This is a genomic window from Pseudomonas sp. TE12234 (genome assembly GCF_054061835.1).
Genome location: NZ_JBSSEP010000003.1, coordinates 114,682 through 228,754 on the forward strand (window position 1 = coordinate 114,682; position 114,073 = coordinate 228,754).

The following is a 114,073-nucleotide window of genomic DNA, read 5'->3' on the forward strand; positions in this document are numbered from 1 at the left end:
TCGTTGTCACACACTCCGGAGACGAACAAATCACCCACAGAATGTGTCGCTCCGGACTTTGGAAAAATAATCAATGGCGGGGAGAATTCCACTAAGACGGAGACCTCATCGCTGTAATCAGAGTGCGCTCCATTCACAATTTGCTTTACTTTAAATGAAAAAGTACCAAGACTCGAAACTCCCGTGGGGGACGCCCCCGCATACCAGGCCTTACCAATTACTCTCCCGCTTTCAACCCAAACTCTATCACCCCTATCTAATAGGATGCCTGCTCCTTCCTCACAAGTTCCCGATAACAAGAATCTTTGCAGCGGAAAAAAGGAACTGCCTGCGACCGGACTATTAATAGTAGGGGCAGGTGGTTTCCGGGTGCTAGCAGAAGAATCAATAGTTGAATCTTTGATAGGGCTACTCGTCTCGACTTCATCGTTAAGGGCGAGAACGTTAACGGTGACAGAATCGCTTGGAGCAGATCGAAGATAGCCCGGAACTGTTTGCTTTGCCACAAAGGTTACACTTCCAGGAGCTGGAAAACGTTTTCGGAAAAACCTGCCGTTACTCTCTGTTGCAACATAAACGTCCCATTCGCCATTCATGGCCAAATCAATTGTCGCTCCCTCCGCACAACTACCCAGTACGCCCACTTCGCCCCCTGTGAACTCGCTGCCATGAACAGGCGCGTTGATCACTGGACGAGGCGACTGTTGAAGGTAGCCGACTGTAAACAAACGCATCTCGCTTTGCTGGCGGCTGCCGTCATCAAGGGTTTGCTCTACATAGAAAAGCATCGCACCTGCGCCATTTCCTCTCCATCCGAACCAATAGTCACCATTAAGGCCATCACCAGGCGAAGCAACACCCCAAATGCGATAACAAAACCATCGAGTACCCACCACGACCGCGTCACCGAACTTCTCTTGCCCATTAAATACTTCAATTTTCGCATTCTCTTGGCAGGTTCCACTTAAGAGCACATGTGTGCCGACAGGATGAATGCTGAAGTTGTCTGGTGTGAGAATTACGGGGCTTGAGCGGGATTGGCCGAAGTCTCCAAATTTAAAGCCTTCCACATTGAGACTCTGATCGACGGCGACAGTGGGGGCTTCTTTATCCTGCTCTAAATTTTTGTTCGACATGATTTTGACTCTCCTTGGCGCAGCACGGACGTGCCTGCTTATCGGAGGTTTTTAGCGCAAGTAACAACATGGGCACACCTGTCACAAATGACAGCTCTGACAAACGGTTGCTGTTGATCAAATTTTCACGGCGAGATAACCGAGCAGCGTTTCATACAATGCATCAACCTCCGGAATCTGTCCCCGCGCCCGGAGACACCCATGTACCAAGCCCTCGCCGTAATACAACGTCGTCGCTACGCCAGCAGCCATCAGTCGTTCGGCATACCGCACGCCGTCATCGCGCAGCGGATCGAATTGCGCCACGGCGATAAAGGCCGGGGGCAATCGTTGAAGATCCGAGGCGAGCAACGGCATCGCATAAGCTCCCGGGTTTCGGGTGCCGCGCAGATACAGCGCGTGGTAGCAATCCACATCACTGCTGCTCAGCAACGGGGCATCGATGCATTCGCTGCGTGAAGCCAGCCCCTGATCACCACCGAGGCCCGGATAAATCAGCACTTGCGCGGCCGGCACGGGCTCCCCCACGTCACGCAATGCCAGACACAGTGCAGCGGCCAGATTGCCACCGGCGCTGTCGCCGGCCACCAGTGTGCGTTGGGGGTCGAGCTGAAAGGGTCCGGTTCGCAACGCGCGCCAGACGTTCAGGCAATCATCGAATGCCGCTGGAAAGGGGTGCTCCGGTGCCAGCCGGTAGTCGACGGCAATCACCAGCACGCCCAGTGTCGATGCCAACTCGGCACAGATGAAGTCGTGGGAGTCCAGGTCCCCAACGACCCAACCGCCGCCATGCAGATAGAGGATGCAGGGCGCACCGCCGGTCGGCGGCGAAACCGGCGGTTGATAGGACCGCACCGGGACACCGGACAATTCAAAGTCCACCACGTAGAGCCCGGCGGGACGGGCCGGGGTGAACGCCCGGCACATCTCGCTGTAGGCCTGGCGCAAGCCGGCGAGGCTGCTGTCGGTACTGTTGAAACTGATGGTTTTCTCGACGAAAGCCGTCATCTGTTCGGAAAGCGGATAAGGCGCCATGAGTCTGCTGCCCGTTCAGGGGGGGGGAATGTATACCCCTGTAGGAGCGAGCCTGCTCGCGATAATGGCCAACGATAACGCGGTAAGCCTGATACCCCGCGGTGTTCTCGGGTTTATCGCGAGCGAGCTCGTTCCTACAGGTTCTGCTGTCAGTTCTTCAGACTGGCCTGCACCGCTGCCACACCGTCCTTGCCATCAAAACTGCTGACGCCCGCCAGCCAGCGCTGAAGATCTTGCGGGTGTTCACGCAGCCATTTTCTGGCAACGTCCTGCGCCGTCTGGCGCTCCATGATCGGCACCATCAACTGACTTTCCTGGGCGGCGGTGAAGGTCAGGTTCTCCAACAGCCGATTGACGTTCGGGCAGCGCTCGGCGTAATCCGGGGCGGTCACGGTAGAAACGGTCGCCGCCCCTTCGTTCGGCCCGTAGACATCTTCGCTGCCGGTCAGGTAGGCGATCTTCATGTTGATGTTCATCGGGTGCGGGGTCCAGCCGACGAACACCACGAACTCCTTGCGATTCACTGCCCGCTGCACGGCTGCGAGCATGCCGGCCTCGCCGGATTCGATCAGCTTGAAGTCCTTGAGGCCAAAGTGATTGGTCTCGATCATCGTTTTGATCGTGGTGTTGGCGCCGCTGCCCGGTTCGATGCCATAGATCTTGCCGCCAAGCTGATCCTTGAACCTGGCGATATCGCCAAAGGTTTTCAAACCGGCGGCCGCGACATAGTCAGGCACCGCGAGCGTTGCCTGGGCGTCGGCCAGGCTAGGTTTGTCCAGGACCTTCACTTGATTGGCGGCCAGGAACGGCGCGATGTTCTTGTCCATCGCCGGTTTCCAGTAACCGAGGAAAATGTCCAGGCGCTTGTCGCGAATGCCGGCGAAGATGATTTGCTGCACGGCGCTGGTTTGCTTGCTTTCATAGCCAAGGCCATTGAGCAATACATCGGCCATGCCGCTGGTGGCGATCACGTCGGTCCAGTTGACCACGCCCATGCGCACGGCTTTGCAGGAGGCGTCGTCAGCGGCCAGGACGCTGGTGCTCAGGAGAGCGGTACCGCAGAGGATTGAGAGACAGCGAGTGAACAAACCTTTGGTGCTTGTCATAGAGGGCGTTCTCGAGCGGCAGCGGATTGTTATGGGTTCGGTGTCTTCGTGCACCGTGCCCGGAACATTACGCAGCAGTCGAGCTGTAAAAGCGACCTGTGGCGACCGAGATTTGCACAGCGGCGACTGTTCCTGCCAGGTATCGAAAAGAACGCCAAACCAATGTGGGAGCGAGCCTGCTCGCGATGAGGCCATGACATTCAACATTTCTGTTGCCGGTCAGTCCGCTATCGCGAGCAAGCTCGCTCCCACAAGGTTTGTTTAGGGGTTTAGCGCTTGTAGTGGGTTTCACCCCACGCCAACAGCCCTTGCAGCAATTGCTTCAACACCACCTGCGTCGGCTCGGCCAGATCCGCCCGATAACGGAACGGCTCGAACTCTTCCATATACGTGCACTGGCCCAACTCCAGTTGTACGGCATGGATGTTCTCGGCCGGGTTGCCGTAGTGCCGGGTGATGTGGCCGCCCTTGAAGCGACCATTCAGCACATGGCTGTAGTCCGGGTGTCCGGCGCAGATCGCTTCCAGTTGAGTCGCCAGCTGTGGATCGCAACTGGCGCCATTGAAGGTGCCGAGGTTGAAGTCCGGCAGTTTGCCGTCGAACAGGTGCGGGATGATCGAGCGAATCGAGTGCGCATCGAACAGCAGCGCATAGCCGAACTCGGCTTTGAGACGCGCCAGCTCCTGCTGCAAGGTGCTGTGGTACGGCGTCCAGATCTGCTCCAGGTACGTCGCGCGCTCTTCTTTCGAAGGCTCCAGCCCTTCGCGGAACAGCGGCACACCGTCAAACAGCGTCGCCGGGTACAGGCCGGTGGTCGCGCCCACGTACAAAGGTTTGTCGTCGGACGGCCGGTTCAGGTCGATGACGAAGCGCGAATACTCGGCGGCCAGGGTGCTGGCGCCCAGTTCGGCGGCGAAATCGTAGAGCTGCGGGATGTGCCAGTCAGTGTCCGGCAGGCTTTTCGCAGCCGGGATCAACCCGGCTTCAACCACCGGGGTCAGACGCACGCCGGCGTGGGGCATGCTGATCAGCAGCGGCACGCGGCCTTGTTTGAAGTTCAGAACCTTATCCACAACTGCTCTCCTACAGACTTGTTTCGACGCCGTGACGCACGACGCGTTTTTCCAGATCACCGCCCAGCCAGTACGACAGGTCAGCCGGACGATCGATTTGCCAGGCAACGAAATCCGCGACCTTGCCCACTTCCAGCGAACCATGGGTATCGGCCATGCCCAGGGCAGTGGCGGCGTGAATCGTAGCGCCGGCCAGCGCTTCTTCCGGGGTCATGCGGAAACAGGTGCACGCCATGTTCAGCATCAGGCGCAACGACAGGCCCGGTGAAGTGCCGGGGTTGAGATCACTGGCAATGGCGATTTTCACCCCGTGCTTGCGCAGGGCGTCCATCGGCGGCAATTGGGTTTCGCGCAGGAAGTAAAAAGCTCCGGGCAGCAGCACCGCGACCGTACCGGACTTGGCCATGGCGATGGCATCGTCTTCGGTCATGAATTCCAGATGATCGGCCGACAGTGCGTGGTAACGCGCCGCCAGGGTCGAACCGTGCAGGGACGACAATTGCTCGGCATGCAGTTTCACCGGCAACCCCAGTTCCTGAGCGGTGATGAACACCCGCTCGACTTGCGCCGGGGAAAACGCCAGGTATTCGCAGAACGCATCCACCGCATCCACCAGCCCTTCGGCGGCCAGGGCCGGGAGCATCTCGGCGCAGATGTGATCGATGTAGTCGTCGGCGCGATCCACATACTCAGGCGGTAATGCATGGGCCGCCAGGCAAGTGCTACGCACGCTGACCGGCAGCTCGGCGCCAAGGCGGCGGGCCACCCGCAGCATCTTGCGTTCGTTGGCCAGGTCGAGGCCGTAACCGGATTTGATTTCGATGCTGGTGACGCCATCGCGCATCAGGCTTTTCAGACGCTTGGCGGCGCTGGCGAACAGCTCATCTTCGCTGGCCGCGCGGGTGGCGCGCACGGTGCTGGCGATGCCACCACCGCTGGCGGCGATTTCCGCGTAGCTGACGCCTTGCAGACGCTTCTCGAACTCACCGCTGCGGTTCCCGCCAAACACCGTGTGGGTGTGGCAGTCAATCAAGCCCGGCGTCACCCAGGCCCCGTTCAAATCATTGACCGTCGGGTACTCGCCCCCCGGCAGTTCAGCGCGCGGGCCAACCCACTCAATGTGCGCACCGGACGTCACGATGGCCGCATCCTCGATGATCGAGTAGACGCCTTGCGCCATGGTTGCGACGCGGCAGTGTTGCCAGAGCGTTTTCATCCGTGGCCTCCATTAGGTTATTGATGTGAAAAAGAAGGTTCCTGCTCGACCAGGGCAGGTCGTCCTGCCGCTGGCTTGACCCATGTCAGGTAGGCCAGCACCAGCAAAACAATCCAGACCGCGCCGACGATCAGGGCCGCCTGGGTGTCCGGGAAATAGCCCAGTACGCCAAAGACGAAGAGCATGAAGGCAATCGCCGCCATGGGCGCATAAGGCCAGAACGGTACCGGGAATTTCAGTTGTGCGACCTGATCGCTGCTCATGGAGCGACGCATGGCTACCTGGGTGACCAGGATCATCAGCCACACCCACACCGTGGCAAAGGTTGCGATGGAGGCAATCAACAGAAAGACGTTTTCCGGGATCAGGTAGTTCAGCAACACGCCCAGCAGCAGCGCGCCACTCATCACCACTACTGTCATCCATGGCACGCCATTGCGCGACAACTTCGCGAAGCCCTTGGGGGCATGCCCTTGCTGGGCCAAACCGAACATCATGCGACCCGCGCCGAAGATGTCGCTGTTGATGGCCGAAATCGCGGCCGTGATCACCACAATATTGAGAATGGTCGCCGCCGAGCCGATCCCCAGATTGTCGAAAATCTGCACGAACGGGCTGCCTTGGCTGCCGATCTGCTGCCACGGAAAGATGGACATCAATACGAGCATGGTCAGTACGTAGAACAGCAAAATGCGCAATGGCACGGCATTGATCGCCCGAGGCAGCACATGCTGCGGGTCTTTGGCTTCACCGGCCGTTACGCCGATGATTTCAATACCGCCGAACGCAAACATCACCACCGCGAATGAAGCGATCAGGCCGCCCACGCCGTTGGGCATGAAGCCGCCCTGGCTCCAGAGGTTGCTGATGTCGGTGACTTGGCCGGGCGCCGAGCTGATGCCGAACAACATGATGCCGAAACCGCCAAGGATCATTGCAACGATGGCCGCCACCTTGAGCAGCGACAGCCAGAACTCCATTTCACCGAAGACTTTGACGTTGCACAGATTCAAGCCGCCCACGATGGAAACGACACCCAGTACCCAGATCCAGCGAGCGACTTCCGGAAACCAGAAACCCATGTAAATGCCGAACGCCGTAACGTCGGCCATTCCGACGATGACCATTTCGAACGCGTAGGTCCAACCCAGGATGAAACCCGCCATGGGGCCCAAATAGGTGCTGGCGTACTGACCGAAAGAGCCGGCCACCGGATTGTGCACCGCCATCTCACCGAGGGCGCGCATGACCATGAACACCGCCGCGCCACCAATCAGATAGGCGAGCAGTACCGCAGGACCGGCCATCTGGATGGCCGAGGCAGAACCATAAAACAGCCCGGTGCCGATAGCCGACCCCAGCGCCATGAAGCGAATATGTCGGGCAGAGAGCCCGCGTTTCAAACTTTTGCTTTGCGGCTGCATTGCTCGTCCTTAATTATTTTTATTCGACGTAAAAATCGAATCGCGAGCAGGCTCGCTCCCACAGGTGATACACCTTCCATGTGGGAGCGAGCCTGCTCGCGATAAGACCATTACAGGCTCGGCAGCAACTTGGCCGACACCAGCTCGTTCAGGCAACGCGACGCCAGCAATTCAGTGGCTGCATTGATGTCCGGTGCGAAGAAACGGTCTTTCTCATAGAACGGCACTTCTTTACGCAGAATCGCCCGGGCCTGTTCCAGTTTCGGCGAGGTCTTCAGACCGTTGCGCAGGTCCAGGCCCTGCACCGCCGCCAGCCATTCCACGGCGAGAATCCCGCGGGTGTTCTCGGCCATTTCCCACAGACGCTTGCCCGCCGCCGGGGCCATCGAAACGTGGTCTTCCTGGTTGGCGGACGTCGGCAGGCTGTCCACCGAATGCGGATGGGACAGCGCCTTGTTTTCGCTGGCCAGTGCCGCCGCGGTCACCTGGGCGATCATGAAGCCGGAGTTCACGCCACCGTTGGCCACCAGGAACGGCGGCAGTTGCGACATGTGCTTGTCCATCATCAGCGAGATGCGACGCTCGCTCAGGGAACCGATTTCCGCGATGGCCAGGGCCATGTTGTCGGCAGCCATGGCCACCGGTTCGGCGTGGAAGTTACCGCCGGAGATCACATCGCCTTCAGCGGCGAACACCAGCGGGTTGTCCGAGACGGCGTTGGCTTCGATGGCCAGCACTTCGGCCGCCTGGCGGAACTGGGTCAGGCACGCGCCCATGACTTGCGGCTGGCAGCGCAGGGAGTACGGGTCCTGGACCTTTTCGCAGTTCTCGTGGGAGTCGGAGACTTCGCTGCGCTGGCCCAGCAGGTCGCGATAGGCAGCGGCAGCGTCGATCTGGCCTTTCTGGCCACGGGCGGCGTGGATGCGCGCATCGAATGGCGAGCGCGAGCCCAGTACCGCTTCAACGGTCAGGCCACCCAGGGCCAGGGCACCGGCGAACAGGTCTTCGCCTTCGAACAGGCCGCGCAGGGCAAACGCGGTGGACACCTGGGTGCCGTTGAGCAGCGCCAGGCCTTCTTTTGCGGCCAGGGTCAGCGGAGTCAGACCGGCGACTTTCAGCGCTTCGGTCGCTTCCATCCACTCGCCTTTGTAACGCGCCTTGCCTTCACCCAGCAGCACCAGCGACATGTGCGCCAAAGGTGCCAGGTCGCCCGATGCGCCGACCGAGCCTTTCAGCGGAATGTGCGGGTAAACCTCGGCGTTGATCAGGGCGATCAGCGCATCGATCACCACCCGGCGAATGCCGGAGAAACCACGGCTCAGGCTGTTGACCTTGAGCACCATGATCAGGCGCACCAGATCGTCGCTGATCGGCTGGCCGACACCGGCGGCGTGGGACAGCACCAGCGAGCGCTGAAGGTTTTCCAGGTCTTCGCTGGCGATGCGGGTCGAGGCCAGCAGGCCGAAACCGGTGTTGATGCCGTACGCGGTACGGTTCTCGGCGAGGATCTGTTCCACGCAAGCGACACTGGCTTCGATCTGGGCCGAAGCGCTGTGGTCGAGGGTCAGTTTCACTGGCTGCTGATAGACATCACGCAGTTGGGCCAGGCTCAGTTGACCGGGAATCAGGTTTAGCGAAGTCATTTTGTGCTCCTTTTGAGAGTTGTTTACTAACTAACCAGACGCTCCGGAGATGTCCGTTGTCCGTCGCGTCTTCCTTTTGGGAAGCCGCGCCTTGGCACGCTGGTTTTATGTGGAAATCAGTTCAGGCTCGGCAAAGCCTTGTGCAGCAACCCCGGTTCTTTCAAGACAGCGGCTGCCGCAGCAATGTCCGGCGCCAGCCAGCGGTCCTGGTCATAGGCCGGGACACGTTCGCGCAGCAGGCGCCACGCGGTATCGGTGCCCGCGCCGAAGCGTTGTTCTTTCAGGAATTCGAAGGCCTGGGCCGCCAGCAAGTACTCGATGGCAAGGATCTGCGTGCAGTTCTCCAGGGCGCGGTGCAGCTTCAGCGCGGCGTTGGTGCCCAGGCTCAGGTGGTCTTCCTGCAGGCCCGAGGTGACGTAGTTGTCGAGCACTGCCGGTTGCGCCAATTGGCGGTTTTCCGCGCACAAGGACGCGGCGACGTATTGCACGATCATCATCCCGGAGTTGACGCCCGGGTTGGCCACCAGGAAGGCTGGCAGACCGCTGACATGCGGGTTGATCAAACGGTCCAGGCGACGCTCGGCAATGGAGCCGATTTCCGCCATGGCGATGGCCAGCAGATCCGCCGCCAGCGCCACGGACTGGCCGTGCGGGTTGGCTTGGGAAACGACGCGATAGTTATCCGCAGTGCCCAGCACCAGCGGGTTATCGGTGGCGCTATTGAGCTCGGTTTCGATCTGTCGGGTCGCGTGCACCAGCTGGTCACGGGCCGCGCCGTGCACCTGCGGGATCGAGCGAATGCTCAGGGCGTCCTGGGTACGGATGCCTTTGCTGCGGGCGATCACTTCGCTGCCGTCGAGCAAGGCCCGCAGGTTGATGCCGACCTGCTGCATGCCCGGATGCGGCTTGAGCGCGATGATCTCGGCGTCGAACGCATCGATCTGCCCACGCTGGGCTTCAAAACTCATCGCACCGATCACATCGGCCCAGTGCAACAAATGCGCGGCGTCGGCAATCGCCAGGCAGCTCAGGCCTGTCATGCAGGGGGTGCCGTTGACCAGGCACAGACCATCCTTGGCACCCAGTTTGACCGGTTGCAGCCCTTCTTCGGCCAGAGCCTGCTGCGCGGAAACGATCTGCCCGCGATAGCTCACGTTACCGACGCCCAGCAAGGCGATACCGATGTGGGCCATGTGGGTCAGGTAGCCCACCGAGCCTTGGGAAGGCACTTGCGGGGTGATACCACGGTTGAGCAGCGCCAGCAGCGCTTCGACCACCTGCCGGTGCAGGCCGGATTTGCCATGGCTGTAGTTGACGACCGCGGCGCACATGATGGCGCGGGTCTGTTCGTTGGTCAGCGGTGCGCCTACACCGCAGGCGTGGCTCAGCAGGGTGTTGCGCGACAACTGGCTGAGTTGTTCGTCCTGCAGCGAAACGTTGCACAACGCGCCCAGGCCGGTGTTGATGCCATAGGCGCGCTCGCCGCTGGTGACAATGCGCTGGACAATGGCCTGCGCATTTTCAATCCGGGCCCAGACCGGCGCCGACAGCTCCAACTGTGCGCCATGACGGGCTACGGCGACCACATCCTGCCAACGCACGGATGCATCGGCGATAACGATTTTTTCAGCCAGGGACATTTTCAACCTCATACCTGAATATTGATGCAGCATCGCCGACGCTATCGCTGGCAAGCCAGCTCCCACAGTGTTCAGGGTGTGCACACCATCTGTGCAATACAACCTATTGCTGTGGGAGCTGGCTTGCCAGCGAAGAGGCCAGCTCACTCACCGCAGAATCTCTTAAACCACCGCCGCCCGACGCTGCACAAAGCGGTCGACATACTCATCGGCCGGCGAATGCAGGATCTCTTTCGGTGTGCCGACCTGGATCAGGCGGCCGTCCTTGAGGATCGCGATGCGGTTGCCGATGCGCACGGCCTCGTCGAGGTCGTGGGTGATGAAGACGATGGTCTTGTGCAGGGTCTTTTGCAGTTCCAGCAACTGGTCCTGCATCTCGGCGCGAATCAGCGGGTCAAGCGCACTGAAGGCTTCGTCCATCAAGATGATGTCGGTGTCCGCCGCCAAGGCACGGGCCAGGCCCACACGCTGACGCATACCGCCGGAGAGCTGGTGCGGGAATTTGTTTTCGTAGCCCTTGAGGCCCACGGTGTTGATCCAGTGCAGCGCGCGCTCGGCGCACATCTGCTTGCTCTCGCCACGGATTTTCAGGCCGTAGGCGACGTTGTCCAGCACGGTCTTGTGCGGCAACAGACCGAAGCTCTGGAACACCATGCTGATCTTGCGACGGCGAAATTCGCGCAGGGCTTCCATGTCGTATTGCAGGATGTCCACGCCGTCCACCAGGATCGCGCCGCTGGTCGGGTCGATCAGGCGGTTGAAGTGGCGTACCAGCGTGGATTTGCCGGAACCCGACAGGCCCATGATCACGAAAATCTCGCCGCTGCCGATGCTCAACGACAGGTCGTTCACGCCGACCACGCAGCCGGTTTCCGCCAGCACCTGATCCTTGGTCTTGCCCTGGCCAACCATGGCCAGCGCTTCCCTGGAACGGTTGCCGAAAATCTTGAAGACGTTTTTGACTTCGATCTTGCTCACGGTTGCCTTGTTCATTTGCTCACCTCATGCCGTGCGCGACCGTACGCTTGTGTAATGCGGTCGATCACCACTGCCAGAATCACGATCGCCAGACCGGCTTCCAGGCCACGTCCGACGTTGAGGGTCTGAATCCCCACCAACACGTCTTCACCCAGGCCACGGGCGCCGATCATCGAGGCAATCACCACCATCGACAGGGCCATCATGGTGGTCTGGTTGATCCCGGCCATGATGCTCGGCAGGGCCAGCGGCAGTTGCACGCCGAACAGTTGCTGCCAGCGGTTGGCACCGAAGGCGTTGATCGCTTCCATCACTTCGCCGTCAACCTGGCGAATGCCCAGGTCGGTCAGGCGGATCAGCGGTGGCGCGGCGTAGATCACGGTGGCGAAAATCGCCGGGACCTTGCCCAGGCCGAACAGCATCAGCACCGGAATCAGGTACACGAAGCTCGGCATGGTCTGCATGATGTCCAGCAACGGCATCAGCACCGAACGCAGGCGATTGCTGCGCGCCGAGAGAATGCCCAGCGGAATGCCGATCAACACCGAGATGATGGTCGCCACCATCATCAGCGCCAGGGTTTGCATCAACTTGTCCCAGAGGCCGACCGCACCCACCAGGAACAGCAAGCCGACGATCACGACCGTGGTCACGACTTTACGGGTGGCGTGCCAGGCCACGCCCGCCACGATGGCCAGCATCAGCCACCAGGGCGCCGCGCGCAGCAGGCCTTCGAGATTGACGATGGCCCACAACAGGGTGTCGGAGATGTGCCGAAACACGTCGCCATAGTTGGTAACCAGCGAATCGACCCAACCGTTGACCCAGTCGGCGATGGAAAAGGTAAAGCTTTCGGGAAACATAAGAGACTCTCAATCAAGGGGTTGTGATCAAGCATCCGACTGCCGCTGCCGACAGTCGGAAAGGCTCAAACTACAAGGCCGCGTCGATCTTTTTGGCAGCGTCTTCGCTTACCCATGCATGCCAGACTTCAGGATGTTCCTTCAGGAAGATCTTGGCCAGTTTTGGCGACTCGATCCGCTCCTTGGTCATGCGACCCAGGTTCTGGTTCAGCAGGTCGATCGGCACGTTGACCTTTTCCATCACGGTCACCAGTTCCGGGGCTTCGTCGTGGAACGTCCTGGACAGGCCAACCTTGATGTTCACCGTTTTATCCACGCCTGGCTTCTCTTCGAGTTTCACCACGTCGACCTGGCCCATCAGCGGCGTTGGCGACCAGTAGTAGAACAGGATCGGCTCGCCACGCTTGTAGCTCGACAACACGGCGGCATCCAGCGCCGGGCCGGTGCCTGGGCGGAAGTTGGTGTAGCTGCTTTCCAGGCCATAGCTTTTCAGCATTTCGCTGTTGTCGAGTTCACAGGTCCAGCCAGCCGGGCAGTTGTAGAAACGGCCCTTGGAAGGCTCTTCGGCATCTTTGAACAGCGCCGAGTATTTGCCCAGGTCGGCAATGGCTTTCAGGTCTGGCGCCTTGGCTTCCAGCTTGCGCTTGGCGTCGCCTTCGATCACGTAGCGCGGCACGTACCAGCCTTCGACGGCGCCGACAATCGGAGCGCCGACACCGACGACTTTGCCGGCCTTCTCAGCCTTGTTCCAGACCTCGCTGCGGCCGACCCACTCTTCGGCAAACACCTGGATGTCGTTGCTGCTCAGGGCGTTTTCCATGGTGATGGAGTTGCCTGGCAGGCTGTCGGTCTTGCAGTCGTAGCCTTTTTCCAACACGACTTGCAGCACGTCGGTCAGCAGCATTGCGCTTTCCCAGTTCAGGCCGGCGAATTTCACCGGTTTGCCCGACTCGCACCAACCCGCCGCCTGAGTGGCGCCGGCGCTGGCCAGCAGGCCCATGGAAAGCAAAGTGGTCAGCAGGGTCTTGTTTGATTTCATTGTTGTGACGCTCCTAATCATGAATTGGCTTACGGCAGTCAAGAGGCATCCAGCCCTGGCAACGTCCAATCAGGCCTGCGCCGCAGCGCGACCGGCCCCACTTGTTTTAGGTTGTACAACGCTGTTCTGCTCGACCGGCAGAATCAGGTGATCGGGCACGGTGCCGTGCCATTTTTTCGCACAGACGTAATACAGGGCTGCGGGCAGCGCCAGACCGATGATCCAGGAAATATCCACGTCACCCAGGGCTGCGACCAGCGGACCGGTGTAGAACTTGGTGGAGATGAACGGCAACTGCACCAGCACACCGAAGACATAAACGCTGATTCCGAGGACGTTCCAACGACCGTAGCGACCATTCGGATCGGCCAGCGCCGGCACGTCATAGCGCTCGCGGGTGATGCAGTAGTAGTCCACCAGGTTGATCGCGCTCCATGGCGTAAAGAACGCCAGCAGGAACAGGATGAAGGACTTGAACGCACCGAGGAACGAGTGCTGGCCGAGCAGCGCCATCAGGGTCGCAGCACCGACGATGACCAGCACGAAGACCAGACGCTGCAAGCGCGTGACCTTCAGATCACCACGGAAACCGCTGATGATGGTCGCAATGCACATGAAGCTGCCGTAGGAGTTCAGCGTGGAGATGGTGACCTTGCCGAACGCGATGCTGAAGTACAGCAGCGCAGCGGTGGCACCGGTACCGCCCAGACCCACGATGTAGGCCACTTCGTGACCGGCGAATTGCCCGTTGGCCGAGGCGGCGGCGAACACGCCGAGGACCATCGCCACCTGTGCGCCAATGACCGAACCTGCGCCGGCGGCAAAAAAGGTTTTGACCGAGGAAATCTTGCTCGGCAAGTAGCGGGAATAGTCAGCCACGTATGGGCCGAAAGCGATCTGCCAGGACGCCGCGAGCGACACCGCCAGCAAGAAGCTGCTCCAGCTGAAGTGGCGGATTTGTAACAGCGCGCCAACGTCAACCTGGCTCATCAGACGGCTGAACAGATAAACAAAGGCGATCACGCCAATGACACTGGCGACACGGCCGATCCAATGGATCACTCGATATCCGAGCACCGTGACCAGCACGATGACACTGGCGAAAAGAAGAATGCCGACACTGTCGCTGACGCCAAACAACTGGCCCAGCGCCTGGCCGGAAAGCACGGTTCCCGTTGCAGTGAAACCGAGGTACATCAAACAGACCAGCACAATCGGGATGGCCGCGCCATAAACGCCGAACTGCACACGGCTGGAGATCATCTGCGGCAGGCCAAGCTTGGGCCCTTGCGCAGCATGCAGCGCCATGACGGCGCCGCCGAGCAGTTGACCGATCAACAGGCCGATCAACGACCAGAACACATCACCGCCCAACACCACGGCCAGGGCCCCGGTGACAATCGCGGTGATTTGCAGGTTGGCACCCATCCACAGGGTGAACTGGCTCAACAGACGACCGTGTCTTTCCGCCTCCGGGATGTAGTCAATCGAACGCTTTTCGATCAACGGTTTGTTACCAGCACGTTCGCTGCTGACAGCCATGGTTCAACCTCTGTGGATTGTTCTAGTAGTTCACTGAGTGTCTGTAAGGCTGCTTTTCTGTGGGAGCGAGCCCGCTCGCTCCCACATAAAGCGGTTTTGCGTTATTGACCGGTAATCATCGGCAGGTTCAGGCCCTGTTCCCTGGCGCAGTCGATGGCGATCTGGTAGCCGGCATCGGCGTGACGCATGACACCGGTGGCCGGGTCGTTGTGCAGCACGCGGGCGATACGCTCGGCCGCTTCGTCGGTACCGTCACAGACAATCACCATGCCCGAGTGCTGGGAGAAGCCCATGCCGACGCCGCCGCCGTGGTGCAGGGATACCCAGGTCGCGCCGCTTGCGGTGTTGAGCAGGGCGTTGAGCAGTGGCCAGTCGGACACGGCGTCGGAACCGTCCTGCATCGATTCGGTTTCGCGGTTCGGGCTGGCCACCGAACCGGAGTCCAGGTGGTCGCGACCGATGACGATCGGTGCGGACAATTCACCGCTGCGCACCATTTCGTTGAACGCCAGGCCCAACTTGGCGCGCAGGCCCAGGCCGACCCAGCAGATACGGGCCGGCAGACCCTGGAAGCTGATGCGCTCGCGCGCCATGTCCAGCCAGTTGTGCAGGTGCGCGTCGTCCGGGATCAGCTCCTTGACCTTGGCGTCGGTCTTGTAGATGTCTTGCGGATCGCCCGACAGGGCCGCCCAACGGAACGGGCCGATGCCACGGCAGAACAGCGGGCGGATGTAGGCCGGCACGAAGCCCGGGAAATCGAACGCGTTTTCCACGCCTTCTTCCTGGGCCATCTGACGGATGTTGTTGCCGTAGTCGAAGGTCGGGATGCCTTGCTTCTGGAAGTCGAGCATGGCTTTGACGTGCACGGCCATCGACTGCTTGGCGGCTTTGATCACGGCGGCCGGCTCGGTCTTGGCGCGGGCGCGGTATTGCTCCCAGGTCCAGCCGGCTGGCAGGTAGCCGTTCAATGGATCGTGGGCGCTGGTCTGGTCGGTGACCATGTCCGGGCGCACACCGCGACGGACCAGTTCCGGCAGGATTTCAGCCGCGTTGCCCAGCAGCGCGACGGAGATCGCCTTGCCTTCGGCGGTGTACTTGGCGATACGCGCCAGTGCGTCGTCGAGGTCTTTGGCTTGCTCGTCGACGTAACGGCTTTTCAGGCGGAAATCGATGCTCACCTGCTGGCATTCGATGTTCAGCGAGCAGGCACCGGCCAGGGTGGCGGCCAGAGGCTGGGCGCCGCCCATGCCACCGAGGCCGGCGGTCAGGACCCACTTGCCTTTGAGGTTGTCGTTGTAGTGCTGGCGACCGGCTTCGACGAAGGTTTCGTAGGTGCCCTGGACGATGCCCTGGCTGCCGATGTAGATCCAGCTGCCGGCGGTCATCTGGCCGTACATGGCCAGGCCTTTGGCGTCCAGTTCGTTGAAGTGTTCCCAGTTCGCCCAGTGCGGCACCAGGTTGGAGTTGGCGATCAGCACGCGCGGGGCGTTGGTGTGGGTCTTGAACACGCCGACCGGCTTGCCGGATTGCACCAGCAGGGTCTCGTCGTCGTTCAGGTTGGTCAGGCTTTCGACGATCTTGTCGTAGCACTCCCAGTTACGCGCCGCACGACCGATGCCACCGTAAACCACCAGTTCCTTCGGGTTCTCGGCCACTTCCGGGTCGAGGTTGTTCATCAGCATGCGCAGCGGCGCTTCGGTCAGCCAGCTTTTGGCGGTCAGCTTGTTGCCGCGCGCGGCACGAATTTCTACGTCACGTCTTTTTGTAAAAGAGGCGGTGGTAGGTTTCTGGGTATTGTCAGTCACGAAAAAGACTCCTCAGCGATCAATTCAAACCAACCCTGGTGGGCAGCAGCCTGTGCACATCGTTGCGCGACAAGCGAATCAGTGGACGCTGCGGGGAGTCTCGATCGACTCATACGCATACGTCTTTACTTGTACATACAAGCATATGCAATCAAGCGGCCAACTTGCCGAACGGGCATTCAAGAAAAACTCTGAAATGGCTGGAAAGCCCATGAAACAAGGGTTTCTGGCGTTGATGATTTTTTTCGCGGGGATTTTTCGAGTGCGTGCTCGTTGTTACTGCAACGCGGTTTTGCGCCACGTTGGGGCGTTCGGTAACACGTGATGCCCAATTAAGCGCATTCCAGAAACACCCTACAACCTCATCAGAAGTGTCCGACTCCACCGCCACTGATCTTCGCCGACTCCATGACCAACCCCCTGAAGTCACTCCTGCGAGGAACGCGTAATGAAACAATGGAAAGTCAAAACCCACCTCTTGCTGATGGCCGGCATTCTGCTGGGCAGCCTGACCGGCATCGGCGCACTCGGCCTTTACGGCATGCGCGCTACGGTCCAGGGACTGGAAACGGTTTACCTCGACCGGGTCATCCCGCAACAGGACCTGAAGAAAATTTCCGAGCTGTATTCCGTCACTATCGTCGACACCATCCACAAGGCCCGCGATGGCATTTACGGTGGCGTCGACGCGGCGCAACAGATACGGCAAGCGATGCTTGAAATCGAGCCGCTCTGGCGCACCTACCTGTCGACCCAACTGGTTGATGAAGAGGTGCGGCTGATCAACGAAATCACGCCACTGATGCAGGCGACCGAAGTACCGCTCCAGCGGTTGCAGGCAATCCTGAACCGCAGCAACACCGCCAGCCAGAGCCTGGAACAGTTCGCCGCACATCAGCTTTACCCCTTGATCGACCCTTTGACCTCACTGTTTTCGCAACTGACCGACGCTCAACTGAAAGAGGCTCGCCATCAGTTCGAACTCAGTCAGGCACTCTACGAGGACAATATATGGCTGATGGCCCTGGTCCTGGGCTTCGCGCTGTTGTCTGGCAGCCTTTACGCCCTGCTGTTCGGTGCCAGGCTGACGCGATACCTGGGCGCCGAGCCGCACGAGCTGGCCAGTATCAGCACACGGATTGCCCAGGGCATGCTCGGCGATCCGGCGATTGGCAACGCGAAATCCACGGGCGTCATGCAATCGGTCGAGGCCATGCGGCGCAGCCTGGCCAGCATGATCGGCAAGGTGCGCGAGGCCTCGCAGCACATCGAGTCCTCGACCCTGAGCCTGAGTATTTCGTCCGAGCAAGGCCTCAAACAGGCGGCCGAGCAAAATGGCGCGGCCTCTTCCATTGCCGCCGCGGCGGAACAGATGTCAGCCAACATTACGCACATCGCCGAGAACGCCGCGCAGGCGCACGACACCACACAAAAGGCCGAGCAAATCACTGCGCTGGGCATTGCCAGCATGGACCGCTCTATCATCGAGATGCAGCAGATCGCCCAACTGGTGACCCAGACGTCGAGTGAAATCGACCAATTGACCCAGCACTCCAACGCCATCGGGAAAATTGTCGACGTGATCCACAGCATTGCCGAACAAACCAACCTGCTCGCCCTCAATGCCGCCATCGAGGCGGCGCGGGCCGGCGAGCAAGGTCGCGGTTTTGCCGTGGTGGCCGACGAAGTGCGGGAGCTGGCGACCCGCACGACCCGCTCCACCGACGAGATTGTGGTGCTGGTGAGCACCATTCAAAGCGGCATGCGAAAAGCCAGCAGCAGCATGAATTCCGGCCGCGAGCGGGTTCTTCAGGGTCAACAGCTGATCGACAGCGCCGGCGCGTCGATGAATGACGTCAAGGACGTGCTCGACGCGTCACTCAATGCCGTCAGCCAGATCTCCCATGCCTTGCAGGAACAGCGCGAAGCCAGCGAGGACGTGGCGCGCAATGTGGAAACCGTGGCGCAGCGGGTCGAGAAAAATGTCGCGGCGCAACAGGACGTGGTGAAAACCATCCAGGCGTTGAAAGGGATGTCCAGTGAACTGGAGGCGACCGTTCGAGGTTTTACCCTCGAACGGGAGTAACCGGGATCAGCCGCGAGACGTGAGTTCGATCACGCAGCACAGCCCCTTGATGGCGACGTCCAGCAACCCGGCATTCGCCTCCAGCTGCAGGCAATCATGGAGGCCCAATGCCTGGACGCGGTTATCGACACAGACGTCAGTTTGCTCGCTCACGCTGAACACCAGCAGTGTGCTGGCCTCGCTGAAAAACCGCTGCTCGCCGGCCAGCCACTGCAACCGCGCACGGTAGCGCTGCGGCGCATAGATCAGGTTGAAATCGCGGATCGCTCCACCGAGCAGCGTGCAGGACACCTGGCTTTCGCCACTGAAGGCGAACGGGTCGAGGGGTAACAATGGCCGCGTGCTCTGACCGTCCACCGACAACGTCATGCCGTCGCCCTGCAACACGGTGATGATCCGCTCATAACCGGCGAAGGTGGAAAAACCGCCCGACTCACCGATGTCGGCAATCGACAGGCGCCAGCCGAAGCCGTCCAGGCCAGTGCCGGCATCGCGGCTGATTTCTTCAGTGCTGCCGCCGCCGTTCTTCCAGGGCATGCGCGGGTAGTCTTTGGCGCGTAAAACTTTCAACTCGTTCATTTATGAAACCGGCCTTCCAGACGATGACGGGAACCAGGGTGGATCAAACGGGCCGCCGTCACCGGCTGACGGCCAGACCAGGTACGGCGGCGAATCAGCAGGCACGGCTCGCCTTTTTCAATCTGCAGCAATTTGCATTCGGATGACTCGGCCAGAATGGCTTCGACCACGTGCTCGCCTTCGGTCAGCGGCGCGACCTGGTTGAGGTAGGCGTAAGGCGTTTGCAGGGTGAAGTCCTGCTTGAGGTAATCCGGCGCCACCAGCGCATTGACGAAACGGTCTTCGATTTGCACCGGAATATCGTTTTCGAAATGCACGATCAGCGAGTGGAAGACTTTCTGCCCTTCGCGCATGTCGAGGGCCAGGGCGCGTTCCGAGCCGGCGGCCTCTTCTTCAAGGGTGATGACCTTGCAGGTGTGGCGATGACCGCGGGAAGCGATTTCGTCGGCGATGTTGTGCACTTCAAACAACGCGGACTGGCTTTTCGGCTCGGCGACGAACGTGCCGACGCCTTGCATGCGCACCAGCAAGCCGTCAGCGGTCATCTCGCGCAGGGCGCGGTTGATGGTCATGCGGCTGAAACCCAGCTGATTGACCAGCTCGCTTTCCGACGGAACGCGGTAGTGCGGCGGCCAGTTTCCACTGTCGATTTGCTGGGTGATCATTTGTTTGACGCGAGCATACAAGGGCGCCGGACTGTCGCCCATGTTCGCGGCCAACGGAGAGACTGGAGGCGGAGTCGGCACGGTTAATCCTTGATGGTTTAGTAGAGATTGCTAGCTTGCCGGAGTTTACCGGGCAGGCAAACGTCTGTATATGTATATACAAATAACACACGATGGGGTTCTGAACCATGACCGCCTTCTTTGCCGAACGCGCGCTGCTGCCTAGTGGATGGGCCAACAATGTACGTCTTGAGGTCAGCGCCGATGGCGTATTGACCCATATCCAGGCCGATTCCCATGCAGAAGGCGCCGAACGGCTGAGCGGCCCGCTCTTGCCCGGCATGCCGAACCTGCACTCTCACGCCTTCCAGCGGGCCATGGCCGGACTGGCGGAAGTGGCGGGGAATCCGAATGACAGTTTCTGGACCTGGCGCGATCTGATGTATCGCCTCGTCGGAAAAATCAGCCCGGAGCAACTCGGTGTCATCGCTCGTCAGCTGTACATCGAAATGCTCAAGGCCGGTTACACCTCAGTGGCGGAATTCCATTACGTCCACCACGACAACAACGGCCAGCCCTATGCAGACCCGGCCGAACTGGCCCTGCGTATCAGCCAGGCCGCGCGTTCCGCCGGTATCGGCTTGACCCTGCTGCCGGTGCTGTACAGCCATTCCGGCTTCGGCGGCCAGACGCCGAACGAGGGCCAGCGCCGCTTCATCAACAGCACCGAGAACTACCTCAAGCTGCAATCGCGCCTGCAGCCGGTACTGGCGCAGCAACCGGCGCAGTCGCTGGGTCTGTGCTTCCACTCGTTACGCGCGGTGACGCCGCAGCAGATCAGCGAAGTGCTGGCCGCCAGCGACAAGCAGTGCCCGGTGCATATCCACATTGCCGAACAGCAAAAAGAAGTCGACGACTGCCTGACCTGGAGCGGCCGTCGTCCCTTGCAATGGCTGTACGAAAATACCGAAGTCGATCAGCGCTGGTGCCTGGTCCATGCCACCCACGCGAATCCGGAAGAAGTCACGCTGATGGCCAGGAGCCGCGCCATTGCCGGTCTGTGCCTGACCACCGAAGCCAACCTGGGCGACGGGATTTTCCCGGCAGTGGATTTCCTGGCACAAGGCGGCCGCATGGGCATCGGTTCCGACAGCCATGTGTCATTGAGCGTGGTGGAAGAATTGCGTTGGCTGGAATACGGCCAGCGACTGCGCGATCAACGGCGTAATCGCCTGTATGGCGCGGATCAGCCCATGGTTGGCCGCACGTTGTTCGACGCGGCGCTCGACGGTGGTGCCCAGGCGCTGGGGCAACCGATCGGCGCCCTGGAAGTCGGCAAGCGTGCGGATTGGCTGGTACTGGACGGCAACGACCCGTACCTGGCAACGGCCAGTGGCGACGGGATTCTGAACCGCTGGTTGTTTGCCGGAGGCGACCGTCAGGTGCGGGACGTGCTGGTGAACGGCCAGTGGGTCGTGCGCGACGGGCGTCATGCCGATGAGGAAGACAGCAACCGCGCCTTTACCCAGGTCCTGCGCGAACTTTTAGGCTGACGCAAAAACCTGTGGGAGCGAGCTTGCTCGCTCCCACAAGGTCATGTGCTATCAGTTCGAGGTCTTGGCCATCTGCGTGTCCGACGCTCGCCAGATCAGCCGCGTCGTGTCATAGCCCTGCTGACGCGCCTTGCTCAGCAGGTCTTCACGCACCACACCGTCAACGGTCGGCGTACGCGACAGCAGCCACAGGTATCGACGGCTCGGGTCGCCGACGATCGCGGTCTTGTAGTCGTCGCTGACGTACAACACCCAGTACTCGCCCTTCGAAACACCCGGAATCAACCTCGAAAACCAGGTATCGAACTCGACCCACAATTTGTCGGTCTTGCCCGGCACCTGTGGATAAGCCGTGCCCTTGACCTCTTCCCATTGCCATTGCGCCGTCAGGCAGCGGTTCAACACCGCCATGTTGCCATCCGGTTTAAGCGTGTAGTGGGCTTCGGATTGCGCACAGTCGCGCTGGAAATACATCGGCATACGCGCCAACTCGTACCAGGTGCCCTGGTAACGCTTGAGGTTGACACTGTCGGCTGTCTTGGGCGCCAACGGATCCTGGCCAGAAGTGGCACAGCCGGCCAATACCAGGCCGGCAAAAAGCATCATCAATAACCGCTTCATTGTTTTTCTCCCGTGGGCGCGTAGCCCCGGTTTATTTCAGGCCTTGGCCGGAAAACATCAGCACTTTGTCACCGGCATACTGCACGCTGATAAAGCTGTTCTTGTCACCCCAGGTGCAACTGGACATGCCCAGCGCGCCCGAGCAGTCGGCAGGCTTGCCCAGCAAGGTTTCTACATCGGCCTTGGCCATGCCGGCCGAGAGCTTCGAATAGTTTTCCTGATTGACCTTGCTGCAGGCAGCCAGCAACACGCAGAACGAAAGCAGGGCAATGGATCGCAGCGACATGGTGTAACTCCAGGGGTGAAGGGGATTGGCATGGCTGCCAAACTGAACCTTAGAAGAGAAAACCCCTTTCTGGTTCCCTGGCCAATCGCCTATTTATCGGGCCGCTCGTCCGCCTTTTTGCGAAAAAACAGCCACGTTGTTTGCCTGGCAGGTATTTCATCGGTTTTCACAAAAAAGCGCCTAATCTTTGGCGCCGTCCAGTCGACATACATGACAGCGCAAACCCACGTCCGTAGGGATTGCCTCCTTTGTTGATCTGTCTTTCCGCGGTAGCTCATTTAATGACCAGAAACATGAAGTTCAGCCACAAGATTTTGTTGGCTGCCGCCCTCGTGGTGGCCGTTGCATTCGCTTGTTTCATCCTGTTCAACGACTATCGTCAGCGTCAGACGCTGCATAACAACACCGAAGCCTCGATGCAGGAGCTCGGCAGCCTGACCACCAGCAACATCCAGACCTGGCTGGAAAGCCGCATGCAGCTGCTGCAATCGATGGCCCAACAGGTCAGCGCCGATGGCAACGCCCCCGCCAGCCTGAAGCGGATCATCGACATGCCCGCCTACACCGGCAATTTCCAGCTGAGCTACTTCGGCGGTGCCGACGGCGTCATGTTCTCGGTCCCGGCCGGTAACCGTGCGGCGGACTACGACCCGCGCGCCCGTGGCTGGTACAAGGCGGCCAACAGCGCACAACAGACCATCGTTACCGAACCCTACATCGCCGCCTCGTCAGGCAAACTGGTAATCACCGTCGCGACCCCGGTACAACGCCAGGGCCAGATGATCGGCGTCGCCGGCGCCGACATCGACCTGTCCAGCGTCAGTGCAATCATCAACTCGCTGAACTTCGGTGGTCATGGCCATGCCTTCATTGTCAGTGCCGACGGCAAGATCCTGATCCACCCGGACAGCAAACTGGTGCTCAAGAACCTGACCGATGCCTACCCCAACGGGGCGCCGAAAATCAGCCCGGGCCTGAAGGAAGTCGAGGTCGACGGCAAAAGCCAGTTCATCTCGTTCACCCACGTCAACGGCGTGCCTTCGGCGGATTGGTATGTGGCACTGGTGCTCGATCAGGACACCGCGTTCTCGATGCTCAGTGAATTCCGCACTTCGGCGCTTATCGCCATGGTGATTGCCGTGGTGATCATCATCGCGTTGCTGGGCATGCTGATCCGTTTCCTGATGCAGCCGTTGCTGGCCATGGGTCGCGCCATGCACGACATCGCCGAAGGCGAAGGGGATCTGACCAAGCGCCTGACCATTCACGGTCACGACGAATTTGGCGCACTGGGGCTTTCATTCAACCGTTTCGTCGAGCGCATTCACACCTCGATCATCGAAGTGTCCTCGGCCACCGGCCAGGTCAACGAAGTGGCGCTACGTGTGGTGGCCGCCTCGAACTCGTCGATGTTCAACTCCGACCAGCAGGCCTCGCGCACCAGCAGCGTCGCCGCAGCGATCAACCAGCTCGGTGCCGCCGCCCAGGAAATCGCCCAGAACGCCGCCCTCGCCTCCCAGCACTCGAGCGACGCCCGTAGCCTGGCCGAAGACGGTCAGCAGGTGGTGGACAAAACCATCAGCGCGATGCACCAGCTCTCGGCGAAAATCAGCGATTCATGCGGCAACATCGAGACGCTCAACAGCAACACCGTCAACATCGGGCAGATTCTGGAAGTGATCACCAGCATCTCCCAGCAGACCAACCTGCTGGCACTGAACGCCGCCATCGAAGCGGCGCGTGCCGGTGAAGCCGGACGCGGGTTTGCGGTGGTGGCCGATGAAGTGCGCAACCTCGCCCACCGCACTCAGGACTCGGCGCAGCAAGTGCAGAAAATGATCGAAGAACTGCAGGTCGGTGCGCGGGAAGCGGTGACCATCATGACCGACAGCCAGCGCCAGAGTGAAAGCAGTGTCGGCATCGCCAACCAGGCCGGTGAGCGCCTGGGCAGCGTGACCCAGCGCATCGGCGAAATCGACGGCATGAACCAGTCGGTCGCCACGGCCACCGAAGAACAGACCGCAGTGGTCGAATCGATCAACGTCGACATCACCGAGATCAATACGCTGAACCAGGAAGGCGTGGAGAACCTGCAGGCAACCTTGCGTGCCTGTGCGGATCTTGAGCAGCAGGCGGCGCGGTTGAAGCATCTGGTGGGTAGTTTCAGGATCTAAGCCGGTCTTACCGGCCTCATCGCTGGCAAGCCAGCTCCCACAGGAATCTTCGGCGAACACCTATGCTGTGTCCGACCAGATCACTGTGGGAGCGGGCTTGCCCGCGATGAAGGCATCAGCCGCAATGAAGGTTTAAAACCGTGACCCCGGTTTCGACAGAAACGCCAACTCCTCAGCCGTAGACTCCCGCCCCAACACCGCATTGCGATGCGGAAACCGTCCAAACCGTGCAATCACTTTCTGATGCCGCTCGGCGAAATCCAGGTAATCGGTAAACAGTGCGCGGTCGGCTTCCGGTTGCTGCGCCAACAGATCGATGTAGCGCGAAACACCTTCGTTCTGTGCCGCCAGATGCTCGCTGTGTTCGAACACCAGGTAGATAAACACACGCTGGATGGGTCTTAACTGTCGATCGAAATCCGCAGCAATGCCCTGCGCGACCAGTGCCTGAGCCCTGATGTCACCGGAAAAAGCCTTGGGGGAGTCGCGAAAGATCATTCGCGGGAGTTGATCGAGTAGTAGCACCAGCGCCAGCCAACCTTCGGGGCATTGCGCCCAATCGGTCAAACCGCCGGTCAGTGCCTGCTCGACCTGGCCCCCGAAACGCGTACGCGCTTCGAGGTCCTGGCTGTCACGCTTGCCGAACCATAACTTGCCCTTGTCAGCCGCGACTTCCCTGGAAGATTCGGCTTTACCGAACCACCATTCGAGCAACGGCTGCCAGGGCGCGTTCATGGTTTATTCCTTGTGGTAAGCCGTGACGCGTGCAACTTCTTCTTTCGAGCCGAGGAACACCGCAACACGCTGGTGCAGGCCGTCAGGCTTGATGTCGAGGATGCGCTGGTGGCCGTCGGTGGACGCGCCGCCCGCCTGTTCCACCAGGAACGACATCGGGTTGGCTTCGTACATCAGGCGCAGTTTGCCCGGCTTCGATGGCTCGCGGCTGTCGCGCGGGTACATGAACAGACCGCCACGGGTCAGGATGCGGTGCACGTCCGCCACCATCGCCGCGACCCAGCGCATGTTGTAGTTCTTTTTCAGCGGACCTTCTTCGCCTGCCAGCAACTCGCTGACGTAGCGTTGCACCGGGGCTTCCCAGTGACGCTGGTTGGACATGTTGATGGCGAATTCCTGGGTGGTTTCAGGAATGGTGATGTCTTCGTGGGTCAACACGAAGCTGCCCATTTCGCGGTCCAGGGTGAAGCCTTTGACGCCGTCGCCCAGGGTCAGGACCAGCATGGTCTGCGGACCGTAGATGGCATAACCGGCGGCCACTTGCTGGGTGCCCGGCTGCAGGAAGGCCTTTTCATTCAAGGCTTCGTTCTGGCTCAGGTATTCGCTTGGGCAACGCAGCACCGAGAAGATGGTACCGACCGGCGCGTTGATGTCGATGTTCGACGAACCGTCCAGCGGGTCGAATACCAGCAGGTAGGCGCCTTTCGGGTATTTGCCCGGGATCTGGTAGGCGTTGTCCATTTCTTCGGACGCCATGCCGGCCAGGTGACCGCCCCATTCGTTGGCTTCGAGCAGGATCTCGTTGGACAGAACGTCGAGCTTCTTCTGCACTTCGCCCTGGACGTTTTCGGTGCCCATGCTGCCCAGTACGCCACCCAGGGCGCCTTTGGAAACGGCGTGGCTGATCTCCTTGCAGGCACGCGCCACCACTTCGATCAGGAAGCGCAGATCGGCAGGAGTGTTGTTGCTGCGGGTCTGCTCAATCAAATAGCGACTCAAGGTAACGCGGGACATGGAAGGCTCCGGAGGAATGGGGGGCTAAAAACCCGCGCAGTTTAACGCGAGTCGGGGCGCATTTCCTCCTATCAGACGTGATCGACCGAAGAGAGTTCATGCGCGGGGTTCAGCGTAGATGGAAATGGTCCGGGTGTGAGCCGAAAAGTAGCGGTTATCCCAGCCTTTCTGTCGACTGATCGACCGCTATCGCGGGCAAGCCCGCTCCCACAGGTACTGCGCTTTCCTTGTGGGAGCGAGACTGCTCGCGATGGGGTGCGAAGCACCCGACTTCAGGGGTTGGCGGGCGGTTTGCGCAGCAGACTGAACGCCATCGCCGCCAGGAATACAACGCTCAGCAACAACACCGCCCACAGGCCAAATTTTTTCCAGTCAGTGCCCGACGTGGCCTGCACGGACGAAGCCACCGGCGCAATGGTCGCCGCGCCATCGACCGAGGCCTTGCCCAGCGTCGCCAGTTTCGCTGCGCTGTAATCCGGAATCAGCGTGGCCAACGGCAGATTCGCTGCCTTCACCGCCGAATTTCCCAGCGCCAGCGTGTAAGGCCCGGGCCCACGGGCCAGGAACACCAATTGCGTGGCGCGCACGGCGAATTTCAAGCCAGGCGCTTGTGCGCCCAAACCTCCGCCGCGCTCATCAACGGTCAGCTTCAATTGCTGCACGATTTGCCCCGGCAGCTGTAATTCGTTTTGCACCACGTCCTGACCATTCTGGGTCAGACGATAAAGCAAACCATTGCTCAACGGCTGCCACGGCAGGCTGCTGTCCCGCCGGCCAGACAAGGTCACCGGCGCCAGACTGTTGGGCTCGCTCAACTCGACCTGTATCCGCTCGACAGTGAGCGCCATCGGCAATTGCCAGGTGTATTCGCCAGGCTTCACGCTGCTGCCAGCCAACACTTGCGACCAGACCAACGGCAGCGGCAGGCTGCGGGTACTGGCGCTCTCCAGTTGCGCCGAGGTGAGGGTCGGAGCCGAATGCGGGGTATCCCACAACAGGCGCAAGTAGCGCGCAGGCTGTCCCGGCAGGCTGACTTCATGCTGTTCGACCTGCTCGTCCGCAAACGTCAGCCGCGCGACCTGCCCTTCGCCCCAGGACTGCCAATGCTGCAAGTCGTCGCTGGCCTCGATACTGAATCGCTGAAAACCGTCACGCTCGCTGGTCCAGTCGAGGATCAACCGCTGCAACGGCGCCTTGATGGCGCTGGCGTCGAGCAGCCAGCCACGCAATTCTTCTTCGCCGGCTTCCAGCTGACTGGAGGGCTGCACCTGGACCAGCGTGCCATTGGCGCTCGACTGTACCCGCACGCTTGGCGCATGTTCGGTGGCGTCCATCCGGTTATACAGCGGGAACCATTTCACCTCGGTGAGCACGCGGTCTTGCGCGGTTTGTGCGGTTTCCCGAGCCAGCGCGTAGGCCTGCACATCGCCTGCGGCATTGAACACGCGCACATCGCTCAAGTCAGCCTGCCGGGCATTCAGTTGCACAGCCAAGGGCAGCTCAAGGCGATACCACGGACCGTTACCACTGACGGACAACGGCACCTGCGTCGCGAAATCCGCCGGTTTGTCCTGGGCGCCAGCCATCATCGCCACGCCCATCGCCATTGCACCCAACCAACCCAGGTTCAACTTTTGCCTCAAGACGACACTCCTTCGGATTCCTGGACCGGTTTTTCAGGACCCGCCACAGGCTCGGCGCGCTTGGGTGGCAACGGGGCGAAATAGCCCACCACCAGCAGCAACACGCCAACGCCGATGAACGAGACGATCCGCGCCAGCCCGCCGCGGTTACTCAACTCAACAAAGAACAGCTTGGCCACCACCACACCGATCAGCGCTGCACCGATCAGCCAGACTTCGCGGCGACTGCGCAAATGGCCGCCGATCATCAGACCCAAGGCCATCAGGGTCCAGACGATCGACAGCCCGGCCTGCACCAACATGGATTCGAGCAATGCATCCAGCTCGAATGGCACGCCGCCCCAATGGTGCGCCGCGCGCATCACCAACGCCGTGAAGAACGCAAACAGCGAAACCCCGACAACCCGTTGCGAAACAAGGGTCGCGTAACCCTGGTGGAGCGCCAGTTGTGCCACCGCGCTGCGCGACCAGACGTAGACGCCGAACAACGCAAACAACAGCCCCAGCTCCAGCGGGTTGATCAGCGGCACATAGGGCAGCGGCTCGGCGCTGCCGTCGCTGATGATATTGGCCAGCCAGAACCAGACCAGCATCAGCCCGGCCAGCGGCGCGGCGGCGTACACGCGGTACTCGCGGGGGTAAGCCGACACCGGCCACAGCCATGGGCGCGGGGACGCCATCAAGACCAGATACAGGCTCGGCAACATCGCCCAGCCCAGCCAGCGCCAGGCGTTGTACTGCTCGGACATCAGCAGCAGACCGTACCGCAGCTCCAGGGCCAGCACGCCGATCAACAGCCAGCAGCCGAGCACATGGGCGGCACTTGTAGCCTGCGCTGGCAGCAGGGCCGCCAAACGTCGCAGGGAGATGAAATGCACGGCGAATACCGCCGCCCACACCAGCCATCCGAAGTTGGCCGCCGGGTGATAACGCGCGTGCCAGGCGGCGAGCAACACCAGCCCCGCCGCCGGAATCAGCAAGGTACAGAGCACCCCGAGCGATGGCCATTTCAAGCGCAGCGCCAGCACCGTCCACAGCGCCACGCTCACGGCCGCGACGGCCAGCAGCAAGGTCGCTTGCAGATTCAGCGGTGCAAAGCGCAGCACTTCACTGGTCCAAGCCAGCGCCCACCAGGCCGCGCCCCACGCCAGCCACGCTGGAGACAATCGCTGCCGGATCAGCCCATCAAGCGCCATGGCAGGATTGCCCACTTGCATGCGCCAGGCCCCGACCAACGCCGCCACCCCCAGCAACAATGGCGCCCAGAATCCACCATGGGCCAGGGGTCGCAGCGTTTCAGTGGTCAACGGCCACGCGGTGAGAAACATCGCACCCGCCAACAATTGCACGGCCAGTGCAGTGAACAACATTGTCCGCGATGACACATGCAGGCCGACCAACAACGTCAGCAACCCGGCCAGGGCCCAACTGATTACGGTGCCATGGGCAAAGAAAAACAGCGGTGCCAGCAGATAGAGAAACGCCAGCCCAAGGCAGCCCAGCACGGGCATGCCCTGGCGTTCCCAAGCCCTGGTTTGCGCCGGCATGGCTTTGCGCAATTGATTGAAACTGAACAGCAATGCCACGCCCAGCAGCAGTGCGCCCAACGCTGCGCCGTCAAGCAGACTGCGCTCGCCGTCACGCAACTCGCTGAGAAACGCAAGCGCCGACCCCAGTTGCAGCAACAGGGCAAAGGCCCGGGCCAGCGGCCGTTGCTGACGCAAGCCAAGCCAGAAAATCCCCGCACCTTCCACGGCCCATGCGGCGGTCGTCCAGCGCGCATCCAGCCCCAGCGGTATCGCCAGACTGGTAAAAATCACCCCCAGGGCCAGGCAGGTTTCTCCCAGCAACATGGCGCGTCCGCCCATCAGCAGACGCGCCAACCCCATGTAGAGGATGCCCAGCGCCAAGGCGCTGTACGCGGCGGCGAACTCCAGATGCTGCACTAGCGCGAACTGCAAACCAAAACCCACCAGCGGTGGGCCGAACAGCAAGGTGCCGTCAACGTAGTCACCCTTGCGCGACGACCAGTGCAACAGCGCATCGCGATCGCCATTCTGCGGCGCATCGTTCATTTCCAGCAGTTTGCGTCGGGCGAACAGCAGCCCGATGGCCAGGTACATGAGGAAAAACAGGATCAAGAACGGCTCGGTGCTCCACAGCAGTTCCGGCGTGTAGGAACGCAGGCCCCAGGCGAAACCGATGCCGAAGGTGCCGACAAAGCCAATGACGTTCAGCAAGCGCCAGGCCTTGAACCAGGCGATGGCGAAAATGCCGGCATTGAGCAAGGCGAAGTAGCTGAACAGCGCGACATGACTACCGGTGCCGGTGGAGGCCAGGATCGGCGCGGCGAACCCGCCCAGCGCCGCAACGGCAGCCAGCCCGAGAGCATCCTGGGTGATGGCGAGAATGGCCGAGAACACGGTGATTGCCACCAGAATGCCAAACGCTGCCGAGGGATCGAGCAATGGGTGCAGGCGCATCGCCGCAAACACCGTCAGGTACAACACCGCGACCCCGGTACCCTGCACGATCAAGGCGTAACCGGTGTTGCGCTTTCTCAGCCACCAACCCAGCCCGAGCAGCCCCAGTGCCGCCGCCGCAACCCCGGCGTAGCGCAGCTCGATCGGCACCACCACCCCTTCGGTGGCATAACGCAGCAAAAAGGCCAGGCCAAGGAACAACAACACCACCCCGACCCGCAACACAGTGTTGCCGCCCAACAGCCACGCGCGGGCGCGGGCAATAGCGCTGTCGATAAAGTTCGGGCCACGCGGGGTGACGGGTTGCCGTGGTTCACGGGCAGACGTTTCGGGCTTCCAGGCATCTAAGGGTTGCGCACGGCCGATTTCACTGGCCGCAGCGGGGATCGGTTCGAGTTCAGGCGGGAGTTCCCAGATCAGCTCCGGGGTGGCGGCAGGACTCTCATCCAGCAGGGTCTCAGGAGCAACAACGGGTTCACTGGCCATCGTCTGGCTGGCTTCGGGCGTTTTGACACCAGACACCTCCAGCACCGCCAACCGTTGTTCGACTGCCTGCAGGGCCGTCCGTGCCTGTTCCAGCAGGCGCTTGTGCTCTTGCGCCTCGGAGCTCAGATGAGCGACGCGAATGGCCTGGCCGATACCCAGTCCGAGTAATGCGCCCAGCAGCGCCTCGCTGAATGACTCATCGAGTAGCCAGCCGAGCACCAGTCCGATCAGCATGAACATCCATTGCATGGTCCATATCCTTGAGCCCGATCCCTGAAAGACTAGCCTACTGGCCAGCCCCAAAAAATCGCAGCCTTCGGCGGCGCCTACAGGACGATGTATTCATCTGCAGGAGCCGCCGAAGGCTGCGATTTTTCCGAAGCGCCAGTATATCGAGCCGGACGAACAGTTACTCCAGTGCTTTCCAGATATCCGTCGCGTACTCACGGATGGTCCGGTCGGACGAAAACCAGCCCATCCTCGCCGTGTTCAGCACCGCGGAGCGCCACCACTCGTTCGAGTCATGCCAATGGGCTTCGACACGCATTTGCGCATTCCAGTAGGAGTCGAAATCGGCGCAGACCAGGAAGCGGTCGTAATCCACGAGCGAATCGATCAGCCCGGTGTAACGGGACGGATCATCCGGCGAGAACACCCCGCCACGAATGGCTTGCAGCACGTCGCTGAGCCGATGGGAGGCGGCGATGTCCGGCACTGCGCTGAACTCGTGGTTCTGCTTGCGCGCTTCGACCTGCTGGGCACTGAGGCCGAAGATAAACATGTGTTCGGCACCGATGCGTTCGCACATCTCAACGTTGGCGCCGTCCAGCGTACCGATGGTCAATGCGCCATTCAGGCCGAATTTCATGTTACTGGTGCCCGAGGCTTCGAAGCCGGCAGTAGAAATCTGCTCGGACAAATCCGCCGCCGGGATAATGCTCTCCGCCAGGCTGACGTTGTAATTGGGCAGGAACACCACTTTCAGTAAGCCACGCACGGTCGGGTCGTTGTTCACCACCCGGGCGATGTCGTTGGTCAGTTTGATGATCAGCTTGGCCTGGTGATAGCTCGCCGCCGCCTTGCCGGCAAAGATTTTCACCCGAGGCACCCAATCGACCTCCGGCTCGGCGCGAATCGCCTGATAGAGCGCCACGGTGTGCATCAGGTTGAGCAGTTGCCGTTTGTATTCGTGGATGCGCTTGACCTGCACGTCGAACATGGCCGCCGGGTTGACCGCCACCCCCAGCCGTTCGTGAATGATGTAGGCCAGGGCTTTTTTGCTGTGCAGGCGTTGCTCGGCAAACGCCTTGCGGAACGCGGTCTTGTCGGCGAACGACTCCAGACCGAGCAAGCGATCTTCAGGGTTATCCAGCAGCTCCGGGCCCAGGGCATCGACCAGCATTGACGTCAGTTCGGAGTTGGCCTGAAAGAGCCAGCGGCGGAAGGTGATGCCGTTGGTCTTGTTGTTGATCCGGTCCGGGTAGAGCTTGTGCAGTTCGGAGAACACGGTTTTGCGCATCAGCTGCGTGTGCAGCCCGGACACGCCATTGACGCTGTGGGAACCGAGGAACGCCAGGTTACCCATGCGCACGCGGCGGCCGTTGTCTTCTTCGATCAGCGATACCGCACGCAACACGTCGAAGTCGTGAATGCCTTTGGCGCGCAACGAATCGATGTGTTGGGCGTTGATCAGGTAAATGATCTGCATGTGCCGCGGCAGCATGCGTTCCATCAAGCCGACCGGCCAGGTTTCCAGCGCTTCGGGCAGCAGTGTGTGGTTGGTGTAGGAAAGCGTGTCGACCGTGACCTGCCAGGCGGCGTCCCACGCCACGTCGTAGACGTCGACCAATTGACGCATCAGCTCGGCCACGGCAATCGACGGGTGGGTGTCATTGAGCTGGATCGCCGCGTGATCGCCCAGGGTCAGCACCGAGGTGTGCATATTGCGATGGCGGCGCAGCAAATCCTGCAGGGACGCGGCGACGAAGAAGTATTCCTGGCGCAGGCGCAGTTCCTGGCCCGCTTCGGTGCTGTCCGCCGGGTAGAGCACACGGGAGATACTTTCGGCCCGGGCCACTTCGGCGACTGCACCCAGGTGGTCACCGGCGTTGAAACGTTCCAGGTGCAGATCTTCCATGGCCCGCGCACGCCACAGTCGCAGCGTGTTCACGCTCGCCCCGCGCCAGCCGACCACCGGCGTGTCGTAGGCAATGGCCCGCACGGTTTCCGCCGGGTGCCAGACTTGCCTGGATTTTCCGCTTTCATCGGTGACCGTCTCGACGCTGCCGCCGAAGCCAATCGGATACACCACTTCCGGCCGCTCGAACTCCCAGGGGTTGCCGAAATCCAGCCAGTGCTCGGTCTGTTCCTGCTGCCAACCGTCGACAATGGCCTGACGGAACAAGCCATGTTCGTACCGAATGCCATAGCCATGACCGGCGATGCCCAGGGTCGACATACTTTCCATGAAGCACGCCGCCAAACGTCCGAGGCCGCCATTGCCGAGCGCCGCGTCGGGCTCCAGCAAGCGGATGCGTTCAAGGTCCACGCCCAGCTCGGTCAGCGCTTCACGCGCCACGTCCAGCAAACCGAGGTTGCTCAGGCTGTCATAGAGCAAGCGGCCGATGAGGAATTCCAGGGACAGGTAGTAAACGCGCTTCTGACCCTTGCGGTAGATCTGACGCGTATGGTCCATCCAGTGCTCGACCATGTGATCACGCGCCGCCAGCGCAATGGCTTCGAACCAGTCATGGTCGAAAGCGTGATCCGGGTCTTTGCCCACCGCGTAGGTGAGTTTGGTCAAGACGGCGTCGCGGAATGCGGCCACCTCTGCTTCGCGAACAAGTGGTTCTTGAGTCATCGATAAGACCTCGAGCGAGCGTTGGGTTGTCTGAGCCTAGACGGTCTGACAGGCGGTAGAGGCTCTGGTTCGCCAGTTTTTCCTGTTAGTGCTACTTGAGTCGTTAATACGTCGTCGTGTACTGGAATCAATGCAGGGGCCGTGCCGAATTTATGGCCAATCGGCCACCCAACGCAAAAAATCTGGCGAAAGGTTGTTCAAAAATCCACCAGTCCCGGTATGATCGCGCGCCCTGATGCATGCTGGTAACAACCAATGATGAAGCCGAACCTGATCGCCGCCGCGGAGATCGACCGACTCGATACCTGGGCCAAGTACTCTGCTCCGATGTGCGGTTCCTGCATATCCAGCTGCTGCACGCTGCCTGTCGAGGTCAAGATCAAGGATCTGATCCGTATCGGCATCGTCGACGAGTTCGAGCGCGGCGACCCGCCGAAGAACATCGCCAAGCGCCTGCAGAAGGAAGGGATCGTCGAGCGCTACAACCAGAAGTCCGAGATTTTCACCCTTCAGCGCATGAGCAACAACGATTGCCTGTATCTGGATCGTAAGAGCCGTCTGTGCACTATTTATGAAAAGCGCCCGGACACCTGCCGTAATCACCCGAAAATCGGCCCGCGGCCCGGGTATTGCGCGTACAAGCCCAAGGAAGTGGAGCGCGAGCGGAATTCGCGGAATATCGAGCGGTTCTGATTGCGCCTGACATTGGCGGTGGCTGATCGGCCGCCTTCGCTGGCAAGCCAGCTTCCACAATGATTGTTGTCGGCTTGCCAGCGAAGTGAGCGGCACCGACACTGCACAAGCTCCAGACAAACCGCAGACAAACAAAAACGCCCCCGGCCTTTCGACCGGGGGCGTTTTCGTTGAGCCAGGCTAAATGTTACGCCTTGGCTTTCTTGGCAGCGCGGGTACGCTCGCTTTCGTCCAGGATCTTCTTGCGAAGACGGATGGACTTAGGCGTCACTTCACACAGCTCGTCGTCCTGGATGAATTCCAGAGCCTGTTCCAGGGTGAAGCGAACAGGTGGAACCAGAGCGATGGTTTCGTCTTTACCCGAAGCACGCATGTTGTCGAGCTTCTTGCCCTTGGTAGGGTTAACGCCCAGGTCGTTGTCACGGCTGTTCAGACCAACGATCTGACCGTTGTAGATTTCCTGACCGTGTTCAACGAACAGCTTGCCACGCGCCTGCAGGGTTTCCAGGGAGTAGGTCAGCGCCTTGCCGGTTTCAACCGAAACCAGAACGCCGTTCTGACGGCCGGACATGTCGCCGGACTTCATCACGTCGTAACGGTCGAAGATCGAAGTCAGGATGCCAGCACCGTTGGTCAGGGTCAGGAACTGGTTACGGAAACCGATCAGACCACGAGCAGGGATGTTGTATTCCAGACGTACACGGCCCTTGCCATCCGGCACCATGTTGGTCAGGTCGCCCTTACGCAGGCCCATCTCTTCCATCACCTTGCCCTGGGATTCTTCCGGCAGGTCGATGGTCACGTTTTCGTACGGTTCGTGCTTCACGCCGTCAACCAGACGGATGATCACTTCCGGACGACCTACAGCCATTTCGAAGCCTTCGCGACGCATGGTTTCGATCAGTACCGAGAGGTGCAGCTCACCACGGCCGGACACCTTGAACTTGTCAGCCGAGTCGCCTTCTTCAACGCGCAGTGCAACGTTGTACAGCAGCTCTTTGTCCAGACGTTCCTTGATGTTACGGGAAGTCACGAACTTGCCTTCTTTACCGCAGAAAGGCGAGTCGTTTACCTGGAAGGTCATGGAAACGGTTGGCTCGTCAACGGTCAGAGGCTTCATCGCTTCCGGGGTGTCGAGCTGGCACAGGGTGTCGGAGATGAACAACTCGTCCATACCGCTGATGCACACGATGTCGCCGGCAGCTGCTTCTTCAACGTCGACACGGTGCAGACCGTGGTGACCCATCAGCTTCAGGATACGACCGTTACGCTTCTTGCCGTCGGCGCTGATCGCCACGACCGGAGTGTTCGGCTTGACGCGACCACGAGCGATACGGCCAACACCGATAACACCCAGGAAGCTGTTGTAGTCCAGTGCGGAGATTTGCATCTGGAACGGACCGTCACGGTCAACGGCCGGCGCAGGTACGTTGTCGACGATCGACTGGTACAGCGGGGTCATGTCGTCGGCCATTTCGTTGTGGTCCAGACCGGCAATACCGTTCAGGGCCGAGGCGTAGACGACTTTGAAGTCCAGCTGTTCTTCGGTGGCACCCAGGTTGTCGAACAGGTCGAAGATCTGGTCCAGAACCCAGTCCGGACGCGCGCCTGGACGGTCAACCTTGTTGATGCACACGATTGGACGCAGGCCGGCTTCGAAAGCCTTCTTGGTCACGAAACGGGTTTGCGGCATAGGGCCGTCTTGAGCGTCAACCAGCAGCAGAACGGAGTCGACCATCGACATTACGCGTTCAACTTCGCCGCCGAAGTCGGCGTGGCCCGGGGTGTCCACGATGTTGATGTGGTAGCCGTTCCAGTTGATGGCGGTGTTTTTCGCCAGAATGGTAATACCGCGCTCTTTTTCCTGGTCGTTGGAGTCCATCACGCGCTCGTCGTTGAGCTCGTTGCGCTCCAGGGTGCCGGATTGACGCAGGAGTTTGTCTACCAGGGTGGTTTTACCATGGTCAACGTGGGCGATGATGGCGATGTTGCGTAGATTTTCGATCACTTGTGTATCTCGATCAGAGGATTCGGTGTGCTGACAGGTCGTGGCAGCGATTAACAGTAGCGTCCGTGAAAGCCGTTACAGCTTGACGGCGGCGTCGGGGGGCCGGTGACGCAAGCCACAGGCAAACAGCCCCGGGCACTTAGCTCGGTCGATAAACGCGCACATTGGCATGCCCCTCACTGAGCAAATGGTGGGCATGCAGGCGACTCATCACGCCTTTGTCGCAATACAACAGGTACTGGCGAGTAGGGTCCAGTTCCTTGAAACGAGCGTTCAGAGCATAAAACGGCATCGTTTGTACCTCGATACCAGCGAGTTCCAGCGGGTCATCCTCGGCCGCATCCGGGTGGCGGATGTCGATCACGATCTGACCGGCCAGCGCTTCGCTGACTTCTTCAATCTGTATGTCCTGGCCCAATTCATCGATCACGCGATCGATCGGCACCAGCTTGGCGTTCTCGAGCGCACGCTCAAGGACCGCCATGTCGAATTCTTTCTCTTCGTGCTCCACGCGATGACGCTTGGCCGCCGTCTTGGGGTTCACCGAAATGACCCCGCAGTACTCCGGCATGTGCCGGGCGAAGTCGGCGGTGCCGATTTCGTTGGCCAGGTCGATGATGTCCTGCTTGTGGCTGGCGATCAGCGGGCGCAGCACCAGCTTGTCGGTCACGCAGTCGATCACGGACAGGTTCGGCAGTGTCTGGCTCGAAACCTGGGAAATCGCCTCACCGGTGACCAGCGCATCAATGTGCAGGCGATCGGCGATTCGGGACGCAGCGCGCAACATCATACGCTTCAATACTACGCCCATATGACTGTTATCGACTTTGCCGAGAATTTCTCCGAGCACTTCCTCGAACGGCACACTGACAAATAACACGCGTTGGGAGCTGCCGTACTTCTTCCAGATGAAATGCGCGACTTCCATAACGCCCAGTTCATGGGCCCTGCCGCCAAGGTTGAAGAAGCAGAAATGGGCCATCAGGCCACGGCGCATGATCTGGTAGGCAGCGACCGTGGAGTCGAAACCGCCGGACATCAGGACCAGCGTCTGCTCCAGTGCGCCCAGCGGATAACCGCCGATGCCATTGTGCTGGCTGTGGATCACGAACAACCGTTGGTCGCGAACTTCGATGCGGACTTCGATTTCCGGCTTTTTCAGGTCGATCCCGGCGGCACCGCACTGACGGCGCAACTGGCTGCCGACATATTTTTCGATGTCGATCGAGCTGAACGGATGCTTGCCGGCGCGCTTGCAACGCACCGAGAAGATCTTCCCGGCCAGTGCATCACCGTAGTGCTGCTTGCACTTTTCGACGATGTCGTCGAAATCGCCCAGCGGGTACTCGTCGATCTGCAGGAAGTGCGCGATGCCCGGCATGCAGCTCAGGCGCTCGCCCATCTCCTTCAGGACCCTGGGGTCGCTGACACGGGTTTCCAGCTCGAGGTTGTCCCACACACCGTTCACCACCACGGCCGGGTCCAGATCGCGGAGCACGGCACGGATGTTCTTGGCCAATTGGCGGATGAAACGCATCCGTACCGGGCGGCTCTTGATGGTGATCTCGGGAAAGACTTTTACGATTAGTTTCATGAAAACAGCGCGCGCTGGGCCAGCCGAAAAAGGGGGGCGCGGATTATAGCGGAAATTGCTCAAGGTTTAACCAGTTAATGTGCAGAAGGTTTTGTGCGCACCAAAACAGGTCACTTTGCAACTTCGACGCCACATTAAGGGGCGTGAATTCAAGCTTTTATAGGCCCTGCGCCTCTATAAGCGTGAAATTGGGGCAAAAAACCCATGCTGGGGCACTGGCATGCAATTTGCTCCCTTGTGAGGCAGGTTGCCTTGGCAGAGTATTCGCGCCGGCATCACAAACATTTAAGGGCATCCACTACCAGCCCTAAGCCACCCGGAGGACACTATGTCGAAGTCGGTTCAACTCATCAAAGATCATGACGTCAAGTGGATTGATCTGCGGTTCACGGACACCAAAGGCACTCAGCACCACGTGACCATGCCGGCTCGCGACGCGCTGGATGAAGACTTCTTCGAAGTCGGCAAGATGTTCGACGGTTCTTCCATCTCTGGCTGGAAAGGCATCGAAGCCTCCGACATGATCCTGATGCCGGACGATTCCACCGCCGTTCTCGACCCGTTCACCGAAGAGCCGACCCTGATCCTGGTCTGCGACATCATCGAACCTTCGAGCATGCAAGGCTACGATCGCGACCCACGTGCGATCGCCAAGCGCGCCGAAGAGCACCTGAAAGCCACCGGTATCGGTGACACCGTATTCGCCGGTCCGGAGCCAGAGTTCTTCATCTTCGACCAGGTCAAGTTCAAGTCCGACATCTCCGGTTCCATGTTCAAGATCTACTCCGAACAAGGTTCCTGGATGTCCGACCAGGACATCGAAGGCGGCAACAAGGGCCACCGTCCAGGCGTCAAAGGCGGCTACTTCCCGGTTCCACCGTTCGACCACGACCACGAAATCCGTACCTCCATGTGCAACGCACTGGAAGAAATGGGCCTGACCGTCGAAGTTCACCACCACGAAGTGGCAACTGCCGGCCAGAACGAAATCGGCGTCAAGTTCAACACCCTGGTGAAGAAAGCCGACGAAACCCAAACCCTGAAGTACGTCGTGCACAACGTTGCCGATGCCTACGGCCGTACCGCTACCTTCATGCCTAAGCCTCTGTACGGCGACAACGGCTCGGGTATGCACGTACACATGTCCATCTGGAAAGATGGCAAGAACACCTTCGCAGGCGAAGGCTATGCCGGCCTGTCCGATACCGCCCTGTACTTCATCGGCGGCATCATCAAGCACGGTAAGGCCCTGAACGGCTTCACCAACCCGGCCACCAACTCCTACAAGCGTCTGGTGCCAGGTTTCGAAGCTCCAGTAATGCTGGCCTACTCGGCTCGCAACCGTTCCGCTTCGATCCGTATTCCTTACGTGTCGAGCCCGAAAGCCCGCCGTATCGAAGCGCGCTTCCCGGATCCGGCTGCCAACCCGTACCTGGCTTTCGCCGCACTGCTGATGGCTGGCCTGGACGGCATCCAGAACAAGATCCACCCTGGCGATGCAGCTGACAAAAACCTGTACGACCTGCCGCCTGAAGAGGCGAAAGAGATCCCACAAGTTTGCGGCAGCCTGAAAGAAGCCCTGGAAGAGCTGGACAAAGGTCGTGCGTTCCTGACCAAAGGCGGCGTTTTCAGCGACGACTTCATCGACGCTTACATCGCCCTGAAAAGCGAAGAAGAAATCAAGGTTCGTACCTTCGTACACCCACTGGAATACGAGCTGTACTACAGCTGCTAATCCGGTAGCGCCTGCGCAAGCGGCGTGACAAAAAGAGGCCTTCTTCGGAAGGCCTTTTTTGTGGGCAGTTTCCGACAACTGTTTTCTCATTCTCCTCGGACATTCACAGCATCGTCCGGCATCAATCCATTCGAGTTGCTCGTAGCCTGTATCGACTTGCTGAACTCAATGGATGGAAGAATGAAGACCTGCCTGTTCACACCCCTGATCGCCACGTTGACCATAGCGTTGCAGGGCTGCAGCCCCGCATCAACTCCGGCCGGTGTCGAACGTAAAATCCTGCTGCAAACCAGCACCTCCTGGGACAACACGCCTTACATTCGCTACCCCGATTCCGCGCCTGAACTGTCATTGCTCAAACTCAAGATACCGGCCAACACCGCACTCGACTGGCATACCCATCCGATCCCCAACGCGGCTTACATTCTCGCAGGCGAATTGACGATCGAGAGCAAGGACAATGGCCAGATCCAGCACTTCAAACAGGGCGACGCGCTGGCTGAAATGGTCAACATCACGCATCGTGGAATAACCGGTGACAAGCCGGTAGAACTTATTGTGTTCTATGCTGGCAGCCAAGGTATTCCATTGTCGGAGTAATCCTCGCTGGCCACCGGGAGTCTGAATGCGGCCGTTTTTCATGCTTTTGCTGCTGTCGTTGGCTTTTCCCGTGATGGCTCGGATTTACAGATACGTCGATGCCGATGGCAACACCGGATACAGCAACCAGCCACCTGATGGCGTTGAAGCTCATCCGGTCGAGCTGCCACCGCTCAACCGTGCCGAAAGCCAGCTGTCGGGAGAACCACAACCGCCCGCCAAAGCCAGCAACCCCGAACAACCTCGCACCACTTATGAAGCACTGAAAATCACCGGCCTTCCCACCACCGAAGCCCTGCGCGCCAACGACGGCACCTTCACCGTCAACGTGCTGATCAAGCCACGCCTGCAGGGAGCGCATCAGCTCAGACTATGGCTGGACGATCAACCGTACGGCCAACCAGGCAACGTACCGGTCCTGCAACTGGTGAACATTGATCGCGGCCAGCATCGTCTCGCCGTACAAGTGATCGACGGCGATGAGGTCGTGCAGCAAAGCCCGACCGTGACATTCACCGTGCAACGGGTGCACAAGCGTTGAAGGCCTGATGCTGATCGCTTGCCGGCTCACGCTCCCGTTATCGGGTCTTCAGCGGACTAGACGTCACCGAGAAGCGCCCCCTAAAGCTTTTTAACCTCGTTCAGGTTTGCGCACTATATTGGTGCGAATGGTTGCACTCACGTTGAAATCCAACCCATTTTGGTTCGAAAGTACCCGCGAAAGCTGGCAGAACGCCACGCAATCGAGCGTCAAACGCCTGTTTCAGGGGTTCGGCGCTTCTTTTCGGAGCCTTGGTTTGGTTTTTGCAGTTTCCTCGCATCAGCTTTTTATTCATGCGCCAAAAGAGGTCCTGAATGACCATCAGTGACGCACTACACCGCTTGCTACTCGACAACCTGACCACCGCGACCATCCTGCTCGATGCCGAATTGCGCCTCGAGTACATGAACCCGGCCGCGGAAATGCTCCTGGCCATCAGTGGCCAGCGCAGCCATGGGCAGTTCATCAGCGAGCTGTTCACCGAGTCCACCGAGGCCCTGAACTCCTTGCGCCAGGCGGTGCAGCAGGCGCATCCGTTCACCAAGCGCGAAGCGATGCTCACCGCCCTCACCGGCCAGACCCTGACGGTCGATTACGCGGTCACGCCGATCCTGAGCAATGGCGATACCTTGCTGCTGCTCGAAGTCCATCCCCGTGATCGCTTGCTGCGGATCACCAAGGAAGAAGCGCAGCTGTCGAAACAGGAAACCAGCAAAATGCTGGTGCGTGGCCTCGCCCACGAAATCAAGAATCCGCTGGGCGGGATTCGCGGTGCCGCTCAATTGCTGGCTCGCGAACTGCCGGAAGAAAGTCTGCGCGACTACACCAACGTGATCATTGAAGAAGCCGACCGCCTGCGTAACCTCGTGGACCGCATGCTCGGCTCCAACAAGCTGCCGTCGCTGGCCATGTGCAACGTCCATGAAGTGCTGGAACGTGTCTGCCATCTGGTCGAGGCCGAAAGCCAGGGCTGCATCACTTTGGTGCGCGACTACGACCCAAGCATTCCAGACGTCCTGATCGACCGCGAACAAATGATTCAGGCCGTGCTGAACATCGTGCGCAATGCGATGCAAGCCATCAGCAGCCAGAACGAGCTGCGCCTGGGCCGCATCACCCTGCGCACCCGCGCCATGCGCCAATTCACCATCGGCCATGTGCGCCATCGCCTGGTGACCAAGATCGAAATCATCGACAACGGTCCGGGCATTCCTGCGGAACTACAGGAAACCATTTTCTTTCCCATGGTCAGCGGCCGTCCGGACGGTACCGGGCTGGGCCTGGCCATCACCCAGAACATCATCAGCCAGCACCAGGGCCTGATCGAGTGTGACAGCCACCCAGGCCACACCACTTTCTCGATCTTTCTGCCACTGGAACAAGGAGCCACATCGACATGAGCCGTAGTGAAACCGTGTGGATCGTCGATGACGACCGTTCTATCCGTTGGGTCCTGGAAAAAGCCTTGCAGCAAGAAGGCATGACCACGCAAAGCTTCGACAGCGCCGATGGCGTGATGAGCCGCCTGGCTCGCCAGCAGCCGGATGTGATCATCTCCGACATCCGCATGCCGGGCGCCAGTGGCCTGGACCTTCTGGCACGGATTCGCGAACAGCACCCACGGCTGCCAGTGATCATCATGACGGCGCATTCCGATCTGGACAGCGCTGTCGCGTCTTATCAGGGCGGTGCATTCGAATACCTGCCCAAGCCGTTCGATGTCGACGAGGCGGTGTCCCTGGTCAAGCGCGCCAACCAGCACGCCCAGGAACAGCAAGGTTTCGAAGTCGCCCCGACCCTGACCCGCACCCCGGAAATCATTGGCGAAGCGCCGGCGATGCAGGAAGTGTTTCGCGCCATCGGGCGCTTGAGCCACTCCAACATCACCGTGCTGATCAATGGCGAATCGGGAACCGGTAAAGAACTGGTGGCCCACGCCCTGCATCGGCACAGCCCGCGCGCGGCGTCGCCGTTCATTGCGCTGAACATGGCGGCGATCCCCAAAGACCTGATGGAATCCGAGCTGTTCGGCCACGAGAAAGGCGCCTTCACCGGCGCGGCCAACCTGCGGCGCGGACGCTTCGAGCAAGCGGACGGCGGCACGCTGTTCCTCGACGAGATCGGTGATATGCCGGCGGACACCCAGACCCGTCTCCTGCGGGTACTGGCCGATGGCGAGTTCTATCGCGTCGGTGGCCACGTGCCGGTGAAGGTCGATGTGCGAATCATCGCCGCAACACACCAGAATCTGGAAACCCTGGTGCACGCCGGGAAATTCCGTGAGGACTTGTTCCACCGCCTCAATGTGATCCGCATTCACATTCCACGCCTGTCGGATCGTCGCGAAGACATCCCGACCCTGGCCAAGCATTTCCTCAGCCGTGCAGCACAGGAGCTGGCCGTCGAGCCGAAGCTGCTGAAAAACGAAACCGAGGAATACCTGAAAAACCTGCCATGGCCGGGCAACGTGCGTCAGCTGGAGAACACTTGCCGCTGGATCACCGTCATGGCTTCCGGCCGCGAAGTGCACATCGGCGACTTGCCGCCGGAACTGCTGAGCCTGCCTCAGGATTCGGCACCGGTGACCAATTGGGAGCAGGCGTTGCGCCAATGGGCTGATCAGGCGCTGGCACGTGGCCAGTCGAGCCTGCTTGACAGCGCGGTGCCGGCGTTCGAACGGATCATGATCGAGACCGCCCTCAAGCACACCGCCGGCCGTCGTCGCGATGCCGCTGTGCTGTTGGGCTGGGGTCGCAATACCCTGACTCGCAAGATCAAGGAGCTGGGGATGAAGGTCGATGGCGGGGATGATGATGAGGGGGATGAGGGCTAAACAGCCTTTAGCTCTTCGCTGATCGTCAGATCCAATCGCGGGCAAGCCCGCTCCCGCAGGGTTTGCGCAGATCCTGTCGGAGTGGGCTTGCCCGCGATGCTTTTAGGACGAGTGTGCACCGCCGCAATGCACCGTGACCCGCAATCGCGCACGGCAACTGATCTGAAATCCCGCCTGTTTTCGCAATCGAACCCCTATCGAAAAAACACGAAAGCCCCGAAATACGGGGCTTTCGGCGCTATCTGACGGATATCTGTTTCATTTTGTTAAAAGCTGGCACGCCCCCTGCAGTAGTCCATTCAGTGATTCAGTTCACTACCCAGTTTCGGGGACCTTGGTACAGGCAGGCCGGGGATTCCCCTCTTTACACCGGGCTCACACCGCACTAGCGACGAGCCGCCGTTTTGGGGTCCTTGGTACAGGCAGGCCGGGGATTCCCTCTTTACACCGGGTTCACGTCGCAATGCGCGAACCCTCCCGTTTCGGGAACCTTGGTACAGGCAGGCCGGGGATTCCCTCTTTTATTGCTCTCGGAGATGGATCTCCAGCCGCCAGCGGTCATCAACCTCGCTACCGGCCCAGTCACCCTGCAGAGGCCGGGCCGCCACCAGCGTCAGCACCAATCCCCCATCACTCAAACGCGTTCGCCAGTTCACGTCCTTGCCGTTGAGCTTGAGCTGACCCTTTTGCACCTTGCCTTCGGCTTCGAACAACAACGCGATACTGCCATCGACAATCTCGCCATGGGTCTTGGGTTCGTTGTTGAACCAGACCACCAGCCCGTTATCCACCACTTCGATCTGCTGCAATTCGCTGGGGTCAGGCGTGGTCAGGCGACCAATCATCATGCCAACCATCACCCCGACAATTGCCAGCGAAGCCATCACACGCGGGAATAGTTTCGAACGAGGGTCGGCTTGCGGCGTAGAATGCCGCTCATCTTTACCTTCGGAGCCGTGCATGTTTCACGTCATCCTTTTCCAACCGGAAATTCCGCCGAATACCGGCAACGTTATCAGGCTGTGCGCCAACAGCGGCTGCCACCTGCATTTGATCGAACCGCTGGGCTTCGAGATGGACGACAAGCGCCTGCGCCGGGCCGGCCTCGACTATCACGAGTATGCCACCCTGCAACGCCACCCGGACCTGGCCAGTTGCCTGGAAAGCCTCGGCCATCCACGGCTGTTCGCGTTCACCACCAAAGGTTCGCGACCGTTCCACGATGCCAGTTTCGTCGAGGGCGATGCGTTCCTGTTCGGCCCGGAAAGCCGCGGTTTGCCCGCCGAAGTACTGGACGCCCTGCCCGCCGAACAACGCCTGCGCCTGCCGATGCGCGAAGGCTGTCGTAGCCTGAACCTGTCCAACACCGTGGCGGTGGCCGTGTACGAAGCGTGGCGCCAGAACGGCTTCAAGTAACCTGAGCATCTTTTTCGCCTGACAGAAACAATCGCGGGCAAGCCCGCTCCCACAGGATTGTGCAAAACCTGTGGGAGCGGGCTTGCCCGCGATTTTCAGCAAGGCAACTTATTGAACGGTTGGAGTCTCGCCAGCCGCCTGCATGCGATGCAGTTCTTGTGCGTACAGCGCGTCGAAGTTCACCGGGGCCAGCATCAGCGCCGGGAACGAACCACGGGTCACCAGGCTGTCCAGGGTTTCGCGAGCGTACGGGAACAGGATGTTCGGGCAGAACGCGCCGAGGGTGTGGCTCATCGAGGCGTCGTCCAGGTTCTTGATCAGGAAGATCCCGGCCTGTTGCACTTCAGCGATGAACGCCACTTCGTCACCGTTCTTCACGGTGACCGACAGGGTCAGCACGACTTCATGGAAATCGTTTTCCAGAGCCTTTTGACGGGTGTTCAGATCCAGACCGACGCTCGGCTCCCACTGCTGGCGGAAGATTGCCGGGCTTTTCGGGGCTTCGAAGGACAGGTCACGCACATAAATGCGCTGCAAGGAGAATTGCGGTGCAGTTTCTTCTTCGTTCGCAGCAGTGTTCTGTTGGTCAGTCATCGCAGATCCTTCTTGATCCATGGGTCTTTTAGGTTTGCTTGTTTTGAATACGGCAGTCAGGCCTTGAGCATCGCATCGAGCTTGCCGGCGCGCTCCAAGGCGAACAAATCATCACAACCGCCAACGTGGGTGCTACCGATCCAGATCTGTGGCACGGACGTACGTCCGGCTTTCTGAGCCATTGCGGCACGCACCTGCGGCTTGCCATCGACCTTGATCTCTTCGAAGGCCACGCCTTTGTTCTCGAGCAGGTACTTGGCTCGCGAGCAATAAGGGCAGTAATCGCTGGAATAGACGACGACGTTGCTCATATCACTTCACCAGCGGCAGATTGTCAGCTTTCCAGCTGGAAACACCACCGGACAATTTGGCAGCGGTGAAGCCGGATTTCATCAGCTCGCGAGCGTGAGTGCCGGCGGTCTGGCCCAGGGCATCGACCAGAATGATGGTCTTGGCCTTGTGTTTTTCCAGCTCGCCGATGCGGGCGGCCAGTTTGTCCTGGGGAATGTTCAGCGCGCCAACAATGTGACCCGCAGCGAAATCCTTGCTCGGACGGATGTCGACCACCACGCCGGCGTCTTTGTTGACCAGTGCGGTCAGTTCGCCGGTGCTCAGGCTACGGCCGCCGCCTTGCATTTGATAGGCCAACAGCAGGGCCGCCAGTACGACGAAAATACCGACGAGAATGTAGTGGTTAGTGGCAAATTCAATCAGGTGAGCAACCATCGAAGGAGGTTCCAGGGCGTTAAAATGTCGGCCAGTATACACAGCCACCAAGGTGGGCCAAACCCCGTCCGGCGGTGACGCCGCAGGAACTTCGCTTTAAACTGCCACTCCCTTTTCCATCACCCCTTTTTATCTCAGCCACGAGTGGATTCCATGACTACCACGCCTAAACCTTTGGTCCTGATGATTCTCGACGGCTTCGGTCACAGTGAAAGCCATGAAGGCAATGCCATCTATGCCGCCAGGAAGCCCGTGCTCGACCGCCTGTGGGCCACCGTGCCGAACGGCCTGATCTCGGGTAGCGGCATGGACGTCGGCCTGCCGGATGGTCAGATGGGCAACTCCGAAGTTGGTCACATGAACCTCGGCGCCGGCCGTGTGGTGTATCAGGACTTCACTCGCGTGACCAAATCGATCCGCGACGGTGAGTTCTTCGAGAACCCGACCATCTGTGCGGCAGTGGACAAAGCCGTTGCCGCCGGTAAAGCCGTGCACTTCATGGGCCTGCTGTCCGATGGCGGCGTGCACAGCCACCAGGATCACCTGGTCGCCATGGCTGAACTGGCCGCCAAACGCGGTGCGGAAAAAATCTACCTGCACGCCTTCCTCGACGGCCGCGATACCCCACCGAAAAGCGCGCAATCGTCGATCGAGCTGCTGGACGCTACCTTCCAGGCGTTGGGCAAGGGCCGCATCGCCAGCCTCATCGGTCGTTATTTCGCCATGGACCGTGACAATCGCTGGGACCGCGTATCCCAGGCCTACAACCTGATTGTCGACGGCCAGGGCGAATTCAACTCCGCTACTGCCCAGGAAGGCCTGCAAGCCGCCTACGAGCGGGGCGAGAGCGACGAATTCGTCAAAGCCACCTCCATCGGTGAGCCGGTCAAAGTCGAAGACGGCGACGCCGTGGTGTTCATGAACTTCCGCGCCGACCGCGCCCGCGAGCTGACCCGGGTGTTCGTTGAAGTCGATTTCAAGGAGTTCGAGCGCGCGCGCCAGCCAAAACTGGCCGGCTTCGTGATGCTGACCCAATACGCCGCCAGCATTCCCGCACCAGCCGCCTTCGCCGCCGGCAGCCTGGAAAACGTGCTGGGCGACTACCTGGCGAAAAACGGCAAGACTCAGCTGCGCATCGCTGAAACCGAGAAGTACGCCCACGTGACCTTCTTCTTTTCCGGCGGTCGCGAAGAACCGTTTCCGGGCGAAGAACGCATCCTGATCCCGTCGCCAAAAGTCGCCACCTACGACTTGCAACCCGAGATGAGCGCGCCGGAAGTGACGGATCGCATCGTCGATGCCATCGAACACCAGCGTTATGACGTGATCGTCGTCAATTACGCCAACGGCGACATGGTTGGCCACAGTGGCGTGTTCGAAGCCGCGGTAAAAGCCGTTGAATGCCTGGACCAGTGCGTCGGCCGTATCGTCGAAGCCCTGGAAAAAGTCGGTGGCGAAGCGCTGATCACCGCCGACCACGGCAATGTAGAACAAATGTCCGATGAATCCACCGGTCAGGCGCACACCGCGCACACCACCGAGCCGGTACCGTTCATTTATGTCGGCAAGCGTGACCTGAAGGTCCGCGAAGGCGGCGTGCTGGCGGATGTGGCACCGACCATGCTGAAACTGCTGGGCCTGGAAAAACCGGCGGAAATGACCGGGACTTCGATTCTGGTGTAATCCACCCGTTCAAACCCTGCAAAACCCTGTGGGAGCGAGCCTGCTCGCGATAGCAATTTGACATCCAACACCCATGTTGAATGTACCGATGCAATCGCGAGCAGGCTCGCTCCCACATTGGTTTGTAGTGTTTTCCGGGCCAGTTATCACACAGCCCCAATTGGGCGTTTTTTTTGCAGCGTGGGGCGGGCATACTAGGCCGTCCCTTTCCCTGGTGTCGCCCGCCTCTATGCTTCGCGTCCTGATAGCCCTCGCTCTGACTTGCCTGCTCCAACCGGCCTTTGCTGACGAGCGCGCGCAAACCCAACAGCAGCTGGACGCCACGCGCCAGGACATTGCCGAGCTGAAAAAAATGCTGGGCAAGCTGCAGGAAGAAAAATCCGGTGTGCAGAAAGACCTCAAGGGCACCGAGACCGAAATGGGCAAGCTCGAGAAGCAGGTTGAAACCCTGCAAAAAGAGCTGAAGAAGAGCGAATCCGAGCTGCAGCGGCTCGATGCAGAGAAAAAAAAACTCCAGAGCGCGCGCACTGAACAGCAACGACTGATCGCCATCCAGGCCCGCGCGGCCTACCAGAATGGCCGTCAGGAATACCTCAAGCTGCTGCTCAACCAGCAGAACCCCGAGAAATTCGCCCGTACCCTCACCTATTACGACTACCTGAGCCAGGCCCGCCTGGAACAGCTGAAGAACTTCAATGAAACCCTGCGCCAGCTGGCCAATGTCGAAAAAGACATTGCCGCCCAGCAAGCGCAATTGCTGGTGCAACAAAGCAGCCTGGAAACCCAGCGCGGCGAACTCGAGAAGGTTCGCCAGGAGCGCCAGCAAGTCCTGGCCAAGCTCAATGACGACGTCAAGGCGCGCGACCAGAAACTGGCCGCCCGCGAGCAGGATCAGGCAGACCTGTCTAAAGTCCTTAAAACCATCGAGGAAACCCTGGCTCGCCAGGCTCGTGAGGCTGAAGAAGCGCGGCAAAAGGCGCTGATAGCCCAGCAGGAAGCCGAAAAAAAGCGTTTACGTGAGGCCCAGGCGCAGGCGGAAGCCACCGATGACGCCCCACGCAAACCCGTTAAATCGACACCCGGCGCGCTGGTTTCAAGCTCAGGCGAGACCTTTGGCGGCCCATTTGCGTCAACCCGAGGCAAACTTCCATGGCCTGTCGACGGTCGACTGTTGGCACGCTTCGGTGAAAGCCGTGGCGACGATGCCCGGACCAAGTGGGACGGCGTGATGATCGGCGCCGCAGCCGGCAGTGCGGTGCATGCAGTGCATGGCGGCCGTGTGGTGTTCGCCGACTGGCTGCGCGGTGCCGGGCTGCTGGTGATTCTCGACCACGGCAACGGTTTTTTGAGTCTTTACGGTCACAACCAGACGCTGCTCAAGTCTGCGGGTGACGTGGTAAAAGCCGGTGAGTCCATCTCCACTGTCGGTAACAGTGGCGGGCAGGACACACCAGCGCTGTATTTTGCTATTCGTCAGCAGGGTCACCCGAGTGATCCGGCGCAATGGTGCCGCGCGCAAGGATAGGCGTTGAGTCACCTACATTAGGAGTTCGTTCGACATGCTGCATTTGTCCCGCCTTACCTCGCTGGCCCTGACGATCGCCCTGGTGATCGGCGCGCCATTGGCGTTCGCCGCTCAACCGGCCCCGGCCGTCGCGCCCGCTGGCACTGCCGCGACCACCAAGGCACCGTTGCCCCTGGAAGAGTTGCGCACCTTTGCCGAGGTCATGGATCGGATCAAAGCCGCCTATGTCGAGCCGGTAGACGACAAGACCCTGTTGGAAAACGCCATCAAGGGCATGCTCAGCAATCTTGACCCGCACTCCGCCTATCTGGGCCCGGAAGACTTCGCTGAACTGCAGGAAAGCACCAGCGGCGAATTCGGTGGCCTGGGCATCGAAGTCGGCGCCGAAGACGGTTTCATCAAGGTGGTATCGCCTATTGATGACACCCCGGCATCCAAGGCTGGCATTCAGGCGGGCGACTTCATCGTCAAGATCAACGGCCAACCGACTCGCGGCCAGAGCATGACCGAAGCCGTGGACAAGATGCGCGGCAAGATCGGTCAGAAAATCACCCTGACCCTGGTCCGTGATGGCGGTACGCCGTTCGACGTGACCCTGGCCCGCGCCATCATTCAAGTGAAGAGCGTGAAGAGCCAGTTGCTGGAGTCCGGCTACGGCTACATCCGCATCACCCAATTCCAGGTCAAGACCGGCGAAGAGGTCTCCAAGGCCCTGGCCAAGCTGCGCAAAGACAACGGCAAGAAGCTCAACGGCATCATTCTCGACCTGCGCAACAACCCTGGCGGCGTGCTGCAAGCGGCGGTGGAAGTGGTCGACCACTTCATCACCAAAGGCCTGATCGTCTACACCAAGGGCCGTATCGCCAACTCCGAACTGCGCTTCTCGGCCACCGGCAAAGACGAAAGCGAAGCCGTGCCAATGGTCGTGCTGATCAACGGCGGCAGCGCCTCGGCTTCGGAAATCGTCGCCGGCGCCCTGCAGGATCAAAAACGCGCCGTACTGATGGGCACCACCAGTTTCGGCAAAGGCTCGGTCCAGACCGTGTTGCCACTGAATAACGACCGTGCGCTGAAGATCACCACGGCGCTGTATTACACGCCGAACGGCCGCTCGATCCAGGCTCAAGGCATCGTGCCGGACATCGAAGTGCGCAAGGCCAAGATCACCAACGAGCAGGACAGCGACTACTTCAAGGAAGCCGATCTGCAAGGCCACCTGGGCAATGGCAACGGCGGTGCCGACAAACCGACCGGTTCCAGCGGCAAGGCCAAGCCGATGCCGCAGGACGACGACTACCAACTGGCCCAGGCCCTGAGCCTGCTCAAAGGGCTGAGCATTACGTCCGGCCGTTGAGATGCGTCTGCGGTTCATTCTCGGCCTGATGTGTTGTCTGGCGGGCGCTGCTCATGCAGCGCCCGGGACGACAACGCCGCAAAAGGCCTATCTCACTCTGATCATTGATGACCTGGGGCAGAACCTGCCCCGGGATCGCCGTGTGCTGGCACTGCCCGGCCCGGTGACCACGGCGATCATGCCCGACACCCCTCACGCCAGCGAATTCGCCCGCGAGGCCCACCGCGCCGGCAAAATCGTCATCTTGCACATGCCCATGGACCCCGCCACCGGCCCGTTCGCCTGGCACCCCGAACTGCCCATCGAAGAGCTTGAGAAACGCCTGGACGCCGCCTTCAAAGCGGTGCCTTACACCGCCGGAATCAACAACCACATGGGCAGCCGCATGACCGCTCAGCAACCGGCGATGACGTGGTTGATGGCGAACTTGCAGGGTCGGCACAAATTCTTCGTCGACAGCCGCACCAGCGCACAGACCGTGGCGGCCGCCGAAGCGCAAAAGATCGGCCTGGCGAGTGTTTCCCGGGATGTGTTCCTGGACGATGAACGCACTGAGGCAGCAATCCTCACGCAGCTCCAGACGGCGATCAGCCTGGCGCACAAACAGGGTTCGGCGGTCATGATCGGGCATCCGTATCCGCAGACGCTGGCGGTGCTTGAGCGTGAGCTGCCCAAGCTCAAGGCGCAGGGCATCGACTGGATCGATATCAAGCAGATGATCAGTGTGCGCAGCAATCGGGCGACGGCTGCGCATGGCAAGGATGGGGTGTACCGCTGATGGACCGCCCCCTTTAGCCGGCTCGCTGGCGAATCGGCCTTGAGCCTTGCATTGCCCTTTCGGCCGCCATCGCTGGCAAGCCAGCTCTTACAAGGATGTATTGGCTGTCGCTACAGATACCGCGCCATGATCTCGTCGACCTTGCCTTCCTTGCGCAGTTGATCCAGTGCTGCCTGAAGCTTGGCCACCATTTCGTCCGACACATCCTTGTTCAACGCCAGGTACAACTCGGCGCTGTTGAACCGTAATACGGTCTTGAGCCCGTTCACGCCTTCCTGACGCGCCAGGTAGCGCCCGGCGGGGTCGCCCGTAGCCCACAGATCGATCTGGCCGTTGACCAGCTTCCTGGCGTTGTCCTGATCGCGCAGCACCACGACGGGGTTGAGCCCCTGCTTGGCCAGTGTCTCGGCGATGGCGTCGCCCTTGTAGGCGCCAATCCTGTACTTGCGGGCGTCATCCAGGGTTTCGAGGGTGATTGGGCTGTCAGCCTTGGCCAGCATGATCCAGTCGTCCGGACCGATAGGGCCAACCCACTTGAAGAGCTTTTCGCGATCGGGCAGCCGCGCCATGACGAACACGCCGTAGCCGGGCTTTTCCAGGGTGAGTTTGTAGATTCGCTCCCAGGGGAAGCGCAGCGTCAGGCTGTAGGTAATCTCGGCGCGCTTGAAGATTTCGCGGACGATGTCCGTGGCGATGCCATTGATGTTTTCGTCCTGCGCGAAGTTCTTGCCGTTCTTCGCCATGTTGTACGGAGGGAAGTTTTCCGTCAGCAACACCATGTCGGTGCCGGGATTGTCCGCCGCCTGCACTCCACTGAAGAACAACAGGCTAGCGCTGGCGAGGACAAGAAGAAGGCGTTTAAACATTGTCTGGCTACCGAAATCCATGGCGTACCCAAGAGTGCCTTGAGCCCGCCATGATGTCCACTGGCCTGCATCGGTTTGTTTAGCGCATCACAATTCCGCGATGGGCCATATAAGCCTTGGCTTCCTGCACAGTGTATTCGCCGAAATGGAAGATACTCGCCGCCAACACCGCACTGGCGTGGCCTTCGAGGATTCCGTCGGCCAGGTGTTGCAGGTTGCCGACGCCGCCGGAAGCGATCACCGGAATCCCCAGCGCATCGCTGATGGCGCGAGTGACGCCCAGGTCGAAGCCGTTTTTCATGCCATCCTGATCCATGCTGGTCAGCAGGATCTCGCCGGCCCCCAGGCCTTCCATTTTCTTCGCCCATTCAACCGCGTCGAGACCGGTCGGCTTGCGCCCGCCGTGGGTGAAGATTTCCCAGCGCGGGGTTTCGCCCGGACCGGAAACCTTCTTCGCATCGATTGCGACGACGATGCACTGCGAGCCGAAATGCTGCGCCGCTTCACCGACGAATTCCGGGTTGAACACCGCTGCGGTGTTGATCGACACCTTGTCCGCGCCGGCATTGAGCAGGTTGCGAATGTCCTGCACGGTGCGCACGCCACCGCCCACGGTCAGCGGGATGAACACCTGGCTGGCCATGCGCTCGACGGTATGCAGCGTGGTGTCGCGACCATCGACGCTGGCGGTGATGTCGAGAAAGGTAATCTCGTCCGCGCCCTGCTCGTCGTAACGACGGGCGATTTCCACCGGGTCACCGGCGTCGCGGATGTTTTCGAATTTCACACCCTTGACCACCCGGCCGTTGTCCACGTCCAGGCAAGGGATGATGCGTTTGGCCAGCGCCATGGTCAGTCCTCAGCCTTTGTACGAATCGCAGAAAGCTTGCGCTTCAGCGACGTCGAGAGTGCCTTCGTAGATCGCCCGGCCAGTGATGGCACCGATGATGCCTGGCGCCTTGGCGTCGAGCAGCGTCTTGATGTCGCCCAGGTTGTGGATGCCACCGGACGCGATCACCGGGATCCTGGTCGCAGCGGCCAGCGCGGCGGTAAACGGTACGTTGCAGCCCTGCATCATGCCGTCTTTGGCGATGTCGGTATAAACGATGGCGGACACGCCGTCGGCTTCAAACTGCTTGGCCAGGTCGATGACCTGAATGGTGCTGATTTCCGCCCAGCCGTCGGTGGCGACGAAACCATCCTTGGCGTCCAGGCCGACGATCACCTTGCCCGGGAACGCACGGCAGGCTTCGGCCACGAACGCCGGATCTTTCACGGCCTTGGTGCCGATGATCACGTAGCTCACGCCCGCTTTCACGTAGTGCTCGATGGTTTCCAGAGAACGGATACCGCCGCCGATCTGGATCGGCAGGTTCGGGTAGCGCTTGGCGATGGCGGTAACCACTTCGCCGTTGACCGGCTGGCCTTCGAAGGCGCCGTTCAAGTCGACCAGATGCAGACGACGGCAACCGCCCTCCACCCACTTGGCAGCCATGCTCACCGGGGCATCGGAGAACACCGTGGAATCTTCCATGCGGCCCTGGCGCAGACGAACACAGGCACCGTCTTTAAGATCGATAGCGGGAATAATCAGCATCTGGCAAACCTTCAGAATTGAATGTTCAGCTTGGCTCGGAAATCAGTTTTTCTCGAGCGCCCACAGGTCGCTTTCGATGCTTTCGAACCTCTCTTTGAGGTGCGTCTGCACATCGAAAATCGCCCTGTTGTAATAGTGCGGAGCAATTTCACGGGTAAACAGCTCAAGAATCTCAGCCGCCTCGAATGTGCCGAGGTCGAGTTCGAAGCGGTCTTCCATGAAACGCTTGATCTTGCTGTTGGCCTCATTCTCCTGCTCGGGGGTGAGCGTGAGGATCGGCGGCCTGGATTTCTTGACGGCCATTTACCAGCGACCGTCCCACGCAGCGAAGTTCTGCAGCAACTGCAGGCCATGGGTATGGCTCTTCTCCGGGTGGAACTGCACGGCGAAACGCGAGCCATCGGCCAGCGCCGCGGCGAAATCGACACCGTAATGACCACCGCCCACCACCTGCCGCGGGTTGGCGGCAGCGATGTAGTAGCTGTGCACGAAGTAGAACCGCGCCAGATCCGGAATGTTGTGCCACAGCGGGTGACTCACCGTCTGCTTCACTTCGTTCCAGCCCATGTGCGGGACTTTCAGGTGTTCGCCGTCTTCATGCAGGTCTTTGCCGAAGAACTTCACCGCGCCCGGGAACAGGCCGATGCAGTCGACGCCGTCGTTCTCTTCGCTGGTGTCGAGCAAGGCTTGCATGCCGACACAGATGCCGAGGAACGGACGGTCCTGGCTGACTTCACGCACCAGCGAGTCGAAGCCCAGGCGACGGATCTCCGCCATGCAATCGCGAATTGCGCCGACGCCGGGGAAAACCACCCGGTCGGCTTCGCGAATCACATTCGCATCGCTGGTGATCAGGACCTTGCCGGCACCGACATGCTCTAGGGCCTTGGCCACCGAGTGCAGGTTGCCCATGCCGTAATCGATAACCGCGACTGTCTGCATTACAGGACGCCCTTGGTCGATGGCATTTGACCGGCCATGCGGTCATCGAGCTCGACGGCCATGCGCAGGGCACGGCCGAAGGCCTTGAACACGGTTTCGATCTGGTGGTGGGTGTTGTGGCCACGCAGGTTGTCGATGTGCAGGGTGACGTTGGCGTGATTGACGAAGCCCTGGAAGAATTCCTGGAACAGGTCAACGTCGAAGCCGCCGACAGTCGCGCGGGTATAGGGAACATGCATCTGCAGGCCAGGACGGCCGGAGAAGTCGATCACCACGCGCGACAGCGCTTCATCGAGCGGCACGTAGGCGTGACCGTAGCGACGGATGCCTTTCTTGTCGCCGATGGCTTTGGTGAATGCCTGACCCAGGGTGATACCGACATCTTCCACGGTGTGGTGATCATCGATATGCAGGTCGCCTTTACTGACGATATCCAGGTCGATCAGCCCGTGACGGGCGATCTGGTCGAGCATGTGCTCAAGAAAAGGGACACCGATCTCAAATCGGGCCTTTCCGGTGCCATCCAGGTTGATCGAGGCTTTGATCTGGGTTTCCAGAGTGTCGCGCTCGACAGACGCCTTACGTTCGGCCATCACCAGCTCCGCAAAATCATTGGGCGAAAAAGGCAACCATTATAGGGGCGCGGGCCGGAAACAGAAACACGGGAGGTGATATCGCTGACGGAGTGAATCCGGGGGCTTCAGCGATGTACATGTCCATACAAGCCATTTTAAGGTCACATAAAACCAAAGTGGGAGCGAGCCTGCTCGCGAAGAGGCCCTCATATTCAACATCTCTGTCGACTGTCAGGCCGCATTCGCGAGCAGGCTCGCTCCCACAAGGGAAAAACGCTGACTTAGTGGAACAACACTGCCGTCTTCTGCAGGGTCACCCAAACACCCCACGCCAACGGAATCCCCACTACCAACCAAGCGGCAATCGCCAACGGCTTGGAGCCCGCCGCGGCTTTCCACTCCAGCACGGTGCTGCTGTCAGCGCCCTTGTCGTGGCCCAGTGCCTGTTCGGCGGCCAGTTCGGCGTCGGTCATGAAGTACTTGTCGGCCACCGGGTGCACCAGCAGGTTGCACAGGAAGCCCAGCACCAGAAGGCCGGCGAGAATGTACAAGGTGATGTCATAGGCCGCCGCACGCTCGACGCCGATGCTCAGCTGATATTCACGCAGGTAGTTCACCAATACCGGCCCCAACACGCCCGCCGCCGCCCATGCGGTCAACAGGCGACCGTGGATCGCGCCGACCATTTGCGTGCCGAACAGGTCAGCCAGGTAAGCCGGCACCGTTGCGAAACCACCGCCGTACATCGACAGAATGATGCAGAACGCCGCCACGAACAGCGCAACGTTGCCCAAATGACCGAGGTTCGGGATCAGCGCATACAGGGCAAAGCCCAGGGCGAAGAACACGAAGTAGGTGTTTTTACGCCCCAGATAGTCCGAGAACGAAGCCCAGAAGAAGCGGCCACCGATGTTGAACAGGCTCAGCAGACCGGTGAAGCCAGCAGCGATCGCGGCGATCGAAGCCAATTGCGCAGCGTCCAGCTGACCAAACGTCAGCCCGTTACCCAGCAACTTGCCGGCGAACACTTCCTGCAACAGAGGCGACGCCATGCCCAGGATGCCAATACCGGCGGAAACGTTCAGGCACAGCACCAGCCACACCAGACGGAATTGCGGGGTCTTCCACGCCACATTCACGTGAACATGACGATGAGTGATCATCGCATTCGAGGCTTTCTTCACCGGAGCGGTCCAGCCTTCAGGCTTCCAGCCGGTTGGCGGCACGCGGTAAGACAAGGCGCCACCGATCATGAACACGAAATAGATCGCGGCCATCACCAGGAAGCTCTGCCACACGCCGACACTGGTAGGCGAGGCGAAATGCCCCATCAGCGCTGCAGCCAGCGGTGCACCGACCATCGCGCCGCCGCCAAAACCCATGATTGCCATGCCGGTGGCCATGCCGCGCTTGTCCGGGAACCATTTGATCAGGGTCGACACCGGCGAGATGTACCCCAGGCCCAGGCCGATACCACCAATTACGCCGGAGCCGATCCACATCAGCCAGATCTGGTGCGTGTACACACCCAGCGCCGAAATCAGCAGACCGCCACACCAGCACAGCGCCGACACAACGCCAGCCTTGCGAGGCCCGGCATGTTCCAGCCAGCCGCCCCAGATCGCGGCCGAGCAACCCAGGAAGATGAAGAACAGGGTATAGATCCAGCCGAGCATCGAGATCGGCCAGTCGCATTGCGAAGAAAAGACTTGAGCGATAAAGCTCATGTCCGGCGCGCAAGCCACCGGAGCGGTGATTCCCAAAGCCTTGGACAGTGGCAACCAGAACACCGAGAAGCCGTAGGCCATGCCGATGCACAAGTGGATGGCCAGCGCGGCCGGTGGTACCAGCCAACGGTTGAAACCGGGCTTGGCGATAATGCGTTCCTTGGACAGGAACGCGGATCGATCGGCCGTTACGCCGTCCGCCGTAATGCTCGTGGTCATTGTGTATCCCCCAATTATTAGTATGGTTCCTCAGCCACTCTTCACCCCTCCAGCCTTGAGTGCACACAGGCATGACCGTTTTTTCCGGGTGAAACTTCCTTTCGCTGCGACATCTCGCCGCAGAAGGACCGACGAACGGACGAAGGTTACCATTTGCAAGTGACAGAAATACCAAACTGACATCACGTTTTGTACGTTATCTGACCTCTTGAGCGACAGGCCCCGGCAACGGTCGCCCCATCAGTTCGCGAATCGCTTACAACCCACAGGAATCACTATGCCAATCATTGTCGAGCCGTTGAACGAAGCCACCGGCCAGGATCAGCAAGACCTGCAGAAGATTTATCGCGACGCTCCGGACTGGCTGTTCGCACCGTTCGCCGGGGACTCATCGCTGATCGAAGCCTGCCTGCAGGACGGGTCGCTGATTGCCGGGCGCTTCAATGACCGGCTGCTGGGTGCGGCACGACTGCAACGGCACCCTGACGTCTGGCATTTGTCTCATCTATGCGTGCGAAAAATCACTCGTCGCCGTGGCGTCGCTGAACGTCTGGTGCGCGAAGCACAGAAGATGGCCGCGCAATCCGGTGCCACTTTGCGCCTGCTGTCCCCGGCCGGGCACCTGGAATCCCGGGCGCTGGCCGCAAAGCTGAATGTGCTACTGGATGTTATGTAGAAATGATCGCTGACCGGTCGTCCGTTACTGAGCGCTATACTCCTCGGCTAAATTTCGAATTCGACTAAATACAAGGACTCGCCCATGAAAGCGTTCGGCAAAATCCTGGGTCTGGTACTTCTCGGGTTGTTGCTGATCATTGTGGCGCTGGGCTTTGCCCTGACCCACTTCTTCGATCCCAACAACTACAAAGACGAGATTCGCCAGATAGCCCGCGACAAGGCCCACATCGAGCTGACGCTCAATGGCGATATCGGCTGGAGCCTGTTCCCATGGCTGGGCCTGGAATTGCACGATGCCGGTGTTGCGACCCTGGCCAAGCCCACCGAACCGTTTGCCGATCTGCAGATGCTCGGCCTGTCGGTCCGCGTGCTGCCGCTGCTGCGTCGTGAAGTGCAAATGAGCGATGTCCGCGTCGAAGGCCTGAACCTGCGCCTGACCCGTGACAAGGATGGCCACGGCAATTGGGAAGACATCGGCAAGGTCCCGGCACCGACCACGACCGGCACGCCTGCCGCCACCTCCGGTGAACCGGCCCCACAAACCACGACCCAGGTTGAAAAACCGTCCCAGCCGGTGCGCCTCGACATCGACAGCCTGACCGTCAACAACGCCCGCGTTGAATACAACGACGAGAAGACCGGCAAGCAATTCAGCGCCGAAAGCATTCAGCTCAGTACCGGCCCGGTGCATGACTCCACCAACACTCCGATCAAACTCACCGCGTTCCTCGGTACCAACCAACCGGTTCTGCGGGTGCGCACCGAGCTCAACGGTGAGCTGCGTTTCGAGCGCGCATTGCAGCGCTACAAACTCGAAGACATGAGATTGTCCGGCGAAGTTGCCGGCGACCCGCTGCAAGGCAAGACCATGACCTTCGCCGCCCAGGGCCAGTTGTTACTGGACAAGGCGGCCAACGTCGCCGAGTGGACCGGCATCAAGATCTCCGCCAACCAACTGCGTGCGCTGGGCGAGCTGAAGGTCAACGACCTCGACAAGACGCCACAGATCAGCGGTGGCCTGTCGATTGCCCAGTTTGATCTGGCGAAGTTCGTCGACAGCATCGGTCAGACGCTCCCGGCGATGGCCGAAGGCAGCCTGAGCAAGGTCGAACTGGTCAGTCGCCTGGCGGGCACGCCGACCAGCCTTGTACTGGACGAAATCAACCTGAAAGTCGACGACAGCACCTTCAGCGGCCGCATCGCCGTCGAAGACTTCGCCAAGCAATCGCTGCGAGCGGTGCTCAAGGCCGACACTTTCAACGTCGACCGTTATATGCGGCCGAAGTCGGCTGAGGCCAACAGCGCGACGCAAGTGCGTCAGGCCGAAGTCGCCAGCACCGAAGCGGATGCCCTGGCCGGCGCCGGCAGCACACCGCTGCCACAGGCACCGACCAAGGACGCATGGAGCAACGAGCGCCTGTTGCCGGTGGAGCGCCTGAGCAAACTCGATGTGGATGCCGACCTGACCTTTGGCCAGCTGACCCTGGAAAAACTGCCGATTCAGAACGCGGCGCTCAAGGCCAACGGCCAGGGCGGACTGCTGACCCTGACAAACCTGCGCGGCGATCTGTATGGCGGCAACTTCGAAGCCACGGGCACCCTCGACGTACGCCAGCAGGTACCCGCGCTGAACTTGCAGACGAAGATCAACCGGGTGCCGGTGGAGAAAATCCTTGAAAGCCAGGGCAAGAACCCACCGGTCAAAGGCCTGGTGACCCTCAACAGCAACCTGACCGGCAACGGCAACAGCCAGAAAGCGCTGATCGAAACCCTCAACGGCAACGCCGGTTTCGTCATCAACAATGGTGTGCTGCTCAACGCCAACCTTGAACAACAACTGTGCAAGGGCATCGCCACGCTCAACCGCAAAACCCTCAGCGGCGAGCCACGGGGCAAGGACACACCGTTCCAGGAACTCAAGGGCAGCCTGACCTTGCGCAATGGCGTGGCCAGCAACCCGGACCTGAAAGTGCGCATCCCGGGCATGACCGTCAAGGGTGACGGTGATGTCGACCTGCGAGTGCTGGGCATGGATTACCGCGTGGGCATCATCGTCGAAGGCGACACCAGCGCCATGCCGGACCCCGCTTGCCAGGTGGGCGACAAGTTTGTCGGTATCGAGTGGCCACTGCGTTGCCGTGGTCCGCTGGAACTGGGTGCCAAGGCATGCCGTCTCGACAACGAGCGCATGGGTCAGGTCGCAAGCAAACTGGCCGGAGACAAGATCAGCGAAAAAATCGACGAGAAGCTGGGCGACAAGGTCAGCCCTGAACTGAAAGATGCACTCAAGGGGCTGTTCAAGCGATGAAAGCCGAACAGTTTTCAACGGCGGTGCTGGATTGGTACGACCGCCATGGCCGGCATGACCTGCCATGGCAACAGGACATCAACCCGTATCGGGTGTGGGTTTCGGAAATCATGTTGCAGCAGACCCAGGTCAGCACCGTGCTCAATTACTTCGATCGCTTCATGGCCTCGCTGCCGACGGTCGAAGCCCTGGCCGCTGCGCCTGAGGACGAAGTGCTGCACCTGTGGACAGGCCTGGGTTACTACACCCGTGCGCGCAATCTGCAGAAGACCGCGAAGATCGTCGTCGACCAGTACGGCGGCGAATTTCCCCGGGACGTGGAAAAGCTCACCGATCTGCCGGGCATCGGCCTGTCTACGGCCGGGGCCATTGCCAGCATCAGCATGGGCCTGCGGGCGCCGATCCTCGACGGCAACGTCAAACGCGTGCTGGCTCGATTTACCGCGCAGGAGGGTTACCCGGGAGAACCAAAGGTCGCCAAACAGCTCTGGGCCAATGCTGAGCGCTTTACACCCCATGATCGGGTCAACGCCTACACCCAGGCGATGATGGATCTGGGCGCCACGCTCTGCACCCGCAGCAAGCCGAGCTGCCTGCTCTGCCCGCTGCAAAAGGGCTGCGAGGCGCACATGCTCGGTCTGGAGACGCGCTACCCGATCCCCAAACCGCGCAAGGCCGTGCCTCAGAAGCGCACGCTGATGCCGTTGCTCGCCAACGGCGACGGCGCGATTCTGCTTTACCGTCGCCCTTCCACCGGCTTGTGGGGCGGTTTGTGGAGCCTGCCGGAACTCGATGACCTCGACGACCTGCAGCACCTGGCTTCGCAGCACTCACTGGCGCTGGGCAATCAACAGGCCCTGCCGAACCTGGTGCATACCTTCAGCCATTTTCAGTTATCCATCGAACCCTGGCTGGTACAGGTCCAGGAGGACGGCCACCACGTGGCCGAGGCCGACTGGCTCTGGTATAACCTCGCCACCCCGCCGCGCCTGGGCCTCGCCGCCCCGGTCAAAACCTTGCTCGAACGCGCGGCCGCCGTATTGAACGCAGGAGAATCGTCATGACCCGCACCATCATGTGCCGCAAGTACAAAGAAGAATTGCCAGCCCTGGAGCGCGCTCCATTCCCGGGCGCCAAGGGCCAGGACATTTTTGACCACGTCTCGGCCAAGGCCTGGGCCGACTGGCAAAAGCACCAGACCCTGCTGATCAACGAAAAACGCCTGAACATGATGAACGCCGAAGACCGTAAATATCTGCAGGGCGAGATGGACAAGTACTTCTCCGGCGAGGATTACGCCAAGGCCGAAGGCTACGTTCCGCCTGCAGAGTAACCCTGCAAAATCGGGGGGCGGATCGTAAGCGACGGAATTAATTTAAGAAATTTTAAAAAAGTCGTTGACGTAAATCCGAAAAACCCTTTTAATGCGCCCCGTTGCCCAGATAGCTCAGTCGGTAGAGCAGGGGATTGAAAATCCCCGTGTCGGCGGTTCGATTCCGTCTCTGGGCACCAAATACCGAAAACCCTGAATCGCAAGATTCAGGGTTTTTTTATGCCCTGGATTTGTCCAATCCTGACGCCGCCGAAATTTCTTACACGAGCGGCGCCCTTTTCCTTTCAGTCGCGCCCTCACCCTCACACACGACTTTGAGATACGTCTCATTGAGCATGCCCCCCTTGCACAGTGAAACTTTTGCAGCAGCAAATCTGCCTGCATTCAACGTTTCAAAGTAAGGAAGCATTTCTTGAATACGCTTTTGAAGTTCCTCGCCCTGTCGACCATCATCGCGACAGCAAGCGGCTGTGTCAGCTACAACACCAGCCAACCTTCTTCGCCGATCGACAGCACCGTCAAAGCAGACCTGAAGGCAGACATCGCCGTCGGTGACGCCATCTCCGGCCAGTCTTCGGTCAACGTCCTGTTCGGCTTCCTCAAGTTTGGTGGCGATTCCCAATTTGCCGACGGCGTCAGCTACGGCGGTGAAAGCGGCGGCCTGAGCGGTCTTGGCCTGGATCCCGTCAGCGCCGTCAAATCGGCCGCGGCCTACAAAGCGGTCAAATCCTCCGGAGCCGACCTGATCGTCGCCCCTCGCTACGAAGTGAACGAAGAAAACTACTTCATCTTCAAGAAAGTTTCCGTCACGGTAAAAGGCAACAAAGGCAACATCCGCAGCATCCGCTAACACATCCCCCAGGTGTTTGTTCAGCACTCCATCCATTGCGTTTTGGCAAACCGAAAAGCCTAGTGCAATGCATTCCGTAAACAGCCATTGAAAGACGGCTGTTTGCGGACTTGAGAAGGGCCCGGGTCGCCCGCTCATCACCGGTCTTGGTTCGCACTTTCGGACTTTCAAAATTTTCCACCCCCATCGTTATTTCTGAGGATCCATTACTGCTGCAGGGCTGATTGCTTGAGTATTCAGGCTGCTGCATGAACAGTCATGTGATCGCCGGCCAATCACTAACAGGGAGGAATGTAATGTCTTGGGATCTCATTGGCATGTTGGCGCTCGTCGCTTTCTGCGCCGGCTTTTTGATCGTGGTCTGCTGCGCCTTGGCCATCAAGCTGCTGAGCGTAGAAACCAATCCCTTGCGCGTTGCGGTGATCCAGTCATTGGCTTGGTTATGAGCATTTCAATCAACCAGATCTCCCAACCAATCACCCACCACACGTACAAAAAACCCTGAGTCGCAAGATTCAGGGTCCTATTTGCCTCCCGGTTTTCTGGCCATTCGCTAACTTTTACTATTCCAGTGAAAGACCAGGTTGCGGGCCGCTCCGTTGCCGATATCCGCCGTATCCCGCCGCTCTTCGCCGTTGCGCGAGGCGACGACAGTGTATTTGCCAGCGGGCAACTGGACGTAAACCAGCGGGCCGGCTTCGCTGAGTGTCAGCACGGTTTGTCCGTGGTCCTTCTGTATGACCACGTTCACATCAGGGATGTACTCGTTTAGCGGGCCAACAGAGAAGATCATGTGCAGGTTGTAGCCCGTGGTCTGCTGGATAGCGTGCGCTTCATCATCGCCAATGCCGCCAGACAGATAGGCAATTCCGTTTTCCTCTTGCCGCTGAATCTGCACGCCCGAACCATCAACAGGCTCCAGGCTGGCGGCAGGCGATATGGCTGGAAACATGAATACGCCGACTGTGGCGATGGGCAACAGCAGTGAATGAAAGGTTTTCATGATGTCGACTCCCGGGCTCTTCAGAACCCAATCGTTACCCTTCTTTTGATTTGCGCGCGGAGGCAGGAGTTTTAGATTGATTCAGACTTGGGGTGAGCGCGGAACGACCCCGGACTGCTAAGCATCGACAATGCGCGATGCCTGAAGAGCGGCTGAAGGAGAAACAACTGTAGCCCCGATGGATTGTTCATCCGCCGTGTGAAGACTATCGTTGGCAACTCTCCGCAAAGGACGGGCACCGATGAACTTGCAGGAAACCCCACCTCTAGCGCCCACTCAGATCGAACTGCCGCTGGCGGGTGACGCCCTTGGCGAACCCTTCAAGGAGGTCGCGGCAGACGGCTTCGCACTGGGAGGTTTCAGCTGGCGGCATGCTGCCAAGGACACTCAGCGCCCGGTCGTCATCATCAATGCCGCCACCTCGGTGCGCTGCCGTCACTACTCACGCTTCGCGGACTACCTGTTTGCCAATGACTTTGACGTGATCACCTACGACTACCGCGGCATCGGTGAATCGCGCCCGACGTCACTGAAAGGATTGAAGGCCTCTTGGTCCGACTGGGGCGCCCTGGATTTCGAAGCGATGCTCAAGCGCGCACAGCGTGAGTTTCCCGATCAGCCGATCGATGTGGTCGGCCACAGCTTTGGAGGCTGTGCAGCGGGCCTGGGAGCGTCGGGACGGCTTATCCGCCGCATGGTGACGGTTGGCGCGCAATTCGCGTACTGGCGCGACTATGCACCCTCACATCGCTGGCGGATGCTTGGCAAGTGGCATGTGGTGATGCCGTTGCTCACGATGATTTACGGTTACTTTCCCGGCAAGCGCCTTGGCTGGCTGGAAGACACCCCCGCCGGGGTGGTCCGTGACTGGAGTACGCCCACCGCTCGTTACGAGAAGCGCCCCAGCGGCCGGGACCTCCACACAAGACACTTCGCCGCCGTCACCGCAAAAGCCCTGGCCATCAGTATCAGCGACGATCCCTATGGCACGATTCCCGCCATCGAACGCCTGCTCAACTACTTCACCCACAGCAACAACACTCACCTGCGCATTGCACCCGAAGACATCGGCGAAAAAGAAGTTGGCCATTTCGCCTTTTTTCGCAGCGCATACCAAGCCACACTATGGCCCATCGCATTGTCCTGGCTGCAAAACGGCGAGCTGGCCCCCGGCACACCCGGGCGGACGGTGCCACGCAGCTGAACCAGCCGCCCTTTCAACGAATTACGGAACGACGCCCATGGCCTCCGCCAACAAGCAGCAAAAACGCGCCTCCCGCGCCAAGGCCAAGGCCAAGCAAAACCGCACTCAACGGGCCGCCGCGCCGGTCGAGCTGGACCCGAACGACGACCGCATCGACTTCGAATCGGTGGACCTGACCGAACTGTTCAAGAAAATGATCGACGCACAAAAGATCAGCCAGCAAGCCATGTGCGCGGCCTTCCTCGAGGACCCGTTGCTGGAGTTGGTATACGAGCAGGAAGGCGAGGAAGGCGCGATGGATTTCATCCTCGCGGCGCTGATCGAGTATCGCCAATGGTCCGCCGACACCGACGAAGCCGGTGCCCTGGCATGGATCGAATCCCCGGCCTTCCAGGCTGACTACGTGGCGGCGTCCGACGCCATCGCGGCCCAAACCCAACAGAAACCGAACTGAGTTCCCATGGCCTCCCTGAACAAGCAACAGAAACGCGCCAAACGCGCAAAAGCCAAAGCCAGACAGATCAACATCCACGGCCGAAAACCCGCCGCGCAGGACGCTGACCTGGGCGAAATGGGCGAGCCGATCCCGGAATACACCCTGGCGATGTTCAGCAAGATGCGCGACGCGGAAGCCATCGGTCGCAATGACATGCTGCTGACCCTGCTGACCGACCTCGCCGGGATCATCAACGACCACCCAGAGCTGCTGGACATGGAAAACGCCGACAACGAAGCCATGGCCGCTACCCACCTGGCCGCCGACATGCTGATCGACTATCGCATGTGGGCTGACGGCATGGACCGCGACACCGCCCAGGCCTGGCTGACCGACTCGCAGTTCATCACCGACTTCGGCGATGCACTCGACAGCTATCGCCAGACGCTGGAAGCGCAGGAAGACAAAAGCGAGTAACGATTTCAACGCAAACAAAAACGGCCGCTTGTCATCGCTGACAGCGGCCGTTTTTCATTTCAACAACGTCTGGCGTGAGTCAGGGACTCAGCGCGCAACCGCCCCGATCATCTTCTCGTTACGACGACGGCGAGCAACCAGCAAGCCGGCCGCTACCACCATGATACCGAGCAGACCGGTCGCGAGGATTTCCACACGATGGGCCTCCTGGAACAGCATGATGGTCAGGGCGCCGACGATGAACACGATCACCGCGTAGGTCAGGCCCGGGAACAGCCACATGCTGAAGACGATTTTCTCGCCGCGAGCCATACGCTGTTTGCGCATGCGCAGTTGCGAGACCGCAATCACCAGGTACACGAGCAGTGCAATGGCACCGGAGCTGGCCAGCAGGAATTCGAATACCGCCGCCGGGGCCACGTAGTTGGCGAATGTCGCCAGGAACGCAGCACCTGTGGACAACATCACCGCCCAGTATGGCGTGCCGCTGCTGTTGGTACGGGTGGACATGGCCGGTGCATCACCGCGCTTGCCCAGGGAGAACAACATGCGCGACGAGGTGTAGAGCGCCGAGTTCAGGCAGCTGGTCACGGCGACCAGTACCACGATATCAACAATCATTTTGGCATTCGGAATGCCCATGCGCTCAAGCACGGTCTGGTAGGAACCGAGGCTGGCCAGTACCGGATCGTTCCATGGCACCAGGGCCACAACGATGAAGATCGATACGAGGTAGAACAAGCCGATCCGCCAGATCACCGAGTTGGTGGCCTTGGAGATTTGCTTGCCAGGGTTCTTCGATTCCGCGGCCGCGATGGTCACGATTTCGGTACCCATGAAGGAGAACATGGTGGTCAGGATCGCGCCCAACACAGCGCCCATGCCGTTTGGCAGGAAGCCCTGTGTGTCGAACAGGTGCGAAACGCCGCTGACCTGGCTGCCAGGCAGGAAGCCGAAGATCGCCAGCACGCCGAGCACGATGAAACCGATGATCGCCAGGACCTTGACCAGGGCGAACCAGAATTCGAACTCGCCATAGTTCTTCACGCTGAACAGGTTGGTTACCGTCAGCAACATCGTGATCACCAAGGCAAAGGCCCAGATAGCCACGTTAGGGAACCAGGCATGCAGGATGGTCGCGGCGGCGTTGGCCTCCAGCGGGATGACGAGCACCCAGAACCACCAGTACAACCAGCCGATGGTGAAACCGGCCCAGTGACCGATCGCGCGATCGGCGTACGTCGAGAAGGAACCTGTGTCCGGCGAAGCAACGGCCATCTCGCCGAGCATGCGCATGACCAACACCACCAGCATACCGGCGGCGGCGTAAGCCAACAGTACAGCCGGGCCTGCGGCGGCAATTGCGTGACCCGAGCCGACGAACAGGCCGGCACCGATAACCCCGGCAATCGACAGCATGGTCACATGACGCGGTTTGAGCCCCTGTTCGAGGCCATTAGAGCTTTGGGTACTGCTCATTGAAACTACCTTTGTAAGGAGAAGCGAATACGTTCACCCGCTCGGTGTTCCTCTTTGTAAAAAGAAACAAACGGGGCGTTCCGGAATCTGCACGCAATAATTGCGCCAAAATGTTTCAAAACCGTCTACCCCGGCGATTTCAACCTGACCGGACAGTCATCGCAAGCCATTGATATTAATGGCACTTTGCCAGAACGTTACCCTGCGACTCACTTCAAGTGACGATCCCGCGCACCGGAAACACACCCAAAAATGGCTCGACGCACGATAAAAGTGCAGTTCGGCCACCTTTGGCCTGTTTACGCTTCCAACCCCCCGCCAAAGCTGGCAACATCGCGCCCTTTTTTAGAACGGCCGCCTGGCTTTTTATCCGGAAGCAGGGTTCAAACGACTGTTCGGTTGTTGACGGGGCGACAGTCTGCTGTGCCGATGCGACAACCTGCCACATGCCACCCGTTTACTGCCCGTAGCGCTGTTGGCTGCCTTGGAAACGCTATGCTAGCTTGGCCGCCTCGCCAGTAAGGCCGCCAACAGCAGGAGCGCAAAACACAATGAGGAACGCACATGGCTGAGGCCACGCCCGCGCTTGAAATCCGCAACCTGCACAAACGCTACGGCTCGCTGGAGGTGCTCAAAGGCATCTCGCTGACCGCCCGCGACGGCGATGTGATCTCGATCCTGGGTTCTTCCGGCTCCGGCAAGTCCACGTTCCTGCGCTGCATCAACCTGCTGGAAAACCCGCATCAGGGCCAGATCCTGGTCGCCGGCGAGGAGCTCAAGCTCAAAGCCGCCAAGAATGGTGAACTGGTCGCTGCCGACGGCAAGCAGATCAATCGCCTGCGCAGCGAAATTGGTTTTGTGTTTCAAAACTTTAATCTGTGGCCGCACATGAGCGTGCTCGACAACATCATCGAAGCACCGCGCCGCGTGCTCGGCCAGAGCAAGGCCGAAGCCATCGAAGTGGCCGAAGCCTTGCTGGCCAAGGTTGGTATCGCCGACAAGCGCCATGCCTACCCCGCACAACTGTCCGGTGGTCAACAACAGCGCGCGGCCATCGCCCGCACCCTGGCCATGCAGCCCAAAGTCATCCTGTTCGACGAGCCCACCTCCGCCCTTGACCCGGAAATGGTCCAGGAAGTACTTAATGTCATCCGCGCACTGGCCGAAGAAGGCCGCACCATGCTGCTGGTGACCCATGAAATGGGCTTCGCCCGTCAGGTTTCCAGCGAAGTGGTGTTCCTGCACCAGGGCCTGGTAGAAGAGCAAGGATCGCCACAGCAGGTGTTTGAAAACCCGCTTTCGGCACGCTGCAAACAATTCATGTCCAGCAACCGCTAACGGAGCTACCCGCATGCAGAACTTCAAAAAAATCTTCCTGGCCGCCGCCGTCACCCTGGCCTTCAGCGCCGGTGCCATGGCCGAAACCCTGAAGATGGGCATCGAAGCGGCCTACCCGCCGTTCAACAACAAAGATGCCAGTGGCAACGTGGTCGGCTTCGACAAGGAAATCGGCGACGCCCTGTGCGCCAAGATGAAAGTCGAATGCACCGTCGTGACTTCCGACTGGGACGGCATCATTCCGGCCCTGAACGCCAAGAAGTTCGACTTCCTGATCTCTTCGATGTCGATCACCAACGAGCGCAAGCAAGCGGTGGACTTCACCGACCCGTACTACTCCAACAAGCTGCAATTCATCGCGCCAAAAGACAAAGAGTTCAAGACCGACAAGGCGTCCCTGCAAGGCAAAGTGATCGGCGCACAACGTGCGACCCTCGCCGGCACCTGGTTGGAAGACAACATGCCGGGCGTTGAAGTCAAACTCTACGACACCCAGGAAAACGCCTACCTCGACCTGACTTCCGGTCGCCTGGACGGCATCCTGGCGGACAAATACGTCAACTACGAGTGGCTCAAAAGCGACGCTGGCCGCGCCTACGAATTCAAGGGCGATCCGGTGGAAGAAAGCGACAAGATCGGTATCGCCGTGCGCAAGAACGATCCGATCCGCGAAAAGCTGAACGCCGCGCTCAAAGAAATCGTTGCTGACGGTACCTACAAGAAAATCAACGACAAGTACTTCCCGTTCAGCATCTATTGATCCTGACCTGCCGGACCGGTGCCGCCTGCTGACGGCGCCGGTCCCCGGCCTTGCCTGCCGCGATTTGAAAAGAAATCCATGATTATCGACCTCTACGGATTCGGCCCGGCGCTCGCCGCTGGCGCGCTGATGACTGTGAAACTGGCGCTCTCAGCCCTGTGCCTGGGACTGGTACTCGGTCTGCTCGGCGCCTTGGCCAAGACTTCCCCGTACAAGCCGTTGCAATGGCTTGGCGGCACCTATTCGACCCTGGTTCGCGGAATTCCGGAACTGCTCTGGGTCCTGCTGATCTACTTCGGCACCGTCAACCTGATGCGCGCCCTGGGCGAGTTCTTCGGCAACCCCGACCTGGAACTCAATGCCTTCGCCGCCGGCGTCATCGCCCTGGGCCTGTGCTTCGGCGCCTACGCCACGGAAGTGTTTCGCGGCGCGATCCTCGCCATCCCAAAAGGCCATCGTGAAGCCGGTGTGGCGCTGGGCCTGTCGAAATGGCGCATCTTCACCAAGTTGATCATGCCGCAGATGTGGCGCATCGCCCTGCCCGGCCTGGGCAACCTGTTCATGATCCTGATGAAGGACACCGCACTGGTGTCGGTGATCGGCCTGGAGGAAATCATGCGTCACGCGCAAATCGGCGTGACCGTGTCCAAGCAACCGTTCACCTTCTATATGGTCGCTGCATTCATGTACCTGAGCCTGACGATCCTGGCCATGACCGGCATGCACTTCCTGGAAAAACGCGCCGCTCGCGGCTTCGCGAGGAGCGCCCAATGAACTGGGAAATCATCATCAAGTGGCTGCCGAAACTGGCCCAGGGCGCAACCCTGACCCTGGAGCTGGTGGCCATCGCCGTGATCGCCGGCCTGCTGCTGGCGATTCCCCTGGGCATTGCTCGCTCGTCACGCCTGTGGTGGGTGCGGGCATTTCCCTACGGCTACATCTTCTTTTTCCGTGGCACGCCGTTGCTGGTTCAACTGTTCCTCGTCTACTACGGCCTGGCGCAGTTCGACATCATCCGTAACAGCTCGATGTGGCCGTACCTGCGCGATCCGTTCTGGTGCGCCACCGCGACCATGACCCTGCACACCGCGGCCTACATCGCCGAGATCCTGCGCGGCGCGATTCAGGCGATTCCGCCGGGCGAGATCGAAGCGGCGCGAGCCCTGGGCATGTCCAAGGCCAAGGCGCTGATCTACATCATGCTGCCCCGCGCCGCGCGCATCGGCCTGCCGGCCTATAGCAACGAAGTGATCCTGATGCTCAAGGCCAGCGCCCTGGCCAGCACCGTGACCCTGCTGGAGCTGACCGGCATGGCCCGCACCATCATTGCCCGGACCTACCTGCCGGTGGAGATCTTCTTCGCCGCCGGCATGTTCTACCTGCTGATGGCGTATGTGCTGGTGCGCGGCTTCAAGCTGCTGGAGTGCTGGTTGCGCGTCGATGCCTGCCAAGGGCGTTGATGCCCACGTGTTGACGGGCGAGTCCCTGCTCGCCCGCTTCACCGCGCTGGATGCTTTTCTGACACGGCACCAGGCGCTGTGGAAGCCTCGACCGTTCACCCATCTGCAGCTTCCCTGGGAAACGGCCTACCCCGAATTGGCCGCCTGGCTACGTGGCCGATCACTCGAAGACGCAGAGAACGCCCACAACCAACCTGCCCTGCTGGACGCGCCGGAACCTTTTGCTTCCTTGGCGGCGCTGTCTCTTGAATTGGCGGCCGTGGGTGAATTGCCGGCGCATGCACTGGAGGCTGCGGGGCATCGTCTGAACGTGGATGTGCCGGGTCGCAAGTGGCAGCAGATTGAAGCCTTCGCCAGTCGATTGCAGTTTGCCCATGTGCCGACGCATTGGCTGGACTGGTGCTCGGGCAAGGGGCACCTGGGGCGTCGGTTGCTGCATGCCGGTCAACAACTGACCTGCCTGGAATACGACCCGGCGCTGGTTGCCAGCGGACAGGCCCTCAGCCAACGCCATGGACTGCATGCGCTGCATATCGAGCAAGATGTGCTCACGGCGGATACCGCTACGCTATTGACCGCTGACCACACACCGGTAGCCCTGCACGCCTGTGGCGATCTGCACGTGCAACTGATCCATCTGGCCAGCGCAGCGGGCTGCAAACAACTCGCCATCGCACCTTGCTGCTATAACCGAATCAGTCTTCCCCAGTACTCACCGATATCTTCGGCCGCCAGGAACTCCGATCTACAGCTGTCTATCGACGATCTCGCACTGCCGATGAGCGAAACCGTGACCGCGGGTGCGCGCGTCCGCCGTCAGCGCGACACTTCCATGGCCCGGCGACTGGCCTTCGACCTGCTGCAACGCCAGCTGCGTGGCGTGGATGAGTACCTGCCAACGCCGTCCCTGCCAAGCGCCTGGCTGGACAGGACCTTCGCCGAGTACTGCCAGCATCTGGGCGGACTCAAGGACTTATCCACAATCGGCCCGCAAGATTGGGCGGCACTGGAAGCCAGCGGTTGGCAGCGCCTGGCGCAAGTGCGCAATCTGGAGCTGTTGCGTGGCCTTTTCCGACGCCCACTGGAGCTTTGGCTGGTACTCGATCGGGCGCTTTTCCTGTTCGAACAGGGCTACACCGTTCGCCTCGGCACCTTCTGTGAAACCCCGCTGACGCCACGCAATTTCCTGCTATTGGCACAACGCCTCTAATGATGCGCAGCCTGTGGATAACTCTGTTGATGAAAATATCGTGGATCCAACATTTACAGCTGTTTCAGGGGTGAAACGATACTGTTCAGATTTCGTACACTTGAATAAAAAACCTGAAAAACAGTGATTTGCGTGCCAGATGAGAACGAGTCCACAAATTCACGCACGATTGCGTGCGCCGACAACCACGTTGTGCATAAGCGTTAAACCAAAAGAACATAAACGACGCTGAAAACCTCAACTATCTTTGCCCAGCGTCAGAATTGTCTGGCGATCAGGAAGCAAGGAGCTGAGAAACCATGAGCACACTGAACAATGCGCAGGAAGCCGTCGATGCCGTTGCCAACCAAGCCATTGAAGCTGCATTGCAGCAAACCTTCGCGGTGGGTGGCGCCCTCATCAACAACGCAACAGGACAAGTGATTGCCGCGCTGCACAACAACGTATTGATGCCGTTCCCCCGCGGTGGCACGACTTACTTCCTGCCCCACGACCCTACCGCCCACGGCGAACGACAACTGGTGGACTGGTATTACGAAAACGCTTCGCCACTGAAGCTGCCACCGCCCAACCAACTGACCGTCGTGACTACGCTGGACCCCTGCGCCATGTGCGCCGGCTCGCTCCTGACCGCAGGATTCAATGTTGCCGTCAGTGCGATCGATGACTACGCGGGCATCAACTACAACAGCCAATTCACCTTTCCGTCGCTACCACCGCAAATTCGCCAGCAAGCGCAGAACACCTGGGGTTACTACGCGATTGCAGCACCTGTCAGCCGGGCCTATCAGGGGTCAACCAGCCCCGTGTTCGGTGGCCAGTCCATCGACTCGGCAGCGTATTTCCTCACCAGCTCGATCTTCTCTGCCAGCGTCAACACAGTGCGGGAGGCCAGCAACAACAGTGGATTACCGCCAGACCAGCTGAAAAATCCGTCCACGCTTCCAGCCAACAGCAAAGTGCGCCAGGCCCTCACTGCACTCAGCCCCTTTGCCCTGACCGTGCAATCAGCGAACCCGCGCGACCCCGGCGCAGAACTCGCCCCTGCACTGGTCAAAACCGCGCAGCAAAGTCCGGTGTTCAATTCGGTGGCGCTCATCGACCCGTTCGGCAATTTGCTGGTGTGCCTGGGAGGCCTCGAGAACCAGTCGCCGATTCGTACAGCGTTCATGGAAACGACCCGCAACTACGCGGTCATGCGCTGGACCCTGATGAATGACCCGGATCCGGCCGTTCGCGCTCAAGCCGAGCAATACCTGACCCATCCGAAGTACGGCACCTTCGTCTTTCTGTATGCTCCCGACCCCACCACCCCACAGGCAGTGATGACCTTCGGTGCATACGGTTCGACCATGGAAGGCCCCGTGCCGCAGAGCTATCCGTCCAACCTGCAATACGTGCTGTTGCCGGGCAACACCACGGCTCAAGCGTTGTCGACACTGGCCCAGAACCTGCCGCCGTTCTACACCCAAAGCGTGCAGGTAGCGCCCGCTCAAGTGCTGAGCCAAGACCTGATCAACGCCGTCAAGAACAGCGTTTGACACCGCCAGACAATCCCGCCGCCCGACCCTGTGGAAGAATCCGCAGGGCCGGACTGACACCTGCGCAAAAATAGTCTGAATTCAGGGGTTTACAGAACCAACCCAATCGCTATAATCGTCGCCCTGACACGCCGGTATAGCTCAGATGGTAGAGCAACTGACTTGTAATCAGTAGGTCCCGGGTTCGATTCCTGGTGCCGGCACCATACGCAACACAAAAGAGGCTCACCGAAAGGTGGGCCTTTTTTATTTATGGCTGTAATCTGACTCCTGACTGTAGGAGCAGGCCTTGGTTTGCGATCTCCCACCTTCCGTCTCCTATGACCTGCAAATCGGCAGATACGTCCGGACACGTATCACTCCCTGCCGATAGCTGCCCCTCGCCAAAGTGTTCGTTAAAGTAAGCACCCAATCGGCATCAGCACCTGCCGAATATCACGACAAGGAATTGTGAATGGGTGGTAAGCCGAAACCCGACCCCTCTATTGTTAGCGGCTTCAGGGTCGCGTTTGTAGAAGGCCAGAGAAAATATTATTTTGATGCGGTTGAGCAGCGTTATTACTCATGGGACTCCCTCCACGGTGAGTTTGAAGTATTTGACCGTCGTGGCTTCCATCTGGGTTCAGTCTGCCCAACCACGGGCGTTACATTGAAGCCTGCCGTACGCGGCCGCAGAATCAACCCGAATTGAGGGGGAAGCATATGAGTTTTATCGACGCTTGCCTGCGAGGCGACGTACTAGAAGAAGAGATTGAGCAGTTCGTTGAAAATTGGCACGAAGGTCGCCAAGGTAAAGATCTTGAACTGCACGACTACCTTGGCATGCAGTGGAGCGAATATCAGTTGTGGTCTACAACACCCTCTGTGCTGCCATTCATTTTGACTGCGCATAAGCGTGGCACAACACTGCAAGAAGAATTGAGCCGCAGCCGTACCGCCATGGCGGCCAGGGCATCTTCGGTGGCCGAAGCTGCAAAGGTCGAAGCCTGGTTACGTAGCATGGGCAAAATCTAGTGACCCCTGAAGAAAGAATGGCCAATCGTGTGTTGGCCATCAATAAACTCACGCCACCTTACGACCTGGAACAACTTGCACGACAGTACGGTGACCTTGAGTTTCACGATTTTCCATTCGCCGTGGACGGGATAACGATAGGAATTGGAGGGGAGGCCAGGCCAAAGATTCTTATTAACGTCACGATCCCAGTCACCCGACGGAAATTTACACTGGCCCACGAGATTGGGCACATCGTCATCCCTTGGCATACCGGTACAATCGTTACCCATATCGACCCTGGAGAAGTGGATTTTGCCTATATGCAAATGGAAGCAGAGGCGAACCGGTTTGCTGCCGAGTTACTCATGCCCACTGACTGGCTAGACGAAGAATTCAAGCACGCCACCACAGTAGAAAGTTATTTACGCTCAGTGCTTTCCAAGGTCGGTGCCTCCAAGGAAGCGACGTTCTACAAAGTCTTTCGAAACCTAGCCGCCCCAGTCGTCTGCATTCAAGTGGATAGCCTTTCCCGCTTGGTGAATGCCCAACGATCACCTACCGCACCATATACACCGGCTCGAGACACACCGATTAGCCGTGAGACATTTCACACAGATAATCGGTTTGAAAGCTTCGAGATTGATGGCCAACAATATTTGAGCTGGGTTTTCGTTGGACGAGATATAGAAGAGGTCGACCAACGACCATGGCGCGATGTGTTTTCAGAAATACTTGACGATACCGGTATGAGAGAACGCCTCCAGAGTATAAACGCCATCCTGGCGGCCTCTTTCAACAAAAACAGAACGCGCAGTGAAGCTGAAATCTGCGGGGCAATCATTCGTGCATTTGTTGACCGTGGAGACTATCGCTGTGTATTTCAGCACTCGCTTTTTGAGCAATACGTTATTAAGAGAGTGAAAGAGTTGAAGCAGCGTACTTGAGGCTTTGGGAAACTTATTAACATAATGATCACGTTTAATAATTTAAGTGCTTGATTCGACTCTTAGTGCCGCACCATACAAAACAAAGCCCCTGCAGAAATGCAGGGGCTTTGTTGTTTCTACCGCTTAAAAACCCGGCTCTTAGTGACCCGCGCTCTGACCACCATCGACGTGCAGGATTTCGCCGGTGACAAACTTGGCGCCGTCCAGGTACACGACCGCCTGTGCAATGTCATCGATCTCGCCCATATGCCCGACCGGGTGCAAGGCGCCCAGTGCGGCGTGGGTTTCTTCGCCGTGCATCGGGGTCTTGATGATGCCTGGCGACACTGCGTTCACCCGAATGCCCCGCTTGGCGTACTCGATGGCCAGGGATTTGGTGGCCGCGTTCAGGCCGCCTTTGGTCAGCGAAGCCAGTACCGATGGCACGCCGTCGATGGCGTGGTCCACCAGGCTGGTGGTGATGTTGACGACGTGGCCGCTGCCGTTTTTCTCCATCTCGGCGATGGCCAGCTGGGTGATGTAGAAGAAACCGTTGAGGTTTACCGACAACACGTTGGCGTAGTCTTCAGCGGTGTACGCGGTGAACGGCTTGGCGATGAAGATCCCGGCGTTGTTGACCAGGGTATCGATACGACCAAAACGTGCGATCGCTTCACGGATGACGCGCTGTGCGGTAGCCGGTTCGCCGATGTCGCCGGCCACGGTGAGAATGTCAGGATCGGTCGATGGCTTGATCGAACGCGAAGTGGCGACGATCCGGTAACCGAGTTCACGGAAGGCCTTGACCATGCCGTCGCCGAGACCTTGGGATGCGCCAGTGATGACAACGACTTTTTTCGAATTGCTCATGATGAACCTCTACTGATAAATGATGATTTGAAAAAGTAAGTAATCAGGCTTCGGCGGAGGCCGACGCCATTTGTCGCAACATCTGCTCGTAGTACTCGACCGACTGCGAACCGGACACCAGGTGACGGCCGTTCAGCACCATCGCCGGGACTGAATTGATGCCGCGCTGCTGGTAAAACGCTTCAAGTTCACGCACCTCGGCGGCGTACGCGCCAGACGCCAACACCTCGCGTGCCTGTTCCTGGTCCAGCCCGGCTTCTGCCGCCAACCGCGCCAGCGTCTGCTGATCACTCGGGTTCTGGCCTTCGCTGAAGTAAGCGCGAAGCAGGATCTTCTTCAGCGCCACCTGACGCCCTTGCTCCAATGCCCAAAGCAGCAAGCGGTGAGCGTCGAAGGTGTTGTAGAAGTGGGTGCGCTTTTCCAGGTCGAACTTGAAGCCGATGGCATTGCCGCGTTCGATCTGCATCGCTTTGCCATTGGCGACGTCCTGGGCGGTACGACCGTATTTGCGCATCAGGTGCTCGACGGCTTTCTCGCCTTCGGCCGGCATGTTCGGGTTCAGCTCGAAAGGCTTGTAAGTCAGCTCGACCGAAACCTCGCCCGCCACGTTCTCGATGGCCTGCTCCAGCGCCGTCGCCCCCAGTGCGCACCATGGGCACACCACGTCGGAGACGAAATCGATGGTCACCGACGGCGTCACGACTGCGCCTCTTCCGCCAGTTGCTTGCGGTACTGAGTGGTGGTGATCCCGGCGTAACCCCAGTTATCGGTGTCGACTTCTTCGATCACGATGTGGGTCAGGTCTGGACGCTTGTTGAGGACACGTTCCAGTGTTTCAGTGATTTCCGCGATCACCTGAGCTTTCTGCTCAGTGGTCACGCCATCGCGGGTGATGCGCACGCTTACGAAAGGCATTGAGGAATCTCCAGTGACCTTCCCGTCGGGATGATGGGAGAGGCGTTGGAGCTCAATGTATGGAGTTCGCTGGAGGGGATAAAGGTGGGAACGGGAACATCATTAATTACTTGGTGTAACTATTTTGACGTGAAAAAGCCTCGAATCACTCGGGGCTTTTTGGTTCACGCGCTGTTAACCAACGTAAGGTTTTAATTCGTTGCTGTCGCGGATAAGCAATTGCATCAATTTGGGATGGATAAAAAGCTTCTCCTTACCCACCTGCATCTCCTCGAGCACCCCTATGGAAACCAAGTCCTTGAGGTGACGTGACGCAGCCTGCCGTTGAGCAACTTTCTTGTCGACCACGTTACTGATGCGGCAGTAGGGCTGTTCGAAAATCACGTCGACCAATTCGCGTGAATAGGTCTTCGGTAGCTGATCACGCACGAATTGAGTGGTGTGTTCGGACAACGCGCGAATCGCGGCAATCTTGGCAGTCGTCCAGCGAGCGGTTTCTTCTACGGCGCTCAACATGAACAACAACCATGGCTCCCATGCCTGTTGGGTCGTCACCTCTAGCAGGAGCCGATAGTAATCGGCACGTTGGGCAATAATGTAGCGACTGAGGTAAAGGATTGGCAGATTCAGCAGGCCCTCTTGAATCAAAAACAAGGTATTGATGACCCTTCCGGTATGGCCATTGCCGTCGACAAAAGGGTGAATCGCCTCAAATTGATAATGCCCGACCGCCATGCGCACGAGAGGGTCGAGATCCGTTTCGTTGTGCAGAAAGCGTTCCCAGTTTGCGAGAAGTTCGCGCAGGTGCTCTTCCCCTTCGGGCGGCGTATAGATGACTTCACCCGTCCGGTCATTCGCAAGCTGCGTACCAGGTGTGCGGCGGATATCCAGCTTCGCACCCTTCAGCGTTCGGCAGATTTCCACAGCGGTGTTGGTAGAAAGTGGTCGTTCAGTCAGGGACTGGAACCCTTGATTCAGCGCTGTACGGTAGCGCAACGCCTCTTTGGTCGCTGGGTCAGCATGGTTTTCAGCGTCCTGAGCATGCTGGAACAGCAAGTCCGTGGTTGTGACGATGCTTTCTATTTCCGAGCTAGCCTTGGCTTCCAGCAACGGAATGGTATTGATCAGAACTGTCTGGTTAGGAATCAACTCCGCTGCCTGTTTCAATTCGGCCAGGGCGGTCCGTGCCTCAATGCATTTTTTGAGGACTGCGCGTGTTTCCAGCTCGATTCCTGGTGGTAATAGCGGCAATTGGTTGTATGGCCTGTCAGCGTGCCATGACAGCAGAGGTTCGCTCATGAAAGGAATCCTGATCGATTTGTTTGTTTTCTGAGCAGATATCGGCCCACTCATGTCGCGAGTGTAAACATGAGGCCATAACGTGTCGCAATTTTTCACTTTTTGCGACACGTTTTTGGAATATGTCGCCGCCGACGACATGTTCCTAACACATGTTCCCAAAATCGAGTTTCGGCGACATGAGCTCATGAAAAACACAAAAAAGCCCCGAACCAGTCGGGGCTTCTCTTTGCGCTCAGCCTCCAATCAGGCCTCGATACCGCAATCGATCATCAGAAAATGTTGATCGGGTAATCCACGAACACACGCACTTCGTTACCGCTGACGTTGTACTCGCTCGACTTCTGCGAAACACGCAGGACAGAACTGCGCAGCTTCACGCTCAGGTCTTTGGCCGGGCCGCTTTGGACGACGTACTTGAACTGGTTGAAGATTTCGCGCTCGGTGCCGTCTGTGCTGGTGGAGGTGGTGATGTTGTCACCGCGCACGTAGGCGACGTTGTAGCTCAGGCCGGGAACGCCGAAGGCGCTGAAGTCCAGGCCGTAGCCCAGTTGCCAGCTGCGTTCGTCTTCGGCGTTGAAGTCGGACCAGTAGGAGTTGGCCAGGTAGATGGTATTGCCGCCGTCGCCGACGCGACCCTGGTCTTTCTGATAGCCGCCGTAGGCGTAGCCCAGGTTGCTATCGCCGGTGCTGCGCTGGTGGGCGATGGTGAAGGAGTGCGGGCCGGTGACGAAGGTGGCGGCCAGGCTCCAGATCTTGTTGTCGTCGCCGGTGATACCGTTTTCACGGACGTAGGCGTCGTCCAGCTTGGTGCGGTAGCCGTTGAAGTCCAGGGTCAGCGCCTGATCCTTGTCGATCGGGAACACGTAGTTGGCGTTCACGTATTGCTTCTTCAGCACGTCTTCGACGTCGGACGCGTACAGCGCGCCTTTGAATTGTTCGGTGAACTGGTAGCTACCGCCCAACACGTTGATCGACTTCAGGCCACCGCTGTCACGGCCTTCAGCGCTTTTACGCGATTCGGCGGTGAAACGACCGGCGTTCAGTTCCAGGCCTTTGATCTCCTTGGAGGTGATCAATGTGCCGGTGTAGCTTTCTGGCAGCAGGCGCGAGTTGTCGTAGCTCAACACCGGCAGGGCCGGCATCTGGTCGCCGTAGGTCAGCGTGGTGCTGGACAGGCGGAATTTGACCGCTGCGCCACCCTTGGACAGGTCATCAGCCGGTTGGCCGCTGTCACCCTTTTTGAAAAAGTCGATACCTTGGGCGCCACTACGGCTTTCGCTGCGCTCCAGGTTGAGTGCGTAAAGGCCGAAAGCATCCACACCCACACCCACGGTGCCTTGGGTGAAGCCGGACGAGAACGTGCCGATGGCCGCTTGGCCCCACTCGGATTTATCCGGGTTGCCGTCTTTGTAATCACGGTTCATGTAGGCATTGCGCAACAGCACCTTGAGGCTGCTGTCTTCAACAAATCCCTTGGATTCGGCCTGGTCGTTAGCCATGGCCTGTGAAGCGCTCAAAATCCCCAGAGCGATCAGGCTGATTCGCTTGTTCAACATGTTGTTTTCCTTATTACCAGTGGGTACGCGCTGTGTCGAACGGCTGAAATGGCACTCTTGCGCTCTTTTTTCATCCCGCAAACAAAAAGGCCCGCCCACGATGACTCGCGGCAGGCCTTTTTATTATTTGGGATCGTGGCGGTCAGCCACAGGCGTTGGGCCGAATCGTAGCTGCGGCCTCAACGATGTGTCAATTTCATGAATCGTCGGTCATCAGGCGAAAATTGTCTGAAAAATGGCTTTGCCTGGCAGAAAACATCAAATGGCGCAGCCATCGATTCCGCAGGCTTGCATGGATACGGACGACACTGATGCGGGAAGTGCCTGACGCAACCAGTCCGCAAAGTCCTGCGGCTTGCCGAGCCATGGGCCGATATCGATAAGGGTGATTCGGCCATCCTGCTCCAGGGCAAACGTCGGAAAGCCCTGCCCGCCCACGGTTGCCAACAGCGCACGACTGTCCTTGATGTGACGCTCCGTGGGCGCCCCGGCGAATGCCATTTCGAAGGCTTGGGGATCGAGGCCGATGTCTTGCGCCAGTTCTGACAACACCGCGTGATCGGCAATCCGTCGTCCTTCCACGTAATGAGCGCGCTGTAAACGCGCCAACAACTCCAGGCCGCGCCCGGCCACTTTTTCGGCGGCCAACACCGCGGCGATCGGTGGGGCAGAGTCGAACACGGCGGTGTGATCTCGCAGCAGACCTTCAAAGTACGCCTCGCCGAATGGTTGCCCGGTGTACTCGGCGATACGCCGGTCATGGGGCATGACGTAGTTGCGCAGTTGCGGCGAAACGCTCTGGCGATTGGCGCCGGTCATCATGCCGCCACCATGGGCGATCACCGGCAGCACGCTGCGGGCAGCCTGAACCAGCGGTTCGGCGCCGTAACACCAGCCGCAAAGCGGGTCGTAAATGTAATGAAGAATCATGGGCAAGGCTCCGGCAAACAATCGGGGAATTTCAATGCCGGCAGACTAACGCCCCACCTGTTTCGGAAAAACGCCGGAATGGCTTTCAGACTGTTTCTTGAATCGGTCGAATCATGTGAGGGACGACTCCGCGGGCAAGCTTGCTCCCCCAAGCGTCGGCAGCGATGACAAAAACTTCGTCCATAAAAAAACGCTGCCATCCCGGCAGCGTTTTTCGTTTATCAATCCGTTGTTTTTCTTCTTATCCTTCCATCACATCCCACAACGCATCCAGCTCCGCTTCGCTGAACAAGCCAGCGGGGTAGCGCTCGATCATCATCCGGCGCGGATCACTTTCTGCGATCTGACGCGTTCCATTGGACTTGAACCAGTGCGCCAGGATCTGGAGCGATTCGCCGTTTACCGCCAGGGGATGCAACGTGCGCTCGCTCACCACATTCACTTCGGCGTTCATTTCTGCGCTCTCTCCTGGTTTGTGAGCGGCCTGACTTTATCCAAGGTTTATGACAGAACAACTAAGTTCTCCCCCTCCCTGCATTACACCGTCACAGATACAAGAGCTATGCCAAGGTATGCGAACAGTCGACAGGCGGATACAAAAAAGCCCGCAGTCCTGAAGGACTGCGGGCTTGCCGTGAAGTTGGGCACGAAAACGTTTGCCAGAATGAATTCGCAATCAACTCAAGCTGTTACAACTGCACTCACTCTTTGTGCGGCGCTGGCTGTTGTTGGGTAAGGCAGTGGATGTTACCGCCGCCCAGTAACAGTTCACGGCCAGGCACCATCACCACTTCGTGTTGCGGGAACAGGTTCTGCAGGATTTCCTTTGCTGGCGCATCCAACGGGTCGTCGAAGCTTGGGGCAATGATGCCGCCGTTGACGATCAGGAAGTTCACGTAGGAACCGGCCAGACGAACGCTCGGGTTGCGCTCTTGAGTGCCATCCACCGGATCGACACCGGCGCATTCTTCTTCCGTGGCGTACAGCGGCCCCGGAATCGGCATTTTGTGCACCGTGAACGGGCGGCCTTTGGCGTCGGTGCTACTTTGCAGCACTTTCATCGCGGCCTGGCAACGCGGGTAGTTCGGGTCCTGCGGATCATCGGTCCAGGCCAGCAGCACTTCACCCGGACGCACGTAGCAGCAGAAGTTATCCACATGGCCGTCGGTTTCGTCGTTGAACAGACCGTCCGGCAGCCAGATGATTTTATCCACAGCCAGGTGTGCGCTGAGCACCGCTTCGATTTCAGCGCGGTTCATGTGCGGATTTCGATTGCGATTAAGCAGGCATTCTTCGGTGGTGATCAGCGTGCCTTCGCCATCAACGTGGATCGAACCGCCTTCAAGCACGAAGCCTTCAGTGCGATAGCGCGGGCTGCGCTCGATCTCGAGGATCTTGCCGCCCACTTGCGAGTCACGGTTCCACGGCGAATACAGACCGCCGTCGAAACCGCCCCAGGCATTGAAATCCCAGTTCACGCCACGGACTTCGCCATTGTTATTGATGACGAACGTCGGGCCGGTATCCCGAACCCAGGCGTCGTCGCTGGACATCTCCACAACGCGGATATTCGGCACGTCCAGGCGGGCACGGGCGTTCTCGTACTGGCCGGCGGAAACGGCCACTGTGACCGGTTCAAAACGGGCAATGGCCTTGGCCACCGCCACGTGCGCGGCTTGCGCCGGTTTGCCGCCCAGGCGCCAGTTGTCCGGACGCTCGGGCCATACCATCCAGGTCTGGGTTTGTGGTGCCCACTCGGCCGGCATGTAAAAGCCGTCGGCGCGAGGGGTGCTATTCAATGTGGTCATGTCGATCAGGACTCCAGGGAACCGTCGAGGGTTTTCAGCGCGCCGTACAGGTTCGGACGACGGTCACGGAACGAGCCCCACGCGCTGCGGATGTGTTCCAGTTGGTCGAGGTCGAAGGTGTGAACCAGAATGCCTTCTTCGGTTTCGTTGAGTTCCTGCACCTTCTCGCCGAACTGGTTGGCGATGAACGACGAACCATAGAAGGTAATGTCGTAGCCGTCTTGTTCTTCGTTGCCGATGCGGTTACTGGCGATCAGCGGCATCAGGTTAGCGCCGGCATGGCCCTGTTGCACGCGTTGCCAGTGATCGCGGGACGAAATGGTCTTGTCGTGGGGCTCGCTGCCGATGGCGGTCGGGTAGAACAGAATTTCCGCGCCTTGCAGCGCCATGCTGCGCGCGGCCTCGGGGAACCACTGGTCCCAGCAGATGCCCACACCGATTTTCGCGTACCGGGTGTTCCAGACTTTGAAGCCGGTATCGCCCGGGTTGAAGTAGTACTTCTCGTGGTAACCAGGGCCGTCCGGGATGTGGCTTTTACGATAAATCCCGAGGTTACTGCCGTCGGCATCGATAATCGCGATGCTGTTGAAACGAGCGCGGCCGGCCAATTCGTAGAAGCTGATCGGCAGCACCACTTGCAGTTCCTTGGCGACTTTCTGGAAATGCTTGATGGCGACGTTGTCTTCGACCGTCGTGGCCAGTTGCAGATAATCCGGATTCGGCTTCTGACAGAAGTACGGCGCCTCGAACAGTTCCTGGATCAGGATGATCTGCGCGCCTTTGGCGGCGGCTTCACGGACCAGCCGTTCAGCGACTTCGATATTGCCTTCAAGGTCCCAGGAACAGGCCATCTGAGTGGCGGCGACGGTAACGTTACGGCTCATGAATCATCTCCGGGCAAGTGCGTGACGGTCGGGCATGGTTCATCCACGCCCTGGCATTGGCGACTTTATAGCCGATAAAAATCGGCTTTAAAAGCGACAAATATGCCTTACGTCTAAAAATAAGCACTTAAACCCGATAACAATCGAATTAACGCCACGACTCCTGTGGGAGCGAGCTTGCTCGCGATAGCGGTCTTTCAGTCAAAACATCCGTGACTGACACGACCTCATCGCGAACAGGCTCGCTCCTACGGGGCGGTGTTTACAGGTCTTCCGAGAGCACCTTCGAGAGCATGTCGACAAAGAAATCCACGCTGCGGCGCGTGGTGACCATTGGCGGTTTGATCTTGAGGACGTTCAGGAAATCGCCCGTCGGCTGCATGAAGATCCCCAATTCGCGCAAGCGATCGCACAGCGCGGTGGTTTCCTCGGTCGCAGGCTCCAGGGTTTCGCGGTTGCGGATCAATTCCACGCCCAGGTAGAACCCGGAACCGTGCACCGCGCCCACCAGCAGATGAATATCGATCAGCGCTTCCAGGCGCTCCTTGAAATATCCGCCAACGACCTGCGCGTTTTCCCAGAGCTTCTCCTCTTCCATCACATCCAGCACCGCCATGCCGACCTGGCAACTCACCGGACTGCCGCCGGCGGACGAGAAGAAATAGCCCTCGGCTTCCAGTGCTTCGGCGATTTCCCGGCGGGTGATCACCGCGCCCAGTGGCTGACCGTTGCCCATGCCTTTGGCCATGGTGATGATGTCCGGCACTACACCCTGCTCTTCGAAGCCCCAGAAGAAATGGCCCATGCGCCCGTAGCCGACTTGCACTTCGTCGGCGATGCACACGCCGCCCTGGGCACGCACCATGGCATAGACCTGCTTCAGGTAACCCGGCGGCAGCGAAATACCACCGGCATTGCCGTACACCGGCTCGCAGATGAAGCCGGCCAGTTGGCGTTTTTGCTCGGCGATTTTCGCCAGGTTGTGTTCGACGCTGCGCACATAGTCCGGCGCACTGTCGGGGCCACGGAACTCGCCGCGATAGGTGTTCGGTGCCGTCACCGGGTGCACCCAGTCCGGACGACTGCTCAAGGCTTTCGGGTTGTCGGCAATCGAGGTCGAGACCGCATCGGCGCCCACCGTCCAGCCGTGATAGGCCTCCAGCACGCTGAGCATGTCGCGACCGCCGCTGTAGGCCCACGCCAGGCGGATTGCCAGGTCGTTGGCCTCGCTGCCGCTGTTGACCAGGAACACGCGGTCCATGGAGTCCGGGGCCAGCTTCAACAAACGCTCGGAAAACTCGGCAACGGCTGCGTAGTTGAACCGCGAGTTGGTATTGAGCAGCGACCACTGGCGACTGGCGACCGCGGCCATGCGCGGATGGCCGTGCCCCAGCACCGCGACGTTGTTGAGCATGTCGAGGTAGGAACGGCCCTGCATGTCGATCAGGTGGTTGCGCCAGCCGCGTTCGATGCGCGGCGGGTCGACGTAATAGTGTTTTTGCGTGCGCGCGAAACTGGCATCGCGACGGGCCAGCAAGGTGTGTGCGTCAAGCTCTGGTTCAGCATCGCAGGCCAGGCCCAGCAGGGCTGCCGGTGACGGGCACAAGGCTTGCCAGGCGGCTGCACGTGACGGTGTGCAGAACAACGGTGCCGTCAACGAGGCACCACGAGTCAGTTGCACGATCAGCGGCCCGCTGACCGCACCCAGCACCTGACCTTTGACCAGCGCCGCTCCGATATGCAGCGACGGCGTGACGCCCCAGAGCCGCACGCTCAGTTGCGGGCCGTCGAGTTGCAACACCCCAGGCGACGGCTGATGGATCACGCCCGCAAATGGTGACTCGACCGCCGTGCCGTGGGGCACCCGCAGTTCTACATGCAACGGGCAGGTGTCCGGTTCGATCGCGCTGTCCGGTCGGGTGCGGGACAAACGGTATTGCCCGTAACGACTGGCCGCCAGACCGTGGGCGGCGGCCGCTTCGTTCAACAACCGCTGATCGATGCCCTCCTGCTCCCAGTTTCCGGCTTCGAAATGCGGGCTGAGCACGCCCAGGTCGATCAAGGCAAACTCACGACCGACCAGGCTTGGCAGCAGCGGCGCAAAGCCTTCGCCGACAATCTCCGGCAGGCTCTGGCCAACCGACGTCAGGATCGCCGCCTCCATCAAGGCCAGGGGCACCGAGGTGGCCACGCGGAAGATTTCCCACTCGTGGGTGAGGTTGTCGCGACTGTAGTCGTTGCCCGGATCGATGCTGACCTGCTGCTCACCACTGAGCACGAGCACCGCCGCGCGAGCGACGATCAGCGGCCACAATGCCAGCAACTCTTCATGGGTCAGCGGATTGACCGCGTGATAGGCCTGCACCGCCGGCAAAATGCAGAACGGGTCGCCGTCGGCGTGATGCAGCAACGCCGCGCAGGTCACCGACAGGTCAGTGATGCGCCAGGTGCGGATCAAATCACCGAAATCGATCACGCCCTGCAATTGCCAGTGGCGTTGCGCATCGCGCTGCCACACCACGTTATCGTCGGTGATGTCCATGTGGATGGCCTGCACCGGCAGCTTGTCCACCAGTGGCTGCAAATGACGCTCGGCCTGCCCGGCCGCTTCACCGATCAATGTGCGCTGCGCGTCGTCCTGGATCACCGGCAACAAATGCGCGATCAACGCCTGAGCATGACGAGCGTCCCACTGCAGGGTGCGCTCCAGTCCCGGATGATCAAAATCCGCCAGCGCCAGGTCCATCTCGCCGCACAAGCGACCGAAGCCGGCCACCACCGTACGATTGAAATGATCCAGATGGGTCAGGGACTGGCCTTCGATGTAGTCCAGCAAGCGCACGTGTACCGACTGGCCTCCGACTTTCAGCGTCAGCAGGTCCGCACCATTCTTCGCGGGGATCACCCGTGGCACGTGCACGTCCGGGTGTTGGCCCAGATGTTTGAGCCCGGCGTGCTGGGCTTGCAGCTCCAGCGCCGAATAGTCGCCCCGACAGATTTTCAGGACAAAACGGCCCTGGTCGCTGTCGACGCGGTAGTTCAGATCCTGCTGGCTGCCGAGGGCCTGCAACCTTCCGCCCAGCCCGTAATGCTCTTGCAACAGCTCAAGCGCTTGCTCCGCAGAGACTTGCGGACTGGGCAAACTGGCGCGATGAATCAACGTGGCGAGCGGCATACAACAACCCCTGAAATTTTATTAGGCGCCTATATCGCCACTGCTCGGGGCGATACGCAACCCCCCTGTCATCCGCCAGATGATCGACAGGCCAGGTAAACCAGAAAAGAAAAAATGACGCAGCACTCAACTTGAACAAGACTCTACGCAAGAATGTCGACCATCAAATGTCTATTACTGGAGTAACACCATGAATGTAGCTACCACCGACCTACCCGGCGTTCTGATCATCGAACCCAAGGTTTTTGGTGATGAGCGAGGATTTTTTTACGAAAGCTTCAACGCAAATGCTTTTGCAGCGGCGACGGGAGTAGAAAAGCAATTCGTTCAGGACAACCACTCGCGCTCGCAAAAAGGCGTGCTTCGTGGCCTGCACTACCAACTGGAAAATACACAGGGCAAGCTGGTTCGCGTCACGGCCGGTGAAGTGCTCGACGTGGCCGTGGACATTCGCCGCAGCTCGCCGCATTTCGGCCAATGGGTCAGTATTCGATTATCCGCCGCCAATAATCGCCAGCTCTGGATTCCTGAAGGCTTTGCCCATGGCTTCGTGGTCTTGAGCGACTATGCCGAGTTCCTCTACAAGACCACCGACTACTACAACCCATCGTCCGAGCGCGCCATTCGTTGGGATGATCCGGACCTGGCCATCGACTGGCAACTGGACGCCGAGCCGCAACTGTCGGCCAAGGACAAGGTCGCGGCCTTCTTCAAGGACGCTCAGGTATTTGCCTGAAGCAGGCACACCCGCCCCAAGGTGCGCAGACTGCGCCCGCAAGCCTAGGCATAATGCGCCTGTACCCACAGGCGCTCGATGCTTATGACCCCGACCCTCCCCCGCAGACCTCGCTGGCGCAGCCTGGCGCTGCTTGCCTTGTGCCTGGCGCCGTTGTTGTGGCCGCTGGAGCATCTGGCCGAGCGCTATTACCGCAGCGAACTGGCCAGCCAGAACCGGCAGACCCTTGACCTCTATGTCGCCAACCTGCTGGGCACCCTGCATCGCTATGAAGTACTGCCGCAGATCCTCGGCGATTTGCCGGCCTTGCGCGCCGTGCTCGGTGCGCCGGACGACGGCGTCACCCAGGGCAATGCCAATCGCCTGCTGAAAAACATTCGCGCCCAGACCGGCGCCGAAGTCATGTACCTGATGGACACCACGGGCAAGACTCTGGCGGCGTCCAACTGGGACAAGCACGACAGTTTCGTTGGCCGTAACTTTGCCTTCCGCCCGTACTTCAGCGAGGCCATGGCCGGGCGGCTCGGGCGCTTTTTCGGGCTGGGCACCACCTCCGCCAAACGCGGCTACTTCTTCGCCGCGGCGGTGCGCGACGGCGAGAAAATCATCGGCGTACTGGTGGTGAAGGTTGACCTCGACCACACCGAAAGCCTGTGGGGCAAAACCCCCGAACAACTGCTGCTGACCGACCATAACGGCGTGGTCATCATCACCTCGCGGCCGGAATGGCGCTTTCGCGCGACCCGTCCGCTGAACGATGAAGAGAGCAAGGCCATCACCGCGATCCAGCCTTACCCGACGCGGGAGCCCCAGCCCTTGAATCTCAATCCCAACGCCTGGCTGACCCAGACCCAGTCGATCGCGGAAACCGGCTGGGACGTCAGCATCCTCGCCCCGCGCACCCTGATAGACCGCCCGGTACGCACGGTGGTCGCCATCGGTGGCGCCACGTTGTTGGTATTGATGCTGCTCCTCGGCCTGATGATGCAGCGCCGCCGCCATTACCTTGAACGAATCGCTTTCGAAGCCAAGGCCCGACGCGAACTGGAAGCCCGGGTTGCCGAACGCACCAGCGATCTGGAAGGCCTCAACCGTCGATTGAAACAGGAAGTGCTGGAGCGCGAGCAGGCCCAGCAAGAACTCGTGCGCGCCCAGGACGATCTGGTGCAGGCCGGCAAACTGTCGGCGCTGGGCACGATGTCGGCGAGCATCAGCCACGAACTCAACCAACCGCTGGCGGCGATTCGCAGCTACGCGGAAAACGCTGAAGTGCTGCTCGATCACCAGCGTACCGACGATGCGCGGGGCAACCTCAAGCTGATCAGCGAACTGACCGGGCGCATGGCCTCGATCATCGCCCATCTGCGCGCCTTTGCCCGCCGTGATCGGCACGCCCCGGAAAGCGTCGCCCTGCAACCGGCGCTGGACGATGCCCTGGCATTGCTGGCCAAGCGTCGGCGCAGCATGGAGGTCGAACTGATCCGCGACCTGCCTGCCGCCACCCTGTGGGTCGAGGCCGGCGAAACCCGCCTGCGTCAGGTGCTCGGCAATCTGCTGGCTAACGCCCTGGATGCCCTGACGGAAAAAGGCCCGCCGCGAAAACTCTGGCTCAGTGCCCAATCCACCGCCGATGGCGTCAACCTGTACATTCGCGACAATGGCCCCGGCTTTTGCATGGAAGCCCTGGGCCGCGCCAGCGAGCCTTTCTACACCACCAAGACCCGCACCCAGGGCCTTGGGCTGGGCCTGGCGATCTGCGAAACCCTGATGCGCGCCTTCGGTGGTGAACTGTCGTTCGCCAACCACAAGGAAGGTGGCGCGTTGATTACCCTGAAGCTGCGCGCCGGCGCACCGGGTGTGAGCCTGCAACCGTCCGAGGACCGAAGTGCATGACCATCGACAACCGCATCCAGGTCGTGTTGATCGACGACGATCCCCACCTGCGCCAGGCCCTGAGCCAGACGCTGGATCTGGCCGGCCTGAAAATCCTGCCGCTGGCCGAAGCCAAAGGCCTGGCCGCACAACTGGAACGCGACTGGCCGGGCGTGGTGGTCAGCGATATTCGCATGCCGGGCATGGACGGCCTGGAATTGCTGACTGAACTCCACGCCCAGGACCCGGAGCTGCCGGTGTTGCTGATTACCGGTCACGGTGACGTGCCCCTGGCGGTGCAGGCCATGCGCGCCGGGGCCTACGACTTCCTCGAAAAACCTTTCGCCAGCGACGCTCTGCTCGACAGCGTACGTCGCGCCCTGGCCTTGCGCCGACTGGTGCTGGACAACCGCAGCCTGCGTCTGGCCCTGAGCGATCGCAATGAATTGAGCGCCCGCCTGGTCGGGCAATCGCCCTCGATGCTACGGCTGCGCCAACAAATCGGGGCCTTGGCGGCGACCAAGGCCGACGTGCTGATCCTTGGCGAAACCGGGGCCGGCAAAGAAGTGGTCGCGCGGGCGCTGCATGACCTGTCGAACAGACGCAGCGGTCCGTTCGTGGCGATCAACGCCGGCGCACTGGCCGAGTCGGTGGTTGAAAGCGAGCTGTTCGGTCACGAGCCAGGCGCCTTCACGGGCGCGCAGAAACGCCGTATCGGCAAGTTCGAATTCGCCAACGGCGGCACGCTGTTTCTCGATGAAATCGAAAGCATGAGCCTGGATGTGCAGGTGAAATTGCTGCGGTTGCTGCAAGAACGGGTGGTCGAACGCTTGGGCGGCAATCAGCTGATTCCGCTGGACATCCGCATCATCGCCGCCACCAAGGAAGACCTGCGCCAGTCCGCCGATCAGGGACGTTTTCGCGCCGACCTGTATTACCGACTGAATGTCGCACCGCTGCGTATTCCACCCCTGCGCGAGCGCGGCGAAGATGCCTTGATGCTGTTCCAGCATTTCGCCGATGAAGCCAGCGCCCGCCACGGCTTGCCGCCCAACGAGCTGCAACCGGGGCAACGGGCGCAGCTGCTGCGCCATACCTGGCCGGGCAACGTGCGCGAACTGCAAAACGCCGCCGAACGTTTCGCCCTCGGCCTGGAGCTGGCACTGGACAATACAGAGCTGCAAGACACTGCGGGAGCACCGCTGACGGTGGTCAGCGGTGGCCTGAGCGAGCAAGTGGAAAACTTCGAAAAAACCCTGATCTCCGCCGAACTGGCGCGCTCGCACAGCTCGCTACGCAGCGTCGCCGAAGCCTTGGGCATTCCACGCAAGACCTTGCACGACAAGCTGCGCAAGCACGGCTTGAGCTTCGCCGACAGTGGCGCCTCCAGCCACACCGACGAACTCGATTGAGCCACGGTCAAATCATCCATTTAAAACAAGAGGCCCTGCATGAACCGCGACAGTCGTTACCTGGAAACCGTTCTCCATCACGACATCCCCCTCACGCGGGACATGGGCCTCAAAGTGCTCGACTGGCACGATCAGCAGCTGCGCCTGTATTTGCCGCTGGACGCCAACGTCAACCACAAGAGCACCATGTTCGGCGGCAGCCTGTATTGCGGCGCGGTGTTGGCCGGCTGGGGCTGGCTGCATTTGCGAATGAAAGAAGAAGGCATTGAAGACGGGCACATCGTGATTCAGGAAGGGCAGATCAGCTACCCGCTTCCCGTCACCGGCGATGCGAACGCCATTTGCCAGGCGCCGAGTGCTGCGGTGTGGAAGAAATTCCTGACCATGTACCAGCGTTACGGCCGGGCGCGGTTGACCCTGCATACGCGGGTCGTGAATGCGGGAAGCGAGGAAGACGCCGTGACGTTCACCGGGCAGTACGTACTGCACCGCTGAAGCGCAATGACCATCGTAGGAGCCGGCTTGCTGGCGATTCATGCAACGCGGTGTGTCAGACACACCGCATCGCTGGCAAACCAGCTACAGGTTAGCCAGCGCCAACAATTTATCCCGCCACGCCGACTTCGCCGGCAGCGCCAAAAAGAACTCATTCAATAGCGATTCCCGCGCCGGATAGCTGAATGGCGCGCCACTCAATTCCAGCACCTCGCCACCCGCCCCTTCCAGCACGCCTTGCGCGGCCGCCGTGTCCCACTGCGAAGTCGGTGCCAGGCGCGGATAACAATCCGCCGCCCCTTCGGCCAACAGGCAAAACTTCAGTGAGCTGCCGATATTGGCCAGTTCCAGCTCACCCAGGCTGGCGCTCAACCCGGCCAGCAAACGTTCCTGTTCAGGGCTGGAATGGCGACGACTGGCGACTACGGTGAACGCCACACCCGCCGGCGGCACTTCGCGAACCTGAATCGGCAGCGGCGCTTCACCCCTGTCGCCACGCCAGGCGCCCAACCCGGCACCGCCCACGTAAAAACGTCCGCTGGTCGGCATCGACACCACACCAAACACCACACGCCCCTGCTCGATCAGGGCGATGTTGACGGTGAACTCTTCACTGCCGGAAATGAACTCCTTGGTCCCGTCCAGCGGATCGACCAGCCACCAGCGCTGCCACCCGGCGCGCACGCTCCGGGGGATGTTGGCGTCCTCTTCGGACAGCACCGGAATGCTCGGATCGAGTGCCGTCAGCCCGGCCAGAATCAGATGATGGGCAGCCAGGTCGGCGGCGGTCACCGGAGAGTCGTCGGCCTTGGCTGTCACCGCCGTACCTGTGCGCCAGAACGGCAGGATCGCGTCGCCCGCCTGCAAGGCCAGTTCAACCACCGGCGCCATCAATGGATGAGGAAAATTCATGGCAGGAACACTCCGCGTTGAGTCAGCAGGTCGCGGGCCAGATAAAGCGCCGCCAAGGCTCGCCCCTCAGTGAACTGCGGGTTTTGCGCCAGAGCGGACAGCTCGCGCAGGTTGACCTTGCTCTGACCCATCGGTTCCGGCTCGTCGCCCTCCAGACGTTCCTCATAGAGGTCGGTGGCCAGTACCACCTGGATCTTTTGGCTCATGTAACCGGGCGACAACGACAACTCGGTCAGATGCTCCAATTGCCGCGCACCGAAACCAGCCTCTTCCTTGAGCTCCCGCTCGGCCGCCGCCAGCACGTCTTCACCCGGCTCGATCAAGCCTTTGGGCAGCGACAGTTCGTATGCATCGGTGCCGCCGCAATACTCTTCGACCAGCACCGCATGATCGGCGTCGAGCATCGCCACAACCATCACCGCGCCATACCCGGCACCCTTGCCGACCAATCGCTCATAAGTGCGCTCTACGCCATTGGAAAAGCGCAACTTCAGTTCTTCGACACAGAACAAACGGCTGGTGGCGACGATCTCGCGGGCGAGGACGGTGGGTTTCTGGCGCATGAGCGGCTCCTGGGCAATAGCGGGTTACTATACCCGGCCTATCCTGATTGTTGTCTTCGGATACCTTTTTTACGCTGGAGAAGTTTTTATGTCCCTGCTGCCCTGGCACGACATCGACACCGTTCTGCTGGACATGGACGGCACGCTGCTGGACCTGCACTTCGACAACCATTTCTGGCTGGAGCATCTGCCCCAGCGTTATGCCGACTTGCACGGGATAAGCCGGGCCATGGCCGAGCTGGAACTGCAGCCGCTGTTCGAGCGCAATGCCGGTCAGTTGCAGTGGTATTGCCTGGATTTCTGGAGTGCCGAACTCAAGCTGCCGGTGCGCGAACTGAAGCTGGAAACCGCGCACCTGATCGCCCTGCGCCCCGATGCGGACACCTTCCTGGCGGCGATCAAACGGGCCGGCAAACGCGTGGTGCTGATCACCAATGCCCACCGTGACTCTCTGTCATTGAAGCTGGAAAAAATCGAACTGGCGCCCTACTTCGAACGCTTGATCAGCTCCCACGACTACGGTTTCCCCAAGGAAAACCCCCAGTTCTGGGAGGCGTTGCAGGCGGACATCGACTTCGATCCGGCGCGCAGCCTGTTTATCGACGACACCCTGCCGATCCTGCGCAGTGCCCGGGAATTTGGCGTGACGCATTTGCTGGCCGTGAAAGAGCCGGACAGCCGAAAAGGGCCGAAGGACACGGCAGAGTTTGCGGCGGTGGAGGATTATCGAGATTTGATTGCCGGGCTTTGAGACCTGACACCGTCATTGTGGCGAGGGAGCTTGCTCCCGCTTGGCTGCGCAGCAGGCACACTTCAGCTGACATGATCTATCAGAAAGAACACATTAGCCGGATTGGGAGTGCTTCGCCCTCCAGCGGGGGCAAGCTCCCTCGTCACGGGTTTTGTCTTTACTCGGGAATTCGCAACGACTGCCCCGGATAGATCTTGTTCGCATCCTTGAGCATCGGTTTGTTGGCTTCGAAAATTTTGTTGTACAGGTTGGCATTGCCGTACACACGCAGGGAAATGGCGCTCAGCGTGTCGCCCTTCTCGACCACGACAAACTTCGCCGCCACGATCACAGGCCCGATCACGGTGATCTGGTCTTCAACGCCGCTGACACCCGCCACATTGCCCAGTGCCAGGAGGATTTTTTCCTTCTCTTCCTGCGTATTCGCTTCGCCGCTGGCAATGACCTTATCGCCCTCGACCTTCACCTGAATCTTCGACGTGTCGATTCCCGTCAGCGCGCTTTGCACATGTCGGGTCAACGCTTCACTGTTGGCTTCGGCCTTGTCCGGCGTCAGTGCATCGAGGATTTTTTCACCGGCTTCTTTTAGAAAACTGAACAGACTCATCGGGCGCTCTCCATGGGAATTAAGTGTTCAGACGCAAAAGCCTAGACCACCCCCGTGACTTGTGGATCCAACCCGACCAATGACGCCGCTTCCCCCGGGAGATAGAATCGGCACCTGCTCAACCCCCTGGAGCCGCCCTGGAGCGAAGATGGACATCAAGCAGCTGAAATTCCTCATCGCTCTCGACGAAACCCGTCATTTCGGCCAGGCCGCCGCGCGCTGCCACATCACCCAGCCGACCCTGTCCATGCGCCTGCGCAACCTTGAAGAAGAGCTCGACTTGCCGCTGGTCAATCGCGGTCAGCGCTTCGAAGGCTTCACCGCGCCGGGCGAGCGGGTGCTGGCCTGGGCGCGCACGGTGTTGGCCGCCTACGACGGCTTGTACGCCGAGGCCGCCGCCTGTCGTGGCAACCTGGTCGGTACTTTGCGCCTGGGCGTGGTGCCGTTGTCGAGTTTCGATCCACTGCCGCTGCTGCAACACCTGCACGCGCAACACCCGAACCTGCGCTTCGAACTGTCGGCGTTGAGCTCCGAGCAAATCCTCGAACAACTGGCGAATAACCGGCTGGATATCGGCGTTTCTTATCTGGAGCGCCTGGACGGTGAACGCTTCGAGTCGCTGACGTTCAGCGAAGCGCGCATGGGCCTGCTGTACGATCAGCGTTTCTTCAACTTCGGCGAGTCGCCTCTGACTTGGGAATCGTTGATCGAGCTGCCGCTGGGCATGCTCACCAGTGGCATGCACTTTCGCCAGTCCATTGACCACAATTTCCACATCCGTGGCCTGACACCGCAACCGTTGCTGCAAACAGACGCGGTGCATCAATTGCTACAAGCGGTGCACGGCGGTCTGTGCTGTGCCGTGATGCCTCTGGACGGCGGTTTTGAACAGCTCACCGACCAACTGCGCCTGCACCCCATCGACAATGCCCAGACCCTGGCCCGACTGGGGCTGATCATGCGACGCAGCGCCCCACGCTCAGCGTTGGCGGAAGCCTGTTTTGCGATTTTGCAGCAATCGCTACCGAAGGCTTGATCGACGCCATCTATCAGTGGATCAGTAATAGCAATTAGACGCGACACGTTGTCGCGCCTAGTCTTAAAGCTGATCAAACCGTAGGTGATGCCATGAACGCCAAGCGCCCTGACTGCTCGGCGCCCGCCTCCACAACGCCCGAGCCCGCTGCCAGCCAGACTTACAGCTACAGCAACCTTCAATACACCGAATCAGCCAGCACCGCGTTGGCCGAGGAAGTCGCGTTGGCGATTGCCTACAACGGCATCAGCCAGGCGGTCATGCTGGTGACACCGACCGATCTCGAAGACTTCGTCGTCGGCTTCAGCCTTGGAAGCGGCATCATCCAGGACGCGTCCGAGATTTATGACCTGCAACTCAGTGGCTCGGGTTCGGCGCAGTACGCGCAAGTGACCATTGCCAACCGCGCGTTCTGGAACCTCAAGCAACAGCGTCGGCAACTGGCCGGCACCAGCGGTTGCGGGCTCTGCGGCGTGGAAGCGGTCGAACAGGCATTGCCGGACCTTCAAGTGCTGCCCGGCGCACCGTTGCCGCCCGCCGAATGGCTCGACGGCCTGCGCCAGCGCATCAGTGAGTTCCAGCCGCTTGGCCAGTATTGCGGTGCGGTACACGCTGCGGTGTTCATGAACGATCAGGGCCAATTGTTGCTGGGTCGTGAAGACATCGGCCGGCACAACGCCCTCGACAAACTGATTGGTGGCCTGATCCGTCGCAACATATCGACCACCGGCGGGCTGGCGATTGTCACCAGTCGCTGCAGCCTCGAATTGATCCAGAAAGTGCTGCGCGCCGGCATCCAGACCCTGGTCAGCCTGTCCTCGCCCACCGGCCTTGCCGTGCAATGGGCCCGTCGTCACAACCTCAATCTCATCCATCTGCCACAAAAGAATGCGCCACGGGTTTACAGCCCGGCTTTGGAGAATCAAGCGTGAGTCAACACCGTCAAGCCGACCAGACACCCGTTCCTCGCTACAAACCCTACAAAGGTCCGGCCGGTGGTTGGGGCGCACTGATCAGCGTCGCCCAGGCCTGGTTGACCAGCGACAACGCGCTGAAAAACCTGCGCATGATGCTCAAGACCAACAAGAACGGCGGTTTCGACTGCCCTGGTTGCGCCTGGGGCGACTCGCTGGAAGGCGGCATGGTGGCGTTCTGCGAGAACGGCGCCAAAGCGGTGAACTGGGAAGCGACCAAACGGCGTGTCGATGGCAAATTCTTCGCCAGACACAGTGTCACTTCGTTGCTGGAGCAGAGCGACTACTGGCTTGAATACCAGGGCCGCCTGACCGAGCCATTGCGCTATAACGCCGAGACCGATCGCTACCAACCCATCAGCTGGGACGATGCCTTTGCCCTGATCGCCAAGCATCTGCGCGGTTTGTCGAGCCCGGATCAAGCCGAGTTCTACACCTCTGGGCGTGCCAGCAATGAAGCGGCTTTTCTCTATCAATTGTTCGTGCGCGCCTATGGCACCAACAACTTCCCCGACTGCTCGAACATGTGCCATGAAGCCAGTGGTGTCGCGTTGGCGCAAAGCGTTGGCGTCGGCAAAGGCACCCTGACTTTCGATGACTTTGAACACGCCGATGCCATTTTCGTCTGGGGCCAGAACCCCGGCACCAACCACCCGCGGATGCTTGAGCCGCTGCGCGAAGCGGTGAAACGCGGCGCACAAGTGGTGTGCATCAACCCGCTCAAGGAACGGGGCCTGGAACGCTTCCAGCACCCGCAACACCCGATCGAAATGCTCACCAACCGCGACAAGCCGACCAACACCGCATACTTCCGCCCGGCACTGGGCGGCGACATGGCGATCATGCGCGGCATGGCCAAGTTCCTGTTGCAGTGGGAGCGCGACGCGCAGAAGGCGGGGGAACCTGCCGTGTTCGATCACGAGTTCCTCAATGAGCACTGCGTCAACGTGCTGGATTACCTCGCAGTCATCGACGACACCCCGTGGGAGCAGATCGTCGAGCAATCCGGCCTGCCTCTGGTGGAAATCGAGCAAGCGGCGCGCATGTACGCCAAGGGCAAGAACGTCATCATGTGCTGGGCGATGGGCATCACCCAGCATCGTCACTCGGTGGCGACCATCCAGGAAATCGCCAACCTGATGCTGCTGCGCGGCAACATCGGTCGACCAGGCGCGGGCCTGTGCCCGGTGCGTGGCCACAGTAACGTGCAGGGCGATCGGACCATGGGCATCAACGAGCGCCCGCCGGTGGCGTTCCTCGATGCGCTGGAGCGTCGTTTCCAGTTCAGAGTGCCGCGCGAAAACGGCCACAACGTGGTTGAAGCGATTCACGCCATGGCCGAGGGTCGGGCAAAAGTGTTCATTGCCCTGGGCGGTAACTTCGCCCAAGCCACTCCCGACAGCCCACGGACCTTCCAGGCCCTGAGCAATTGCGACCTGACCGTGCAGATCAGCACCAAGCTCAACCGCAGCCATCTGGCCCACGGTAAGGACGCATTGATTCTGCCATGCCTGGGTCGCACCGACATCGACCGACAAACCGAAGGCCCCCAAGCGGTCACCGTCGAGGACTCGTTCAGCATGGTCCACGCCTCCAATGGCCAATTGGAACCGCTGTCGAACCAGATGCGTTCGGAGCCGGCGATTCTGGCCGGCATCGCGGCAGCCACGCTGGGCAGCCACCCGGTGGACTGGAACTGGTTGGTAGCGGACTACAGGCGCATCCGCGACCTGATTGCCGACACCATCCCTGGCTTCAAGGACTTCAACGAGAAAATCAAGAATCCGGGTGGCTTCTACCTCGGCAACAGCGCCGGTGCGCGCAAGTGGAACACCGCGTCAGGCCGAGCCAATTTCCGCCCGAATGCGCTGCCGGAGAACCTGGTGCATGAGCGCACCCGCGCCACCGGCGTACTGCCGGACCTGATCCTGCAATCGATGCGCTCCCACGATCAGTACAACACCACGATCTATGGGCTCAATGACCGCTATCGCGGGGTGAAAGGCCAGCGTGACGTGTTGTTCGTCAACGAAGCCGACATCATTCGCCTGGGCTTCAAGCCGGGGCAGAAGGCTGACATCGTATCGATCTGGGATGATGGCCTGGAGCGTCGGGTGAAAGGCTTTACGCTGCTGGCGTTTGATATCCCGGCCGGGCAAGCGGCGGCCTACTATCCGGAAGTGAACCCGTTGGTGCCGCTGGAAAGCACTGGGGATGGCAGCCATACGCCCACCTCGAAGTTCGTCGCCATCCGCCTGGAAGCGGCGAGCGAGACCGGGTTGATCATGGCCAGGTCGGCTTAAGCGGCGGCAGGTCGAGCCCCATCGCGGGCAAGCCACGCTCCCACAGGGTTTGAGTTGTATGCATTCCCCATGTACGACTTAAATACTGTGGGAGCGTGGCTTGCCCGCGATGGCGTCCGACATGGCAACACATGATCCGGATCATTCGACACTTTCCAATCGCCCACAAAAAAGGCCGTTTTTTCTCAAAAACGGCCTTTGCCAAGTAGCTACAGACCGGCCTGAAACCGTTAAGTTCCGCCCCAAAAACAGTAACTTATCGAAATGTGCGCAAGTCGTGTTACTCGTCGGATTTCGATTGTCACACTTATGACACAGCCTCAGGATCGCGCCGTCATCCCCTTGAGGTTCCTTTATGAAGTTCTCCTCGATTCTCTTGTTGTCCCTTGGCCTGGTCAGTGGCTTCGCCTCCGCTGGCGGCACCACCGAAGCAGGTGTGGGCGGCGCATTGGGCGGGGTTCTGGGCTCGGTCGTCGGTCAGTCGTTAGGCGGCAATACAGGTTCCACCATTGGCGCGGCCCTGGGCGGCGCGGGTGGTAGCGCAGTCGGCGCAAACAAACACAGCCGTGGCGAAGCCGCCATTGGTGGTGCGCTGGGCGCAGCAGGCGGTAACGTGGTCGGCCGCAGCATGGGCGGCACCACCGGCAGCCTGATCGGCTCCGCAGCAGGCGGCGGCCTGGGTGGCGCGCTGGGTAACCACATGGGCAACGAGAGTAACCATGAGGACGATCGTCGCTCCTATCGTGGCCATGATGATCGTCGTTACTACCGTGACGATCACCCGGGGCGCGGCCATGCCTATGGGCATCGCAAACATCACAGGTACTATCACGACCGCGACTGAGGCCTCGATCGCCTCGTCAGCCGGTACTTCATAAAATCGCAGCCCAAGGGCTGCGATTTTTTTTGCCTGTCTAAACCACCAGGCGCTCCAGCGCTGCGCGCAACTGCCCGGGAATTGCCACCGGCTGATTGGACGCACGATCCACAAACACATGCACAAAGCGTCCCGCCGCGCAGGCTTCGTCTTCCCCGGCCTTGAACACTGCCAGTTCATACTGCACCGAACTGTTGCCCAACTTGCCCACCCGCAAGCCGATTTCGACCCGGTCCGGGAAGGCGATGGAAGCGAAGTAGTCACAGGCCGAACTCACCACGAAGCCCACCACCTGGCCTTCGTGGATATCCAGCCCCCCGACCTCGATCAAATAAGTATTCACCGCCGTATCGAAGAAGCTGTAGTAGGTCACGTTGTTCACGTGACCATAGGCATCGTTGTCGTGCCAGCGCGTGGTGATGGCTTGGAAATGCGGGTAATCGGCGCGTTGAGGCATCAGTGTGGGTTCCTGAAGTCGGGCAGCCAGTCTACGTCGAAAAACGTGTCACGAAGCGTCGCCAGGGGACGCCGTGCTTGCCAGATGCTGTTCAGCCCACCCACGTACCTCGGCGTACGGATAATCCTCAAGCACTGCAAACCCCGAGATCGCCCGCGCCTTGAGTTTGGTGAACAGCGGCACGCTGATCCCGCAGAGAAACCGCGTCACCCGCTCGGCCGATGGCACACCGCCTGTGTACTGTTTGTGCCTGTGGATAAAATCCCCGCACAAGCGCTCAAAGTTTTTATCCACAAGCGCCGGCAATGGCGGTGGCTCCGGCAATCGCGCCACCTGCCCGTGACATACCGAGCAATGTCCGCATTGCGTTGGGGCATTGGCGTCGCCGAAATACTCGGCCAGGCGATATCCCAGGCATTGCTCGGTAGCGAACAGATCCAGCATGGCGTGAATCCGCGCGATCTCGGTTTGTTCATGCCGGGTGAAATACCCATGCAGTTCTTCACTCAACGCGACGCTATCGAAGCCGGTTTGCAGCAGGCTATAGACCTCGGTCATCTGCTTGCTTTCCAGTTCGACCCAACCCTTCTCCTGAAAGTAATCCAGCGCCTTGACCACTCGGCTGCGCTCGGCCTGGTGCTGCTGATACAACGCCTCGAAATTCACCGTGGCCCAGGTCCGTGCGCGGCTGGAGGTCTGGATGATCGCCGCGACGAACGCCCTGCGCTCGCCCTCGAAACGCGCCAGCAACGCCTCGGGCTCCAGCAAATACTTGAAACGGTATTCGGCGTAGTAGGCGTAACGCGGGGCGATCAGGCCCCGCAGTTCCAGCTGCACCAGCAAGGTCTTGAGCGGCAGTTGACGAATGTTGCTCTGATCCGCCAACGGCCCCAGCAAAAACTCCCATTGCCCCTCGGGCGCGGCGGCCTGCATTTCGTCGAGTACGCAGCGAATGCCGTCCAGCTCCGGGGTGTCGCCATAGACAAAGTTTTCCAGCACGTTGAGGCTGTCGCGGTTGGCCAGGACCAGGCAGTCGGAGGGCTGTCCGTCACGCCCGGCACGGCCGATTTCCTGGCTGTAGTTTTCGATGGATTTGGGCAGGTCGAAATGCACCACGTTGCGGATGTCGCTCTTGTCGATGCCCATGCCGAACGCGATGGTGGCGACGATGCAATTGGACTGCCCGCTCATGAAACGCTTCTGGATCGCTTCGCGTTGCTCATGGGGCAACCCGGCGTGATAGGCCTCGGCCTGAATGCCGTGGCGGCCCAGGTGCTCGGCAATCTGTTCGGCGGTTTTCTGCAGAGTGACGTAGACGATGCCCGGCTGGTCGGGACGCTGGCTCATCCACTCGACAAGACGTCGGCGCTTGTCCTGCCCGCGCACCGGTTCCACCAACAGATTGAGGTTCGACCGATAGAAACCGGTGGTCACCACATCCTCGGGGGCGATGGCGAATTTGCCCTGCATGTCGACGATCACTTTGGGCGTCGCAGTCGCCGTCAGCAGCAATACCTGAGGGATGTTGAACTGGCGCTGATAGTCGGGAAGCTTGAGGTAGTCGGGGCGGAAGTTATGGCCCCACTCCGAGATGCAATGCGCCTCGTCCACCACCAACAGCGAGATCGGCACTTGCTGCAAGAAGTTGCGAAAGCGCTCGTTTTTCAGGCGCTCCACCGAGATCATCAAAATCTTCAGTTCACCGGACTTGGCCCGGGCCATGACATCGCTGGCGTCATCGCGGCTCTGGGCCGAATCGATACTGCCCGCGGCTATGCCGTGGCGCTGCAGGAACGCCAGTTGATCCTGCATCAATGCCAGCAACGGCGAGACCACCAGCGTCAGGTGCGGCAACAAGACCGCCGGAAGCTGATAACACAGGGACTTGCCGGAGCCCGTGGGGAAAATCGCCGCCGCCGAGCGCCCCGCCAGCACCGCGCTGACCGCCGCCTCCTGGCCGGGCCGAAACTGTGGATAACCGAAAACCTGTTCCAGGGTGTTGTGCATAAGCTGTCACTCCGTTGACCGCTGCGAAGAGCAAAGCCTAGCCGGCGATTGCAGCGGGCCGAGAAAAGGTCGGGGCGGAAAAAGATACGGGATGATACAGCGGATGGTTCGGCAGCATCGCAAGGCTTATGGAATGTCGCGACTGTCAGGGCGCCATCGCGAGCAAGCTCGCACACGAGGATCCCCGCCGTTCACAAACTTGAGGATGATGCAAAACCTGTGGGAGCGGGCTGGCCCGCGAAGAGACCGGCCCATTCACTACAAAACTCGAAACACCCTACCGTTTCTGAAGCGCCCTTTACCGAGCTTTTCGACGCGTTGACTGATAAAGCCGTAGGTATTTTTACCACTGCCAGTTTCAGCGTAAAAAACCGCCACCCACTCGTAGGCTTCTTCCTCAAACGTCAGTAAAAACCCTACAAAACCTGTCCATCTCAGCCGTCTTGTGGCACCGGCTCACGCCCTTCTATAGTCACCGACGCGGCTGAAATCAGTGAATCGGCCTGCCGGGCACACCTGCCGTTTTCGCACAGGACTCACCTTGATGATCAACCCCGAATCACTCAACGACCGCTATCGCCCGCTCAACACCCGCTACAGCGAAACCCCGGTGCTGGTGATCGACACCGAAGCCGATCCGGTCGAGATCCTCGACGCCGCCCAGCAGCGCATCCGCGCCGCCAGTGACCTGTTGGAAACCCTGTACTGCCTGTGCTTCAAAGAGGCCGACGCCAGCGACATCCCCAATATCGTTGGCGCACTGTACCTGCTGACCCAGGACGGCAATGCCCTGCTCTGCATCGCCCGGCAACGTCTGCCGAAACTCACTGGCCAGGCCCCACCATGTCCCCCTGTGGGAGCTGGCTTGCCAGCGATGAACGATCACGCAGTGCACTGTGGGTAAGTGCGTCAGCAACGCCCTATGCAAGCTTCGGCACGGTCCTACAAAAGAAGACAACTTGTCGGCTATCGCCGGCGGGGGACGCAAACCTATAGTCCGGACTGTCGCTGCCAAATCAGCGACTCGGGCTTGGTCACCCGATGGAACACATAAACACGTCCGTTGTATGCTGCCGGCACCTCAAGTGTCTGCACGCTTTATGGTGGCTGTGTTTGGGACGCCTTCGGGCGTGCCGGTCTTATGTGTTCTTCCGGTTGACCAACCCGAACACAGTCCGCCTCCATCGCTTGGTCACGATGACAGCGGTTCATCCAATGCATTTGAGAATACATAAAATGAAAAAATGGAATCCATTCACCAACGAACGCTACCTCCCGCTCCACACCAACCTCACCAACACCCCACCCCTGATCATCGACACTGAAGCCAACCCCCAGGACATCCTCGAAGCCGCCCTCCAGCGCATCCGAGCCTCCAGCGACCTGCTCCGAACCCTGCACTGCCAAAACTTCCACGACGGCGATGTCGAAGACATCCCCCACATCACCCACGCGCTGTACCTGCTGACCCAGGACGGCTGCGACCTGCTCAAGGTCGCCCAGCAACGCATGCTCAACTGGAAAGCACCGGTCTGAGATTATTTTTAAAACTGGCATTATTCTGGCTGTTTATCGTTATTTCAGCTGGAATAATGGCAGTACTGATGGGGTCCCCTATCAATTTCTATGCAGTGAGGCAGCTTTAAGGCGAGGCGATGCTCTTTCACTTAAGTGCTATTATTCTGGCAGTTAAGGCTAAAAAATGAAGGAATATTGGCACATGGCCAAGAAGACAGCGCCACTCCTGCCCGCCGCTTCCCGATTGCTTGCCGAGTTCGGGGAGCGACTGAAACTGGCACGATTGCGCCGCAAGCTCACCGCCAAGCAAGTCGCCGAGAGATCAGGCATGTCACTGACAACCTTGCGCTCTCTGGAATCAGGTGGTTCAGGCGTGACCATCGGTGCCTACCTGTCCGTAATGCAGGTGCTTGGCCTTGAAAAAGACCTGAACAAACTCGCGGCAACCGACGAGGTGGGGCGGCAACTGCAGGACGCACAATTGAAATCCAGGGCCACTTCATCCAACGACTTGAACCGACAGGCACGTAAAGTCAGCGTGGCTAAAAAAGCCCCTCCCAAAACCGGAAAAGAGACTGAAGTAATTGAAAGCGCCAGCCCCGTAGAAGATCTGTTGGCTGACTACCCCTTCAACACCCACTCTCTTTCCAGTCTGTTGACCCAGAAAAAAAACAAGTCCACGACAGGTGAACAATGACGCAGATTGCGGTGTATGCCGATTGGGAGTCCTTGAACGGGCCCAGGCGTCTCGGTTTCCTGCATGCCCGAAAGACCCGTTCCACAGAAGTCTTCGAATTTGAGTACGACAGGGTTGCGCTGGCAGATCCGGAGCTGAATTTCACGCCGCTCGACCCTCGCATTGGCCTCTATGAAGGTCGGCAGTTTCCGGGACAACATCAAAGCCGGTTTGGCGTGTTCGCTGACTCAAGCCCGGATCGATGGGGCCAACTGTTGATGAAACGGCGGCTGGAACGGGATATCCGCGACGGCTTGATTGCCAAGGGCAGCAAGCTCCACGAGTCAGATTTCCTGTTGGGCGTACATGATCTCTATCGGGTCGGTGCGATCCGCTACAAGCTTAATGACCAAGGCAACTTTCTCGATGATCGCGATGGCGTCGCCGCCCCGCCTTTCATCGAGTTGCGAGCGCTAGAACAAGCCAGCCGAGCCTTGGAAAACGATCCGGACAACACCTCACTCGATGGCCGCGAGTGGCTGAGAATGTTGATCGCACCGGGCGGTTCACTCGGTGGTGCCCGCCCCAAGGCCAGCGTTGCAGACGAGCACGGTCATTTGTGGATCGCCAAATTCCCCAGTACCCGCGATGACTATGACGTTGGCGCCTGGGAACTGGTGGTCAATGCCTTGGCCAATCATTGTGGCTTGCGCGTCGCAACCGGTATCGCCCGACGCTACGCCAGTGATCATCACTGCTTCATGATCAAGCGCTTCGATCGCACCGAACGGGGTGGCCGACTGCACTTTGCCTCGGCCATGACCCTGACTGATCGCGTTGACGGGGACGATGCCTCAGTCGGCGCAAGCTACCTTGAGTTGGCCGAAGTGCTCATGGAACACGGCTCGCAAACCCATGCTGACCTACGGGAGCTGTGGTCTCGCATTGTGTTCAACATTCTGGTTTCCAATACTGACGATCACCTGCGCAATCATGGCTTTATCCTCGACCCAGGTCGGGGATGGCGCTTGTCTGCCGCCTATGACATAAACCCGGTGGTCCATGCCGACGGTTTGAAACTCAACATCACCGAAGCCGACAACGCACTGGATCTGGAGTTGGCGCGGGAAGTGGCGGAGTATTTTCGGGTCAGTCGTGCGGATGCAGAAAATATCATCGACCGCTTCAAATACGTTGTCAGCCAATGGCCAACGCTGGCGCAGGCATTGGGGCTATCAAAACGTGAGCAGGACAATATGGCACCTGCATTTCGATTGGCGGAGCCTATGCAATGAACCTCGCCCCCCACTTCCCCGACGACCACTTCATGCAGCGACTCATGCAGTTGCTACACGAAGAAATCGGCCTGCCCGAACGCAAAACCATCTGCCTCGACACCTCGATCAACTTCGATCTGGGTTGCAACGGCGCGGATGCCCAGCACCTGATCGAAAGCCTGGAAGAGCAGTTCGCCATCGACTTCATCGACTACGACGCCTATCGCTACTTTCAGCCGGAAGGGTTTGATGTCTTCCTCAAGCGCAGGGCAAAGGGACGTGGCGACAAAGTCCCACTGACTATCGGAATGCTCTACAAAGCGATCAAGGCCCAGCGGTGGGATACATCAGAATTGGAGGGCATGGAGCTAAACGCATAAGTGCCATTATTCTGGTCGTTTAGCGCCTATTCGGCTGGAATAATGGCAGTTATGTTTTTTGCCGGCCTGAATCAGGCCCATAAAAAAACCGCCCCGAGAGGCGGTTTTTTCATTGCATCAAACCAACGCTTACAACTGAGGACCGGCAGCCTTGATCGCGTCGCTCACGTCGAACTTCTTGAAGTTCTCGGTGAACAGGCCGGCCAGTGCTTTGGCGGCTTCGTCGTAGGCGGCTTTGTCAGCCCAGGTGTTGCGTGGGTTCAGCAGGCCAGTCTCAACGCCCGGTACGGCCAGTGGCACGTCGAGGTTGATGGTGTCCAGGTGCTCGGTCTCGGTACCAATCAGCGCGCCGCTCTGGATCGCTGCGATCACCGCACGGGTGGTCGGGATGTTGAAGCGCTTGCCGACGCCGTAGCCGCCGCCAGTCCAGCCGGTGTTGACCAGGTAGACCTTGGAGCCGAAGCCGCGGATACGCTTGATCAGCAATTCTGCGTATTCGCCAGCCGGACGCGGGAAGAACGGTGCGCCGAAGCAGGTGGAGAAGGTCGACTTGATGCCGCTGCCCGAACCCATTTCAGTCGAACCCACCAGAGCGGTGTAGCCGGACAGGAAGTGGTAGGCCGCTTGCTCTTCGTTGAGGATCGACACTGGCGGCAGCACGCCGGTCAGGTCGCAGGTCAGGAAGATCACAGCGTTCGGCTCGCCACCGAGGTTCTTCTCGGAACGCTTGGCAACGTGCTCCAGCGGGTAAGCGGCGCGGCTGTTCTGGGTCAGGCTGACATCGGTGTAGTCGGCGTGCTTGGCGTCATCGATCACGACGTTTTCCAGGACGGCGCCGTGCTTGATGGCTTTCCAGATAACCGGCTCGTTCTTCTCGGACAGGTCGATGCACTTGGCATAGCAACCGCCTTCGATGTTGAACACCACGCCCTCGCCCCAACCGTGCTCGTCGTCACCGATCAGGTAACGGCTTTCGTCGGCGGACAGGGTGGTTTTACCGGTGCCGGACAGACCGAAGAACAGGGTCACGTCGCCTTCTTCGCCGATGTTGGCGGCGCAGTGCATTGGCAGCACGTCGGCGGCCGGCAGCAGGAAGTTCTGCACCGAGAACATGGCTTTCTTCATTTCACCGGCGTAGCGCATGCCAGCGATCAGCACTTTCTTCTGAGCGAAGTTGATGATCACGCAACCATCGGAGTTGGTGCCGTCACGCTCTGGAACGCATTCGAAGTTGGCGACGTTGAGCACTTGCCACTCATCACGACCAGCCGGGTTGTACTGGGCCGGGTTGATGAACAGGCAGCGACCGAACAGGTTCTGCCAGGCGGTCTGGGTGGTCATCTTCACGGCCAGGTAGTGCTCGGAAGCCGCACCTACATGCACGTGGGAAACGAAATGCTCTTGCGCGTTGTTGAACGCCTCAACGCGGTTCCACAGGGCATCGAACTTGTCGGCCGGGAACTTGCGGTTGATCGGGCCCCAGGCGATGGCGCCCGTGGTGGTCGGCTCATCAACGATGAAACGATCGACTGGCGAACGGCCGGTACGGTGACCGGTGCGAACAACCAGTGCGCCGGTATCGGCAAGCTCGCCTTCACCGCGGTTGAGGGCTTCTTTGACCAGATCATCAACACTCAGATCGGTGTACACGGCGTTATTGGCTTGCGTCATGAGGTTCCCCGTCGGCCAGTGGCCGAGTGCTCCAAACGTTTTGTAGTAGAAAGTCGTGCACTACTACCGCGAAAAAAGTGGGCCGGATTATGCCAGAAAAGCCCAAAAATAGTAGGGCCCTCCCGTCGTAACGGCGTTATTCCGGCACAAACCAGTGAATTTACCTGCGCTGAACCGTTTTAGTGACGGGTATCTGACGGCGTCTCGACACCCGCACCAGCGAACAATTGAGTGACATCGGCGGCATCAAACAGGTACTGATGGTTGCAGAACTGGCAGTCGATCTCGATTTTTCCACCGTGCTCAATCACCAGGTTCTGCGCGTCTTCCATACCCAGACTGACCAGGGCATTGGCCGAACGCTCTCGCGAACAACTGCAACGGAAACGCAGTTTCTGCACGTCGAACATACGCACCTGCTCTTCATGGTAGAGGCGATGCAGCACGGTTTCGTTGTCCAGGCTCAGCAATTCATCGGAGGTCAGGGTGGTGGCCAGCGCGGTGAGGTGCTGCCAGCTGGCGGCGCGTTCTTCTTCGTCCTTCAAACGGTCGGCGGGCAGTTGTTGCAGCAACAGGCCACGGGCGCGACGGCCATCGGCGCAGAGCTTGATGCGAGTGCCAATCTGCTGCGACATGACGAAGTAGTTGGTGAAGCAGTCGGACAACGTTTCGCCATCCAGATCGACGACGCCCTGGTAGCGTTGGCCCTGGTTCGGGTCAATGGTCAGGGTCAGCGAGCCATCGGGCATCAAGTCGGCCAGGGTTGCGTCGGCGGCAATCCGGTCCGCCTCGTAACGCGCCAGGCCACGAATGTCGCGCTCACTGGAACATTCGATCATCAACAGCGGGATCGGGCCTTCGGAACGGGCTTGAAGGATCAGCAACCCGTCGAACTTCAACGTGCCGACCAGCAAGGCCGCAGCGGCCATCAACTCGCCGAGCAGTTGCGCGACCGGCTCCGGATAGGCGTGTTTGGCCAGGACTTCAGCGTAGCTGAGCTCCAGCGAAACCATCTCGCCACGGGTGTCGCTGTCATCGAAGATGAAGCGTTGGGTGAAGTCGTTATCCGGTAAGTCGGTCATAAGTCTGGTATCTGAAGTGGTGACAAAAGTGGTGACAGAATTCGAGGTTACGCCTTGGCTATAGCGTATTGCTGCCTGGTTTTGGGTTAGAGGCCGATGGCGGTGTGCGTTTTACGACGAATGGCACAGGCTCGTCAGGCCAATTACCTCATATGGCTACGCGCAGGCGCAATTACAAGTCTTGGCCTGACTCAGTTGATCGGTGGGTTCGGTCAATCATTCGTTGCTGCTCCCACGAAACTTGAACAGATCACGCCGCTGTTTCTTGCTCGGCTTGCCGTCGGTACTCACACCCAGTGCGCCAGCCTTGCGCTGGGCCGCGGCATTTTCGCGCTTGGCAATACTGGCTTCGGTTTCGGCGTACAGCGTCTGTGCTTCCGGCGCGCCACGGCGAACAATCGACAGCGCCTGGACGACCACCGTACGCTCCTCGAAACCGGTGCGAATCACAAACTCATCGCCAATGCGCGGTTCCTTGCCCGGTTTGCAACGCTCACCCCGGCAATGCACCTTGCCGCTTTCAATCGCTGCCTTGGCCAGGGCTCGGGTTTTGTAAAAACGCGCGGCCCACAACCATTTATCGAGGCGGACTTTGTCGTCCTCTTCGTTTTTTTGTGCCATGGGATTTCCTCATTCTGAAATATTGGTGAACTGTACTACCGTTTCTGTCGTACCAAGAATTACCTCGTCTCGGATTACAATGCAGGCATTCCAGAACCTCCCTGAAGGGCTGGAAATCCGGGCCGTAGATATCTGTCGCCTTTTAATCATTATTCTGCGTGAATACCGCGAATCCGGCCGCGTGCGGCCGAGCGGTTACTACCGGTTGAGCACCTTTGAAGACATTTGACCATTTGACCGTCGTCGGTCTGCGCGAGTGGGTGGCGCTCCCGGATTTGGGAGTGGCAGGCCTTCGGGCAAAAATCGACACCGGCGCCAGCACCTCCAGCCTGCATGCCACCGACATCGAGACCTTCGAGCGCGACGGTGAGCAGTGGGTGCGCTTCACCGCGCACCTGGGCACGGTGGTGCAATTGCGTCACCGCCGCTGCGAAGCACCGCTGGTGACGATGAAAACCATTAAAAGCTCTAACGGTCACGCGCAGGTGCGATACGTGATCAGCACCACCCTGGCCCTGGGTGATCGGGTCTGGCGAGTCCAGTTCACACTCGCTTGCCGCAAATCCATGCGATATCGCCTGTTACTCGGTTCCAAAGCCCTGATCGATGGCCAGTTGGTGGTCAATCCGGGCATTAAATATGTACAAGACAAGCCGGTGTTCCCGGTATCTACCTCCTCCACAGGTGTTGCATGAAGATCGCTGTGCTGTCGCGGAACCCGCGTCTGTATTCCACCCGCCGCCTGGTCGAAGCCGGTACTGAACGCGGCCATGAAATGGTGGTGGTCGACACCCTGCGCGCCTACATGAACATCGCCAGCCACAAACCTCAGATCCACTACCGCGGCAAGCCGCTCGAAGGTTTCGATGCGGTGATCCCGCGCATTGGTGCATCGGTCACGTTCTATGGTTGCGCGGTATTGCGCCAGTTCGAAATGATGGGGGTTTTTCCGCTTAACGAATCGGTGGCCATCGCCCGCTCGCGGGACAAACTGCGCTCGCTGCAATTGCTGTCACGCCGGGGCATCGGTTTGCCGGTGACCGGGTTTGCCCACTCGCCGGACGACATTCCCGACCTGATTGCGATGGTCAACGGCGCACCACTGGTGATCAAGGTGCTCGAAGGCACCCAGGGCATCGGTGTGGTGCTGTGCGAAACCGCCACGGCGGCAGAGTCGGTGATCGAGGCGTTCATGGGCCTCAAGCAAAACATCATGGTTCAGGAGTACATCAAGGAGGCCGGCGGCGCCGACATTCGCTGCTTCGTGGTGGGCGACAAGGTGATTGCGGCCATGAAGCGCCAGGCCAGGCCTGGAGAGTTTCGTTCCAACCTGCATCGCGGTGGCAGTGCCAGCCTGATCAAGATCACGCCGGAAGAACGCATGACGGCGTTGCGGGCAGCGAAGGTCATGGGACTGGCGGTGGCGGGTGTGGATATCCTGCGCTCCAATCACGGACCGCTGGTGATGGAAGTGAATTCGTCGCCGGGCCTGGAGGGTATCGAGACCACCACCGGCAAGAACGTGGCGGGGATCATCATCGAGCATCTGGAAAAGAATGGCGGGCCGAACATGACGCGGACCAAAGGGAAGGGCTGATCCTGGAGGCTTGTGGCGGCTGGAAGGCCGCCTTCGCGAGCAGGCTCTCCCACAGGGGATTACATTCCAATGTGGGTGCCTGATCGCGATGGGGCCATCAGCCCCACCGAAGAAGTCAGCGCTTAAACCGCATCTCGCGGCAGCATCAACCCCAGCGGCAAGCGCACCCGCGCTTCCAGCCCTCCGCCGGAACGGTTACGCAGTTCAACATTGCCGCCATGCATCGAAGCAATCCGCTTCACGATTGCCAACCCCAAACCGGTGCCCTTTCCGCCCCGTGCACGGTCGCCACGGGTGAACGGGTTGAAGATCGCTTCCAGTTCCGCGGGGTCGATACCGGCACCACGATCCATGACGCTCAGCACCACATATGGGGCGGCGGTGTCCCCAGACACATAGGCCGCCACTTCCACGCCACTTCCGGCGTGGTGCAGCGCGTTGCCAATCAGGTTGTTCAGCAGTCGCTTCATCGACACCCGCCGCAACGGGAATGGCTGGATGGGCTCCAGACGCAAGCGCACTTTCTCTTCGGTCTGGTTGTACGGCGCGGCGACTTCGCGGACCAGATCGCTCAGGTCCACCTCCTCCACCGACTCGTCGCGGCCGTCGCGGATGAACGCCAGGAACTGGTCGAGAATCGCATCCATGTCCTCGATGTCGCGAACCATGTCGTCGGTCAGGTCGCTGCGGTCGCCCATCAACTCCAGGGACAAGCGCAATCGGGTCAACGGCGTACGCAGGTCATGAGAGACCCCGGCCAGCATCAGTTCGCGCTCGCGACCGGCCTGCTCGACATCTTCGGCCATCTGGTTGAAAGCGCGGTAAACCTCGGTCATTTCGCTCGGCGTATCGCTGATCGGCAAACGCACGCTGCGACCCTGGCCAAGTTGACGTGCGGCATAGACCAGGCGCTTCAGAGGTTGATTGAGCTGGCTGACAAAAATCCACGCCGCTGCGGTGGACAGCAGGCCAATGGCGAGGAACCAGCCCAGGACGTTCCAGATTTTCTGGCCGCGTAGCGGATGCGGGTACAGCGGTACTTTCAGCCAGCCTTCACCCAGGCTTGGCGCCCGGACCCACAACGCCGGCGGCGCATGCATGCGCAATCGCACCTCGGTGTCCGCCCCCAGTTCGGCCTGCATCTGCCGCTGATAGATCTCGCTGTAGGGCCAGTGTTGTTCACCTTCCGGCACGCCGGCACCTACCACCCGTATCAGGGGTACGGCATCGGCGATCTTGTCGCGGTTTTTTTCATCGGCCGCCCAGTACGCGCGCAACGTCAGGGCGACACCGTGGCTGTACTGACGGTCCACCAGCACGTCCTCGTTCATCAACAGATAAACCAGGGTCAGTGCCTTGGAGAACAGAACGACGATGAGCACCAGCCAAAGGGTGCGGGAGAAAAAGCTCTGGGGGAACCAAACCGGGGTTTTCATGGATAACCGCTACACACTTGCAGGAGCGAGGAATGCTCGCACATTGCGGATCGCGAGTCTGCGGGCATGATCATATGACCCCTGGCCCGCACGACCCGCTCCTACAAAGCGCCGATCACTTGGTGGCGGCGCCATCCGGAACGAACACGTAACCCACACCCCAAACCGTCTGGATGTAACGCGGCTTGGACGGATCAGGCTCGATCATCCGGCGCAGACGGGAAATCTGCACGTCAATGGAGCGCTCCAGAGCATCCCACTCGCGACCACGGGCCAGGTTCATCAGCTTGTCACGGGTCAATGGCTGACGGGCATTCATCACCAACGCCTTGAGGACCGCAAACTCACCGGTGGTGAGCATGTGCACTTCTTCACCGCGCTTGAGCTCGCGGGTGGCCAGGGACAGTTCGTAGTCGCCGAAAGTCACGCTTTCGTCTTCGCTGCCCGGTGCGCCCGGCACCGGGGCCGATTGACGACGCAACACAGCCTTGACGCGCGCCATCAGCTCGTCCGGGTTGAACGGCTTGGCCAGGTAATCGTCAGCGCCCAGCTCCAGGCCCTTGATGCGGCTCAGCTCATCGCCCTTGGCGGTCAGCATGATGATTGGAATCTGGTTGTTTGCACCACGCAGGCGACGGCAGGCGGTCAGGCCGTCTTCGCCGGGCAGCATCAGGTCGAGGACGACCAGGTTGAATACTTCGCGTGCCAGCAGGCGATCCATTTGCTCGGTGTTCGGGACGGCACGGGCGCGGTAGCCCTTGCTGACGAAAAAACGCTCCAACAGGCTGCTGAGGCCCGGATCGTCGTCAACAATAAGAATTTTCTCGCCTTCAGCAATGTTTGCAGTGCTGCTCATTGGATGCTCCTTTGATCTCGGCGCGCATTATGGCGTAGCTGCCGTTATACGCACCGTGTGCATTGTTAGCAGATTTTTCCTTTACCGCCAGAAAACCGGCCGTTACACCCGTATCCCGCGATGCCCCCTAACGGCAGAACGCTGGTTATAATGCGCGGCCTTTTGTGTCAGGCAACATCAGACAGGTACTACAGACATACGCTATTTATTTTCGTAGCGTTGGCAGTATTTGTTCGATTTCACGGGTCAACGGAGTGCCTGTTGACTCAGGTAGCGGCGCAGGCCAGGCCGCTCAACCAGACTCGCCAAGCCCCTATTTCTGCGCCTGCGAGCCTGCTTTCACAATTTGTCAGGTGGTTTTATGGACAGCATCAACAGCCGCATCGCCGAGGAACTCGGCGTACGCCCACAACAGGTCGAAGCGGCCGTCGCGCTACTCGATGAAGGCTCTACGGTTCCCTTCATCGCCCGTTACCGGAAAGAAGTGACCGGCAGCCTCGATGACACCCAGTTGCGTCATCTGGAAGAACGTCTGCGCTACCTGCGAGAACTCGACGAACGGCGCATCAGCATCCTTGCCAGCATCCAGGAGCAAGGCAAGCTGACCCCGCAACTCGAGCGTGACATCAAGCTCGCCGACACCAAGACCCGCCTCGAAGACTTGTACCTGCCGTACAAGCAGAAGCGCCGCACCAAGGGCCAGATTGCCCTGGAAGCCGGCCTCGGCGACCTGGCCGACGGCCTGTTCAACGACCCGACACTGACACCGGATGTCGAAGCCGCGCGCTTCGTCGATGCCGAAAAAGGCGTGGCCGACGTGAAGGCTG

105 protein-coding genes, 2 tRNA genes and 2 pseudogenes (2 of these 109 running past the window's edge) are annotated in these 114,073 nt (G+C 59.8%); 52 read left to right on the top strand and 57 right to left on the bottom strand.

Annotated features, from left to right (window positions below):
• The 13 genes from ACVWYU_RS06990 to hutU all read right to left on the bottom strand — a co-directional run.
• A protein-coding gene (locus ACVWYU_RS06990; protein WP_457372305.1) for a hypothetical protein crosses the window boundary here: on the bottom strand, positions 1-1,136 show its 5' portion. 181 nt of this gene lie to the left of the window's left edge; the window shows 1,136 of its 1,317 coding nt (coding positions 1-1,136); it begins with the start codon at positions 1,134-1,136; its stop codon lies beyond the left edge, outside the window.
• A gap of 117 nt (positions 1,137-1,253) precedes the next feature.
• The gene (locus tag ACVWYU_RS06995) at positions 1,254-2,171 is read right to left on the bottom strand and encodes an alpha/beta hydrolase (protein ID WP_457372306.1); all 918 of its coding nucleotides are present in this window, start codon (positions 2,169-2,171) and stop codon (positions 1,254-1,256) included.
• 149 nt (positions 2,172-2,320) lie between these two features.
• Positions 2,321-3,277 carry a choline ABC transporter substrate-binding protein gene (locus ACVWYU_RS07000; protein WP_247257810.1) on the bottom strand — a complete coding sequence of 319 codons (957 nt, stop codon included), beginning with the start codon at positions 3,275-3,277 and terminating at the stop codon, positions 2,321-2,323.
• A 269-nt stretch (positions 3,278-3,546) separates the two neighbouring features.
• Complete coding sequence (gene hutG, locus ACVWYU_RS07005; RefSeq protein WP_457372307.1) at positions 3,547-4,350, bottom strand: N-formylglutamate deformylase; 804 nt, start codon at positions 4,348-4,350, stop codon at positions 3,547-3,549.
• Between the two features lie 10 nt (positions 4,351-4,360).
• Positions 4,361-5,566, bottom strand: coding sequence for an imidazolonepropionase (gene hutI, locus ACVWYU_RS07010; RefSeq protein WP_457372308.1), 1,206 nt, complete (start codon positions 5,564-5,566; stop codon positions 4,361-4,363).
• A gap of 17 nt (positions 5,567-5,583) precedes the next feature.
• Positions 5,584-6,990, bottom strand: a complete 1,407-nt coding sequence (locus tag ACVWYU_RS07015) for an amino acid permease (RefSeq protein WP_247258283.1) — start codon at positions 6,988-6,990, stop codon at positions 5,584-5,586.
• Between the two features lie 110 nt (positions 6,991-7,100).
• Positions 7,101-8,633 carry a histidine ammonia-lyase gene (gene hutH, locus ACVWYU_RS07020; protein WP_247258282.1) on the bottom strand — a complete coding sequence of 511 codons (1,533 nt, stop codon included), beginning with the start codon at positions 8,631-8,633 and terminating at the stop codon, positions 7,101-7,103.
• Between the two features lie 116 nt (positions 8,634-8,749).
• Positions 8,750-10,273, bottom strand: coding sequence for a histidine ammonia-lyase (gene hutH, locus ACVWYU_RS07025; protein WP_457372309.1), 1,524 nt, complete (start codon positions 10,271-10,273; stop codon positions 8,750-8,752).
• Positions 10,274-10,435: 162 nt separating this feature from the next.
• On the bottom strand, positions 10,436-11,266 hold the full coding sequence (locus tag ACVWYU_RS07030; protein ID WP_090328122.1) for a quaternary amine ABC transporter ATP-binding protein: 831 nt from the start codon (positions 11,264-11,266) through the stop codon (positions 10,436-10,438).
• Positions 11,263-12,114 carry an ABC transporter permease gene (locus tag ACVWYU_RS07035; RefSeq protein ID WP_090328119.1) on the bottom strand — a complete coding sequence of 284 codons (852 nt, stop codon included), beginning with the start codon at positions 12,112-12,114 and terminating at the stop codon, positions 11,263-11,265. Before ACVWYU_RS07035 ends, ACVWYU_RS07030 begins: the two co-directional genes overlap by 4 nt.
• Positions 12,115-12,184: 70 nt before the next feature.
• Complete coding sequence (locus ACVWYU_RS07040) at positions 12,185-13,153, bottom strand: ABC transporter substrate-binding protein (RefSeq protein ID WP_390958213.1); 969 nt, start codon at positions 13,151-13,153, stop codon at positions 12,185-12,187.
• 69 nt (positions 13,154-13,222) lie between these two features.
• Positions 13,223-14,695, bottom strand: coding sequence for a purine-cytosine permease family protein (locus ACVWYU_RS07045; RefSeq protein ID WP_457372310.1), 1,473 nt, complete (start codon positions 14,693-14,695; stop codon positions 13,223-13,225).
• Positions 14,696-14,796: 101 nt separating this feature from the next.
• Positions 14,797-16,500, bottom strand: a complete 1,704-nt coding sequence (gene hutU / locus ACVWYU_RS07050) for a urocanate hydratase (RefSeq protein WP_457372311.1) — start codon at positions 16,498-16,500, stop codon at positions 14,797-14,799.
• A gap of 448 nt (positions 16,501-16,948) precedes the next feature.
• On the opposite strand from hutU, the gene ACVWYU_RS07055 reads away from it, so the two are divergent.
• A complete protein-coding gene (locus ACVWYU_RS07055; RefSeq protein WP_457372312.1) occupies positions 16,949-18,586 on the top strand; it encodes a methyl-accepting chemotaxis protein in 1,638 nt (545 codons plus the stop codon).
• A 6-nt stretch (positions 18,587-18,592) separates the two neighbouring features.
• Here the strand turns inward: ACVWYU_RS07055 and ACVWYU_RS07060 are convergent, their stop codons facing one another.
• Both ACVWYU_RS07060 and hutC read right to left on the bottom strand, forming a co-directional pair.
• The gene (locus tag ACVWYU_RS07060) at positions 18,593-19,165 is read right to left on the bottom strand and encodes a HutD/Ves family protein (RefSeq protein ID WP_090328106.1); all 573 of its coding nucleotides are present in this window, start codon (positions 19,163-19,165) and stop codon (positions 18,593-18,595) included.
• The gene (hutC, locus tag ACVWYU_RS07065) at positions 19,162-19,872 is read right to left on the bottom strand and encodes a histidine utilization repressor (RefSeq protein WP_162493950.1); all 711 of its coding nucleotides are present in this window, start codon (positions 19,870-19,872) and stop codon (positions 19,162-19,164) included. Before hutC ends, ACVWYU_RS07060 begins: the two co-directional genes overlap by 4 nt.
• 146 nt (positions 19,873-20,018) lie before the next feature.
• Between hutC and ACVWYU_RS07070 the strand changes: the two genes are divergently transcribed.
• Positions 20,019-21,383, top strand: coding sequence for a formimidoylglutamate deiminase (locus tag ACVWYU_RS07070; RefSeq protein ID WP_248916182.1), 1,365 nt, complete (start codon positions 20,019-20,021; stop codon positions 21,381-21,383).
• 51 nt (positions 21,384-21,434) lie between these two features.
• Here ACVWYU_RS07070 and ACVWYU_RS07075 read toward each other — a convergent pair whose 3' ends face one another.
• Both ACVWYU_RS07075 and ACVWYU_RS07080 read right to left on the bottom strand, forming a co-directional pair.
• The gene (locus ACVWYU_RS07075; protein WP_090328098.1) at positions 21,435-22,004 is read right to left on the bottom strand and encodes a lipocalin family protein; all 570 of its coding nucleotides are present in this window, start codon (positions 22,002-22,004) and stop codon (positions 21,435-21,437) included.
• Between the two features lie 31 nt (positions 22,005-22,035).
• Positions 22,036-22,290, bottom strand: coding sequence for a hypothetical protein (locus ACVWYU_RS07080; protein WP_090328096.1), 255 nt, complete (start codon positions 22,288-22,290; stop codon positions 22,036-22,038).
• Positions 22,291-22,583: 293 nt separating this feature from the next.
• Here ACVWYU_RS07080 and ACVWYU_RS07085 point away from each other — a divergent pair.
• Positions 22,584-23,606 (top strand): annotated as a pseudogene (locus ACVWYU_RS07085) (HAMP domain-containing protein); the annotation flags it as partial.
• A gap of 93 nt (positions 23,607-23,699) precedes the next feature.
• Complete coding sequence (locus ACVWYU_RS07090) at positions 23,700-24,464, top strand: methyl-accepting chemotaxis protein (RefSeq protein ID WP_390959813.1); 765 nt, start codon at positions 23,700-23,702, stop codon at positions 24,462-24,464.
• A gap of 132 nt (positions 24,465-24,596) precedes the next feature.
• Here ACVWYU_RS07090 and ACVWYU_RS07095 read toward each other — a convergent pair whose 3' ends face one another.
• From ACVWYU_RS07095 to ACVWYU_RS07115, 5 genes are all read right to left on the bottom strand, one after another.
• On the bottom strand, positions 24,597-25,199 hold the full coding sequence (locus tag ACVWYU_RS07095) for a DUF924 family protein (RefSeq protein ID WP_090328090.1): 603 nt from the start codon (positions 25,197-25,199) through the stop codon (positions 24,597-24,599).
• A 3-nt stretch (positions 25,200-25,202) separates the two neighbouring features.
• The gene (locus tag ACVWYU_RS07100) at positions 25,203-26,213 is read right to left on the bottom strand and encodes a class 1 fructose-bisphosphatase (RefSeq protein WP_090328087.1); all 1,011 of its coding nucleotides are present in this window, start codon (positions 26,211-26,213) and stop codon (positions 25,203-25,205) included.
• A 272-nt stretch (positions 26,214-26,485) separates the two neighbouring features.
• A complete protein-coding gene (locus ACVWYU_RS07105) occupies positions 26,486-27,856 on the bottom strand; it encodes a DUF3999 domain-containing protein (protein WP_457372313.1) in 1,371 nt (456 codons plus the stop codon).
• On the bottom strand, positions 27,853-31,074 hold the full coding sequence (locus ACVWYU_RS07110) for a DUF2339 domain-containing protein (protein ID WP_457372314.1): 3,222 nt from the start codon (positions 31,072-31,074) through the stop codon (positions 27,853-27,855). Before ACVWYU_RS07110 ends, ACVWYU_RS07105 begins: the two co-directional genes overlap by 4 nt.
• A gap of 160 nt (positions 31,075-31,234) precedes the next feature.
• Positions 31,235-33,685, bottom strand: a complete 2,451-nt coding sequence (locus ACVWYU_RS07115; RefSeq protein WP_457372315.1) for a glycogen/starch/alpha-glucan phosphorylase — start codon at positions 33,683-33,685, stop codon at positions 31,235-31,237.
• A gap of 255 nt (positions 33,686-33,940) precedes the next feature.
• Between ACVWYU_RS07115 and ACVWYU_RS07120 the strand changes: the two genes are divergently transcribed.
• The gene (locus ACVWYU_RS07120) at positions 33,941-34,378 is read left to right on the top strand and encodes a YkgJ family cysteine cluster protein (protein WP_090328075.1); all 438 of its coding nucleotides are present in this window, start codon (positions 33,941-33,943) and stop codon (positions 34,376-34,378) included.
• A 187-nt stretch (positions 34,379-34,565) separates the two neighbouring features.
• On the opposite strand, the gene typA is transcribed toward ACVWYU_RS07120, so the two are convergent.
• Together typA and thiI are read right to left on the bottom strand one after the other, a co-directional pair.
• Positions 34,566-36,386 (bottom strand): translational GTPase TypA, encoded by a 1,821-nt coding sequence (gene typA, locus ACVWYU_RS07125; protein WP_040063516.1) that lies wholly within the window; start codon positions 36,384-36,386, stop codon positions 34,566-34,568.
• 139 nt (positions 36,387-36,525) lie between these two features.
• Complete coding sequence (gene thiI, locus ACVWYU_RS07130; RefSeq protein ID WP_090328072.1) at positions 36,526-37,980, bottom strand: tRNA uracil 4-sulfurtransferase ThiI; 1,455 nt, start codon at positions 37,978-37,980, stop codon at positions 36,526-36,528.
• A gap of 328 nt (positions 37,981-38,308) precedes the next feature.
• Here thiI and glnA point away from each other — a divergent pair, with 328 nt between their 5' ends.
• From glnA to ntrC, 5 genes are all read left to right on the top strand, one after another.
• Positions 38,309-39,715 carry a type I glutamate--ammonia ligase gene (gene glnA, locus ACVWYU_RS07135; RefSeq protein WP_056852215.1) on the top strand — a complete coding sequence of 469 codons (1,407 nt, stop codon included), beginning with the start codon at positions 38,309-38,311 and terminating at the stop codon, positions 39,713-39,715.
• 180 nt (positions 39,716-39,895) lie between these two features.
• Positions 39,896-40,315: a cupin domain-containing protein gene (locus ACVWYU_RS07140; protein WP_090328070.1), complete on the top strand. Its 420-nt coding sequence runs from the start codon at positions 39,896-39,898 to the stop codon at positions 40,313-40,315.
• A gap of 25 nt (positions 40,316-40,340) precedes the next feature.
• Positions 40,341-40,856, top strand: a complete 516-nt coding sequence (locus ACVWYU_RS07145; RefSeq protein ID WP_457372316.1) for a DUF4124 domain-containing protein — start codon at positions 40,341-40,343, stop codon at positions 40,854-40,856.
• Between the two features lie 314 nt (positions 40,857-41,170).
• The gene (glnL, locus tag ACVWYU_RS07150) at positions 41,171-42,256 is read left to right on the top strand and encodes a nitrogen regulation protein NR(II) (RefSeq protein WP_090328065.1); all 1,086 of its coding nucleotides are present in this window, start codon (positions 41,171-41,173) and stop codon (positions 42,254-42,256) included.
• Positions 42,253-43,689, top strand: coding sequence for a nitrogen regulation protein NR(I) (ntrC, locus tag ACVWYU_RS07155; protein WP_090328062.1), 1,437 nt, complete (start codon positions 42,253-42,255; stop codon positions 43,687-43,689). Before glnL ends, ntrC begins: the two co-directional genes overlap by 4 nt.
• Positions 43,690-44,210: 521 nt before the next feature.
• Here ntrC and ACVWYU_RS07160 read toward each other — a convergent pair.
• The gene (locus ACVWYU_RS07160) at positions 44,211-44,651 is read right to left on the bottom strand and encodes a hypothetical protein (RefSeq protein ID WP_457372317.1); all 441 of its coding nucleotides are present in this window, start codon (positions 44,649-44,651) and stop codon (positions 44,211-44,213) included.
• Here ACVWYU_RS07160 and trmL point away from each other — a divergent pair.
• Positions 44,650-45,105, top strand: coding sequence for a tRNA (uridine(34)/cytosine(34)/5-carboxymethylaminomethyluridine(34)-2'-O)-methyltransferase TrmL (gene trmL, locus ACVWYU_RS07165; protein ID WP_247256656.1), 456 nt, complete (start codon positions 44,650-44,652; stop codon positions 45,103-45,105). The two genes, ACVWYU_RS07160 and trmL, sit on opposite strands and share 2 nt — an antisense overlap.
• Positions 45,106-45,213: 108 nt before the next feature.
• On the opposite strand, the gene secB is transcribed toward trmL, so the two are convergent.
• From secB to ACVWYU_RS07180, 3 genes are read right to left on the bottom strand one after another with little or no spacing between them, the layout of a single operon-like run.
• A complete protein-coding gene (secB, locus tag ACVWYU_RS07170) occupies positions 45,214-45,699 on the bottom strand; it encodes a protein-export chaperone SecB (RefSeq protein ID WP_090328053.1) in 486 nt (161 codons plus the stop codon).
• A 56-nt stretch (positions 45,700-45,755) separates the two neighbouring features.
• Complete coding sequence (gene grxC, locus ACVWYU_RS07175) at positions 45,756-46,010, bottom strand: glutaredoxin 3 (RefSeq protein WP_008149430.1); 255 nt, start codon at positions 46,008-46,010, stop codon at positions 45,756-45,758.
• A 1-nt stretch (position 46,011) separates the two neighbouring features.
• Positions 46,012-46,425, bottom strand: coding sequence for a rhodanese-like domain-containing protein (locus ACVWYU_RS07180; RefSeq protein ID WP_247256657.1), 414 nt, complete (start codon positions 46,423-46,425; stop codon positions 46,012-46,014).
• A gap of 153 nt (positions 46,426-46,578) precedes the next feature.
• Here ACVWYU_RS07180 and gpmI point away from each other — a divergent pair, with 153 nt between their 5' ends.
• The 4 genes from gpmI to ACVWYU_RS07200 all read left to right on the top strand — a co-directional run bounded on the left by gpmI (position 46,579) and on the right by ACVWYU_RS07200 (position 51,765).
• Positions 46,579-48,108, top strand: a complete 1,530-nt coding sequence (gene gpmI, locus ACVWYU_RS07185; protein ID WP_457372318.1) for a 2,3-bisphosphoglycerate-independent phosphoglycerate mutase — start codon at positions 46,579-46,581, stop codon at positions 48,106-48,108.
• Between the two features lie 229 nt (positions 48,109-48,337).
• Complete coding sequence (locus tag ACVWYU_RS07190; RefSeq protein ID WP_090328046.1) at positions 48,338-49,633, top strand: murein hydrolase activator EnvC family protein; 1,296 nt, start codon at positions 48,338-48,340, stop codon at positions 49,631-49,633.
• Between the two features lie 34 nt (positions 49,634-49,667).
• Positions 49,668-50,987, top strand: a complete 1,320-nt coding sequence (locus tag ACVWYU_RS07195) for a S41 family peptidase (protein ID WP_090328043.1) — start codon at positions 49,668-49,670, stop codon at positions 50,985-50,987.
• Position 50,988: 1 nt separating this feature from the next.
• Entirely contained in the window at positions 50,989-51,765 is a 777-nt protein-coding gene (locus tag ACVWYU_RS07200) for a divergent polysaccharide deacetylase family protein (RefSeq protein WP_247256659.1), read from the top strand.
• Between the two features lie 110 nt (positions 51,766-51,875).
• Here ACVWYU_RS07200 and ACVWYU_RS07205 read toward each other — a convergent pair whose 3' ends face one another.
• From ACVWYU_RS07205 to ACVWYU_RS07235, 7 genes are all read right to left on the bottom strand, one after another.
• On the bottom strand, positions 51,876-52,631 hold the full coding sequence (locus tag ACVWYU_RS07205) for a substrate-binding periplasmic protein (RefSeq protein ID WP_457372319.1): 756 nt from the start codon (positions 52,629-52,631) through the stop codon (positions 51,876-51,878).
• 79 nt (positions 52,632-52,710) lie between these two features.
• On the bottom strand, positions 52,711-53,481 hold the full coding sequence (gene hisF, locus ACVWYU_RS07210) for an imidazole glycerol phosphate synthase subunit HisF (RefSeq protein WP_007897430.1): 771 nt from the start codon (positions 53,479-53,481) through the stop codon (positions 52,711-52,713).
• 9 nt (positions 53,482-53,490) lie between these two features.
• Positions 53,491-54,228: a 1-(5-phosphoribosyl)-5-[(5-phosphoribosylamino)methylideneamino]imidazole-4-carboxamide isomerase gene (gene hisA, locus ACVWYU_RS07215; protein ID WP_457372320.1), complete on the bottom strand. Its 738-nt coding sequence runs from the start codon at positions 54,226-54,228 to the stop codon at positions 53,491-53,493.
• Positions 54,229-54,270: 42 nt separating this feature from the next.
• A complete protein-coding gene (locus ACVWYU_RS07220) occupies positions 54,271-54,531 on the bottom strand; it encodes a DUF2164 domain-containing protein (protein WP_090328034.1) in 261 nt (86 codons plus the stop codon).
• Entirely contained in the window at positions 54,532-55,170 is a 639-nt protein-coding gene (hisH, locus tag ACVWYU_RS07225) for an imidazole glycerol phosphate synthase subunit HisH (RefSeq protein ID WP_090328031.1), read from the bottom strand.
• Complete coding sequence (hisB, locus tag ACVWYU_RS07230) at positions 55,170-55,763, bottom strand: imidazoleglycerol-phosphate dehydratase HisB (protein WP_047536319.1); 594 nt, start codon at positions 55,761-55,763, stop codon at positions 55,170-55,172. Before hisB ends, hisH begins: the two co-directional genes overlap by 1 nt.
• A gap of 263 nt (positions 55,764-56,026) precedes the next feature.
• Positions 56,027-57,691, bottom strand: coding sequence for an OFA family MFS transporter (locus ACVWYU_RS07235; RefSeq protein WP_457372321.1), 1,665 nt, complete (start codon positions 57,689-57,691; stop codon positions 56,027-56,029).
• Between the two features lie 277 nt (positions 57,692-57,968).
• Here ACVWYU_RS07235 and ACVWYU_RS07240 point away from each other — a divergent pair, with 277 nt between their 5' ends.
• From ACVWYU_RS07240 to ACVWYU_RS07270, 7 genes are all read left to right on the top strand, one after another.
• A complete protein-coding gene (locus tag ACVWYU_RS07240) occupies positions 57,969-58,367 on the top strand; it encodes an acetyl-CoA sensor PanZ family protein (RefSeq protein ID WP_457372322.1) in 399 nt (132 codons plus the stop codon).
• An 84-nt stretch (positions 58,368-58,451) separates the two neighbouring features.
• Positions 58,452-60,677 (top strand): AsmA family protein, encoded by a 2,226-nt coding sequence (locus tag ACVWYU_RS07245; RefSeq protein ID WP_457372323.1) that lies wholly within the window; start codon positions 58,452-58,454, stop codon positions 60,675-60,677.
• Positions 60,674-61,741, top strand: a complete 1,068-nt coding sequence (mutY, locus tag ACVWYU_RS07250; RefSeq protein ID WP_248916170.1) for an A/G-specific adenine glycosylase — start codon at positions 60,674-60,676, stop codon at positions 61,739-61,741. The genes ACVWYU_RS07245 and mutY overlap by 4 nt, the downstream gene beginning before the upstream one ends.
• Complete coding sequence (locus ACVWYU_RS07255) at positions 61,738-62,010, top strand: oxidative damage protection protein (protein WP_003220737.1); 273 nt, start codon at positions 61,738-61,740, stop codon at positions 62,008-62,010. Before mutY ends, ACVWYU_RS07255 begins: the two co-directional genes overlap by 4 nt.
• 103 nt (positions 62,011-62,113) lie before the next feature.
• Positions 62,114-62,189, top strand: a tRNA-Phe gene (locus ACVWYU_RS07260).
• Positions 62,190-62,422: 233 nt separating this feature from the next.
• On the top strand, positions 62,423-62,860 hold the full coding sequence (locus ACVWYU_RS07265; RefSeq protein WP_457372324.1) for a hypothetical protein: 438 nt from the start codon (positions 62,423-62,425) through the stop codon (positions 62,858-62,860).
• A gap of 296 nt (positions 62,861-63,156) precedes the next feature.
• On the top strand, positions 63,157-63,306 hold the full coding sequence (locus ACVWYU_RS07270) for a hypothetical protein (RefSeq protein ID WP_247256761.1): 150 nt from the start codon (positions 63,157-63,159) through the stop codon (positions 63,304-63,306).
• Positions 63,307-63,413: 107 nt separating this feature from the next.
• Here ACVWYU_RS07270 and ACVWYU_RS07275 read toward each other — a convergent pair whose 3' ends face one another.
• Positions 63,414-63,863 carry a carboxypeptidase regulatory-like domain-containing protein gene (locus ACVWYU_RS07275; RefSeq protein ID WP_457372325.1) on the bottom strand — a complete coding sequence of 150 codons (450 nt, stop codon included), beginning with the start codon at positions 63,861-63,863 and terminating at the stop codon, positions 63,414-63,416.
• 241 nt (positions 63,864-64,104) lie between these two features.
• Between ACVWYU_RS07275 and ACVWYU_RS07280 the strand changes: the two genes are divergently transcribed.
• From ACVWYU_RS07280 to ACVWYU_RS07290, 3 genes are read left to right on the top strand one after another with little or no spacing between them, the layout of a single operon-like run.
• On the top strand, positions 64,105-65,067 hold the full coding sequence (locus ACVWYU_RS07280) for an alpha/beta hydrolase family protein (RefSeq protein ID WP_247256667.1): 963 nt from the start codon (positions 64,105-64,107) through the stop codon (positions 65,065-65,067).
• 37 nt (positions 65,068-65,104) lie between these two features.
• Positions 65,105-65,521: a hypothetical protein gene (locus ACVWYU_RS07285; RefSeq protein WP_090327975.1), complete on the top strand. Its 417-nt coding sequence runs from the start codon at positions 65,105-65,107 to the stop codon at positions 65,519-65,521.
• A gap of 6 nt (positions 65,522-65,527) precedes the next feature.
• Positions 65,528-65,980 carry a hypothetical protein gene (locus tag ACVWYU_RS07290; RefSeq protein WP_457372326.1) on the top strand — a complete coding sequence of 151 codons (453 nt, stop codon included), beginning with the start codon at positions 65,528-65,530 and terminating at the stop codon, positions 65,978-65,980.
• 87 nt (positions 65,981-66,067) lie between these two features.
• Here ACVWYU_RS07290 and gabP read toward each other — a convergent pair whose 3' ends face one another.
• Positions 66,068-67,459: a GABA permease gene (gene gabP, locus ACVWYU_RS07295; protein ID WP_090327969.1), complete on the bottom strand. Its 1,392-nt coding sequence runs from the start codon at positions 67,457-67,459 to the stop codon at positions 66,068-66,070.
• 564 nt (positions 67,460-68,023) lie between these two features.
• Between gabP and ACVWYU_RS07300 the strand changes: the two genes are divergently transcribed.
• The 10 genes from ACVWYU_RS07300 (at position 68,024) to ACVWYU_RS07345 (ending at position 75,708) form a co-directional block, all read left to right on the top strand.
• Positions 68,024-68,797, top strand: coding sequence for an ABC transporter ATP-binding protein (locus ACVWYU_RS07300; RefSeq protein ID WP_007972784.1), 774 nt, complete (start codon positions 68,024-68,026; stop codon positions 68,795-68,797).
• 13 nt (positions 68,798-68,810) lie between these two features.
• Positions 68,811-69,557, top strand: coding sequence for an ABC transporter substrate-binding protein (locus ACVWYU_RS07305; RefSeq protein ID WP_090327967.1), 747 nt, complete (start codon positions 68,811-68,813; stop codon positions 69,555-69,557).
• 78 nt (positions 69,558-69,635) lie between these two features.
• Complete coding sequence (locus ACVWYU_RS07310; protein WP_047536288.1) at positions 69,636-70,331, top strand: ABC transporter permease; 696 nt, start codon at positions 69,636-69,638, stop codon at positions 70,329-70,331.
• Positions 70,328-71,017, top strand: a complete 690-nt coding sequence (locus tag ACVWYU_RS07315; protein WP_457372327.1) for an ABC transporter permease — start codon at positions 70,328-70,330, stop codon at positions 71,015-71,017. Before ACVWYU_RS07310 ends, ACVWYU_RS07315 begins: the two co-directional genes overlap by 4 nt.
• The gene (locus tag ACVWYU_RS07320; protein WP_457372328.1) at positions 70,998-72,227 is read left to right on the top strand and encodes a methyltransferase; all 1,230 of its coding nucleotides are present in this window, start codon (positions 70,998-71,000) and stop codon (positions 72,225-72,227) included. The genes ACVWYU_RS07315 and ACVWYU_RS07320 overlap by 20 nt, the downstream gene beginning before the upstream one ends.
• Before the next feature lie 299 nt (positions 72,228-72,526).
• On the top strand, positions 72,527-73,768 hold the full coding sequence (locus tag ACVWYU_RS07325) for a nucleoside deaminase (RefSeq protein WP_457372329.1): 1,242 nt from the start codon (positions 72,527-72,529) through the stop codon (positions 73,766-73,768).
• Between the two features lie 130 nt (positions 73,769-73,898).
• Positions 73,899-73,974: transfer RNA gene (locus tag ACVWYU_RS07330), tRNA-Thr, on the top strand.
• 248 nt (positions 73,975-74,222) lie between these two features.
• A complete protein-coding gene (locus ACVWYU_RS07335) occupies positions 74,223-74,459 on the top strand; it encodes a colicin E3/pyocin S6 family cytotoxin (protein ID WP_457372330.1) in 237 nt (78 codons plus the stop codon).
• 11 nt (positions 74,460-74,470) lie between these two features.
• Positions 74,471-74,782: a hypothetical protein gene (locus tag ACVWYU_RS07340; protein ID WP_457372331.1), complete on the top strand. Its 312-nt coding sequence runs from the start codon at positions 74,471-74,473 to the stop codon at positions 74,780-74,782.
• Between the two features lie 17 nt (positions 74,783-74,799).
• Positions 74,800-75,708, top strand: coding sequence for an ImmA/IrrE family metallo-endopeptidase (locus tag ACVWYU_RS07345; RefSeq protein WP_457372332.1), 909 nt, complete (start codon positions 74,800-74,802; stop codon positions 75,706-75,708).
• Between the two features lie 141 nt (positions 75,709-75,849).
• Here the strand turns inward: ACVWYU_RS07345 and ACVWYU_RS07350 are convergent, their stop codons facing one another.
• From ACVWYU_RS07350 to ACVWYU_RS07395, 10 genes are all read right to left on the bottom strand, one after another.
• Positions 75,850-76,560, bottom strand: coding sequence for an SDR family NAD(P)-dependent oxidoreductase (locus ACVWYU_RS07350; RefSeq protein WP_130208476.1), 711 nt, complete (start codon positions 76,558-76,560; stop codon positions 75,850-75,852).
• 43 nt (positions 76,561-76,603) lie between these two features.
• On the bottom strand, positions 76,604-77,260 hold the full coding sequence (locus ACVWYU_RS07355) for a DsbA family oxidoreductase (protein ID WP_457372333.1): 657 nt from the start codon (positions 77,258-77,260) through the stop codon (positions 76,604-76,606).
• Positions 77,257-77,475, bottom strand: coding sequence for a tautomerase family protein (locus tag ACVWYU_RS07360; RefSeq protein ID WP_247256674.1), 219 nt, complete (start codon positions 77,473-77,475; stop codon positions 77,257-77,259). Before ACVWYU_RS07360 ends, ACVWYU_RS07355 begins: the two co-directional genes overlap by 4 nt.
• Positions 77,476-77,649: 174 nt before the next feature.
• A complete protein-coding gene (gene fic / locus ACVWYU_RS07365) occupies positions 77,650-78,774 on the bottom strand; it encodes a protein adenylyltransferase Fic (RefSeq protein WP_457372334.1) in 1,125 nt (374 codons plus the stop codon).
• 272 nt (positions 78,775-79,046) lie between these two features.
• Positions 79,047-80,333, bottom strand: coding sequence for an OprD family porin (locus ACVWYU_RS07370; RefSeq protein ID WP_390958155.1), 1,287 nt, complete (start codon positions 80,331-80,333; stop codon positions 79,047-79,049).
• A 258-nt stretch (positions 80,334-80,591) separates the two neighbouring features.
• Entirely contained in the window at positions 80,592-81,263 is a 672-nt protein-coding gene (locus tag ACVWYU_RS07375) for a DsbA family protein (RefSeq protein WP_457372335.1), read from the bottom strand.
• A gap of 241 nt (positions 81,264-81,504) precedes the next feature.
• Positions 81,505-81,717, bottom strand: coding sequence for a hypothetical protein (locus tag ACVWYU_RS07380; protein ID WP_090327941.1), 213 nt, complete (start codon positions 81,715-81,717; stop codon positions 81,505-81,507).
• A gap of 247 nt (positions 81,718-81,964) precedes the next feature.
• Positions 81,965-83,071: an agmatine deiminase gene (aguA, locus tag ACVWYU_RS07385; RefSeq protein ID WP_090327937.1), complete on the bottom strand. Its 1,107-nt coding sequence runs from the start codon at positions 83,069-83,071 to the stop codon at positions 81,965-81,967.
• A gap of 5 nt (positions 83,072-83,076) precedes the next feature.
• On the bottom strand, positions 83,077-83,955 hold the full coding sequence (aguB, locus tag ACVWYU_RS07390) for an N-carbamoylputrescine amidase (protein WP_090327934.1): 879 nt from the start codon (positions 83,953-83,955) through the stop codon (positions 83,077-83,079).
• A gap of 262 nt (positions 83,956-84,217) precedes the next feature.
• Entirely contained in the window at positions 84,218-87,130 is a 2,913-nt protein-coding gene (locus ACVWYU_RS07395) for an aminotransferase (protein ID WP_457372336.1), read from the bottom strand.
• 190 nt (positions 87,131-87,320) lie between these two features.
• Here ACVWYU_RS07395 and rfbC point away from each other — a divergent pair, with 190 nt between their 5' ends.
• The 4 genes from rfbC to ACVWYU_RS07415 all read left to right on the top strand — a co-directional run bounded on the left by rfbC (position 87,321) and on the right by ACVWYU_RS07415 (position 91,645).
• The gene (rfbC, locus tag ACVWYU_RS07400; protein ID WP_457372337.1) at positions 87,321-87,866 is read left to right on the top strand and encodes a dTDP-4-dehydrorhamnose 3,5-epimerase; all 546 of its coding nucleotides are present in this window, start codon (positions 87,321-87,323) and stop codon (positions 87,864-87,866) included.
• Between the two features lie 84 nt (positions 87,867-87,950).
• On the top strand, positions 87,951-89,759 hold the full coding sequence (locus ACVWYU_RS07405) for a sensor histidine kinase (RefSeq protein WP_457372338.1): 1,809 nt from the start codon (positions 87,951-87,953) through the stop codon (positions 89,757-89,759).
• The gene (locus ACVWYU_RS07410; protein ID WP_457372339.1) at positions 89,756-91,150 is read left to right on the top strand and encodes a sigma-54-dependent transcriptional regulator; all 1,395 of its coding nucleotides are present in this window, start codon (positions 89,756-89,758) and stop codon (positions 91,148-91,150) included. Before ACVWYU_RS07405 ends, ACVWYU_RS07410 begins: the two co-directional genes overlap by 4 nt.
• Before the next feature lie 39 nt (positions 91,151-91,189).
• Positions 91,190-91,645, top strand: coding sequence for a YiiD C-terminal domain-containing protein (locus ACVWYU_RS07415; RefSeq protein WP_247256680.1), 456 nt, complete (start codon positions 91,190-91,192; stop codon positions 91,643-91,645).
• Positions 91,646-91,729: 84 nt separating this feature from the next.
• On the opposite strand, the gene cysQ is transcribed toward ACVWYU_RS07415, so the two are convergent.
• The gene (cysQ, locus tag ACVWYU_RS07420; RefSeq protein ID WP_457372340.1) at positions 91,730-92,557 is read right to left on the bottom strand and encodes a 3'(2'),5'-bisphosphate nucleotidase CysQ; all 828 of its coding nucleotides are present in this window, start codon (positions 92,555-92,557) and stop codon (positions 91,730-91,732) included.
• Positions 92,554-93,120 carry an ADP compounds hydrolase NudE gene (gene nudE / locus ACVWYU_RS07425; protein WP_090327911.1) on the bottom strand — a complete coding sequence of 189 codons (567 nt, stop codon included), beginning with the start codon at positions 93,118-93,120 and terminating at the stop codon, positions 92,554-92,556. The genes cysQ and nudE overlap by 4 nt, the downstream gene beginning before the upstream one ends.
• 88 nt (positions 93,121-93,208) lie before the next feature.
• On the opposite strand from nudE, the gene yrfG reads away from it, so the two are divergent.
• The gene (gene yrfG, locus ACVWYU_RS07430; protein WP_090327909.1) at positions 93,209-93,871 is read left to right on the top strand and encodes a GMP/IMP nucleotidase; all 663 of its coding nucleotides are present in this window, start codon (positions 93,209-93,211) and stop codon (positions 93,869-93,871) included.
• A 157-nt stretch (positions 93,872-94,028) separates the two neighbouring features.
• On the opposite strand, the gene lysM is transcribed toward yrfG, so the two are convergent.
• Positions 94,029-94,478 (bottom strand): peptidoglycan-binding protein LysM, encoded by a 450-nt coding sequence (gene lysM / locus ACVWYU_RS07435; protein WP_457372341.1) that lies wholly within the window; start codon positions 94,476-94,478, stop codon positions 94,029-94,031.
• Positions 94,479-94,626: 148 nt separating this feature from the next.
• Between lysM and ACVWYU_RS07440 the strand changes: the two genes are divergently transcribed.
• The 4 genes from ACVWYU_RS07440 to ACVWYU_RS07455 all read left to right on the top strand — a co-directional run bounded on the left by ACVWYU_RS07440 (position 94,627) and on the right by ACVWYU_RS07455 (position 99,635).
• Positions 94,627-95,514, top strand: coding sequence for a LysR family transcriptional regulator (locus ACVWYU_RS07440; protein ID WP_090327903.1), 888 nt, complete (start codon positions 94,627-94,629; stop codon positions 95,512-95,514).
• Between the two features lie 92 nt (positions 95,515-95,606).
• The gene (gene fdhD / locus ACVWYU_RS07445) at positions 95,607-96,446 is read left to right on the top strand and encodes a formate dehydrogenase accessory sulfurtransferase FdhD (RefSeq protein ID WP_090327899.1); all 840 of its coding nucleotides are present in this window, start codon (positions 95,607-95,609) and stop codon (positions 96,444-96,446) included.
• Entirely contained in the window at positions 96,443-98,791 is a 2,349-nt protein-coding gene (locus ACVWYU_RS07450; protein WP_457372342.1) for an FdhF/YdeP family oxidoreductase, read from the top strand. The genes fdhD and ACVWYU_RS07450 overlap by 4 nt, the downstream gene beginning before the upstream one ends.
• Before the next feature lie 355 nt (positions 98,792-99,146).
• The gene (locus ACVWYU_RS07455) at positions 99,147-99,635 is read left to right on the top strand and encodes a glycine zipper domain-containing protein (protein ID WP_247256686.1); all 489 of its coding nucleotides are present in this window, start codon (positions 99,147-99,149) and stop codon (positions 99,633-99,635) included.
• 70 nt (positions 99,636-99,705) lie between these two features.
• Here ACVWYU_RS07455 and ACVWYU_RS07460 read toward each other — a convergent pair whose 3' ends face one another.
• Together ACVWYU_RS07460 and ACVWYU_RS07465 are read right to left on the bottom strand one after the other, a co-directional pair.
• Entirely contained in the window at positions 99,706-100,125 is a 420-nt protein-coding gene (locus ACVWYU_RS07460; RefSeq protein WP_457372343.1) for an acyl-CoA thioesterase, read from the bottom strand.
• 48 nt (positions 100,126-100,173) lie between these two features.
• A complete protein-coding gene (locus ACVWYU_RS07465; RefSeq protein ID WP_457372344.1) occupies positions 100,174-102,132 on the bottom strand; it encodes a RecQ family ATP-dependent DNA helicase in 1,959 nt (652 codons plus the stop codon).
• Positions 102,133-102,676: 544 nt separating this feature from the next.
• Here ACVWYU_RS07465 and ACVWYU_RS07470 point away from each other — a divergent pair.
• The 5 genes and pseudogenes from ACVWYU_RS07470 to ACVWYU_RS07490 form a co-directional block, all read left to right on the top strand.
• Positions 102,677-102,961: pseudogene (locus tag ACVWYU_RS07470) on the top strand (hypothetical protein); the annotation flags it as partial.
• Positions 102,962-103,368: 407 nt separating this feature from the next.
• A complete protein-coding gene (locus ACVWYU_RS07475; protein WP_247256698.1) occupies positions 103,369-103,668 on the top strand; it encodes a hypothetical protein in 300 nt (99 codons plus the stop codon).
• Positions 103,669-103,852: 184 nt separating this feature from the next.
• Complete coding sequence (locus ACVWYU_RS07480) at positions 103,853-104,347, top strand: helix-turn-helix domain-containing protein (RefSeq protein WP_390958133.1); 495 nt, start codon at positions 103,853-103,855, stop codon at positions 104,345-104,347.
• Positions 104,344-105,621 carry a type II toxin-antitoxin system HipA family toxin gene (locus ACVWYU_RS07485; protein ID WP_457372345.1) on the top strand — a complete coding sequence of 426 codons (1,278 nt, stop codon included), beginning with the start codon at positions 104,344-104,346 and terminating at the stop codon, positions 105,619-105,621. The genes ACVWYU_RS07480 and ACVWYU_RS07485 overlap by 4 nt, the downstream gene beginning before the upstream one ends.
• Complete coding sequence (locus tag ACVWYU_RS07490) at positions 105,618-105,983, top strand: DUF1493 family protein (RefSeq protein ID WP_390958130.1); 366 nt, start codon at positions 105,618-105,620, stop codon at positions 105,981-105,983. The genes ACVWYU_RS07485 and ACVWYU_RS07490 overlap by 4 nt, the downstream gene beginning before the upstream one ends.
• A gap of 129 nt (positions 105,984-106,112) precedes the next feature.
• Here ACVWYU_RS07490 and ACVWYU_RS07495 read toward each other — a convergent pair whose 3' ends face one another.
• The 3 genes from ACVWYU_RS07495 to ACVWYU_RS07505 form a co-directional block, all read right to left on the bottom strand.
• A complete protein-coding gene (locus ACVWYU_RS07495) occupies positions 106,113-107,654 on the bottom strand; it encodes a phosphoenolpyruvate carboxykinase (protein WP_390958128.1) in 1,542 nt (513 codons plus the stop codon).
• A 179-nt stretch (positions 107,655-107,833) separates the two neighbouring features.
• On the bottom strand, positions 107,834-108,736 hold the full coding sequence (gene hslO, locus ACVWYU_RS07500) for an Hsp33 family molecular chaperone HslO (RefSeq protein WP_090327871.1): 903 nt from the start codon (positions 108,734-108,736) through the stop codon (positions 107,834-107,836).
• 216 nt (positions 108,737-108,952) lie between these two features.
• Positions 108,953-109,357 carry an RNA-binding S4 domain-containing protein gene (locus ACVWYU_RS07505; protein ID WP_090327868.1) on the bottom strand — a complete coding sequence of 135 codons (405 nt, stop codon included), beginning with the start codon at positions 109,355-109,357 and terminating at the stop codon, positions 108,953-108,955.
• Positions 109,358-109,572: 215 nt separating this feature from the next.
• Here ACVWYU_RS07505 and rimB point away from each other — a divergent pair, with 215 nt between their 5' ends.
• Both rimB and rimK read left to right on the top strand, forming a co-directional pair.
• Positions 109,573-110,052 (top strand): retropepsin-like aspartic endopeptidase RimB, encoded by a 480-nt coding sequence (gene rimB, locus ACVWYU_RS07510; protein WP_047536237.1) that lies wholly within the window; start codon positions 109,573-109,575, stop codon positions 110,050-110,052.
• Positions 110,049-110,954 (top strand): 30S ribosomal protein S6--L-glutamate ligase, encoded by a 906-nt coding sequence (gene rimK / locus ACVWYU_RS07515; protein WP_090327866.1) that lies wholly within the window; start codon positions 110,049-110,051, stop codon positions 110,952-110,954. Before rimB ends, rimK begins: the two co-directional genes overlap by 4 nt.
• A gap of 122 nt (positions 110,955-111,076) precedes the next feature.
• Here the strand turns inward: rimK and ACVWYU_RS07520 are convergent, their stop codons facing one another.
• Together ACVWYU_RS07520 and ompR are read right to left on the bottom strand one after the other, a co-directional pair.
• Positions 111,077-112,390, bottom strand: coding sequence for an ATP-binding protein (locus ACVWYU_RS07520; protein ID WP_090327864.1), 1,314 nt, complete (start codon positions 112,388-112,390; stop codon positions 111,077-111,079).
• A 115-nt stretch (positions 112,391-112,505) separates the two neighbouring features.
• Positions 112,506-113,246, bottom strand: coding sequence for an osmolarity response regulator transcription factor OmpR (gene ompR / locus ACVWYU_RS07525; RefSeq protein ID WP_020795794.1), 741 nt, complete (start codon positions 113,244-113,246; stop codon positions 112,506-112,508).
• Between the two features lie 361 nt (positions 113,247-113,607).
• Here ompR and ACVWYU_RS07530 point away from each other — a divergent pair, with 361 nt between their 5' ends.
• Positions 113,608-114,073 carry the beginning of a Tex family protein gene (locus ACVWYU_RS07530; RefSeq protein WP_090327862.1) on the top strand. Its footprint extends 1,859 nt past the window's final position, so the window shows 466 of its 2,325 coding nt (coding positions 1-466); the start codon lies at positions 113,608-113,610; its stop codon lies beyond the right edge, outside the window.

What these genes read in the sequence shown, in the direction of transcription:
- ACVWYU_RS06995 (WP_457372306.1), bottom strand. Translation starts at nt 2,171, where the DNA reads ATGGCGCCTTATCCGCTTTCCGAACAGATGACGGCTTTCGTCGAGAAA.
- ACVWYU_RS07000 (WP_247257810.1), bottom strand. Translation starts at nt 3,277, where the DNA reads ATGACAAGCACCAAAGGTTTGTTCACTCGCTGTCTCTCAATCCTCTGC.
- hutI (WP_457372308.1), bottom strand. Translation starts at nt 5,566, where the DNA reads ATGAAAACGCTCTGGCAACACTGCCGCGTCGCAACCATGGCGCAAGGC.
- ACVWYU_RS07015 (WP_247258283.1), bottom strand. Translation starts at nt 6,990, where the DNA reads ATGCAGCCGCAAAGCAAAAGTTTGAAACGCGGGCTCTCTGCCCGACAT.
- hutH (WP_247258282.1), bottom strand. Translation starts at nt 8,633, where the DNA reads ATGACTTCGCTAAACCTGATTCCCGGTCAACTGAGCCTGGCCCAACTG.
- hutH (WP_457372309.1), bottom strand. Translation starts at nt 10,273, where the DNA reads ATGTCCCTGGCTGAAAAAATCGTTATCGCCGATGCATCCGTGCGTTGG.
- ACVWYU_RS07030 (WP_090328122.1), bottom strand. Translation starts at nt 11,266, where the DNA reads ATGAACAAGGCAACCGTGAGCAAGATCGAAGTCAAAAACGTCTTCAAG.
- ACVWYU_RS07035 (WP_090328119.1), bottom strand. Translation starts at nt 12,114, where the DNA reads ATGTTTCCCGAAAGCTTTACCTTTTCCATCGCCGACTGGGTCAACGGT.
- ACVWYU_RS07040 (WP_390958213.1), bottom strand. Translation starts at nt 13,153, where the DNA reads ATGAAATCAAACAAGACCCTGCTGACCACTTTGCTTTCCATGGGCCTG.
- ACVWYU_RS07045 (WP_457372310.1), bottom strand. Translation starts at nt 14,695, where the DNA reads ATGGCTGTCAGCAGCGAACGTGCTGGTAACAAACCGTTGATCGAAAAG.
- ACVWYU_RS07055 (WP_457372312.1), top strand. Translation starts at nt 16,949, where the DNA reads ATGAAACAATGGAAAGTCAAAACCCACCTCTTGCTGATGGCCGGCATT.
- ACVWYU_RS07060 (WP_090328106.1), bottom strand. Translation starts at nt 19,165, where the DNA reads ATGAACGAGTTGAAAGTTTTACGCGCCAAAGACTACCCGCGCATGCCC.
- hutC (WP_162493950.1), bottom strand. Translation starts at nt 19,872, where the DNA reads ATGGGCGACAGTCCGGCGCCCTTGTATGCTCGCGTCAAACAAATGATC.
- ACVWYU_RS07070 (WP_248916182.1), top strand. Translation starts at nt 20,019, where the DNA reads ATGACCGCCTTCTTTGCCGAACGCGCGCTGCTGCCTAGTGGATGGGCC.
- ACVWYU_RS07075 (WP_090328098.1), bottom strand. Translation starts at nt 22,004, where the DNA reads ATGAAGCGGTTATTGATGATGCTTTTTGCCGGCCTGGTATTGGCCGGC.
- ACVWYU_RS07080 (WP_090328096.1), bottom strand. Translation starts at nt 22,290, where the DNA reads ATGTCGCTGCGATCCATTGCCCTGCTTTCGTTCTGCGTGTTGCTGGCT.
- ACVWYU_RS07090 (WP_390959813.1), top strand. Translation starts at nt 23,700, where the DNA reads ATGTTCAACTCCGACCAGCAGGCCTCGCGCACCAGCAGCGTCGCCGCA.
- ACVWYU_RS07095 (WP_090328090.1), bottom strand. Translation starts at nt 25,199, where the DNA reads ATGAACGCGCCCTGGCAGCCGTTGCTCGAATGGTGGTTCGGTAAAGCC.
- ACVWYU_RS07100 (WP_090328087.1), bottom strand. Translation starts at nt 26,213, where the DNA reads ATGTCCCGCGTTACCTTGAGTCGCTATTTGATTGAGCAGACCCGCAGC.
- ACVWYU_RS07110 (WP_457372314.1), bottom strand. Translation starts at nt 31,074, where the DNA reads ATGCAATGGATGTTCATGCTGATCGGACTGGTGCTCGGCTGGCTACTC.
- ACVWYU_RS07115 (WP_457372315.1), bottom strand. Translation starts at nt 33,685, where the DNA reads ATGACTCAAGAACCACTTGTTCGCGAAGCAGAGGTGGCCGCATTCCGC.
- ACVWYU_RS07120 (WP_090328075.1), top strand. Translation starts at nt 33,941, where the DNA reads ATGATGAAGCCGAACCTGATCGCCGCCGCGGAGATCGACCGACTCGAT.
- thiI (WP_090328072.1), bottom strand. Translation starts at nt 37,980, where the DNA reads ATGAAACTAATCGTAAAAGTCTTTCCCGAGATCACCATCAAGAGCCGC.
- glnA (WP_056852215.1), top strand. Translation starts at nt 38,309, where the DNA reads ATGTCGAAGTCGGTTCAACTCATCAAAGATCATGACGTCAAGTGGATT.
- ACVWYU_RS07140 (WP_090328070.1), top strand. Translation starts at nt 39,896, where the DNA reads ATGAAGACCTGCCTGTTCACACCCCTGATCGCCACGTTGACCATAGCG.
- ACVWYU_RS07145 (WP_457372316.1), top strand. Translation starts at nt 40,341, where the DNA reads ATGCGGCCGTTTTTCATGCTTTTGCTGCTGTCGTTGGCTTTTCCCGTG.
- glnL (WP_090328065.1), top strand. Translation starts at nt 41,171, where the DNA reads ATGACCATCAGTGACGCACTACACCGCTTGCTACTCGACAACCTGACC.
- ntrC (WP_090328062.1), top strand. Translation starts at nt 42,253, where the DNA reads ATGAGCCGTAGTGAAACCGTGTGGATCGTCGATGACGACCGTTCTATC.
- trmL (WP_247256656.1), top strand. Translation starts at nt 44,650, where the DNA reads ATGTTTCACGTCATCCTTTTCCAACCGGAAATTCCGCCGAATACCGGC.
- ACVWYU_RS07160 (WP_457372317.1), bottom strand. Translation starts at nt 44,651, where the DNA reads ATGCACGGCTCCGAAGGTAAAGATGAGCGGCATTCTACGCCGCAAGCC.
- secB (WP_090328053.1), bottom strand. Translation starts at nt 45,699, where the DNA reads ATGACTGACCAACAGAACACTGCTGCGAACGAAGAAGAAACTGCACCG.
- grxC (WP_008149430.1), bottom strand. Translation starts at nt 46,010, where the DNA reads ATGAGCAACGTCGTCGTCTATTCCAGCGATTACTGCCCTTATTGCTCG.
- ACVWYU_RS07180 (WP_247256657.1), bottom strand. Translation starts at nt 46,425, where the DNA reads ATGGTTGCTCACCTGATTGAATTTGCCACTAACCACTACATTCTCGTC.
- gpmI (WP_457372318.1), top strand. Translation starts at nt 46,579, where the DNA reads ATGACTACCACGCCTAAACCTTTGGTCCTGATGATTCTCGACGGCTTC.
- ACVWYU_RS07190 (WP_090328046.1), top strand. Translation starts at nt 48,338, where the DNA reads ATGCTTCGCGTCCTGATAGCCCTCGCTCTGACTTGCCTGCTCCAACCG.
- ACVWYU_RS07195 (WP_090328043.1), top strand. Translation starts at nt 49,668, where the DNA reads ATGCTGCATTTGTCCCGCCTTACCTCGCTGGCCCTGACGATCGCCCTG.
- ACVWYU_RS07200 (WP_247256659.1), top strand. Translation starts at nt 50,989, where the DNA reads ATGCGTCTGCGGTTCATTCTCGGCCTGATGTGTTGTCTGGCGGGCGCT.
- ACVWYU_RS07205 (WP_457372319.1), bottom strand. Translation starts at nt 52,631, where the DNA reads ATGTTTAAACGCCTTCTTCTTGTCCTCGCCAGCGCTAGCCTGTTGTTC.
- hisF (WP_007897430.1), bottom strand. Translation starts at nt 53,481, where the DNA reads ATGGCGCTGGCCAAACGCATCATCCCTTGCCTGGACGTGGACAACGGC.
- hisA (WP_457372320.1), bottom strand. Translation starts at nt 54,228, where the DNA reads ATGCTGATTATTCCCGCTATCGATCTTAAAGACGGTGCCTGTGTTCGT.
- ACVWYU_RS07220 (WP_090328034.1), bottom strand. Translation starts at nt 54,531, where the DNA reads ATGGCCGTCAAGAAATCCAGGCCGCCGATCCTCACGCTCACCCCCGAG.
- hisH (WP_090328031.1), bottom strand. Translation starts at nt 55,170, where the DNA reads ATGCAGACAGTCGCGGTTATCGATTACGGCATGGGCAACCTGCACTCG.
- hisB (WP_047536319.1), bottom strand. Translation starts at nt 55,763, where the DNA reads ATGGCCGAACGTAAGGCGTCTGTCGAGCGCGACACTCTGGAAACCCAG.
- ACVWYU_RS07235 (WP_457372321.1), bottom strand. Translation starts at nt 57,691, where the DNA reads ATGACCACGAGCATTACGGCGGACGGCGTAACGGCCGATCGATCCGCG.
- ACVWYU_RS07240 (WP_457372322.1), top strand. Translation starts at nt 57,969, where the DNA reads ATGCCAATCATTGTCGAGCCGTTGAACGAAGCCACCGGCCAGGATCAG.
- ACVWYU_RS07245 (WP_457372323.1), top strand. Translation starts at nt 58,452, where the DNA reads ATGAAAGCGTTCGGCAAAATCCTGGGTCTGGTACTTCTCGGGTTGTTG.
- mutY (WP_248916170.1), top strand. Translation starts at nt 60,674, where the DNA reads ATGAAAGCCGAACAGTTTTCAACGGCGGTGCTGGATTGGTACGACCGC.
- ACVWYU_RS07255 (WP_003220737.1), top strand. Translation starts at nt 61,738, where the DNA reads ATGACCCGCACCATCATGTGCCGCAAGTACAAAGAAGAATTGCCAGCC.
- ACVWYU_RS07270 (WP_247256761.1), top strand. Translation starts at nt 63,157, where the DNA reads ATGTCTTGGGATCTCATTGGCATGTTGGCGCTCGTCGCTTTCTGCGCC.
- ACVWYU_RS07275 (WP_457372325.1), bottom strand. Translation starts at nt 63,863, where the DNA reads ATGAAAACCTTTCATTCACTGCTGTTGCCCATCGCCACAGTCGGCGTA.
- ACVWYU_RS07280 (WP_247256667.1), top strand. Translation starts at nt 64,105, where the DNA reads ATGAACTTGCAGGAAACCCCACCTCTAGCGCCCACTCAGATCGAACTG.
- ACVWYU_RS07285 (WP_090327975.1), top strand. Translation starts at nt 65,105, where the DNA reads ATGGCCTCCGCCAACAAGCAGCAAAAACGCGCCTCCCGCGCCAAGGCC.
- ACVWYU_RS07290 (WP_457372326.1), top strand. Translation starts at nt 65,528, where the DNA reads ATGGCCTCCCTGAACAAGCAACAGAAACGCGCCAAACGCGCAAAAGCC.
- gabP (WP_090327969.1), bottom strand. Translation starts at nt 67,459, where the DNA reads ATGAGCAGTACCCAAAGCTCTAATGGCCTCGAACAGGGGCTCAAACCG.
- ACVWYU_RS07300 (WP_007972784.1), top strand. Translation starts at nt 68,024, where the DNA reads ATGGCTGAGGCCACGCCCGCGCTTGAAATCCGCAACCTGCACAAACGC.
- ACVWYU_RS07305 (WP_090327967.1), top strand. Translation starts at nt 68,811, where the DNA reads ATGCAGAACTTCAAAAAAATCTTCCTGGCCGCCGCCGTCACCCTGGCC.
- ACVWYU_RS07310 (WP_047536288.1), top strand. Translation starts at nt 69,636, where the DNA reads ATGATTATCGACCTCTACGGATTCGGCCCGGCGCTCGCCGCTGGCGCG.
- ACVWYU_RS07315 (WP_457372327.1), top strand. Translation starts at nt 70,328, where the DNA reads ATGAACTGGGAAATCATCATCAAGTGGCTGCCGAAACTGGCCCAGGGC.
- ACVWYU_RS07320 (WP_457372328.1), top strand. Translation starts at nt 70,998, where the DNA reads ATGCCTGCCAAGGGCGTTGATGCCCACGTGTTGACGGGCGAGTCCCTG.
- ACVWYU_RS07325 (WP_457372329.1), top strand. Translation starts at nt 72,527, where the DNA reads ATGAGCACACTGAACAATGCGCAGGAAGCCGTCGATGCCGTTGCCAAC.
- ACVWYU_RS07335 (WP_457372330.1), top strand. Translation starts at nt 74,223, where the DNA reads ATGGGTGGTAAGCCGAAACCCGACCCCTCTATTGTTAGCGGCTTCAGG.
- ACVWYU_RS07340 (WP_457372331.1), top strand. Translation starts at nt 74,471, where the DNA reads ATGAGTTTTATCGACGCTTGCCTGCGAGGCGACGTACTAGAAGAAGAG.
- ACVWYU_RS07345 (WP_457372332.1), top strand. Translation starts at nt 74,800, where the DNA reads ATGGCCAATCGTGTGTTGGCCATCAATAAACTCACGCCACCTTACGAC.
- ACVWYU_RS07350 (WP_130208476.1), bottom strand. Translation starts at nt 76,560, where the DNA reads ATGAGCAATTCGAAAAAAGTCGTTGTCATCACTGGCGCATCCCAAGGT.
- ACVWYU_RS07360 (WP_247256674.1), bottom strand. Translation starts at nt 77,475, where the DNA reads ATGCCTTTCGTAAGCGTGCGCATCACCCGCGATGGCGTGACCACTGAG.
- fic (WP_457372334.1), bottom strand. Translation starts at nt 78,774, where the DNA reads ATGAGCGAACCTCTGCTGTCATGGCACGCTGACAGGCCATACAACCAA.
- ACVWYU_RS07370 (WP_390958155.1), bottom strand. Translation starts at nt 80,333, where the DNA reads ATGTTGAACAAGCGAATCAGCCTGATCGCTCTGGGGATTTTGAGCGCT.
- ACVWYU_RS07375 (WP_457372335.1), bottom strand. Translation starts at nt 81,263, where the DNA reads ATGATTCTTCATTACATTTACGACCCGCTTTGCGGCTGGTGTTACGGC.
- ACVWYU_RS07380 (WP_090327941.1), bottom strand. Translation starts at nt 81,717, where the DNA reads ATGAACGCCGAAGTGAATGTGGTGAGCGAGCGCACGTTGCATCCCCTG.
- aguA (WP_090327937.1), bottom strand. Translation starts at nt 83,071, where the DNA reads ATGACCACATTGAATAGCACCCCTCGCGCCGACGGCTTTTACATGCCG.
- aguB (WP_090327934.1), bottom strand. Translation starts at nt 83,955, where the DNA reads ATGAGCCGTAACGTTACCGTCGCCGCCACTCAGATGGCCTGTTCCTGG.
- ACVWYU_RS07395 (WP_457372336.1), bottom strand. Translation starts at nt 87,130, where the DNA reads ATGCCGCTCGCCACGTTGATTCATCGCGCCAGTTTGCCCAGTCCGCAA.
- rfbC (WP_457372337.1), top strand. Translation starts at nt 87,321, where the DNA reads ATGAATGTAGCTACCACCGACCTACCCGGCGTTCTGATCATCGAACCC.
- ACVWYU_RS07405 (WP_457372338.1), top strand. Translation starts at nt 87,951, where the DNA reads ATGACCCCGACCCTCCCCCGCAGACCTCGCTGGCGCAGCCTGGCGCTG.
- ACVWYU_RS07410 (WP_457372339.1), top strand. Translation starts at nt 89,756, where the DNA reads ATGACCATCGACAACCGCATCCAGGTCGTGTTGATCGACGACGATCCC.
- ACVWYU_RS07415 (WP_247256680.1), top strand. Translation starts at nt 91,190, where the DNA reads ATGAACCGCGACAGTCGTTACCTGGAAACCGTTCTCCATCACGACATC.
- cysQ (WP_457372340.1), bottom strand. Translation starts at nt 92,557, where the DNA reads ATGAATTTTCCTCATCCATTGATGGCGCCGGTGGTTGAACTGGCCTTG.
- nudE (WP_090327911.1), bottom strand. Translation starts at nt 93,120, where the DNA reads ATGCGCCAGAAACCCACCGTCCTCGCCCGCGAGATCGTCGCCACCAGC.
- yrfG (WP_090327909.1), top strand. Translation starts at nt 93,209, where the DNA reads ATGTCCCTGCTGCCCTGGCACGACATCGACACCGTTCTGCTGGACATG.
- lysM (WP_457372341.1), bottom strand. Translation starts at nt 94,478, where the DNA reads ATGAGTCTGTTCAGTTTTCTAAAAGAAGCCGGTGAAAAAATCCTCGAT.
- ACVWYU_RS07440 (WP_090327903.1), top strand. Translation starts at nt 94,627, where the DNA reads ATGGACATCAAGCAGCTGAAATTCCTCATCGCTCTCGACGAAACCCGT.
- fdhD (WP_090327899.1), top strand. Translation starts at nt 95,607, where the DNA reads ATGAACGCCAAGCGCCCTGACTGCTCGGCGCCCGCCTCCACAACGCCC.
- ACVWYU_RS07455 (WP_247256686.1), top strand. Translation starts at nt 99,147, where the DNA reads ATGAAGTTCTCCTCGATTCTCTTGTTGTCCCTTGGCCTGGTCAGTGGC.
- ACVWYU_RS07460 (WP_457372343.1), bottom strand. Translation starts at nt 100,125, where the DNA reads ATGCCTCAACGCGCCGATTACCCGCATTTCCAAGCCATCACCACGCGC.
- ACVWYU_RS07465 (WP_457372344.1), bottom strand. Translation starts at nt 102,132, where the DNA reads ATGCACAACACCCTGGAACAGGTTTTCGGTTATCCACAGTTTCGGCCC.
- ACVWYU_RS07475 (WP_247256698.1), top strand. Translation starts at nt 103,369, where the DNA reads ATGAAAAAATGGAATCCATTCACCAACGAACGCTACCTCCCGCTCCAC.
- ACVWYU_RS07480 (WP_390958133.1), top strand. Translation starts at nt 103,853, where the DNA reads ATGGCCAAGAAGACAGCGCCACTCCTGCCCGCCGCTTCCCGATTGCTT.
- ACVWYU_RS07485 (WP_457372345.1), top strand. Translation starts at nt 104,344, where the DNA reads ATGACGCAGATTGCGGTGTATGCCGATTGGGAGTCCTTGAACGGGCCC.
- ACVWYU_RS07490 (WP_390958130.1), top strand. Translation starts at nt 105,618, where the DNA reads ATGAACCTCGCCCCCCACTTCCCCGACGACCACTTCATGCAGCGACTC.
- ACVWYU_RS07495 (WP_390958128.1), bottom strand. Translation starts at nt 107,654, where the DNA reads ATGACGCAAGCCAATAACGCCGTGTACACCGATCTGAGTGTTGATGAT.
- hslO (WP_090327871.1), bottom strand. Translation starts at nt 108,736, where the DNA reads ATGACCGACTTACCGGATAACGACTTCACCCAACGCTTCATCTTCGAT.
- ACVWYU_RS07505 (WP_090327868.1), bottom strand. Translation starts at nt 109,357, where the DNA reads ATGGCACAAAAAAACGAAGAGGACGACAAAGTCCGCCTCGATAAATGG.
- rimK (WP_090327866.1), top strand. Translation starts at nt 110,049, where the DNA reads ATGAAGATCGCTGTGCTGTCGCGGAACCCGCGTCTGTATTCCACCCGC.
- ACVWYU_RS07520 (WP_090327864.1), bottom strand. Translation starts at nt 112,390, where the DNA reads ATGAAAACCCCGGTTTGGTTCCCCCAGAGCTTTTTCTCCCGCACCCTT.
- ompR (WP_020795794.1), bottom strand. Translation starts at nt 113,246, where the DNA reads ATGAGCAGCACTGCAAACATTGCTGAAGGCGAGAAAATTCTTATTGTT.